The sequence below is a fragment of the Sphingobium phenoxybenzoativorans genome, from assembly GCF_001757355.1.
In the GTDB taxonomy this organism is placed as follows: domain Bacteria; phylum Pseudomonadota; class Alphaproteobacteria; order Sphingomonadales; family Sphingomonadaceae; genus Sphingobium; species Sphingobium phenoxybenzoativorans.
The window spans coordinates 1-94,586 of record NZ_MINO01000014.1 but is presented as its reverse complement, the minus strand read 5'-3'; the positions used below and the strand labels follow the sequence as shown (position 1 = coordinate 94,586).

Below are 94,586 nucleotides of genomic sequence, written 5' to 3'. Positions count from 1 at the left end.
CCAGGCGCTCGAACGCATCGGCGGGCGGCAGGGGCTGGTGCGCGAACTGGCGCTGATCGGCGGCGTGTCCGACGCCGTGATCCGGGGCCTCGTCAAATCCGGCGCGTTCGAGGCTGTCGAGGTCTCCACCGACACCCCCTTCCCCGATCCCGATCCGGACTTCGCCCCGCCCGCGCTCAGCGAGGAACAATTCGCCGCCGCCGCCCGCTTCGTCGCCGCCGTCGATGCCCAGACATTCGAGCCTTTCCTGCTCGACGGCGTCACCGGCTCCGGCAAAACGGAAGTCTATTTCGAGGCGATCGCCAGCGCCATCCGCGGCGGGCGGCAGGTGCTTGTCCTGCTCCCCGAAATCGCCCTCACCGAACCTTTTCTGGAACGGTTCGAGAAACGCTTCGGCACCGTCCCCGTTAGCTGGCACAGCGGCCTGCGCCAGTCGGAGCGCCGCCGCGCATGGCGCGCCATTTCGTCGGGCCAGGCGAAGGTCGTCGTCGGCGCCCGCTCCGCACTGTTCCTGCCCTATGCGGCCCTCGGCCTGATCGTCGTCGATGAGGCGCATGAGACCAGCTTCAAGCAGGAAGATGGCGTCCATTATCACGCCCGCGACGTGGCGGTGATGCGCGGACTTCAGGAAGGATGCCCGGTCATCCTCGCCTCCGCCACGCCCGCCATCGAAACCCGGCATCAGGTGGAGATCGGCCGCTATACGGAGATCAAGCTGCCCGGTCGTTATGGCGGCGCGGAAATGCCGGAGATTGTTGGCCTGGACCTGCTGTCCGATCCGCCGGAGCGCGGCCGCTGGATAGCGCCGCCGCTTGTGAAGGCCATCGACGAAGTGCTTGAAAAGGGGGAGCAGGCTCTCCTCTTTCTCAACCGCCGCGGCTATGCCCCGCTCACCCTGTGCCGCCATTGCGGGCATCGCTTCCAATGCCCCAACTGCACTGCCTGGATGGTCGAGCACCGCCTCACCAGCCGCCTCGCCTGCCACCATTGCGGCCATGTCCTGCCAACGCCAAAGGTCTGCCCCGAATGCCGGGAGGAGGACAGTCTCGTCGCCTGCGGCCCCGGTGTCGAGCGTATCGCCGATGAGGTCGCCGCCCGCTGGCCCACCGCCCGCACCGCCATCGTAACATCGGACACGCTCTGGTCCCCGGCCAAGGCGGCCGAGTTTGTGAAAAGCGTCGAGGGCGGCGACATCGACATCATCGTCGGCACGCAGCTTGTGACGAAGGGCTATCACTTCCCCAACCTCACCCTCGTCGGCGTAATCGACGCGGATCTGGGGCTGGAGGGCGGCGACCTGCGCGCTTCCGAACGCACGTTCCAGCAGATCGTGCAGGTCTCCGGCCGCGCCGGACGCGGGGAAAAGCCCGGCCGCGTATTTCTCCAGACGCGGATGATGGAGGCTGGCGTCATCAAGGCGCTGATCGCGGGCGATTCGGAGCGCTTCTACGCCGCTGAGACCGAAAGCCGCCGCCGCGCCAATGCCCCGCCCTTCGGCCGCTTCGCCGCCATCATCATATCCAGCGAGGATTCGCGCGAGGCGGCAGAAACCGCGCGCCTCATCGGCAAGAGCGCGCCGCAGATCGACGGCATGAGCGTATACGGCCCCGCGCCCGCCCCGCTCTCCGTCCTGCGCGGCCGCCACCGCCACCGCCTCCTCGTCCACGCCACCCGCCAGCTCGACGTGCAGGCGGCGATCCGCGAATGGCTGGGCAATGTCGTCTGGAAATCCGGCACCCGCGTCGCCGTGGACGTCGACCCCTACAGTTTTGTCTAGAACCTGCTTGGCGGGGACATGATTCTCCAGGACTGGCGCATGGGCCGGAACATCGCCCGGACATCCTCGATGATTATGTCCGGCACCTCGATCGGCGCGAAATGTCCGCCCCGGTCATGGCGGCGCTCGAAGGTCAGATTGAACAGCCCGCCCGAACCCTTGCCAAGCCCCGTGGTGCCGTCATGGGTGAAATGGCTGATGCCAGTCGGGGCCTGCACCATGGGCGACAGGGTGTGGGACGGTTGCCAGGGGTTGCGGGCGGCCTCCGCATAGAAGCGCGCGGAGGTCACGAAGCTGTCCGTCAGCCAGTAGATCATGGCCGTCGTGATCAGGAAATCCCGGTCGAAAGCCGCATAAAGTCCTTCCCTGCAATCGCCCCAGCTATGCCGCCGCTCGACGAGCCAGGCCAGCAGGCCCACCGGCGAGTCATGCAGCGCATAGGCCAGCGTCTGCGGGTCGAGCACCTGAACGCACACATGCGCCGCGATGCGCGCCTGCCAGTCCAGAAACGCCCGCCGCTCGCTTTCCGGCAGGTCCTTGGGCGCCAGATTGCCGGCGGTGACATCCCATGGCCGCTCATGGTTGAACAATGTCAGCGGCGCGATCGTGGAGATATGGACGCCGTGCAGCTCGCCCGCATATTTATGGCCGAGCTGCATGGTCGTCAGCGCGCCCCAGTCGCCGCCTTGCGCCGCATAACGGGGGAAGCCGAGCGCCTGCGTCATCAGCTTGTGCCACAGGTCTGCGGTCGACCAGAAGTTGATGCCCGTCCTGGTCAGCGGCGTGGAAAGGCCAAAGCCCGGCATCGACGGCACGATGACCTCGAACGCATCGGCCGGATCGCCGCCGAAAGCGGCCGGGTCCGCCAGCGGCCGTATCACCCGGTGGAGATCCCAGAAGCTCCATGGCCATCCATGCGACAGGATGATCGGCATCGGCGCGGGGCCGCGTCCCGGCTCCCGGATGAAATGCACCGGCACATCGTCTATCGTCACCCGGTGATGCTTGAAGCTGTTGATGGCCCGCTGTTGCCCGTCCCAGTCATATCCGTCCCGCCAGTAATCCAGCAGGTCGCGCAGCACGTCGCCATTCATCCCATAGGACCAGTCGGCATTCGCAAAATCATGGGGCAGATGCGCGTTGGCGACCCGCTGCCGCAGATCGGCGAGCCGCGCAGGCGAAGGATCGAACTGGATTTCCTCTATGGTCATTGGCCATCCTCTCTTGCCCCAGATCTTGTGGAGGGGTCAGGGCGAGGCTCGCACAGCCTCCTATAAAAGACAATCATGAATGTATTTTTTGTAGCGCTGAAAGCTGCCTCCTCTTATGCGCTTCGCTCGCGCTCCAGCAACTTTTCCTTGCGTTCCAGCCCATAGGCGTAACCGCCGATCCCGCCATCGCTGCGCAATACGCGGTGGCACGGCACCAGCACCGCCAGCACATTGTCGCCACAGGCCGTTCCCGTCGCCCGCACCGCGCCCGGCTTGCCGATGCTCTCCGCCACCTGCTTATATGTGCGGGTCTGGCCTGGCGGAATCGCGCGCAATGCGTCCCACACCGCCTGCTGGAACGCTGTGCCCTGTACGTCTACCGGCAGGTTCATCCGCCGCGCCGGGTGATCGGCCAGCGCCACCACTTCCTCCGCCAGATCGGCGAAATTCTTGTCCGCCGGCAGAATATCCGCATTCGGGAAACGCCGTTCCAGTTCCGTCTCATCCTCGTCGAAACTGATCCGGCACAATCCCCTGTCCGTCGCGGCGATCAGCATGGGGCCAAGGCTGCTGTCGGCGACGGTGTAGCGGATCGTCACGCCCTGCCCGCCATTCTTCCAGGCGCTCGGCGTCATGCCCAGCCGCCTGCCCGCGTCCGCATAGGCGCGGCTCGGCGCATTATAGCCCGCATCATAGATCGCCTCGGTCACGCTCCCCCCTTCGGACAGCGCCGTCTCCAGCCGGTCGGCGCGCAGCTTCCGCGCATAGGCGGCCGGGGTGACGCCCGTATCACGCTTGAACAGCCGGTGAAAATGATGCGGCGCATAGCCCACCGCCTCCGCCAGCGCTTCCAGCGGCAAAGGCTCCTCTGCCGCCGCGATCAACGCCAGCGCCTTCTCCACCGCCAGCCTGTCCCGCCCCACCTCGTCGGGGCGGCAGCGCAGACATGCGCGAAAGCCCGCATGCCGCGCGGCGGCGGCGTCGGGAAAGAACAGGACATTCTCCCGCTTCGGATGCCGCGCAGGGCAACTTGGCTTGCAATAGATGCCGGTCGTGAGCACCGCGCCCACAAAACGGCCGTCCTGATCGCGGTCCCGGCTGGAAAAGGCGGCCCATGCGGCATCGGCGTCGATCGCCGCTGGAGGGGCTTTGGGGTGAGTCATCTGGTTCATGCGTCTACCCTGCCCGCGCCGCGACGAGAAGGCTTCCCGCCCCTTGCGCTCAAACCTTCTAAACTCCCTCTTTCCCGTGAAAGGGAGGGAGGAAATGGTTTCCCGTTTACAAGCGTCCCGCAGCCCATATGTAGTGCGCGCGTAATGACTCTGATCCGCCGCCTCGCCCTGATTCTGTGCCTTGCCGGCTTCGCTTCCGTTGCGCGCGCCGATCAGCAGGACCTGACCGCCGCCGCGCGCGGGGTCGTCCGGGTGGCGATCGTCGCGACGGACGGCAACCAGTCCTATTTTGTCGGCCACGGCACCGGCTTTGCGGTCGCGCCGGACAAGATATTGACCAACGCCCATGTGGTGGAGCTGGTCCGCGAGGAAAGAAACCTCGTGATCGGCGTGGTCCCGTCGGAGGGCAAGAAAAGCTATGGCGGCAAGATCGTCGCTTTTTCGCCCGGCAATGACCTTGCCCTGATCCAGCTTGACGAGGGGGCTTTGCCCGTCAGCACCTTCTATGCCGGGGCGCCGCAGGACGGCCAGCATGTCACGGCCATCGGCTATCCCGGCACCGTGGACCGCGCGCAGGGCCTCGACCTCCAGCAGATGGTCCAGCCGCTGATCCCGGTAAAGACCAGCGGCAACATCTCGTCCGGCCGCAGCAGCAAGGGTTACGACACCATCCTGCACACTGCCCCGCTCGCGGCGGGGAACAGCGGCGGCCCGTTGGTCGATGATTGCGGCCGGGTGCTGGGCGTCAACAGTTTCGGCTCGGTGTCCGATGGCGGCAATGATGCGGAATTCGGCTTTGCCGTGTCGAACCGGGAGATCGCCAATTTTCTCCGCCAGGCGGGCGTCCAGTTCCTGCGCACCACGGCCGAATGCAAGTCGATCGCCCAGATCACGGATGAGGACGCCCGCCGCACTGCGGAGGAAACGGCGCAGAAGGACGCCGCCGCCCGAGCGCGCGACGAAGCCCATGACGCAGCCATGGCGAAGGCGCGCGAGTCGGCGGAACAACAGGTGATTTCGGGGCGTGAGAATGCGATGGCGATCGCCGCCGTCCTCCTCGCCTTGGCCGTGCTCGGCATCGGCGCCGCGGGCCTCAACTATAATCAGGGCAAGCGGAAGCCGGCGATGTGGTTCGGCATTGGCGGCGGCGCGCTGCTCCTCGGCGCGCTCCTCACCTTCCTGCTCCGGCCAAGCTTCTCCAGCATCGACGAGCGCGTCGTGATGCCGGACGATGGGCAGGTGACCAGCGCATCCACATATGCGCCGCTTGGCGACAATATCTGCCTCATCGACACCGCGCGCAGCCGCATCACCGTGTCGGATATGAATGATGTGGCGATCAACTGGGCGGCGGGCGGCTGCGTCAACGGCAAGACGCAGTTCATCCCCACGCGCGGTCCTGCGGGGGAAATCTGGAGCCGCATCCTCGCCCCGGCCGAACAGGCGGTTCTGTCCGTCAACAGTTTCGATCCGCAGACCGGCACTTACCGGTCGGAACGCTATCTCGCCGACGCCGAAACGCTGGAACGCGCGCGGGAGGTAAGGGCCAAGTCGGATTCGGGCCAGTGCTCCACCGATCCGCAGGCCATTGAGAAAATCAAGCGCATGCAGGACGACCTGCGCGCCATCCTGCCGCCCCAACCCAATGAGCGTCTGGTCTATCACTGCCAGAAGGGCGCCCCGCAGTCCGCCGCGAAGCCGTAGTCTAGGCTGGCGCACCCCATTCGGATATCGAGTGCTCCTGCGAAAGCAGGAGTCCAGTCCAGAGGTCTAAGCTGGGCAGGAGCGCGACTCCGTCATAACAGATTGATGCTAAGCCGCCGTCCTGACATCCTCCGCCAGCCGTCCGAACGCATTGCGCAGCCGCTCGGCCTTCCCCGCAATGGCGTCGGCGGTTTCCAGCAGGCCCTTCGCCGACTGGCGGACATCGCTCGCGCTGTCGCGCAATTCGCTGACCCCATTGGCCGTGCTGCGCGCGCCGCCCCTGACATGGGCGACGGCGATCGCGATTTCCCGGCTCGAATTGCCCTGGCTGGTCACCGCCTCGACAATGCGGTCAGAATTGCGGCTGACGCCCGCCGCCATCTGCTCGACCAGCGAGACGCTGCCCAGCACCGCGTCGCTCGTGTCCGCGATCCGGCCTAGTTGCTCGCCAATCTCGCGCGCCGCCGCCTGGGTCTGCGACGCAAGCTGCTTGATCTCCTGCGCCACCACGCCGAATCCCCGCCCCGCCGCCCCCGCGCGGCTTGCCTCGATTGCGGCGTTCAGCGCCAGCATGTCGGTCTGCTGGGCAATGCCGCTGATCTGGTCCAGCATGCCGGATATGCCCTGCACCAATTGCCGCAGGGCATTGGCGTGCGTCCGGTTGTCCTGGCTGCGGATATGAACGCTCGCCGCCTGCTCACGGGTCGAGGCGATGGTTTTCTCCACCTCGCCCATCATGCCGGTCAGCGCGGTGCTTGCGTCCTCGATCTGGGTCATCGTCGCCGCGATATCATCGACGTCCCGGCTCGCGGCCGTCGCCATGTCCTGCGACGTGCCGGAAATCAGCTCCATCCCCACCGCCATGTTGCGCATCGATTGCGCCGCCGCCGCAAGGCCCCCCGCCAGGTCGCGCAGCTCGGCGTCGGACCGGCCGAATATCTGGTCCAGCGACTCCGCGCGCCGCTGCGCCGCCTCGGCTGCGGCCTGCTCGCGGGAGGTCAACGCCGCCTCCGCCGCCCGCTTCTGCTCTCTCAGCCGCCTGCCTTCCTGCGCGCGTTGCCCGGCCAGCGCGATCGCCCGCGCGATATCGCCGATTTCGTCGCTCCGGTCCTGATGCGGCACTTCGTCCTCCAGGCCGGTTGCGGCTGTGAAGGATGCGATGTCGGACAGGGGAATGATGATCTTGCGGTTCGCCAGCCGCAGCACATACCAGCCAATAGCGATTCCTAGGACGACGACGCCGCTGAACAGCGCCTGCGTGACGGTCGCTATGGCGGACAGCGTGCGCCGTTCGGACAGCGCCATGCCGCGCAGCCCCTCCATATAATCGCCCGACGCCGTAAGCAGCGGATCTACATGGGTGTAGAAGGTGCCCGACAGGAAGAAATCCAGCCCGTCGCGATCGTTCCGCTCCAGCAGCATGCGCAATTGCGACATGCCCTTGTCCGCCGATTCCCGTTCCTGCAGCAATTCGCTCCAGACGATGCCGCCCGCCTGCTCCGGCACTTCCCCGTCCAGCGCGGACCAGGCCCGCGCGATTCTGTCCTGCAGGGACGACAGCGCGCTCGCGCCGCCTTCGGGCGTCATATTCCCGCTCTGCACCTTGTTGGCGATGCCCAGCGCCTGCTCATAGCTGCTGGTCACTGTCTGCAGGTCGCTCAGCGGGCCGAACCGGTGGTCGACCAGCCGCGCGACGCCCAGTTGGTTAATGGAAGCGACCGCCAGGACGAACAGCGAAAGGATCAGCAGCGCAACCGACATTCCGATTACGGCAACCCGCGCATGCCGGATCAGCGACCCGTCCGTACGCACCCGTCGATTCACGAAAGTTTTCAGAATGTTCCGAATGCGCACGCAAAGACCCTTTGTGGTGCGGAACTTCTCGCCCGCTGCGGCCCGTGTCTCATCTGCCCTTGAAAATATCGTTAACGGAATGCCGCTTTCCGCATTCGGAAAACCCCGGAAAACTGTCATAAATCAGTCATTTTTCTGTCATGAAAAGGTTAACGGCGGACAAGGGCGCCGCCTGTTCCGCCCGCATGACGGCCGTGGGACCGGGCATCGCCCGTCATTGATCCGCGCCGCTCCGGCCGGCGGAGTGGAGGCGGAGTCCCGGCGGAGTCACTGTCCCATTTTGCTATCGCCCGCTTCCCTGTCACATATGGTCCATAGGCGTATTGCATCCCCGCCTCCCCCCTGCTAACCGGCCCGCACAACAGGGGGACGGGCTACCGCCTCCCTTTCTTTGCATGACCGGCACATCAGGTGGGAGGACGGTAAGCGCGTGGAGAATTCCGGCGGTATTCAGGCAAGCCTCAGCGGGCGCTATGCGCTGGCGCTGTTCGAGCTGGCCCGCGACGGCAAGAGCCTCGACTCGGTTGGCGACAGCCTCGGCGCGCTGAAGGCGGCGCTGACGCAAGCGCTCGATTTCAAGGCATTGATCAACAATCCTCTGATCGGCCGTAAAGCCGCGACCCAGGCGGTCGCCGCTGTCGCTTCATCGATGGGTATTGATCAGCTTACGGCGAAATTCCTCGGCGTCCTCGCCCAGAACCGCCGCCTCTCGCAGCTTCCCGCGGTAATCCGCGCCTATGAGACGCTGCTTTCGAATCACAAGGGCGAGGCCCGCGCGGAAGTCACTTCCGCCCACGCCCTGACAAAGACTCAGATCACCGCCCTTCAGAAGAGCCTGAGGGCGCGCGTCGGCCGCGATGTTGCTGTTGATGCGAAAGTCGATCCTGCAATTCTCGGCGGGCTGGTCGTCAAGATCGGCAGCCAGATGATCGACAGCTCCATCCGTACCCGATTGAACACGCTAGCAATGGCGATGAAAGGCTGAACATGGATATCAACGCCGCAGAAATTTCGAAGGTCATCAAGGACCAGATCGCCAGCTTCGGCACGGAGGCGCAGGTCTCCGAGGTTGGCACCGTGCTCTCCGTCGGTGACGGCATCGCCCGCATCCACGGCCTCGACAATGTCCAGGCCGGTGAAATGGTCGAGTTCGCCAATGGCGTGCAGGGCATGGCCCTGAACCTGGAGGCTGACAATGTCGGCGTCGTGATCTTCGGCTCGGACAGCGAGATCAAGGAAGGCGACACCGTCAAGCGCACCGGCACCATCGTCGACGTTCCCGTCGGCAAGGGTCTGCTCGGCCGCGTCGTTGACGGCCTCGGCAACCCGATCGACGGCAAGGGCCCGATCGTTTCGGAAGCCCGCATGCGCGTCGAGAAGAAAGCGCCCGGCATCATCCCGCGCACTTCGGTTCATGAGCCTGTCCAGACCGGCCTGAAGGCGATCGACGCCCTCGTGCCCGTCGGCCGTGGCCAGCGCGAACTGATCATCGGCGACCGCCAGACCGGCAAGACCGCCGTCGCCATCGACACCTTCATCAACCAGAAGGGCGTCAATGCGGGCAAGGATGAGGGCAAGAAGCTCTACTGCATCTATGTCGCCATCGGCCAGAAGCGCTCGACCGTCGCACAGATCGTGAAGCAGCTCGAAGAAAATGGCGCAATGGAATATTCCATCGTCGTCGCCGCGACCGCTTCGGAACCCGCTCCGCTCCAGTATCTCGCGCCCTATACCGGCGTCACCATGGGCGAATATTTCCGCGACAACGGCATGCACGCCCTGATCGTTTATGACGATCTGTCGAAGCAGGCCGTCGCCTATCGCCAGATGTCCCTGCTGCTGCGCCGTCCTCCGGGCCGCGAAGCCTATCCGGGCGACGTGTTCTATCTCCACAGCCGCCTGCTTGAGCGCGCTGCGAAGATGAACAGCGATAATGGCTCCGGTTCGCTGACCGCGCTGCCGATCATCGAAACGCAGGCGGGCGACGTGTCGGCCTACATTCCGACCAACGTGATTTCGATCACGGATGGCCAGATCTTCCTCGAAACCAACCTCTTCTATCAGGGCATCCGTCCGGCCATTAACGTGGGTCTGTCGGTGTCGCGCGTCGGCTCCGCCGCGCAGACCAAGGCGATGAAGAAGGTGTCCGGCTCGATTAAGCTGGAGCTGGCCCAGTATCGCGAAATGGCCGCCTTCGCCCAGTTCGGCTCGGACCTCGACGCCTCGACGCAGAAGCTGCTGAACCGTGGCGCGCGCCTGACCGAGCTGCTCAAGCAGCCCCAGTTCTCGCCGCTGCCCTTCGAGGAGCAGACCGCGTCGATCTTCGCGGGCACCAACGGCTATCTGGACAATATCGCTGTGTCGGACGTGAACCGCTATGAGGAGGCGATGCTCTCCTTCCTGCGTCACGACCATGCCGACCTGCTGAAGGATATCCGCGACAGCAAGGATCTGGGCGATGGTCCCAAGGAAAAGCTGAAGGCCGCGCTCGACACCTTCGGGAAGTCGTTCGCGTAACGCCTAACACCATACCGTCATCCCGGCGAAAGCCGGGACCCATCTCTCGACCAGGCGGCTATCCTGCCGAAGGCGAAATGGGTCCCGGATCAAGTCCGGGATGACGAAAGAGGAAAGAAAACGAACCAAGTTACGATGCTGACCCAACAGTCCCTCCTTGCCTGGACGATCCTTTCGATCGGTCTGGTGCTGCTTCCGGGGCCTGACACCATGCTGGTGGCGGGTCATGCGGCGCGGCGCGGGTTCAAGGCGGGTCTGGCGGCGATTGGCGGCATCCAGCTTGGCGGTCTCCTCTACATGGCGCTTTGCGGCTTCGGCTTCCTGTCGGTGCTGAACGCGGTGCCGGGCCTGTTCATGACGGTGAAGATCGCCGGTGCGATCTATCTGCTGTGGCTGGGCGTGCAGATGCTGCGCGGCGCTGTCCGTCCGGCGCCTACCGGTGAGGCGAAGGTGATGCCGGTCGGCGCGCCTTTCCGTCAGGGCTTCATCAGCACCGTCCTCAATCCGAAGGTCGCGGTGTTCTTCCTGGCCGCCCTGCCGCAGTTCGTTGGCACTGGCCCGGACGCGCCGCTGCATGGCGTGCTGCTGATCGCGATCGTTTACGGCCTTGGGCTTGTCTGGTGCGTTGCGCTGGCGGCTCTGGCGACACATGCCGGCCGCAAGGTCGGGCAAAGCAGCGCGATGCGCTGGTTCGAAGGCGCCCTTGGCGTCGCATTCATTGGTTTGGCGGGCCGTCTGGCCCTGGCTCGGAACGCATAAATGGCAAGTCTGAAGGAACTCAAGGGTCGTATCGCCTCGGTCAAGTCGACCCAGAAGATTACGAAGGCCAAGCAGATGGTCGCCGCGGCGAAGCTGCGCAAGGCGCAGGCGGCGGCGGAAGCCGCCCGCCCCTACGCCCAGCGGCTGGAGGGCGTCGTCGCCTCCCTCGCCTCGAAGGTCACGGTCAGCGAATCCAGCCCGAAGATCCTCGCCGGCACCGGCAAGGACGATGTCCAGCTTCTCGTCGTCGCCAATGGCGACAAGGGCCTGGCCGGCGCGTTCAACGCCAACATCGTCAAGGCCGCCATCCAGAAGGCGCGCGAGCTGATCGCCGCCGGCAAGACGGTGCAGTTCTACCTCGTCGGGCGCAAGGGCCGCGCGGTCATCAACCGCACCTTCCCCGGCAAGATCATCGGCCAGTTTGACACGACCGAGGTCCGCACCCCCGGCTTCACCGAGGCGCAGGCGATCGCCAAGGAAATCAGCGACCTGTTCTTCGCGGGCAAGTTCGACGTCGCGACCCTGTTCTTCTCGACCTTCAAGTCGGCGCTGGCGCAGATCCCGACCGAGCAGCAGCTTATCCCGGTGCTCGTTCCCGCCAATACCGGTCCCAGCAACGCCGCGGTGGAATATGAGCCGGACGAGGAAACCATCCTCGCCGACCTCCTCCCCCGCAACATCTCGATCCAGCTCTTCAAGGCGCTTCTGGAAAACCAGGCGTCGGAACAGGGCGCGTCGATGAGCGCGATGGACAACGCCACGCGCAATGCGGGCGAGCTGATCAACAAGCTCACCATTCAGTATAACCGCAGCCGCCAGGCCGCGATCACCACCGAACTGATCGAAATCATCGCGGGCGCAGAGGCGCTGTAATTTCGCGAAAGACAAGAAGGCAAGGAAACTAGTCATGGCAAGAACCAAGAGTGCCGGCACCAACAATGTAGGCAACATTTCGCAGGTCATCGGCGCCGTCGTCGACGTGACCTTCCCGGACGCCCTCCCCGCCATTCTTTCGGCGCTGGAGACCAGCAACAACGGCCAGCGCCTCGTCCTTGAGGTTGCCCAGCACCTCGGCGAGAACACTGTCCGCACCATCGCGATGGACTCGACCGACGGTCTGACCCGCGGCCAGGAAGTCACCGACACCGGCGCGCAGATCTCGGTACCGGTCGGCCCCGCCACGCTCGGCCGCATCCTCAACGTCGTCGGCGAGCCGATCGACGAGCGCGGCCCGATCGCGACTGACCTGAAGGCGCCGATCCACGCCAAGGCCCCGGAATTCATCGACCAGTCGACCGAGGCGGGCATTCTCGTCACCGGCATCAAGGTCATCGACCTGATCGCTCCTTACGCAAAGGGCGGCAAGATCGGTCTGTTCGGCGGCGCGGGCGTCGGCAAGACCGTGCTCATTCAGGAACTGATCAACAACATCGCGAAGGGCCATGGCGGCACCTCGGTGTTCGCGGGCGTCGGTGAGCGCACGCGTGAAGGCAACGATCTCTATCACGAATTCCTCGACGCCGGCGTTATCGCCAAGGACGCCGACGGCAACGCCATTTCCGAAGGCTCCAAGGTGGCCCTGGTCTATGGCCAGATGAACGAGCCGCCGGGCGCCCGCGCGCGCGTCGCCCTGTCGGGTCTGACCATCGCTGAATATTTCCGCGATCAGGAAGGCCAGGACGTGCTGTTCTTCGTCGACAACATCTTCCGCTTCACCCAGGCGGGTTCGGAAGTGTCGGCGCTGCTCGGCCGTATTCCTTCGGCCGTGGGCTATCAGCCGACCCTGTCGACCGACATGGGCGCGCTGCAGGAGCGCATCACCTCGACCAACAAGGGGTCGATCACCTCGGTTCAGGCGATCTACGTTCCCGCGGACGACTTGACCGACCCTGCGCCGGCCACCTCCTTCGCGCACTTGGACGCGACGACCACGCTGAACCGCGCCATTTCCGAACTCGGCATCTACCCGGCGGTCGACCCGCTCGACTCCACCAGCCGCGTTCTGGAGCCGCGCATCGTCGGCCAGGAGCATTATGAGACCGCCCGCGCCGTCCAGGCGATCCTGCAGAAGTATAAGTCGCTGCAGGACATCATCGCCATTCTGGGCATGGACGAGCTGTCCGAAGAGGACAAGCTGACCGTCGCCCGCGCGCGCAAGATCCAGAAGTTCCTGTCGCAGCCCTTCCACGTCGCCGAAGTCTTCACCGGCATCCCCGGCAAGTTCGTCCAGATCGAGGACACGGTGAAGTCGTTCAAGGCTGTCGTCGACGGCGAATATGACCACCTGCCCGAAGCCGCCTTCTACATGGTCGGCGGCATCGACGAAGCCGTCGAGAAGGGCAAGAAGCTGGCTGCGGAAGCGGCGTAAATTTTAGAGCCTCCCCTCCCTTTCAAGGGAGGGGATTGAGGGGTGGGTGGCGAGCGAAGCGAGCCTGCTCCTACGTTGAGTTGGCTTCGCCAGCCATTGCATCGCAATGGCACCCACCCTTGACCAGAGGCACGTGATTCTGGTCAACCCTCCCTTGAAAGGGAGGGAGGAGATTGTTGATGGCACTGCATTTCGAACTCGTGACCCCGGAAAAGCTCGTCCGTTCGGAGAGCGTCTATATGGTCGTCGTCCCCGGCAGCGAGGGCGATTTCGGCGTGCTTGAAGGGCATGCCCCCTTCATGTCGACCGTCCGCGACGGCGAGATTCAGGTCTTTTCCAGCGCCACCGCCGCGCCGGAGAGCATTCCCGTCGTCGGCGGTTTCGCCGAAGTGAACGAAAAGGGCCTGACCGTCCTCGCGGAGAAGGCCGGTTGAGGACAGCCGCCGCGGGACTTTCCCCCCGGTGACGCGCCCGGCTATCCCACGGGGTCATATCCCCACGGGGTGGCTGATCAGCATTCTCGCCACATGGCTTGGCCTCAGCCAGCTTCTTCTGTGGCGCTTCCTCAATGTCATGCCCGTCTGGGCCTATCCCCTCGGCCTGCTGTTGCTTGGCGCGCTGGTCTGGGGCCTGGTCCGCACGACAGCGCGCCTGCCTGCCCCTGAACAGACAGGCCCGGCGCCCGGCGCGCTGCTGATCTGCTTCGCCGTCGCGCTGCTGCTGCTCATCCTCGGCGGTGAGGGCCGCTTCTTCTATTCCAACATCGACTGGCAGGTGCGCGACGCCGTCCTGCGCGACATGGCGGTCAATCCCTGGCCTTTCGTCTACACCGCCCGCGCCGTCCCGGACGTGTTGCGCGCGCCCATCGGCATGTTCTTCGTCCCCGCCCTTGCCTGGAAAGCGGCCGGGCCACGGGCAGCCGACATCGCCCTGCTCCTCCAGAACGCCGCCCTGCTCTCGATCCTTCTGGCGCTCGGATCGCAGCTCTTCGCCCACCGCTGGCAGAAAGCCGCCGCCCTCCTCATCCTCATTTTCTTCAGCGGCCCGGATATTGTCGGCCAATATAGCATCTGGGGCACCGTCAACGACCGCATCGAAATCTGGTCGGGCCTGCAATATTCCTCCAACATCACCCTCGCTTTCTGGGTGCCGCAACATGCGCTGGCGGGCTGGATCGCCGCGCTGTTGTTCCTGCTCTGGCGCGCCCGGCGCATCCCGCTGGGAGCATTTCTCGCGCTCCTGCCGCTGACGGCGCTCTGGTCGCCCTTCGGCCTACTCGGCGGCCTGCCCTTCGCCGCCCTCGCAGCGTTTCAGGACCTGACCGCTCGCCGCCTGTCGCACACGGACATCGCCGTCCCCGCTCTGGCGACCCTGCTGGTCATCCCCACCCTTCTCTATCTTGCGGCGGCGGGCGATGATGTCGGCATCCGCTTCTACCCCATCCCCTGGATACGCTACGCCTTCTTCGAGGCTGTGGAGGTTCTGCCCCTGCTCGTGCCGGTGCTGGTCTGGGCCATCCGCCAGCGCGCCGACATCGCCCTGCTGCTGGTCGTCGCCGCGTGCCTGATCCTGATGCCCTTCGTGCAGATCGGCTGGTCGCTGGACTTCATGATGCGCGCAAGCATCCCCGCCCTCACCATCCTCGCGCTGCTAGTCATCCACCGCCTGTTTCAGCCCGGCATGGCGCCTGCAAAGCTGTGGCTGGTGATCATATTGCTGCTGGGTTCGGCGACCGGCATCATTCAGATCCGCCGGGCGCTCATCAACGAACCGTCACCACGCGGCGCCTGCACTTTCTTCAAGGCCTGGGACCAGAGCTTCGCGAAATTCCCGAAAGGCTCCTACCTCGCCCCCCTGCCCGACATGCCGACATGGCTCCGCCCGGAAAACCCGACGCGCGCCAGCGCGACCGAGCCGGAGAAATGCTGGCCCGGCAAATGGATGCAGGCGCGCTGAGTCTGAACTTCAGTCACTAAATCCGTTCACCCTGAGCGGAGTCGAAGGGTTCGACTGAGCCGCAGGCGAAGTCACCTCACTGCGTTCAGTAGAAGGCTTCGACTTCGCTCAGCCCGAACGGAAATAAACCTACCTGGAAAGCACCGCGTACAGCGACAACCCAACCGGAAACGGCACCTTGCCCAGCACATGCCGTTCCGCCGCGAAGATCGCCTGCAGGATGCCGTTCACCATCGGTGATGGCCGCGCATCCAGCGCCGTCTTGGATTTCAGCACCTGGTGCGCGATCCGCTGCACCACCGCCACCGGGAACAGCAGGCTGTTGAAATAGCCCGCCGCCTGCACGGTCAAGCCAGCCTGCTCCGCCACCGCGCAGAACCCCGCGCGCGTATAGCGCCGCTTGTGATGATGCAGCTCGTCATGCTCGGACCACAACCAGGGCGCGGCGGGCACCGTCACCAGCAGCCGCCCGTCATCCTTCAATCGCCCGCCAAGCGCACCCAGCGACGCCGCATCCTCGTCCACATGCTCCAGCACGTCGAGCAGCGCGATCATGTCATAGCGCGTATCGCCAAAGCCGATGCCATCGGGCAGCGCGCCCGCCGCGATCGTCCCGATGCCCAGCGCATCCGCCTGCGCCTGCGCCAATCCCCGCGCCTCGCCATCATATTCGAACGCATCCAGCGTCCCGTGACCCGCCAGCAGCGCCAGATTGCCGCCGGTGCCGCATCCCGCCTCCAGCACGCGCGCGTCATCTTTGAGCGGCACATGGCTGCGGATCAGTTCATCGATGATCATGCGCCGGGCGACGAACCACCAATGGTCCGCCTCCTGCGCACTCATGCTCGCATACGCGGATCGATCCATTCTATCTCTCTCTCGTCGTCCGGGGCCTGACCGATCTCGCGGTCGACCACATAGATGGGCCTGCTTCTCACCTCATGGGCCACGCGGCCCAGATATTCCCCCATGATGCCAAGGCTCAGCAGGTTCAGCCCGCCCAGCATCAACGTCACCACCATGATCGATGCGTAACCCGGCGTGCTGTTACCGGTGAAGATCGTCAGCCCGACCAGGAAAAAGGCATAGGCGAAGGCGCACATGGCGATGGCGCCGCCAATATAGGACCAGATGCGCAGCGGCATCGTGGTCGAGGAGGTAATCCCGTCGATCGCCAGCGCCCACAGCTTGCGCAGCCGCCATTTGGTCTGGCCAGCACCGCGCGTCGCCCGCTCATAATCGACCGTCGCCACGCGAAAGCCGATCCAGGAGAACAACCCCTTGGTAAAGCGCGACTGCTCGCCCAATTGCTTGATGACGTCCACCGCCTGCCGGTCCAGCAAGCGGAAGTCGCCGACATTTTCGGGGATCGGAAAATCGGAAAGCCGGTTGATGACGCGGTAGAAGGCATGGGCGCTCCACCGCTTGAACCACCCATCGCTCGACCGGTCGGCGCGCCGCGCGTTGACGACCTGCGCCCCCGCCAGCCATTCCTTGACTAGTGCGACAATGACTTCGGGCGGGTCTTGCAAATCCACATCGATGGGGATTACCGCATCGCCGGTCGCATGATCGATTCCGGCGGCCAGCGCCGCCTCCTTCCCGAAATTGCGCGATAGCGAGACATGGCGGACATCGGGATTGAGGCGCGCCAGCACGGCAAGGATATCCCCCGTCCGGTCGGTGCTGCCGTCATCGACGAACAGATATTCTGCCCGTGCGCCCGGTCCCATCAGGGCCAGAGCCTCCGCAACCGCCGGCCGCGCATGGTCGAGGAACAGGGAGATCGAATCCTGTTCGTTGAACACGGGAATCACGATCGACAGCGATGTGCGTTCCGGCATGATGCGGCGTACCTTGGGTCCTTGACCGGGAAAGGTCCCGGATGAAGGGTAATCTATCGGTCAGAATGGTTAACAGCCGGTAAAAGCCGAAGGGGTTCCGGCCGCGCCAGCGGCCAGAAATTTACGGTCCATTCACCATTTTCGTACATGAACCGGCTCCTGTTCGCAGATTTACCGGGGCTGGGGAAAAACAGGCGCATGAACCGCGGGGTGATTCCTCATTACGGGCCTCGACACTGGCCTCATTACGGCCTGCTGACCCTTGTCGCGCTTGTCGTGATGCTGCCCAGCTTCCTCTACGGTCCCGGCGCGACCCATTCCGTCAGCTTCAACTATATCTGGACCAGCCAGTTCGGCGCGGCGATGCAGCAGGGCGATCTTTACCCCCGCTGGCTGCCGGACAGTTTCGAAGGCTTGGGCAGCCCCGCCTTCTTCTTCTATCCCCCGCTCGCCTATTGGCTGACGGGTGGCCTCGATGCGCTTGGCCTGTCCACGCTTCAGGCGATCAATATGGGCGCATTCCTGCTGCTCGCGGCATCAGGCATCGCCATGCACCTGTGGCTGACGCACCGGGGGACACACCCGCTGGTGGGGTCGCTCATCTATATGCTGCTCCCCTATCATCAGCTCGATTTTTGGGTGCGCGGCGCGCTGGCGGAGTTCGCCGCCTTCGTCTGGATTCCGCTGATCGCCCTCGCCATTGACCGCCTGCCGCACCGGCGGGGCGTGTTGCTGCTTGCGCTCTCCTATGCCGGACTGCTCATCACCCACCTGCCCACGGCGATGCTGGCGGGTTTCTTTCTGATCACGCCGCTTGTCGCCGTGCGGGCCTGGCCGGATCGCGCCATCCTGCTCTCCGCCGCCTCGGCAGGCGCGCTCGCCATCGCGCTCGCCGGTTTCTACCTCGTTCCCGCCCTGACGCTGCAGGACGCCATTTCGTCCCAGATGCTCTGGACTCCCGGCTATCAGCCCGCCGCCTGGACGATCTGGACGCTCAGCCCCGGCCTGATGCCCTGTATAGCACTTGCGCTGGCGATACTTGCCTGGCCCACGCGCTCGGTCTGGGCGGTGATCGTGGTCGCGGGCGGCATGGCGGCGCTTAATCTCATCTTCTTCCTCTGGGACATCCCGCCGCTCGGCCGCGCGCAATTTCCCTGGCGGCTGCTTGGCATCGTGGAGTTTGCGGCGGTGACGGCGCTCATGACCTATTATCCCAGCATCGTCCGCGCCGGCATCGCGGCGGCGCTGCTGATCCCGCCCTATATCTACGTCACCGGCGTCGCGATCGCCAATATGGACCGGCCGGTCGACTATGCGAAAATGGCGCGCCAGATGCCAGATGCGGCCGAATATCTGCCCGTAGGGTTCGACCGCGCGCTGATCGGCGAGGGGCGCATCGCCAATCTTAGCCAATATCGCGACTTGCCCAAAGGGCCTGAAATCGAGGTGAAACAGGCGGGCAGCGTATCGCTGCATCGCGCCGCCTTCCCCATCTGGCGGGTGACGCGCGACGGGCGGGAGGTGCCCTCCACCGGCCCCGTCATTACCTTTGCCGCGCAGCCTGGCCTCTATCGCGTGGAGCGCGTCATGATCTGGCAGGAAGCCGCCGGCGCACTCTGCACCCTCGCCGCCGCGCTGCTGGCCCTGCTCGCCGGTCTTGGCCGTCTGCCGGGACTGCCCGCCCGCCGCCGCCACCCTCTGACGCCGGCGACGGCCTGACATGAATCGCCTGCGCTCCGTCCATCCCTATATCATCCTGGCGCTGGCCGCCGTGGCGGCGATGCTGCCCAGCTTCCTGTTCGGGCCGGGGGAAACGCACTCCGCCAGCTATAATTTCGTCTGGATCCGCCAGTTTGGCGAGGCGATGGCGCAGGGCGATCTCTATCCCCGCTGGCTCCCCGGCAGTTTCGAAGGTCTGGGCAGCCCCGCTTTCTATTTCTACCCGCCCCTTGTCTACTGGATTGCGGGCGGCATCGACGCGCTGGGCGCGACAACGCTCCAGGCGATCAATATCACGGGACTGACGCTGATTTTCCTGTCCGGCGTCACGATGCATATCTGGCTGGCCGCACGGGGCACGCGGCCGCTGACCGGCGCGCTGCTCTATATGGTTCTCCCTTATCATCTGCTGGATTTCTACACGCGCGGCGCGCTGGCGGAACTGGGAGCGTTCATCTGGCTGCCGCTGATCGCGCTGGGCATTTCCCGCCTGCCGGAACGGCGCGGGATAGTCCTGCTCGCCCTGTCCTATGGCGGCCTCAGCATCACCCATCTGCCCGTCGCCATGCTGACCGGCCTGTTCCTGATCGCGCCGCTCGTCGCCCATCGCTACTGGCGGGACCGGACGATCCTGTGGCCTGCAGCGATCGCGGGCGCGCTCGCCATCGGCCTCGCGGCCTTCTACCTGCTCCCCGCGCTCACGCTTCAGGATCGGATTTCCTCCGCCCTGCTCTGGGGCGGCCGCTACCGACCCTCCACCTGGACGGTCGGGACCATGTATTTCGCGATAGTGCCCTGCATCGCACTCGCAACCGCTGTGCTGTCTTTCGCCACGCGGTCGATCTGGACCGGCATAACGCTCCTGGCCTGCATCGCCGGGCTGAACCTCATCCCCTATCTCTGGGACATGCCGCCGCTGGACAAGGCCCAGTTCCCCTGGCGGCTGATGTGCATCGCCGAATTTGCCGCAATCACCTCGCTCATGGCCGGGCGGGCCAACATATGGATCGCCGGGATCGGCGCGGCCCTGTTGATGCCGCCCTATATCTATGCGGGCGCGCAGGCGGGCGTCTACATGACCCGCGACGTCGACTATGCGCAGATGGCCCGGTCCATGCCGGACGCCGTTGAATATCTCCCCGCCGGCTTCCCCATGTCCGCCGTGACGGAAAAGGACAGGCTGGCCGACCTCACCCCCTATCGCACGCTGCCCAGTGCGATGGAAATGGACGTGCAACAGGCGGGGCCTGCGTCCTTCCGGCGCTTCGCCTTCCCGATCTGGCGCGTGACGCGGGACGGGCATGAGGTCGCCTCGACCGCCCCCCTCATCAGCTTTCAGGCGCAGCCCGGCCATTACCGGCTGGAGCGCGTGCGCATTTGGCAGGAGAGTGCAGGCGCAATCGTCAGCCTGCTCGCCATGGCCGCCCTGGCGCTCCTCGCCTTCGGGCGCCGCCCCGGCTCCGCCGCGCTGCCCCGTTCGCGCATGCCTTTGTCAGCATCCTTGCGACGAACCGCCTGACTATGAGGCGCTGCATTATCCTTTTGTCAAAGTTTCCGTCTTATTCACCTTTTTCAGCCATATCTTGTTGGCACCTAGAGCCCGAACATATCGGCGGAGACCTATGAGCGCTTTCGGACGGAAAAACGGACCCAGCGGTATTCGACCCGCTTTTGGCGTCGCACGGCCCATGCAGGGACCGGCGGGCAGCCGTGAGGCGGAAGCGCGCGGCGGCGAACAGTTCCCGCCGATCGAGCCGGAGGCCCTTCCCGCCGCAGCGGACCCGCTGTCCGCGCCGACCGCGGCGATGCAGCGCAATGCCGATGCGATGGCGCGCCTTACCGACCGCGCCAACACCGATCATACCGCCTCCAGCGCGCCTGAAGGCTTTGAGGCGTCGGTCCACAAGATCAAGGAGCAGGTGCTCCCCCGCCTTCTGGAGCGCGTCGACCCGGAGGCCGCGGCCACGCTGACCAAGGATGAGCTGGCGGAGGAATTTCGCCCGATCATCATGGAAGTGCTGGCGGAGCTGAAACTCACCCTCAACCGCCGCGAACAGTTCGCGCTGGAAAAGGTGCTGGTCGACGAGCTGCTTGGCCTCGGTCCGCTTGAGGAGCTGATCAACGATCCGGACATCTCCGATATCATGGTCAACGGCCCGGAACAGACCTACATCGAAAAGAAGGGCAAGCTGCAGATCGCGCCGATCCAGTTCCGCGACGAGGAGCATCTGTTCCAGATCGCGCAGCGGATCGTGAACAAGGTCGGCCGCCGCGTCGATCAGACGACGCCGCTCGCCGACGCCCGCCTGCCCGACGGCTCTCGTGTGAACGTCATTGTGCCGCCGCTCTCGCTGCGCGGCACCGCCATCTCCATTCGTAAATTCTCCGCCAAGCCGATCACTATCGACATGCTGGCGGGATGGGGCGCGATGAGCCCGAAGATGGCGACCGCGCTCAAGATCGCCGGCGCCTGCCGCATGAACATCGTCATTTCCGGGGGTACGGGTTCGGGCAAGACCACCATGCTCAACGCCCTGTCGAAGATGATCGATCCCGGCGAGCGCGTGCTGACCATTGAGGACGCGGCCGAACTCCGCTTGCAGCAGCCGCACTGGCTGCCGCTCGAAACCCGCCCGGCGAACCTGGAGGGGCAAGGCGCGATCACCATCGGCGATCTCGTCAAGAACGCCCTGCGTATGCGCCCTGACCGCATCATCCTGGGCGAAATTCGTGGCGCGGAATGCTTCGACCTTCTGGCGGCGATGAACACGGGCCATGACGGCTCCATGTGTACGCTCCACTCCAACTCCCCGCGCGAATGCCTGGGCCGTATGGAAAACATGATCCTGATGGGCGACATCAAGATCCCGAAGGAAGCCATTTCCAAGCAGATCGCCGACTCGGTCGACCTGATCGTTCAGGTGAAGCGCCTGCGCGACGGTTCGCGCCGCGTGACCAACATCACCGAAGTCATCGGCATGGAAGGCGACGTCATCGTCACCCAGGAACTGTTCAAGTTCGAATATCTGGAGGAAGATGCCGACGGCAAGATCATCGGCGAATATCGCGCGATGGGCCTGCGCCCCTACACGCTGGACAAGGCGCGGCAATACGGCTTCGACCAGCCATTCCTTGAGGCGTGCCTGTAAGGGTAAGGCCAGGACCGCCATCCCCCGTCGTAGCGACGGAGTTGGTGGTTAGCCTAATTTCGTCATCCCGGACGTGATCCGGGATCCATAAGCCTCAATCGATGCGTGAATGCTCTGCAGCAGAGCCAATGGATGCCGGGTCAAGCCCGGCATGACGGAAAGGGTGGGTTTGCGGCGGTCTGCTTTAGCCTCATTAATGATAGCTGGCATTGGACCCTGCGACCTAAGTATCGAGAGATATATCATCCCAGCCAATTTCAGCGTGCTCGATAAGCCAGTTGAACGCTTGATGCCTTTCCATTGCAACGTCGTCACTAAGCCCTGAAGGAGCTTCTAGCCCCTTCAGCCGGGCATCTACCAACGCCCAGCGATATCGGTAGATCAAATCTGCTTGATCAAGAATTTCTGACTTTGAACGCAATCTAGCTTTCGCAAGGAATTGCTCATAGTTGCTATCAACGATGATAGACGCAATCTTCTTTGGGTCGACCAGTTCTCTCGGTCCATCCAGATGATCGACAAAACCCAAACTCCACATAAGGGCGTTGGCAACTTCGTAGCGCCACACTTGGATTTCGCGTTCATTATCAGTTGCATTCAAGTTTCTGATAAATTGCATTTCATTCGGCGAAAGTTGGTTTGTTAGACGATACTCACGAACGAGTTTGTCTACTTTCTCTTGAGGCATTCCGTGAGCTTTGAGGGCGACGACCAATGTAGCGGCTGCCCGCATAGCGACCTGTTCAGTCGACGGCAGTAAGAGGTCGTTCTCTGCCTCGATTACCGGAAGCCAATCATTCACTGGTACCGCTTGCGAACGCATGACTGCATTTGAACGGCTTCGCCTGTCCAAAGCGTCTTTTGGTAAGTTCGGAAAGCGTTCCTCAAATTTCTGAGCTTCGGATGCAATTCCTTTCGCTCCTGATGGGCTGCTGCGAAATGCAAAAAATAGGAGTAACGTGGCTGCCAGCACCACAGCAACAACAAGTCCAAGTTTCACGCTGCCACCCCCGAGATTGAAGGCAAGCTGTCAGATACATACTACATTGGCAACTGCACATTGACAGTGTCCGCTAATGGGAAATTGCTTCGGAGCCCACCAACGGCAACAACTGGTCGCTTTCAAACCGGCTGCATATTTCAGCCTGCCATGTCGAACCGCCGTAGCGACGCCTAATCCCTGTCCTACACGCCGGGAGCCATGCTCTACTTCTCCACATGGAACAGTATCCCGCTCTTGCCGCGCAAGCCGCCACGTCAATGATCGGGTCAATAGCAGGATGCGACCCAAGCGAGACTTGCCTGAGACCTACATGCGACTTCCCGGCCAAAACCGCTCACAACCCGCAACTTCCGCAACTTCGGCCGATTATCGCCTATATTTAGGCGGCAACCTCAGCCCGGCCGCCTATCGCGCCAGCAATGCCAGCGCGAACAGGAACATTGCGCCCGCCGTGCCGATCAGCGACAGCGCCGGCCAGGGCATGAACCCCACCTTGTCCGGGTCATGCCGGGCCAGTCTGCGCCGGTCCGCGACATGCGCCAGCGCAGCAAGGCCGACGGCCGCCGCGCCAAGAATGGCAAAGGTCGCTTGCATCGGCTGGGACCATTCTCCACACTCCCCCCGCCAACCGAGAGGAGCCTCCCCCTATGCGTATCCCCCATGCGCTTGCAAGCGCCGCCGCACTGACGGCTATTATCGCCATCCCCCTGTCCGGCGCTTTTGCGAAGAAGGAAGCGGCCGCGTCCAGCCCGATTGCCGCCGCAGCCGCCGCGCCCAGCCGCACGCCCGCCAACACCGCTCGCGACAAATATCGCCATCCTGTTGAAACGCTGACCTTTTTCGGCGTGAAGCCGGGCCAGACGGTCGTCGAATATTCCCCCGGCGGCGGCGGCTGGTACACGGAAATCCTCGCGCCGCTGCTGAAGGACAAGGGCACGCTCTATGAGGCCCAGGCCAGCGGCAGGGGCTTCGACACGCTGAAGGCGAAGATGGACGCTGACGCCGCGACCTATGGCAAGGTCAAGCTGATCCCCTGGCCCGACACCACGGGCAGCATTCCGGCGGGCAGCGTGGACACGCTCCTGACCTTCCGCAATGTCCACAATATGGTGATGAACGGCACGGCGGACGCGACGTTCAAGGCTTTTTACGGCCTGTTGAAGCCCGGCGGCACGCTGGGCATCGTCGACCATCGCCTGCCCGAAGATCGCGATTCCGCGCTGGAAAAGAGCAGCGGTTATCTCAAGGTCTCGACGATCAAGGCGTTGGCGGCGGGCGCGGGTTTCACCTTCGTCGAAGCATCGGAGATCAACGCCAATCCGAAGGACACGGCCGACTGGGCGAAGGGCGTATGGACCCTGCCCCCAACGCTGACGACCGGGGAAGCCGATCCCGACCGCGCGAAATATCTCGCCATTGGCGAAAGCGACCGGATGACGCTGAAGTTCGTGAAGCCGAAATAAGGCTTTCCGGCGCGGCCATTGGTTGCGCACAGCGCCGATCGGTCTAAAGCGGCGGCATGGAAATGCCGTCCATGACATCGGAAACCATGCCCGCTCCTCCCGCGCCGCCCGTGCGGGAGGAGCGCCCGTTTTTCGCCATCGGCCTGCGTCTGGCGGCGATGTTTTCCATTTCCATCATGTTCGCGCTGGTGAAGCTGCTCGACACCCGCGGAGTCCACCTCGCCGAATCCCTGTTCTACCGGCAGGCGCTTGCCCTGCCCTTCGTATTCGGCTGGATCATGTTCGCGGAGGGCGCGGGCGCTATCCGCACCCGGCGGATCGGCACGCATTTCAGCCGCATGGCGCTCGGCCTGATCGGCATGGCGCTGAACTTCAGCTCCTATATCCTGCTGCCCCTGACGGAAGCGACCACGATCGGCTTCACCATGCCGATCTTCGGCACGATCCTCTCCGCCCTGCTGCTGCGCGAGATGACCGGCATTCACCGCTGGAGCGCTGTGATCCTGGGTTTTGTCGGCGTGCTCATCATGGTGCGGCCGGACGCCGGCCATTTCCCGCTTATGGGGGTCGCCGTGGCGCTCAGCGCTGCGATCGTGACCGCCGTGATCGCTATCCTGCTGCGGGAGCTCGGCCGGACGGAGGGCGCCGCCGTCACGGTTTTCTGGTTCACCCTGCTTTCCATGCCGCCGCTCAGCATAGGGATGCTGTTCTTCGCCCAGCCCCATGATGGCGTGACATGGATGTTGCTGGCTCTGATGGGCATGTTCGGCGGGATTTCGCAGCTTTTCCTGACCGGCGCGCTACGATGGGCGCCGGTCTCGGTCGTGCTGCCGATGGATTATAGCGCAATATTGTGGGCGACGGCTTTCGGCTGGCTGATCTGGAACCAGTGGCCCCTGCCCACCACCTTCATGGGCGGCGCGCTGATCATTGCGAGCGGCCTCTACATCGCATGGCGCGAGCATGTCCGCACAAAGCGGATCAGGGAAGCCGCGGACGTCTCATCTGTCTGAGGCTCCATAAACCGGCGCTGTTACACTTTCTGACAATTGCCGACGCCAATCGGCACATCTCTGCGACAGACAGTCCCTATTCCGTCCTTCATCGGATCATGAACGGGACGAGTCAGGCATGAAATATCTCCTCTACACCCTCGCCGCGCTGGGCATCACGACCGCGCTGGTCGTCGTCAACGCCGCAGGGGCGAACGCCGGAAAGCCTGCCGCCGTCCGCACAATCTCGGTCACGGCCGACGGGAAGCCTATCCTCCTGAAACGCATGGTCGTCACCGCGACCGCCCTCCCCGACGCGCGCCCCGACGTACCTAAGCCCTGAACGCGCCGGACAGCCGCTTCCCCTCGTTCAAGCCTGACGGACGGCAATCATTGACGCGCGTGCCGCTTGTCCCAATTGTCCCTGGCGCAGGCTGGAAGGATTCGGGATGACGTTGCGGACATGGGGCTATCTTGGCGGCGCGGCCGCATTCGGGCTTTTCGCGACAGCCGCCAGCGCCGGCTTCTACACCGGCAACGACCTTTACGAGATCTGCACGGTGGAGCGCGAGAGCAAGACCTATGTCGAAAAGACCTATGAATGCGTCGCTTATGTCACTGGCGCCGTCGATGCGTTCAACACCACGCGAGAGGCCAATAATCTCAAAAGCTGCATCCCGCCGGACGTGACGATCAGCCAGCTCAAGGATGTCACGGTCAAATATCTGGGCAACAACCCCATCGACCGCGCCAAATCCGCCTCCTCCCAGGTCTTCGCCGCAACGCGCAAGGCCTGGCCGTGCAGCGAAAGCGCGGGCAAGCCAACGACCAAGGCTAAGAGCGCGGTTAAGAAAAAGAGGAAATAATCCGGCAGGCTCCTGAGGAGCTGCCAATCTCTAAACCAATAAAATCCGTCATTTGCGCCGGAACATGACCGACAGATTATTTGCGGGCATGTCCACAACCGTCACGCACGCCAGCCCGACCTCTGTCGCAATCCCAATCACTGCATCCAGATCGCGAAGTCCCCACGCCGGATCGCGCTCCCGCAATGACTGGTCGAAATCCATATTGCTCGGCGCTGTCGGCACGCCGGTTCTGATAAAGGGGCCATAGAGATACAGAACCCCTCCGGGCGGCAAGACAGCGCCTGCGCCTCGCATCAGCCCGGCGGTCGCAGCCCAGGGGCTTATATGAATCATGTTGATGCAAAGCACGGCGTCCGCGCGATCCACTTGCCAAATTCCGGTAGAAGCATCGATCTTGAGGGGCGACCGCAGATTCGCCAGCCCCGCCTCCCCGCTCCACGCCGCAATGGAGGCAAGCGCAGCCGGGTCAGGATCGCTCGGCTGCCAGTCCAATGCCGGGAAAGCGCGGGCGAAATGCACCGCATGCTCGCCGCTGCCGCTGGCGACTTCCAGCACCAGGCCGCGATCGGGCAATATCGCCCGCAACACCTCGACAATGGCGTCCCGGTTACGCAGCGTCGCTGGCGCGTAGCGCTTGTCCGCTTCGCTCCCGGCCCCTGTTTCCGCCATAGCCGGCACCCAGGGGCCAGATGCCTCGCTCACTCCGCTGCTTCCGCCAGAGCCTCCTCGATCCACACCAGCACCGGCTTGCGCGCCGCCAGCGTCTCGTCCAGCCGCCGCCGGGGCGCATGATAGGGCGCGCCCTTCAATGCCTCGTCGCCTGCCTTGGCCCGTTCGGCCAGCGAGCGCAGCGCCATGATGAACTGGTCCAGCGCCGCCTTGCTCTCCGTCTCGGTCGGCTCGATCAGCATCGCGCCATGCACCACCAGCGGGAAATACATGGTCATCGGGTGGAAGCCTTCGTCGATCAGGCCCTTGGCAATGTCGAGCGTGGTGAAGCCCTCGGCTAGTCCCTTGTCGCTGAACAGCGCCTCATGCATGCATGGCCCGCTGCCCCCGAACGGCGCATCCAGCACGCTGTCCAGGCTGCGCAGGATATAATTGGCGTTCAGCACGGCGTCGCCCGACACCTGCCGCAGGCCATCCGCGCCGTGACTCAGGATATAGGTCAGCGCGCGGGTGAACATGCCCATCTGCCCGTGGAAGGCGACCATGCGGCCGAAGCTGCCCGCATGATGTTCGCCCGCCGTCTCCTCCTCGACCAGCGCGAAGCTGCCATCCGCAAGCTTCTCGACGAACGGCAAGGGCGCATAGGGCGCCAGCGCCTCGGACAGCACGACCGGGCCGGAGCCGGGGCCGCCGCCGCCATGCGGAGTGGAGAAGGTCTTGTGCAGGTTGATGTGCATGGCGTCGACGCCCAGATCGCCGGGCCGCACCCGGCCGACAATGGCGTTGAAATTCGCGCCATCGCAATAGACCAGCGCCCCCGCCGCATGCACCGCGTCCGAAATCGCCTTCATGTCGCGCTCGAACAGGCCGCAGGTGTTGGGATTGGTGATCATCACCGCCGCCACATCCGGTCCCAGCCGCGCCTTCAGCGCCGCCAGATCGACGCGCCCGTCCGGCGTTGCCGGAATATCCTCGACCTTATAGCCGCAGAAGGCCGCCGTTGCCGGGTTCGTCCCATGCGCGCTTTCCGGCACCAGGATCACCGACCGCGCATCGCCCCGCGCCTCCAGCGCTGCACGGATCGCCAGCAGGCCGCACAGTTCGCCATGCGCGCCCGCCTTCGGACTCATCGCCACGGCCGCCATGCCGGTCAGCGTCTTAAGCCATTCGGCCAGTTCATGGATTACCGCCAGCGCGCCCTGCACCGTCGCCACCGGGGCGAGCGGATGGATGTCCGCGAAGCCCGGCATCCGCGCCACCTTCTCGTTCAGGCGCGGATTATGCTTCATTGTGCAGGAGCCGAGCGGGAACAGGCCAAGATCGATGGCGTAATTCTGCCGCGAGAGGCGCGTATAGTGCCGCACTGTCTCCTGCTCGGACAGGCCCGGCAGGCCAATGGACCGCTTGCGCTCCAGCCCGCCAAGGCGCGACGCCGGCTTGTCGACCGGGGTGAAGTCGACGCCCGTCGTCTCCGTCGACCCGATCTCGAAGATCAGCGGTTCCTCCAGCATCAGCGCCCGGTTGCCGGTCGCCGTGGCGGGATCGGGATGTTCCTTGTTCACATGCGCCGGCGCGGTCGGGCGGCCTTCCTTCAACATGGTCATGCCAGCACCTCCTTCAGCGCATCGGCCAGCGCCCGGATATCCTCGCTGGTCGTCATCTCCGTCACCGCGACGATCAGGCCATTGGCCAGTTCCGGCGCGTCTGGCATCAACCGCCCAAGCGACACGCCGCCCAATATGCCGCGCTCCGCCAAGGTGCGCGCCACTTCCCGCGCATCCTTGCTCAGGACCAGCGTGAACTCGTTAAAAAAGCTCTCATTGAGGAGCCTGACCCCCGGCACCGCCGACAATATGTCCGCCGCCTCGCATGCCCTGGCGTGGTTGATCTCCGCCAGTTCGCGCAGCCCTGCCTCGCCCAGCAAGGTCATGTGGATGGAGAAGGCCAGCGCACACAGGCCGCTATTGGTGCAGATGTTCGATGTCGCCTTCTCGCGGCGGATATGCTGCTCACGGGTCGAAAGCGTCAGCACGAACCCGCGCTGGCCCGCGGCATCGACCGTCTCCCCGCACAGCCGTCCCGGCATTTGCCGCACATATTTGCTCTTGCAGGCGAACAGGCCAAGATACGGACCGCCAAATTGCAGGCCGACGCCGATCGACTGTCCTTCGCCCACAACGATATCCGCGCCCATCTCTCCGGGCGATTTCAAAGCGCCCAACGCAACCGGTTCGGTAACCACCACAATCAGCAGCGCTCCGGCTTCATGCGCTTTCTCAGCAATGCTCGATAAATCACTGATCCGGCCCAATATGTCGGGGTACTGCACCACCACACAACTCGTATCGCGGTCAATCTCGCGCAAAAGCTCTACACCGTCGCTTTCCCCGTCGCATTCGGGCGTGCGATAGACCAGATCATCGCCGGTGAATTTGGCCATCGTTCTGGCGACCGAGACGTAATGCGGGTGCAGTCCGTTCGACAGCAGCGCCTTGCCCCGCTTGGTGATCCGCCGCGCCATGCCGATCGCTTCCCAGCACGCCGTCGACCCGTCATACATTGACGCATTGGCGACATCACACCCGAACAGCCGCGCCACCTGCGTCTGAAATTCGAACAGAACCTGTAACGTCCCCTGCGCGATTTCCGGCTGATAGGGCGTGTAGGCCGTCAGGAACTCGCCGCGCTGGATCAGATGATCGACACTCGCCGGCACATGATGCCGGTACGCCCCCGCCCCCAGGAAGAAGGGCGCATCCCCGGCCGACAGATTCTGCCGCGCCAGCTTCCCCATATGCCGTTCGACCGCCAGTTCGCTGGCATGGTCTGGCAGGCCGGCAATCTTGGCGGACAGCCGCGCCTCGGCAGGGACATCGACGAACAGGTCGTCAATGGAGGACGCGCCGACCACATCGAGCATTGCGCTCCGGTCAATATCGGTCAGGGGAAGGTAACGCATTCATGGATCTCCCTCCTCCCTGTTCAGGGAGGGGCTTTTCTTAAATCACAAACCGGCGACGAATGCCTTGTAGGCTTTCTCGTTCATCAGTCCCTCAAGCTCGGAGGCGTCAGTGATGCGCAGCTTGAAGAACCAGCCATCCTCCTCCGGATCACTGTTCACCAGGGCAGGCTCGTCCTCCAGAGCGCCGTTCGACTCGACGACCTCGCCGGAGATAGGCGCATAGACGTCCGAAGCGGCCTTGACGGATTCGACGACGGCGGCATCGTCGCCCTTCTCAAAGGTGGCGCCCTCCGCAGGCAGCTCGACGAACACGATGTCGCCAAGCTGTTCCTGCGCATAATCCGTAATCCCGACGGTGGCGATCTCGCCTTCTACGTCGATCCATTCATGTTCGTCGGTGAAGTAGCGGCTCATGAGATACTCCCTGTTAAATCTTTTGACGATGATAGCGGTGGGGAACGAACGGCATCGGCGCGACCGTGGCCGCAAGGCGCTTGCCCCGCACCTCGATCTCCAGCGCGGTGCCGATGGCGGCATGCCCGGCATCAACCCAGCCCATGGCGATCGGCGCGCCGACCGTGGGCGCGAATCCGCCCGATGTCACCTTGCCGGCCGGCTTGCCGCCCGCCAGGATCACGGCGCCCTCGCGCGCAGGCAACCGTCCCTCTATCGCCAGGCCGACCCGACGCGAAGGCGCGCCCTCGGCAAGCTCCCGCACGATGCGCGCATGCCCGAAGAAGCCGCCGGCCTCCCGGCGCTTCTTGGGAACGGCGAAACCCAGGTCAGCGCCAATCGGCCCGGCCTGCGTATCGATGTCATGGCCATAAAGCGGCAGACCGGCCTCCAGCCGCAGCGAATCCCGCGCGCCAAGGCCGATCGGCTTCACCGCGTCCAGCGCGCAAAGCGCGTCCGCGAACCGCACCGCGGCATCGCCCGGCAGGCTGATCTCGAACCCGTCCTCGCCCGTATAGCCCGACCGGCTGACCCACAGGTCGACGCCATCCCAGCTAAAGGGGCCGCACTGCATGAAAAACAGATCGGCTGTGCCGGGGATCAGGCTCGCCAATGCAGCGCCGGATTCCGGTCCCTGCAGCGCCAGCAGCGCCTGATCGTCCATATGGTTCATGGTGATTTCATCGGGCAGATGCTCGATGATCCAGCCGATATCGTCATATTTTGTGGCACCGTTGACGACCATATAGATGTCGTCCGGCCGCCTGCTGACCATCAGGTCGTCCAGAATCCCGCCATCCTCATCCAGCAGCAGCGAATAACGCTGGCGGAAGGTTTTCAGGCCGGTGATGTCTCCGGGGAGCAGGGCTTCGAGAGCCGCATCCGCGCCCTCTCCGGTGAAGCTGAGCTGGCCCATATGGCTGACGTCGAACAGCCCCGCATGTTCGCGGGTCCATGCATGTTCGGCCATGATGCCTTCATATTGGATGGGCATTTCATAGCCTGCGAAGCCGACCATCCGCCCGCCCTGCGCGCGATGCCAGGCATCGAGCGGCAGCTTGCCCAACGGAATCTCCGCTTCAAACTCTGCTACATCGTCTGTGGATATGCTCAAGGATCTGGCCTTCCGGTAACAAGGGGACGTCAAGCGACGGCACGTGGACACTCACCGCCCCTTTCGCGCCATCACCCCCTCTGTCACGGAAACCTGAGAGCTTTGACCGGTGGAACATTCCACACAGCTTACCCCTTCGGTGGGGCGGTCTTGCGGCCGCCCGCTTTCCAGAGTGCCTGCCCATGACGCGGTCCTTCGGGCCTGAGAGATTCCGGGGCGGTTGCTCCTTCGGCGGCAGCAAGGCCGAGGCCCCGCTACGCTCTCCCGCGTCATGACCGGATCGAATCCTCGAACCGGAGACTCTTGCTGCATCGCGCAAAGACTTCGCGGCGTCAATCCACCGTGTCGGCGATCGCCCTGCCGAAAATCTCCTCATGCCGCTTCTGCGCGAAACGGTCGGTCATCCCGGCGATGTAATCGGCGATATGGCGGCTGCGCGCCGGTTCCGCCACGCTGCACTGACCGGACCAGTTTTCGGTCATCAGGCCGGGGTCGGAGCGGTAGGCGGCAAACAGATCGCTGACTATGCGCCGGGCCTTTTCCGCCGCGGCAAGCTGTTCGGGATGATGATAGAGCGTCGCGTACATGAAGCGCTTCAGCACGCGCTCATCCTCGGCGAGGCCGGGCGAGAATCCCGACAATGCCATCCCCGCGCTGCGCACATCGGCCACGTCCCGCACGCCCGCGTCCATTATCGCCTGGCGCGTGGTTTCTATGACGTCATTGACCATCCCGCCAATCTGGTCCCGCACCAGTTCCCGGAGCAGCCGTTCGGGCGCGACGCCGGGATGACGCGCCCGGACCCTGTCCCAGCACGCCGCAACCATCGGGACTTCCAATATCTGGTCGAGCGTCAGCAATCCCGCCCGCAACCCGTCATCGATATCATGATTGTCATAGGCGATATCGTCGGAGATCGCTGCCACCTGCGCCTCCAGGCTGGGCCAGTGGCCGAGTTCCAGCGGGAACAGAGCATCCAGTTCCCGCATCGCCCATCCCGGATTGGCGACAGGTCCATTATGCTTGGCCAGCCCCTCCAGCATATCCCACGTCAGGTTCAGCCCCGGCCAACGCGGATAGGGCGATTCCAGCAGCATCAGCACGCGCAGCGTATGGGCATTATGGTCGAACCCGCCCTGCCCCTCCATCGCCGCTTCCAGCGCATCTTCTCCGGCATGCCCGAACGGCGGATGACCGATGTCATGGGCCAGGCACAGCGCCTCGGTCAGATCCTCGTTAAGCCCAAGCGCCCGCGCGATGGTGCGCCCGATCTGCGCCACCTCCAGGCTATGGGTCAGGCGGACGCGATAATGGTCGCCATCCGGCGCGACAAAGACCTGGGTCTTGTGCCGCAACCTTCGGAAGGCGATCGAATGGATGATCCGGTCCCTGTCACGCTGGAAGGCATCCCGCGGCCCCCGCGTTTCGCCGCCCGGTTCGGCATGCAGACGCCCACGCGTCCGTTCCGGCTGACAGGCATAGGGCGCAAGGGTCTGACTCATGCCCGCGCCCTAGCCGAGTTGACCGGATGCGTCGAGCGGGCCGGCCATTGCGCGCCTGTCAGTTGGCCAGCTTGTCCACGGCCTCGCCCGCGTCGCTGCGCCAGGCGAACGCATCCGCGCCCGCTTTTTTCAGCCGCTCCTCATATTCCTTCGCCTTGTCGAAACTGCCGAACGGCCCGACGATCAGCCGGTTGGTCTGTCCCCATGATGCCGTCCAGGCGTCCTTCGCGGCAAGCGACTCATATTTCTTGCGCAGCCCCTTCATCGTAAAGGCGAGTGCGGACAGATTGCGCCCCGTGCCGACCTGCACCCAGTTGCGGGAAGGGTTTTTGGCCAGTCTGGCTTTTTCCGCGGCCTCCGCCTTGGCCTTTGCGTCGGCGGCCGCTTTCGCCTTGGCGGTTGCGTCAGCGCGCGCCTTTTCGGCCGCCACAGCTTTGGCGGTCTTGCGCTGCTGCTGGATCATTTCCAGCTCGGCAAGGTTAACCGCCTCCGCATTCGCCTGCTTTTCCGTATCGGGAACCTGCAATTCACGCATGATGTCGGCCAGCGTCCGCGCCGTAATCTGCGTCGGCGGTGCGGGCGGCGGCGATGATGCGGGCGGTGGCGGCGCAGGCGTGCGACTCTCCGACGCTACTGTCGGCGTGGCGGACACCAGTGCAGGTTCGGGCGCGGGCGGTCCCTGGATAGGCCGGGGTGTATCGGCGGCCGCCAGTTGCTGCGCGGGCTGCGCTTGCGGGGTGGGCTGCGCTTGCGGAGTGGGCTGCGCTTGCGGGGCGGGGTCTGGCGCTTTTGCGACCAGCGGCGGCGCGGGATTCGGAGCCATTGGCGGCGGCGCAGGCGGAACCGGTTGCGGCTCGATCCGGGCGGATGGGGACGCGGCAGGCGTTGCAGCGGCGATCGCTGTCTTTTGCGGCTGCCTTGGCGCTGCCGCAGCAGTCCGCGCTGCGGCTTCGGCGGCCTTCCTCGCCTCCTGTTGCTTGCGCTTTTCCGCCTTTCGCGCGGCACGCTGATCCGCGGCAGTCTCCGCCACCGGCGTCTGCGGCGCAACAGGCTGGACGACCGGCTGCTGCGGCTGCACCGCCGCCATCCTGACTTCCGAGGGGAAATTGCCAAACTGCACGGCCGCCGCGCGCTGCGCCGGGGTCAATGCCTGCATCCTGTCCAGATAGGGCTGAATTGCCACGGCAAGCCTGGCGGGCATTGTCCTGCCCGCAATATCCCGCGCCTCGTCCCGTTTGCCGTTCATCGCCAATATGAAGGCCCGGTCCCGCCATGCACCACGGTCGCCCTTATAGAGCAAGGGCTTCAAGACCTTCTCCGATGCATCGAGTTGACCGGATATGCCGAGCGACACGGCATAGCGGCGGATCAGTTCCGCATCCTCCGGCGCGGCCCGCAAGGCCGCCTGATAGTCCTTCTGCGCGCCCGCCGTATCCCCCGTCAGGTCGCGCGCAAGGCCGCGATCCGAAAGAAACCCCGTGTCGGGAAAGCCCAGACGGGACGCTTCGCCAAAGAGTTTGAGCGCTTCGCCAGGATTCTGCATGTCGAGCATGGCATGGCCAAGCCCTGCCTTGATCCGCCCGTTATTCGGGCTGATCTCATTGGCGCGAGCAAGGAAGCCCGTCGCCGCGCGCGCGTCATCCAGCGCCAGCGCCGCTTCGCCAGCACCGATCAGCGCCGTGACATCGCGCGGATTTTCCGCGAGCCGCGCAAGATGGCCGTTCAATGTATTGACGTCCTGCGGGCGCTGCAGGTCGAGTTGCGACACCGTCTGGTCCTGCGCGGCGGCGCGGTGAGGCTGGCCTGCCCCAAGGCTGGCGAAGAGGAAAGCGGCGGCGAGAGTCGCGTGTCTGAAAGCAATCACGCAGCCGCTCTAGCAAGCGGCTGCGTGAATGGGAAATGTATCGCGATCGTCGATGCGACGAAACGCCCTACTGGTTGTTCTGGCGGTTCAAGAAGCGAGGAATATCCAGTCCGCCCTTATTCTCATCCGCCTCATCATCGGCCGTCTTGCCAATGCCGCGTGACAGGCCGGACATACGCTCGAACAGCGTTCCGCCAGCAACTGCGACACGCGGCGCGGCGGGAGCCGGACGCTCCGGTTCCGCCGGAGCGGGTTCCGCGCTTTCCGCGCCCAGGATCAACTCATCCTCCTGGTCATCGAAGTCCGAAATCACTGGAACAGGACGCGGCGGCGCAAAGGGCGCCGGCGGCGCGGGCGGTTCGGGCGCGGCCTGTGCGGTTTCGGGTTCGGCTTTCGCTTCCGGCTCCTCTGCGGTTTCCGCAACCGGCGGCTCCAGCGTTACCGGCTCGGCGGCGGGCGCTGGCGCCGGAGCGGCTGGCGTCACCACCGTCGGACGATTGGCGAAGGTGAACGGCTGGCTGGCCGGTGCAGCCTTCGCCGAGGCTTCATTGTCGATGCCGGTGGCGACCACGGAAACGCGGATCTTGCCATTCAGATCGTCATTGAACGCCGAACCCCAGATGATGTTCGCATCGGGGTCCACCAGCTCACGGATATGGTTGGCGGCCTCGTCGACCTCCATCAGGCGCATGTCCTCGCCGCCGGTAATCGACACGATGACGCCCTTGGCCCCGCGCATCGACACGCCGTCGAGCAGCGGATTGGCGATCGCCTTTTCGGCGGCCTGCAGAGCGCGGCCGTCGCCTTCCGCCTCGCCCGTGCCCATCATTGCCTTGCCCATCTCGCTCATCACGGAGCGGACGTCGGCAAAGTCCAGGTTGATGAGGCCCGGCATGACCATCAGGTCGGTGATGCCGCGAACGCCCTGCTGCAGCACCTCGTCGGCCATCTGGAAGGCTTCTTTGAAGGTGGTGTTCGGGTTCGCGATCAGGAACAGGTTCTGGTTCGGGATGACGATCAGCGTATCGACATGCTTCTGCAGCTCTTCAATGCCCGCTTCTGCGGAGCGGGCGCGGCGGGAGCCTTCGAAGGTGAACGGCTTGGTCACGACGCCAACGGTCAGGATGCCCTTCTCCCGCGCCGCCTTCGCGATGACAGGAGCAGCGCCTGTGCCGGTGCCGCCGCCCATGCCCGCGGCAATGAAGCACATATGCGCGCCCTGCAGCGCCTCATCGACGGTAGAGATGGTCTCCTCCGCCGCAGCGCGGCCGATTTCCGGCCGCGATCCCGCGCCCAGACCCTCGGTAATGTGCGGGCCAAGCTGAATGCGCCGTTCGGCAGGCGAAGCGTTCAGCGCCTGCGCATCGGTGTTGGCGACAATGAAATCGACGCCCTCCACGGCCGCGGCGATCATGTTGGCGATGGCGTTTCCACCGGCGCCCCCAACGCCGATGACCGCGATGCGCGGCTTTAGCTCATCCACATGGGGCGGGCCGATATCGATGCTCATACTTTTCGCTCCCTAAGCTTCTTTGCGGCGAAGCGGAACCGTCACAAAGGACTTCATGCACCAGTTGTTAAGGCAATTCATCACCTTTTTTAACCTTTGGCGCCCTCTCGACTTGGCAACATCTAATAATTCGCCTTCAGCGCGCGCAACATGCGCTGCCACCATAGCGGAACGCCCAGCCGATGCACGGTTTGCGCGGCAGGCGCCATGCTGCGCAAGTCAACCGGATTGCTGGCGCCATAAAGCGCCAGACCCACAAGGGTCGTGAATGCCGGTCCGCTATGCGCCTCCGGCAAGGCTGCAAGACCGCGCGGACGGCCGATGCGCACCGCACGGCCGAGCGCCGTCTGGGCATAGTCGGCAATACCCTTCATCTCGGCCCCGCCGCCGGTCAGGACGACCTGCCGCCCGACGGGACTGTGGAAACCCATGCCCTTCAGCGATGCGTTCACTTCCGCCATCAGTTGATTGAGCCGCTCACAAATCACACCGACCAGCGCCGCGCGGGTAATGCGGCCGCTATCGGAACTTTCCCCGTCACTGGCCACCGGGGCGATCTCGATCATGTCGCGAAAGTCGCGGCGCGACTGCATCGCCGAGCCATAGAAGCACTTCATACGTTCGGCCTGGCTCCGCCGGATGCCGAAAGCGGAGGCGATGTCGTCGGTGATGTCGGCCGCGCCAATGGGAATGCTGTGCAGGCCGACGAGCATCCCTCCCGCATAAAGCGAGATATTTGTCACACCTGCGCCAATCTCGACCAGCGCCACGCCCAGATCCCGCTCCTCCTCCGAAAGGCAGGCAAAGCCGGTGGCGATGGGCGCTGCGACAATAGCGTTGACGTCCAGATAGGCGCCACGCACGCACATCTCCAGATTGGCGAGCGGCGCGCCATCGGCCAGCACCACATGGATGTCTACGCCCAGCCGGTCGGCGTGCATGCCCAGGGGCCGCTTGACCCCATCCGATCCGTTCACGCTGAAACAGGTCGGCTGCGCGTGCAGGACGACGCGGCCGTCAGGATCGATGCTCTGCCGTCCGGTATGCAGCAAATCGTCAATGTCGCCCTGCTCGACACGGATGCCGCCAAGCTCCCGCTCCACCGTCACCACATCGCTCACCAGGCTTCCGCCGGAGAAGCTGACCCAGACATCCTCGATGTTCATGCCGGCGACCCGCTCGGCCTGCTCGACGGTTTCCCGCACGGCCATCTCCGTGCGTTCCATGTCGACGATGAAGCCGCGCCTCACCCCCCGGCTCTCTCGTTGCCCCGTACCCAGGATGACGAGTTCGCCCGTATCGGTCTTGCCAGCGATAAGCGCTGAGACCTTCCACGATCCGATATCGACCGCAGTGATGACTTTCTCGACCTTGGGCGGCGGCATGGCCTTCAGACCTCCCCGTCTTTGGAGGCGGCCTCAGCCGCCTTCGTCTCCGTCTTTTCTTCCGGCTTGGGTCCGCGATCCTTGGGCAATCTCAGCACAAATTTCGAGGGATCGCGCATATCGAAACGCACAATCCCGCGACCCAGCAGATGGTTGACGCCATCCAGCCGCGCGAAGTTCAACAACGCAGCGGATGCCGGTTTTTCTCCCTCTGGCAGAGAGAGGGTTTCGCCCGACTGGAACCGCAGGTCCCAGCGGCGATCGCCAACCCAGGTCGCGCCGGCCAGCATGGGCTTGAGCGCGGGCGCCGCATCCATCAACTTGCCAAGGTTCGCCGTCTGCAGATTGGCGCTTGGCCCCACCACCAGCGGAAGATCAGGCATGGTCTGCTGCGACACTGGCTGCAACACCGCGCCAGTGACATCGATCAGGGCCAGATTGCCGCCATGCTGCCACACCGCCACCGGCTGACGCTCGACAATATCGACCACCAGCGTATCGGGCAGGCGGCGAGACACGCGCGCATCCTTGACCCAGCCCAGCTTCATCAGATCGCCGCGCAGCTTCGGCAGGTCGACATTGACCATGGACCGGTCGACCTGGCCCAGCGCGATATTATAGACTTGCAGTTCGTCCATGCGCTCAACGCCGCGCACCTCAACCTTGTCGACCTCGAACCCAGCATGAGCGGCGGCCTGCGCAAATTCCATCCGCATCATGCCGGGCAACCCGAAATAGCCCGCGCCGCCGACAGCCGCGACTATCACTGCGCCGACAATGCCCCATGTCGCCATGCGCTGCATCGTCGCCTCGCTGACCGGGATGGCCGAAATGATGCGATCCGCGAAACTCTGCCGCTTCAGGGTCCGGCCGCCGCGCCGCGACGTAACCTTCGTCCCGCTCTTGCGCCGGGGCGGCGAAAGCCGGCTGGTGCTGCCACGTCTTATCCGTGCGTCACTCATAGCGCCTCCTCGACGATACGTTCGACCAGTTCGGCATAATCGATGCCCAATTTCGCCGCTTGTTCCGGCACAAGGCTGAGCGGCGTCATGCCCGGCTGGGTGTTGACTTCCAGCAGGAACAGGCCCTCGACCCCCTGCGTGTCATCCCACCGGAAATCGGACCGCGAGGTGCCCTTGCAACCAAGCAACTGGTGCGCGCGCAGGGCGATCGCCTTGCACTGTTCTGCAATGTCATCAGGAATGTCGGCGGGGCAGATATGCTCCGTAAGCCCATCGGTATATTTGGAATCGAAATCGTAAAAGCCGCTTTTCGGGCGCAATTCCGTGACCAGCAGGGCTTCTTCGCCCAGAACGGCCGTGGTCAGTTCCCGGCCCCTGATATACGGTTCCGCCAGCAGTTCGGTGAAATGCTGCCACGGCCCCTCGACATCCCGGCCGATCGGCGATCCGTAATTGCCCTGTTCCGTGACGATGGCCACGCCGACCGAGCTGCCCTCATTGACCGGCTTCACCACATAAGGGCGCGGCAGCGGGTCGCGTTCGAACAGCGCAGCGCTCTCTACCACCTGGCCGCCGGGCATCGGTATACCGTGAGGAACCAGCGCCTGCTTGGTCAACTGCTTGTCGATCGCGATAACGGAGGTCGCAAGGCCGGAATGGGTATATTTGACGCCCATCAGGTCCATAAGCCCCTGCACGGTGCCGTCTTCGCCCGGAACGCCATGAAGCGCATTAAATACGATGTCCGGCCGGGCTTCGGCAATCTTCATGGGGATGTCACGGTCCATGTCGATGCGCGTGACCTTGTGCCCGCGCCCTTCCAGCGCCTTGGCGACGCCTTCGCCGCTCATCAGCGAAACCGGCCGCTCCGCCGACCAGCCGCCCATCAGGACGGCGACATGCCAAGGCCCCCTCACTTGTCCACCCCTATGCGCTGTATTTCCCATTCAAGCGTCACGCCGCTTTTCTCTTTCACCCGCCGCCGTACTTCCTCGCCCAGCGCCTCGATGTCAGCGCTGCTCGCACTGCCCAGATTGAGCAGGAAGTTGGTGTGCTTTTCCGAAACCTGCGCGTCGCCGATCTTCAATCCCCGGCACCCCGCCTCGTCAACCAGTTGCCAGGCCTTATGTCCTTCGGGATTCTTGAATGTCGATCCGCCGGTCTTGCTGCGCAGCGGCTGGCTTTCCTCGCGCGCGCTGGCGATCCGGTCCATCTCCGCCTGAATGGCGGCCGGATCAGCCCTATGCCCACGAAAAGTCGCGCCCACGACCACCGCGCCCTCCGGCAATGCGCTGTGCCGGTAGGTATAGCCGAGTTGGTCGCGCGTCAGGCTCACCCGTTCACCCGATCGCAGCACGGCCTCGCAATCCACCAATATATCGCATGTTTCGCGGCCATAGGCGCCACCGTTCATCCGCACGAAACCGCCGACAGTGCCCGGAATCGAGCGGAGAAACTCCAGTCCGCCTATCCCCGCATCGCGGGCAGTGGACGATACGAGAATGCCCGAAGCGCCGCCGCCGCAATAGAGCGCCGTCTCATCAACAGCCTCCACCTTGGCGAATGCCTTGCCAAGACGCACGATGACGCCCGGAACGCCGCCGTCGCGGACAATCAGGTTCGATCCGAGACCAAGCGCCATCACCGGTATTGCCGGATCAAGATCGCGCAGAAACCCGGCAAGATCGTCCACATCCTTCGGCTCGAACAGCCATTGCGCCGCACCGCCCGCCTTGAACCAGACGAGCGGAGCCAAAGGCGCCTGCGCGGTCAGGCGCCCGCGAACCGACGGGAGAGCAGCCTCCAGCACCGTCATTTGCGCAGCCCCCACAGCGACAGCCACTTGCTCCACATATCCATATTCGCCTTGGTCGCGTCGGCCATGGCCTGTTGCATGGCCACCGCCGCCTTCGCGCCATCCATAGATTTCTTGGCCGCGTCGAGGCTCTTTTCATGCGCCTCGATCACGCGCTTCTGCATTTCCAGGCCAAGGTCGATGAACTCGATCATCAGGCCGCGACCTTCGCCTTTCCGGCAACTTCTCCCGCCAGGGCGGCCGCCCATTTGGTAATGTCGCCCGCGCCAAGGCAGATGATCATGTCGTCCGGCTGCAAATCCGCCGCCAACGCGCCCGCCAGCGCATCCGCTCCCTCAATGGTCGATGCAGCCCGATGACCGCGCCCTTTGAGGCCAGCCACCAGCGCAGCGCTGTCCACGCCCTCTATCGGCTGTTCGCCAGCCGGATAGACCGGCGCGGCATAGACGATATCAGCGTCATTGAAGGCTTGCTGGAACTCATCCATCAGGTCGCGCAGCCGCGTGTAGCGATGCGGCTGGACAACTGCGATCACCCTGCCCTTCGCGCCCTCGCGCGCCGCGGCCAGCACAGCCCGGATTTCCACGGGATGATGCCCATAATCGTCGATGACGGTCGCCACGCCGCCGCTCACCGGGATTTCGCCGACCTTTGTGAAACGCCGCTTCACGCCGCCAAACTTGGCGAAGCCCGTCTGGATGGTGCGATCGTCAATCCCCATCTGCAACGCCACGCCGATCGCCGCCATGGCGTTCAGCACATTATGGCGGCCCGGCATCGGCATCTCTATGCCTTCAATCCTGCGGATCGACCCGTCCCGCTCCCTGATCTGCACATCGAAGCGGTTGCCGCCCGGCACAGGCTGAACATTCTCGCCCCTGATGTCGGCCTGCGCCGAAAAGCCGTAGGTGACAATCCGCCGGTCCTGAACACGCGGCAGGATCGCCTGCACCTCAGGATGATCAAGGCAGAGGATCGCCGCGCCGTAGAAGGGCACATTCTCGACAAACTCGACGAAGGCGTCCTTCACCGCGTCAAAGTCGCCATAATGGTCGAGATGTTCGGGATCGATATTGGTGACGACTGCAATCGTGCCATCGAGCCGCAGGAAGCTGCCATCGCTCTCGTCAGCTTCCACCACCATCCAGTCGCTCGCGCCCAGGCGAGCGTTGGAGCCATAGCTGTTGATGATACCGCCATTGATGACCGTCGGGTCAATGCCCCCCGCGTCCAGCAGCGCGGCAACCATCGACGTCGTAGTGGTCTTTCCATGCGTTCCCGCCACGGCGACCGTGGATTTCAGGCGCATCAGTTCGGCCAGCATCTCTGCCCGGCGAACCACCGGCACCCGTTTTTCCAGCGCCAGCTCCACCTCCGGGTTGCCGCGCTTGATTGCGGTCGACGTGACGACCACCGCGGCGTCGCCCAGATTCTCGGCCTTGTGGCCGATCATCACCGTGATGCCCTTCTTGCGCAGCCCCTCAACGACATAGCCCTCAGCCACGTCGGAGCCTTGCACCTTGTAGCCCAGATTATGCATCACCTCGGCGATGCCGGACATGCCGATGCCGCCAATGCCAATAAAGTGAATCGTGCCGATGTCGGTCGCAACACCCTTCATGCCGGAACACCCTGCAGGTTCAGGCTGGTGGGCATGGGCGAGGAAACGGGAAGCGGGTCGTTCATTATGGGCGCATATCCAATGCTTTCGAGGAGATCGGCCATGTCGCGCGCAGCGTTGGGCCGCCCGCAGGAGCGCGCGCGCCGCGCGGCGTTCTGCATGGCGCCCGGCTCCATCGCCATTTTCTGCATTTGCTTGGCCAGTTCGACGGGCGTGAACTGCGATTGCGGGATTGACCGTGCGCCGCCGCAAGCAACCATTTCCCGGACATTGGCAGTTTGATGATCATCCATCGCACTCGGCAGCGGCACCAGGATTGCGGGGCGGCCAGCCGTGGTCAGCTCCGCCAGCGTCGATGCGCCCGCGCGCCCGATGACGAGATGCGCCCAGCTCAGCTTTTCCGGCATGTCGCTGATATAGGTCGACAGATCCGCCGGAATCTCCATCTCGGCATAGGTGGCGCGGACCTTCTCGATATCCTCCTCCCGGCACTGCTGGGTGACCTGCAAGCGGCGGCGCAGGCTTAGCGGGAGCAACGCAAGACCGCTTGGCACCACGCTGGACAGAACGGTTGCACCCTGGCTGCCGCCGGTCACGAGAACCCGGAACACGCTTTCATCGGTCAGCGCCGGAAATTCCTCGTCACGCAGGGCCAGCACTTCCTCGCGGACCGGGTTACCGACCAGATGCACCTTCTCGGCAAAGCGATCCGGCAGTCTTTCCACCACGGGATAGGCAGTCGCGATGGCGCTAACCTTGCGCGCCAGCAGACGATTGACGCGGCCAAGCACGGCGTTCTGCTCATGCACCGCCGTCGGAATGCCGTCCTTCAATGCCGCCAGAAGCGCGGGCAGCGCCGGATAGCCGCCAAAGCCGACAACTGCCGTGGGTTCGAACGTCTCATAGAGACGTCGGGCCATCGCCCTGCCCTCCAGGATCGCCTTGATCCCCTTGACCCAGCCACGCGGATTGCCCGTCAGGCGGCCGGCCGGCAACACATGCACCTGCGCATTCTTGAACAGGTTGGGAATCTTCGCGCCGCGCTCGTCAGTGACCAGCGCTACCCTGTGCCCCCGCGCGATCAGTTCCTCCGCCACGGCATGCGCCGGGACCATATGTCCCCCGGTACCGCCAGCAGCGAGAACAAAATGACGGGAAATACTCATCGACCGCTCCATTTGACGACTGGGGTGCGGTCCATGAATGGATTTCGCCGCGTGAAGGCGAGAAGCAGGCCGACCCCGAAACAGAGCGCCAGCATAGAGGAGCCACCATAGCTGATAAAGGGCAGCGTCATGCCTTTCGACGGAAATATCTGCGCGTTGACGCCCATATTGATAATCGCCTGCAATCCGAATTCGGTCGTCAGGCCCGCAGCGGCGAGAATGGTGAAGCTATCCTCCTCATCGAGCAGCCGCAGCAGCACGCGGACAACAATCGCGAGATAGACACAGGCGATCGCGATACAGGCCAACAGCCCGAATTCCTCGCCGATCACGGAGAAGATATAGTCGGTATGCGCTTCGGGCAGATGGAATTTCGCCTGGCCGCCGCCAGGCCCAACGCCGGTGAATCCGCCATTGGTGATCGTCCGGTGCGCCAGATCCGCCTGATCCGGTCCGGTCATCGGATCGTGACCGATGCCCAGAAAGTCATTGATACGCTGCCGCCCATTTTCATAAAACATATAGGTCAGCACAAACAGGCCCAGCGCAGCGCCGCACAGCAGCCCGATATAACGCATCGCTACGCCCGACAGCAGCAGCAACGCCGCCCAGCAGGCGCAGAACACCACAGTCTGCCCGAAATCCGGTTGCCGCATGAGCAGCAATGCGATCATCGCCGTCACCCCGAAACTTAGCGGAATAACCGGAAGCGTCTTGTCTTTTGCCCGCAGTGACAGGAGCCACGCAATCGATACGACATAGGCGGGCTTCAGAAATTCCGAAGGCTGGAACCGCATGCCCGGCAGGTGAATCCACCGTTTTGCGCCATTCTTGACCTCACCCAGCACCGGGACGAGCATCAGCGCCACGAAGAATATCACCGCCGCAATCAGGGCAAGCCTGCGCGCCTGCGTGCGTGGCAGCATCGATACGACCAGCATGACTGGCAGGCCGATCGCCACCCACATGAGCTGGCGATAGAAATAGATGAGCGGCGTTACGGAAACGGCGTCAGTCGACCGGTCGATGGCCGCCACAGGCGACGCAGCGGCGACGGCGACAAGACCGATCGCGATCAGCGCGACGATCAGCGATAGCAGGACGCGATCAATCTCCCAGAACCAGATGGCGAGCGCCGTCCGTTCACGCGGCACGGTCCTGCCGCCAAAACCCTTGGCGATCTTCGCCGGCCTGAACCGGTCGATGCCCAATCGATCCCCCTGCACGGCCCGCCCCCTTTCAGCCCAACGCCGCGACAGCGGCCGCAAAGGCGTCACCGCGCGCCTCAAAGTCGCGAAATTGGTCGAATGACGCACAGGCGGGCGACAGCAGCACGATATCGCCCGGCTCGGCCACGCGCGCAGCCCGTCTCACCGCGGTCAGCAGCATTTCCGAATCGTCCACGGGCATATGCGGGCGCAGGATGTCCGCAAACATGTGCCCCGCCTCCCCGATCGTATAGGCATGTTTGATATTGCCGAACTGGGGGGCGCACTCGTCCAGATTGTCGGTCTTGGCCAGGCCGCCGACGATCCAGTGGATGCGCGGACGCCCTCCAACCGCCGGATAGGCGGCAAGCGCAGGCGCCGTCGATGCCGGATTGGTCGCCTTGCTGTCATTGACATAGAGAACGCCGCCAACCTCGCCGACGCGCTGCATCCGGTGGGGCAGGCTGGCATAGGTTGCGAGCGCAGGAAGCGTATCGTCGCGGGAAATATCCAGCGCATCGGCCACGGCAATGGCGACTGCGACATTCTGCGCATTATGCGGACCTTGCAGGGCGGGCCAGGTGGCCTGCTCCATGGGCAGGATGTTGGCGGCCGACACGGTGCGAAGCTGCGCCACCGCCTTCGCGGCGATGCCCAGGCTCGGCTCATCGTCCGTAGCGATCACGGCGGCGTGCCCCGGCGTCTGCATAGCGAAAAGGCGCGCCTTCGACGCGACATATCCGGGGAAACCATCATAACGGTCGAGATGGTCGGGCGTGATGTTGAGCAGCACCGCGACATCGCAATCGAGGCTGTGGGTCAGGTCGATCTGATAGCTGGAAAGCTCCAGCACATAGATGCCGACGCCCTTCAGGTTCGGCTCCAGCGGCTCTTGCCCCAGGATCGGCAGGCCGATATTGCCGCCCATCCGGGCCGGGAAACCCGCCTGCTCGACGATATGGTGGATCAATGCGGTGGTCGTCGACTTGCCGTTGGTGCCGGTAATGCCGACCACCTTGTGCGGCGGCAGGGTCGGCCGGGCCAGCGCGAACAGTTCGATATCGCCGATGATTGGCACGCCGGCCGCCCGAGCCTTCTGGGCGATAGGATGCCGGTTAAGCGGTACGCCCGGCGAAACCACGATGCCGTCGAACCCGGTTAGGTCGATCTCCAGCGGATCGGCCAGCTCGGCCTTGTCACGAACAGCCTCCCGCGCTTCCTCCCGCGCATCCCAGGCGACCACCCGCGCGCCGCTGGCGGCCAGCGTCTCCACCGTCGCCAGTCCGGACCGGGCGAGCCCAAGCACGGCATAGGTCTTTCCCGCAAAGGCTTCGGAGACGATCACCGCAGCTTGAGCGTCGCAAGACCGGCAAGCGCCAGAACGAACGCCACGATCCAGAAGCGGATGACGACGGTCGGCTCGGACCAGCCAAGCTGCTCGAAATGATGATGGATGGGCGCCATGCGGAACACGCGTTTGCCCGTCCGCTTGTAGAAGAACACCTGGATGATGACGGAAAGCGCCTCAACCACGAACAGCCCGCCAATCACCCCCAGGACGATTTCATGATGCGCCGACACCGCGATGACGCCGATCGCACCGCCCAGGGCCAGGCTCCCGGTATCTCCCATGAACACGGCGGCAGGCGGCGCGTTGAACCAGAGGAAGGCCAGGCCCGCGCCTATGATCGCCCCGCACAATATCGTCAGATCCCCCGCGCCCGGCACATGCGGAATGCCCAGATAATTGGCGTAGTCCGCGCGTCCCACCAGATAAACGATCGCCATGAAGGCCATGCAGGCGATGATGACAGGCATGGTCGCGAGGCCGTCGAGACCGTCCGTCAGGTTCACCGCATTGCCGAAGGAAACGATAACGAAGGCGGCGAACAGGAAATAGAAGGGTCCAAGGTCGATCGCAGGACCGTTCCAGAATGGGACATAGAGCGCCGTGCCATTCTGCCCGACGATCAGCCATGCAGCGACCCCGGCGATGACGAATTCACACAGCAGGCGCAGCTTTCCCGACAAGCCCTTATGGCTCGCTTTCGTCACCTTGTCATAGTCGTCCAGGAAGCCGATCGCGCCGAAACCAAGCGTCACAAAGATGCACGCCCAGACGTAGATCGACGCCAGATTCATCCAGAGCAGAACCGACACAATCACTGATGTCAGGATCATCAGGCCGCCCATGGTCGGGGTGCCGCGCTTGGTGAGGTGACTCTGGGGACCGTCGTCGCGAATCGGCTGGCCCTTACCCTGCCGGACGCGGAGCCAGCCGATGAAGCGCGGGCCGATGATCAGCCCGATGATGAGCGCCGTGGCGATCGCCGCGCCAGCCCGGAAACTCAGATAGCGGACAAGATTGAATATCCCATGGAAATCCAGCGTCTGCGCCAGCCAATACAGCATCAGTCCTTATCTCCACCCGTCACCGCAGCCACCAGCCGTGACAGGCCGACACTATTGGAACCCTTGACCAGAATGGCGTCGCCCGCCCGCATTTCCGCTTCGAGAAGATCGGTAGCGGCCTTCGCATCGGCGACATGCGCGTGGGATATGTCGTCCAGCGCATCGGCGAGCGGCGCCATTTCGGCGCCCACCAGGATGGCATAGTCGATCTTGCCCGCCGCAATTGGCTCGGCAAGGCGCGCGTGCAGTTCCGCGCTGCGCGTGCCCAGTTCCTTCATCGCGCCCAGAACAGCGATGCGGCGCGCGGCGCGTTCCTTGCCCAACTGGTTGAGCGTCGCCGTCATCGACAGCGGGTTGGCGTTGTAGCTCTCGTCGATCAGCAGCGCCTCGCCGCCCTCGACCGGCACAATCGCCCGCGCGCCGCGACCGGGAAGGCCCGCCATTTCGGCCAATGCAAGTCCGGCCGCCGCCAGATCGCCGCCCAGCGCCTCAACGACTCCCAACACGGCAAGCGCATTGGACACCCAATGCTCACCTGGCGGCGCGATGGTGCAGCACAGTTCCGCTTCGGGGAAGCGTGCGGTGATCAAGGTTCCGCCATTGCTGGCGGGAACCATCTCCACGGCCCTGACATCCGCGCCCTTGCCGATGCCGAACGTCATGATGCGCCCCGTGTAGCGCGCAGCCCGCATGCGCAACGCCGAGAGATGCGGGCTGTCAAAAGGAATGATGGCGACGCCCTTAGGCTCCAGCCCTTCGAAAATCTCGGCCTTGGCCTCAGCTATTGCCGCTTCGCTGCCGAAAAATTCGATATGGGCGGGCGCGATTGCGGTGATCACCGCAATATGCGGCCGCACCAGGCGGGTGAGGACAGACAGCTCGCCCGAATGGTTCATGCCCATCTCGAACACGCCGAACGTCGCATCGCGCGGCATTCGCGCAAGGCTCAGCGGAACCCCGACATGATTATTATAGCTCTTGACCGATCGGTGCACCTTGCCCGGATTGGCCCGGTCCAGCGCGGCGAAAAGCGCTTCCTTGGTGCCGGTTTTACCGACCGACCCCGTCACGCCCACGATCTTGGCCGAAGACCGCTGCCGCGACGCCCTCGCCAGATCCTCCAGCGCAATCATCGTGTCGGCGACCAGCACATGCGGCTGGTCGATGGGCGTGCTGACAATCGCGCCAGCCGCACCCGCAGCAAAGGCCTTCCCGACAAAATCATGCCCGTCGGCATGTTCGCCCTTAAGCGCGACGAACAGGTCGCCGGGTCCGATCTCGCGGCTGTCGAACGCGACGCCTGCAACGTCAAAGGCGGCGGACGCTTCACCGCCCGTCGCCTTCGCAATTTCTTCGGAGGTCCATAGCGGCATCATGTCGCACATTCCCGCGCTACGGTCACATCGTCGAACGGTAACACGCGGTCGCCGATGATCTGCCCCTGCTCATGCCCCTTGCCCGCCAGCAGAACGATGTCGTCCGCGCCCGCCATGGCGATCGCCGCCGCGATGGCCGGGCGGCGGCCGCCAATCTCATGCGCGCCCTGTGCACCAGCCATGATGGCGGAGCGGATGGATGACGGTTCCTCCGACCGCGGATTATCGTCCGTCACGATGACATGATCGGACAGGTCTACAGCGACTTTGCCCATTTGCGGGCGCTTGCCTGCGTCCCTGTCTCCACCAGCGCCGAACAAGGTGATCAGCCGACCCTTGGTGTGCGGGCGCAAAGCCTCTATCGCGGCGCGCAGACCGTCCGGCGTATGGGCATAATCGACATAGACCGGCGCGCCCGTCTTGGTGATGACCGCCCGCTCCAGCCGCCCGCGCACCGGCTGGACCCGGCCAAGCAGTTCCAGAACCTTCTTCGTCTCGCCGCCCGTTGCAATGACCAGGCCAGCCGCAGTCAGCGCATTCGCCGCCTGATAAGCGCCGATCAGCGGCAGATTGATCTTATGGGTTCCGCCATCGCCTTCAACGATCAGCGTCTGTCCAAGCTGGGTCGGCGTCCGGTTTGTGAGGCGCAAAGCCTCTCCCCGCACGCCGACACTCAGCAGGCGAAGCCCCCGCCTCGCAACGCGTTCCTTGACCTTGTCCGACCATTCGTCATCCGCCCAGACGACGGCCGCGCCATCACTGGCGACCACTTCATCGAACAGGCGCATCTTGGCGTCGAAATAGCTGTCCATGTCGCCATGATAGTCGAGATGGTCACGGCTGAGATTGGTGAAGGCGCCCGCCAGCACAGGAAGACCCTCGGTCCGGTACTGCGCAAGACCGTGGCTCGACGCCTCGAACGCCGCATGGGTAATGCCCTCGCGGCGCAACCCGGACATGTTCGACAAAAATGTAACGATATCGGGCGTGGTAAGCCCCGTGGATACCTGATCGACCGATGTGGTGACGCCAAGCGTCCCGATCGACGCCGACTTCTCGCCCATCATCCGCCACAACTGGCGCGTCAGTTCCACAGTGGAAGTCTTGCCGTTGGTGCCCGTGACCGCGACCGTCACATCGGGAAAAGGCGAAAAGAAACGCGCGGCTATCTGCGCGAACAGGCGGCGGGGATTGGCGTCGGCAATGTGCACCGCACCCTCGACCTTTGCCTCCGGGCGGGCAACGACAGCAACCGCTCCGGCTGCCACGGCGTCAGCGATAAAATCTTCGCCATTGACCCTAAGGCCCTGAAACGCGCCGAAAATCGTTCCGGGCGCAACCTTGCGATTGTCAATCGCAAAGCCAGTGACCTGGGCATCGGAGTCAACGGAGGCAAGATCGGACAGCTTCATTCCTTGTCGCTTTCCCCCGGAGCCTTCCACAGCAGCGGCATCAGCTCGGAAATATCCACGTCGCGCCGCTCATCGGGAATCACGCCCAGCATCGGTCCCGTACGCTCAATCACGCGCTTGACGACCGGCGCGGCGGTCCACGCGGCCGTGCGCAGGCCGAAGGTTTCCGGGCTTCCCTTTGGCTCGTCCATCATCGCGAGCACGACATATTTCGGATTGTCCATGGGAAAGGCTGCGGCAAAGGTCGTCACAAGTGAGGTATGAGCATATCCGCCCTCGAAGGGCTTTTCCGCCGAGCCGGTTTTCCCGCCCACACGATAACCTTTGGCATCGGCGCTCCTGCCTGTACCGGCCGAGACGATCATGCGCAACAGTTGCCGCATGCGCGCGCTGGTCGCGGCGGAGAATACGCGGCGACCTTCGGGCGCTTGGCCAGGCTTGATTTTCTGCAGGGTCGCCGGACGCCACATGCCGCCATTGACCAGCGCTGCATAGGCGCTGGCGAGATGCAGCGGGGTCACAGCGATGCCATGGCCATAGGAAACGGTCATCGTCGTGATCCGTCCCCAATTGACCGGCCACAGGGTGCGGGCGCGTTCATGCAGTTCGATGGTCGGGCGGCGGTCAAACTCCAGCTCACGATAGATTTTCTGGATCGGCCCCGGCCCCATTTCGTCGGCAATCCGCGCCGTGGCGATGTTGGAGCTGTGCACCAGCGTTTCCGGCACGTTCAGCCAGCGCTTGAGCGGATGGTCATCCTTGATCTTGAAGCCGCCGACCTGCAGCGGCGCGGTTGCGTCATAGCGCTTGCTCATGGACGTCACGACGCCCGCATCCATTGCTGCGGCGATGGAAATAGGCTTGAAGGTGGAACCAAGCTCATAGCGCGACTGCACCACGTCATTGCCCCGGCCGCGATCGTCCTTGCCAAGCTTGTTCGGGTCGAACACCGGCAGGGACGCCATTGCAATGACCTCGCCGGTATTCGCGTCCAGAATTATGCCCGCCGCGCCGCGCGCCTGCTGCTGCATCATCTGCGCGTAAAGCTCGCTTTCCAGCGCCGCCTGGACGCGGCCGTCGATGGACAGCATAAACGGCTCACCCCGGCGCGCTGGGTCGATAAGGCGGTCATTGAAAGCGGCCTCAGCACCCATGCCGCCTACGCCATCGACCGGCGCGAAGCCCAGCACATGGGCGGCCAATGTGCGCTGGGGATAGATGCGCTCCTTCTCGCGCGGGAACTCGATGCCCGGTTCGCCCAGCGCGTTCACCGCCGCCACCTGCTCTGGCAAGGCGCGGCGGCGCAGATAGGTCCAGCGCTTGCCGGAAAGCTTCGCCAACAGGACATCATAATGCTCGTCGGGGAATATCTCCGCCAGCTTCCGGGCAAGCTCGTCGCGGTCGCCAATCAGCTTTTTGGGCTGAATCGCGATGGAATAAGCATCCATCGTGCGCGCCAGCGGGAAACCGTTGCGGTCGACGATGTCCGCGCGGGGCGGCAGCGAGGCGGAACCGATATTGCCGTCGCGGCCGCCGGAAACCACGCCCATCCAGCAGAGCCGCAATCCAATCAGCCCCGTAATCGCAATGAACAGCACGAGCAGGAGCATCAACCGCTGATGGGCAAGCGCCGTGACATTGACCCGCCCGCTACTGGGCGCTGGCCTATCCGACCTGACGACGATCGTGGCCATCAGCGCGCTCCCTTCTTGCGTTCGCGGGCCGCCTTGGCCGTAAGATCGCCGAGTGTGCTGTCATCGAGCAGCTTCGCATCGAGCATGGCCACGCGCGCGGCATTACGAGCCGTAGGCGTCGTTTCCGGCTTGTCGCCCAGATCAAGCTTCAGTTTCTTCTTGGGCGTGGGCAGCTTTTCCACCCGGTCGGCCGCCTGGGCCACCTTGATCACGCTGATTTCTGGCGCGCGCGCGGTTGCCGGAGCGCGAGTTTGCGCAGGAGCGCGAGTCGCGGCATCGGTGCGGATCTGCGCCGGCGCGGGACTGGCCGGCGCGGTCGGCTTAGCCGCCTGCAGTTCCTCCTGCGCATCGGCCATCGCAACCATTACCGGCGGCGCGACATAGACCGGCCCATTAGGCTCCACCCCATCCAGATTGGCCAGCGCGCGCTCACCATTCAGATATTGCTGCGCTGTCGGCGCGGAATAACGGAAATCCTCCTGGTTCCAGCGCTCAAGCTGCCGGAGGCTGGATCGCGCGCCGAATTCCGTTTCCAGATAGCGGATTTCCCCCTTGGTCGATGCGATCTGCGCGCGCACGCGGGCGAGTTCATTCTGCTCTGCCCCAACCCGCAGGGACACCAGATAGGCGCACAAAGCGCCAAGCGTCACCAGCATCACCCACAACACGCTTTGAAGGCGCTTGACCGCAATCATGACCGCACCCCTTCCCAGGCAGGGGCCTGCGTCCGCACCGCACTGCGCAAAGTCGCGGACCGCGCGCGCGGATTGGCCGCCAGTTCCCGATCACCCGGCCGGATCGCCTTTGACGGGCGCTCGAAAGTCGGCGCGACTGCCGCCTCCTGCTGGGGACGATGGCGCGAACCGCCGGATTCCGCGCCACTGCGGCGACGCAGAAACTGCTTCACTATCCGATCCTCAAGACTGTGGAATGTGACCACCGCCAGCCGTCCGCCAGCCTCCAGCAGCGCTTCCGCCGCCTCCAGCCCGCGCTCCAGCTCCTCCAGCTCCCGGTTCAGATGGATACGGATCGCCTGAAAACTGCGGGTGGCCGGGTCCTTCTTGTCATGGGGCTTGTGGCCCAACGCCTTGCGCACCACGGTAGCAAGCTGGCCGGTCCGTTCCAGCGGGCGCGCCGCGACGATCGCGCGCGCCACCCGCCGCGACCGCGGCTCCTCGCCATAAAGGTAGAGGACATCGGCAATCTCCTCCTCCGGCGCGGTGTTCAGGAAATCTGCGGCGCTGGTCCCCGCGCGGCTCATCCGCATGTCCAACGGTCCATCCGCCTGAAAGGAGAAACCGCGATCGGCCTGATCAAGCTGCATGGAGGACACGCCGATATCCAGCGTCACGCCCGACGCCTTCCGCACCCCCGCATCAGCCAGCAAAGTTTCCATACGGGAAAATTCGCCTTCGATCAGGGTGATGGCACCATCACTCACCGCAACGACCGTTTGACCGGCGGCAATCGCATCAGGATCGCGGTCAAAAGCAAAGACGCGCGCGCCCTTGGCGGCCATCGCCTTGCTGTAGCCGCCAGCGCCAAAAGTGCCGTCAACATGGACTTCGCCGGGGGCAATGGCGAGGGCGTCGAGCACTTCATCGAGCAGGACAGGAATATGGGGAGCGGGCGCGGTCATTTTCCGACGGCCTCCCGCTCGGCAAGGAATTTGACGACGCGCGCTTTTATGACTTCGCGGGCGGCGGGATATTCCAGATAGGCTTCGGGCTTCCACATCTGGATGAAGCGGCCAACGCCCAGGAACATGATGGCGTCGTCGATCCCGCAAAACTCTTTGATGTCGGCAGGCGGAAAGAAACGGCCGCCATCATCGAAGTTCAGCTCCTCCAGCGACGAGAAGGCCAGTTCGCGGGCAGTGTCTGCGTCATAGGCATCACCGCGATTGCGGGCGGCCTCCGCATTCTTGACGATCTCGTCCTCCATCTCCGCCTTGTGAGATGTGCCGAAACCCTTGGCGCAGCGATGTTTTTCGAGGAGATCGATGCAAAGGCGATTGTCGCCGCCGCTGGCGGCCTTGACCATCTTGCGCATGTCGAGAGGCAATACGAAGCGGCCTTTGCTGTCCGCGACGCTGAAGGCATTGCCCGAAAAGAGATTAACGCCCGACACCCTTCGACAGTCCGCCCTTTGCCTTCGGGGCAAAGCCTTCCCGCCCGGAGAAACGCATGCGCTACGTCGCTCCGTTCACAGGAATCGCATCGGCTTGAACTGCCCCAGTAACAGCATGAATACCAAGGGAAGCATCGGGATGGAAGGGGAAATCTTGGGTGGAGCTGGGAATCTTTGTTCAGATCGGGTTTTCCTTGGTTTTGATGGGTTTCCATAGATGGCTTGAAGTAATTGTTCTTAATTCGTTCCGGCACTCCCAGACTTTTGTCGTAGATTTTTCGTCATTTTCCATGCCGTCCCGGCTTTTCCCGGACGAAAACGACTCCCGCACCCAGAATTGCCCAGGCCATCCCAGCCAGCAAAGCCCAGCGCATTGCCGCAATCATCGCCGCATCATTGCCGATCCAGGGTCTCGACGGCGGGATCGGCCGGGAAGACATGGGATCGCGCAGCCAATCGCTCAACAAACCAGGCGTATCGCCGGAAAGCGACGCTGGGGACAAGGGATGGTCAGGATCGGCAAGCCACAGCCGGTCGTCCGCCATATCGGCGTCAGCGATCAGGCGCACCTTCCCCTTGCCGATACGGCACAAAGCAAAAAGGCCCTGCTCTGCAAGACGGCAGCTACCCGTGGTCTTGAACGACGACGCACCGGCGATCGGCAACAGCGCACCCCCGGAAAGGAACCGCCTTTCGACCTCCCGCCCTTCCGATGGCAAAAGTTCCAGGCCCCAATGCGACAGGAGGGGGTCGAGCAGGCTGGTCACCGGAGGACGGCGGCGATCGCCGGGCGGCAATGCCATTGGCCAAAGAAGCAGGGGGTCGGCAAGAATGACCGCCGTCCCTCCCCCGCGCACCCATGCATCAATGAAGGCCAGATCGGCTGGCGGCAAAGCCCTGGGCTGCGCGACAAGCAACCGTTCGCCCTGCCGCAAAGGCGCGGCCGTCAAGGAATCAACCGGCCTTATCGTGAAATCAAGCGCCAGACGATCAATGAGTGGCGCATGCTTTCCCATCAACGCGCCTGCAGGTCCGAAGATCGGCAGGGCCGAAAGAATCGCAAGCTCCGGCCTGGATGGCGATTTGGGAGCGGGTCTGTTCACCCACATATCTGCGCCGGCCACACCGCCAATGAGCAGCAACAGGCAGGCAAAGCCCTTCAGCCGGGGAAGAAACCAAATGGCGGAAAGCGCCAGGACGGTGATCGCCAGCAGGCCAAGCATGGCTGACAGCAACAGGGTCGACGCCGATACGCCGCAAAACAGGGCGATTGCGGATAAGGAACCGGCTCCAGCGCACATCTGCCACGGGAATACCGGTGCTCCCGATCCCTGTTTTCGCCTCCAGCGGACAAGGGCGGCCAAGGCCATCATGCATATCGCCTGCGCCTTGACCCAGAAAAACGGGTCAGCCTGCCCAGTCGATAGCGGCCCGCCCAAGGCGAGTCCGCCGATCAGGCTCGCAAGAATCGCAAGGAATATGGTCGCGCCGGACCATGCCGCAGAGCGCATTGCGTTCGCGCCTCAGGGCTGCTGCTGGGGGTCGCGATCCATCGGTTTGCGCAGATTGGGGTCAGGCTGCAGGTCCGGCACAACCTGCGCCGCGCCAGGATCCGCCGATGGCGCCACCCCCAGCCTGGCCAGCGGGTCTTCCGGCTGCACCGCATTGACATCCGCGCCATTATTGAGCGTTGGAACGACCGGCGGCGGCGCTGCGCGCTCGTCGATGCGCGCCTTTTCAATGACGATATTGGCCAGCCCCACAAGGAGCACAACACCGGCCAGCCCGGTCAGGCCGATCTGCACACGTTGCAGACCCTCCTGCTTGCGAGGACTGTCGACCATAGCTGGTCCCTTTTTTCTGCGCTCTACGACCCGTTAGAGGTCAACCATTCTGCGCCAGCCAGGGGAACACCGTCAACCCCTTGGATTTCAGCCATTCGCGATTGTAGAGAGTCGACAGATAGCGGAAGCCCGTATCGCACAGGATCGTCACAATGCGCTTGCCCGGCCCGACTTGCCGCGCCAGCGCCACCGCGCCAGCAACATTTATGCCGGATGACAGGCCCAGGCAAAGCCCCTCCTCCGACAGCAGGCGGCGGACCCATTCCAGCCCCTCGGCGTCGGAAATGCGGAACTGGGTGTCGATGGGCGCGCCTTCAAGATTGGCGGTAATCCGGCCCTGGCCGATGCCCTCCGCCACGGATTCGCCTTCCGACTTGAGTTCGCCATGCGCGTAATAAGCGTACAGCGCCGCGCCATGCGGGTCGGTCAGGGCAATGGTGATATTCTCATCCTTCGCCTTCAAACCCATGCCGACCCCGGCGATTGTGCCGCCAGTGCCTGCGGAACAGGTGAAGCCATCGATCCGCCCGTCCATCTGCGCCCAGATTTCCTCGGCCGTGCCGACGATGTGCGCCTTGCGGTTGGCGATATTGTCAAACTGGTTAGCCCAGATCGCACCTTCCGTCTCCTCGGCGATCCGGCGGGATGTATGGACGAAATGACCGGGGTTCGAATAGGGCGCGGCAGGCACCGTCACCAGTTCCGCGCCCAGCGCGCGCAACGTGTCCATCTTCTCCCGGCTCTGCGTTTCCGGCATGACGATGACTGCGCGATAGCCCTTGGCGTTGGCGACCAGGGCCAGACCGATGCCGGTATTGCCCGCCGTCCCCTCAACGATGATCCCGCCGGGCTTGAGCAGCCCCTTTTCCTCCGCATCATTGACGATGAAAAGCGCGGCGCGGTCCTTTACCGATGCGCCGGGATTGGCGAACTCGCATTTAGCGAAAATGTCGCAACCTGTGGCCTCTGATGGCCCTTTCAGCCGCACCATAGGGGTGTTGCCGATCAGTGCGAGCGTATCCTGTTGTAGAAGCATGCCGCTTCGATAGCGGAGTGCGCACGCCTTTGCCAAGCAAGCGATTTCACTATCCCTGAAAGAGCGTATTGCGCGCCGGACCGCCAATTTTCCCGCCGTCCCATCCGGGTACAGCGCCGAAATCGAAGGAGAATATAAAGGGCCTCTACGCTATGGGCCGGCAACGGGAGCGGCACGGGCATGGCCAGAACAGAAACGGGGAAGCTTGCAACGCTGCTGCGCGCGCTGCTGTTCGCCGTCGCCATTGTCCTGCTCCCCCGGCTTTTGCCTTCCGGCTGGACGCAGCCACTGGACAAGCCAGAAGCCAAACCGCCCATCATCCTGGCTGGCGCGGCGGCCGACAATTTTCCGGGATCGGCCTATTTCCTGGCGGAAGGAGCGTTCACGCCTATCCGGAACCTGACGATCGGGCAGAGCAATCCATATATCTACAGGCTCGATGACGGTCCCACCGCGCCCTCCGTCACCTTTCGCGGGATGACGCCGGTGGACCGGTACCGCGCCGCCAACTGCCTTGCCGCTGCAATCTATTATGAGGCGGGGAATGAAACTGAGGATGGCCAGCGCGCCGTGGCGCAGGTGGTGCTCAACCGGGTTCGTCATCCCGCATGGCCGAACAGCGTGTGCGCCGTCGTCTACCAAGGCTCGGAACGCAGCGACCTCAAATGCCAGTTCAGCTTCAGTTGCGACGGCGCAATGGCCCGCACGCCCAACGCCACGGCTTGGGGCCGGGCCAGGAGGATCGCTGTGGAAGCGTTGGCGGGCAAGGCGTTTGCGCCCGTCGGCCTTGCCACCTATTATCACACGCTGGCTGTCAGCCCTCCCTGGTCGGCCGACCTGCAGCCTGTGGCGGTGATCGGCGCGCATATCTTCTACCGGTGGAAAGGGACGACTGGCCAGCCCGCCGCCTTCAGCGACCGTTACGCCCGTTTCGAATTTCAGTCCGGCCCCGCCCCGCGTGCGGTGCTGCTTTCCGCCCCAGCGCTCGCGATAACGCCGCCGGTCGATCCTGCGCCTGCCCCGGAACAAAGCGCTGTCCAGCCGCCGCCGGATATCTGGAACAGCAATATTCGCCCCGAATATCGGTCCAGCGGCCGTCCGCTCGTTCCTTGAAAGCTAAAAAAGTTAAAGTTAGCTGGTGATTAACTATTTAAATATCTGTTTTTAAACAGAAAAAAACTTAAAGTTTTTTTGGAACAGCGGGAACCTCTATCGGCCTTCTGGGTTATAGCATTCGGATAGTAAATCTTTTGCCCCCCGCTCTTGCTATCCACTCATGGGCCCGGAACGCTTCTCCCCCCCCGACAGCGTTCCGGGCTCAAATTGCATCTGGCGCAAACTGTTTGGCCTCCCCGGCATTTCCACAATGAAGGTTTCGCGACCGGAACGCTTTCCAAAGCTCCGGGTTATTTATCACGTCGCTCGTCCGTCAGGGGCGCGGCGGGCGAACCTTTCAAGAGGAGTCCAACATGTCAAAGAAAATTGTCGCAGCACTTCTGCTTTCCAGCGCCCTGGTTCTCAGCGCCTGCAATACGGTCGAAGGTGCGGGCAAGGATGTTCAGAGCGCCGGCAAGGCCGTGGAAAACGCAGCGGACTAGAGCTTTCCCCAGGAATGCGGCCCGTTCCCCAGTGGAGCGGGCCGTTTCCGTTCAGGCCGCTTCCGCCCGCTTTTCCGTGGCGTCGGCCTTGGCCGCGCGCCGGTCGGTGAACCAGATTGCGATGATCGTGATCTCGTACAGCAGGATCAGCGGTATCGCGAGCATGAGCTGCGACACGACGTCGGGCGGGGTCAATACGGCCGCCACGATGAACGCGGCGACGATCATGTAACGCCGAAGCCCGATAAGCTGCGCCCGGCTGACGATCCCGGCGCGATTGAGCAGCATCAGCAGCACGGGCATCAGGAAGCTGATGCCGAACGCCAGGATGAACTGCATCACCAGGGTCAGATAAGCGTCAGTGCTTGGCAGCGCCTCAACCTTCAAACCACCACTGTCTCCCTGGAATCCCAAGAAAAAATGGAATGCCGTCGGCATCACCACGAAATAGGCCAGCGACGCGCCCATGGCGAACAGGATGGGCGTGGCGAATATGAAGGGCAGCAGCGCCCGCTTTTCCTTGGCGTATAGTCCCGGCGCGACGAAGGCCCAGAGCTGGTTCGCGATAATCGGGAAGGACAGGCAGAAGGCCCCGAAAATGGCGACCTTGAGCTGCACGAAAAAGGCTTCATAAAGCTTGGTGTAGACCAGCCGCCCTCCGGCGTCGCCAAACGCCTCCTTCAGCGGATGCACGAGAATGGCGAAAAGCTGGTCCGAAAAATAGAAACAGATCGCGAAACAGACCGCGAGACCATAAACGCATTTGAGCAGACGGCCGCGCAGTTCGATCAGATGGTCGAGGAGCGGCGCCTTGCTGTCGTCGATCTCGCTCATGCCTGCGCGCCGCCCTTTGGCGCGGCATCGGCCTCCGCCTCCCCGCCAAAGCCCGGCACGGCGCTGGCCGGCTCAGCGACTGCGGCAGACCCTGCGGCGGGTGCAGGAAGCGACGCCGGTTCCGCTTCCGCTTCAGCCGGATGCTCGTCCAATATGCGCTGGTTCTGGGCCGCCCATTTCTTTTCCAGCTCCTCCAGCTCCACCTCGCGGACCATAGCGTCGATGCCGGTGCGGAAATGGCGGGCCATGCCGCGCGCCTTGCCGACGACCTGCCCCACCTTATAGAGCGCGCGCGGCAGGTCCTTGGGGCCGATCACGATCACGGCCACAATGACGATCAGCAGAAATTCGGACGATCCGATGTCGAACATGCAACTGGCTCTGCCGGTTTTTGGATCAGACCTGCTTGCTGTCTTCGGTCACGCCCGCAGCGCTCTGCTCCGGCGCGCGCTGAGACTCGATCTTGGCGGCGGGGGCTGCGGGCCGCGCCTTGGGCAGGTCGTCCTCGTCGTCCTCCATGCCCTTCTTGAAACTCTTGATGCCCTTGGCAACGTCACCCATGAGACCCGAGATCCGCCCGCCGCCAAACAGCAGGACGACCACGAGGATCACGAGGACCCAGTGCATCATTGAAAAGGAACCCATTGATATTCTCCCAATCCGAAGGCTCTATCTAGTCGCCATCGGGGTCATTTTCCAGAACGGATTGCCCGTCCAGGCCCGCCATCGCCATATCGACGGGGTCAAGCAGCCCCGCCGCCTTCAGATCGTCGATTCCCGGCAGGTCGCGGCGGCTGGTAAGACCGAAATGTGACAGAAAGTCGGGTGTGGTCGCATAAATTAGCGGACGTCCCGGAACTTCGCGCCGTCCCGCCGGACGAATCCAGCCCGCTTCCATCAGCACGTCGATCGTCCCCTTGGCGACTTGCACGCCCCGGATCGCCTCTATTTCCGCGCGGCTGACCGGCTCATGATAGGCGATGATCGCCAGAGTCTCCATGCCCGCGCGGGACAGCTTGCGCGGTTCGTCCCGCTCCCGGCGCAGGATATGGGCCAGGTCCGGCGCGGTCTGGAAATGCCACCGCCCTCCCCGCTCCACCAGATTGACGCCGCGCCCGGCATAATCATCGGCGAGCGCCGCGAGCGCCCCGCCGATATCGCCATTGCCGACATGCTGACGCAACTCCGCAAGGGTGAGCGGCTGGTCAGATGCGAACAGCGCAGCCTCCACAGCGCGCCGGAAATCGTCCGGCTCCCGGTTCGCCGCCATTCCGTTCACCATATCCGGTTCGTCACCGGCGCCCGGTTCTTCCATCTCATCGCTCATGCATTGCCCGCCGCACGCAAATAGATGGGGGAGAAAATCTCGTCCTGCCGGATATCGACCTTCCCCTGCCGCGCCAGTTCCAGCGCCGCGACGAAGCTGCTGGCAAGCGCAGACCGCCGCATCTCCCCGCTCGCCTGCTCCGGCAGAAACGCCTCCAGCACCGTCCAGTCTATCCGGCCGCCGACCAGCATGCCCACGCGCTCAATCGCCGCGTCCAGCGTCATCACCGGGCGGCGCGACACGACATGCACCATCGGCTGGGTCCGGGCGCGGACCTGCCCATAGGCCTGGATCAGATCGAACAGGGACGCCCTCCACTGGATGCTGCGGACGGTGCGCAGCCCCTCCGGCGCGGGCCGGACGAACACATCGCGGCCGATGCGGTCCCGCGCCATCAGCCGCGCGCCCGCGTCGCGCATCGCGCTGAGGCGCTGCAGCCGCAACTGCAAACGCAGCGCCAATTCCTCCGGCGACGGGTCCTGCTGCTCGTCTCGCGGCAGCAACAGGCCGGATTTGAGATAAGCGAGCCATGCCGCCATCACCAGATAGTCGGCGGCCAGCTCCAGCTTCAGGTCCTGCGCATCCTCAATGAAGGCCAGATATTGTTCGACCAGCTCAAGGATCGATATCTCCCGCAGATCAACCTTCTGCGTACGGGCCAGGGCGAGCAGCAGGTCCAGCGGCCCTTCCCACGCATCAAATGTCAGCGTCAGGGTTTCCGGGCCAACCGAGGGCGGAGAGAAGAAGAGATCCTCCTCCATGGCTCAGCGCCCCTGAACCTTCACGCCAAGGCCAGCAATTCGTCGCGCCGGGCCAGCAGATCGCCCAGAGGTTCCGCCTCCCCGCCATCGCCAACCGTAGCCATCGCCCGGTCAAGGCGCCGCCGGGCCTCGGCCGTGATGTCCGGCAGGGCGTCGGCGATGCCCACCATCTCCTCCATCCGGCCCCAGCAATTGAGCGCGATGTCGCATCCCGCGGCGACCACGCCAGCCGCCAGCGACGGGATGTCGCCTTTCAGCGCCTTCATATCGAGATCGTCGGACATCAGCAGGCCGTCAAAGCCGATACGGCCGCGGATGATGTTCGCGATCACCACCGGCGACAGGCTCGCCGGGCGCTCGGCGTCCCATGCGGTGTAGACGATATGCGCGGTCATCCCCATCGGCGCCCGGTTAAGCGCCCTGAACGGCGCGATATCGGTTTCCAGCTCCGCCTCGCTGGCATCGACACGCGGCAGTTCATGATGGCTGTCGACCATCGCCCGGCCATGCCCCGGCATATGCTTGACGATGCCGACCACGCCGCCCTGCTTAAGCCCGTCCAGCACCGCCCGGCCCAGCGCCGCCACGCGCAGCGGCTCCGCGCCCAGGGTCCGGTCGCCCATAATGTCGCTTGAGCCCGGCTGACGCACGTCCAGCAGGGGCAAGGCATCCACATTGATGCCGCATTCACGCAGGGTGACGGCGATCGCCTGCGCATTGGTCCGGGCGGCCACAATGGCGCTGGCGGGGGCGACATCATAGAGCGCGTCGAACACCGCCCCCGGAGGAAAGGCCGGCCAGACCGGCGGCGGCATCCGCGCCACCCGGCCGCCTTCCTGATCGATCATGATCAGCAAATCGTCCCGGCCGTGCAGCGCCCGCAGGTCATCGGTCAGCGCCCGCAACTGCGCCTTGTCCGCGACGTTGCGGCGGAACAGGATATAGCCCGCAGGCTCCGCCTCCCGGAAGAAAGCGCGCTCGTCGCTTGTCAGGGTTTCGCCCGCAAGGCCGAAAATGACGGGTTTCATGGATGGGGTCGCCTGGCTGATGTCATCTGCAATAGCCCCCTGTTATCGCGATTCCCGGCATCATCCCAGCAAAAGCTGTCCCACCGAAGTTGCGGAAGTTGCGGGTTGTGAGCGGTTTTGGCCGGAACGTCGCATGTAGGTCGCACAAAAGTCGCATGTTGGTCTCATCCAGGTCGCAGATGAGTCTCATGCGGGTCGCGGCTGGGCCACACTGGTCAGTGGATCGAGAAGGCCATTTCATGCGCGGGAATAGAGCATGACATGGCGGGTGTAGGACAGGAATGCGGGGGTGTAGATGACCGAAGCGCCAATTCCCGTCATCCATTAATCCGTCATCCCCGCGAAAGCGGGGACCCACCATGCCTTAGGCACGGCAAGCGCATGGGGAGAGATGGGTTCCCGCTTTCGCGAGAATGACGAGCAGAGGAAGCGAGGCAATGGATGTATCCACCGCTCCCCATCCCAATCGTCCATTCGGTATCGACTACGCCACGATCAGCGCACGACGATGCAGCTTTCGCCCGCCACCTTCAGCTTGCCGCACAGGGTATTGGCCTCCGCGACGCTCGGCGCGCTGGCGCGCAGACGGTAGAATGTGCCGCTTCCCACCGTCGCCTTCTCGATCGAGGTGCCCAGCGGGGCCAGATAGGCGAACCGCTTGGACAGCCGGCTCCACGCATCCTTCGCCACCGCTTCGCTGCCATAAGCGCCAAGCTGGATCATCGCCGCGCCCGATGGCGTCGCGGCGGAGGGCGTAGCGGGCTTCCCCTGCGCATTCGTGGCGTTGACCACCGGGGCGCTGAACTTGGCCGCAGGCTTCGATCCCGGCTTTGTCGTGTCCACGGGCGCAGCGCCGCCGCTGACGGGCACTTCCGGAATACGCGACGGATCGATGCGGCTACCGCGATCTTCGCCTTCGCTGACCGGGAAGCTGGCGTCGCCCTCTCCCTGGAACGCCTTGGCGTCGGCTTCCTTGGCGGCGACCTTGTAATCGCCCTTGGGCGCGGCGATCAGCGCGCCTTCGCCGCCGGAAGACGCCTCCCTGTTCTTCACATACCAGATGCCGAACACCACGGCCCCGACAAAGGCGAGGCCGGCAATGATGAAGGTCAGCAATTTTAGCGTCGAAATGCCGTCATCGGCGCCATCGTCGTCGGCGGGTTCAAGCCACGGCAGGCGGTCATCGTCATCCAGATCGAGACCGTCCCGCACATAGTCACCCATCATTGCATCTCCGTAAGCGCCGCCACGCCCATCAGCGCCAGCCCGTTGCGGATAATCTGCCCGATTCCCCTGCTCAAGAACAGTCTCGCGGATGTGGCGGCAGGATCGCCGGTGACGATCACACGGCGTTCGGGCCGGTCATTGCCGAGATTCCACCATGCGTGAAAATCCGCTGCCAAATCATTGAGATAGAATGCAATTCTATGTGGCTCGCGGGCCTGCGCGGCCCCCTCCACCACCCGTGGGAACTGGGCTGCGCGCTTGACCAGCTCCAGCTCCTCTGTCCCAAGTTGGGACATATCGGGGTCAGGCAGGACAATCCCGGCCTCCTCCGCCCGCCGCTGCAGCGAGGCGATGCGCGCATGGGCGTATTGGACGTAGAAAACCGGATTATCCTTCGACGCCTCGACCACCTTGGCGAAGTCGAAATCCATCTGCGCGTCGGCCTTGCGGGTCAGCATGGTGAAGCGAACGACATCCTTGCCGACTTCCCGCACGACGTCGGCCAGCGTGACGAAATTGCCCGCCCGCTTCGACATCTTCACCGGCTCGCCGTCCCGCAGCAGGCGGACCATCTGGATCAGCTTCACGTCGAAGCGCGTCTTGCCCTCCGTCAGCGCAGCCACCGCCGCCTGGATGCGCTTCACGGTGCCAGCATGGTCCGCGCCCCATATGTCGATCAACTGGTCGGCAAGCTGCGCCTTCTGGAAATGATAGGCGAGGTCCGCGCCGAAATAGGTCCAGGCGCCGTTCGATTTGCGAATCGGCCGGTCCTGATCGTCGCCGAATTTCGTCGACCGGAACAGCGGCAACTCGACAGGCTCCCAGTCCTCCGGCGTCTCACCCTTGGGCGCTTCGAGCACGCCGTCATAGATCAGGTCCCGTTCGCGCAGCCATGCCTCGGCCGCCTCCGGCTTACCCGCCGCCTGCAATTCCGCCTCTGACGAGAACAGGTCGTGGTGGATGCCGAGCAGCGCGAGGTCCGCGCGGATCATCTCCATCATCGCATCGACGGCGAAGGCGCGGAAGGTCGCGAGCCACTCGCTTTCCGGCGCACCGACGAAACGGTTGCCGTATTCTTTCGCCAGCGCCTGCCCAACCGGAACCAGATAATCGCCGGGATACAGACCCTCCGGGATCTCGCCGACATCCTCGCCCAACGCCTCGCGATAGCGCAGATGCGCGGACCGGGCGAGGACATCCACCTGCCCGCCCGCATCGTTGATATAATATTCCCGCGTGACCCGGTGCCCGGCATATTCCAACAGCGTCGCCAGCGCATCGCCCACTACGGCCCCCCGGCAATGGCCCATATGCATGGGGCCGGTGGGGTTGGCGGAGACATATTCGACATTGACGCACAGGCCCTTGCCCATGTCGGACCGGCCATAATCCGCGCCATCGGCATGGATCGCCGCCAGTTCCGCCCGCCAGGTATCATCCGTCAGCCGCAGGTTGATGAAACCGGGACCGGCAATGCCCGCCTCCGAGACTTCCGCCAGCGCGCCAAGTCCGGCGACGATCTTCTCCGCCAGGGCGCGGGGATTGGTTCCTGCAGGCTTTGCCAGCACCATTGCGGCGTTCGTCGCGAGATCGCCATGGCTGGGATCGCGCGGCGGCTCCACCGTCACGGCCTTGCGGTCAAGTCCGGCGGGCAGATCCCCTGCCTCGACCAGCGCGTCGAGGACGGTATCGAGATAGGTCGCGAAACGCGCGTAAAGGGTCACGGCAAATCCTAAGTCTATCGAAATTCAGCTATGCGGAGCCGACCAAGTCGATGCCCCTTACGCGCTCTTTAGCGAAAGCGCAGCTTTTCGATAGGCTCGGCGGTACGGATGCTCAAGGCTCAGCGCGTCATCGGGTGACGTTATATTTGAACTGATCCTGGGTAAGATTGAAGCCGATCAGCAGTTCGAAGGTCGTGCGCGCCAGCGCCGCCTTGACGTCAGGCTGCGACAGCGGGTCCAGCGCAGCGTCTGCGTCGCCCGCCTTGCGCTTGCTCGTGATTCGCTTCTGAATGTCGGCGGGAAGGGTCGCCACATCCTTGTCGACATAGGAACCGGCCTTGGCGCTCGCGGAGGCGCGATATTCGCCGGGCGCGAAGTTCAGCGTGACCTGCCCGACCCGCTTCGACACCACCGCGTTGCCGCCGCGCACGATCGTCGAGAAATAAGGCAGGGTAACCTGCCGCGCGGCGGTCGCGTCGCGGCGGCGCGCCTGCACATCGAAGGTCGCTTCCGTGTAAAGCTGCGCGCCGTCGGCGCAGGTCGATTTCAGGTTGGTGACGGTGGCCACCACATCGATGGCGGAAGCGTCGCGGCTTGACGCCGGATCGAACAGGGTGACGTCGCCCGTATAGGCCGGGATCGCCGCCACCGGGCATGCGGAGCGCACCGCCACGATGCCGCCGGTCGCGTCAATCTCGCCACGGCGCGAGCATGCGGACAGGGCGAGAAGGGAAAGACCGGCGAAGGTCAACGACTTGGCAAGGTTCACGGGCAATCCCTCGATATGGTCCCTGGATCGGACATCCGGGCTTCTTATCCATCCCCCATGAAGCGCGCAACCGAAAGGAAGCCGCTTTCATCGGGCGCGCCCTTCGCCTAAAGCCCAAAGCATGACAGACGCCGACATGACACAAGACGGGCGCAAGCTGCCTTTGCTGCTGCTGATCGCCGCGCCGCGCGGTTTTTGCGCCGGGGTGGACCGCGCCATCATCATCGTCGAGCGGGCGATCGAGAAATATGGCGCGCCGGTCTATGTCCGGCATGAAATCGTCCATAACAAATATGTCGTCGACCAGTTGAAGGCGAAGGGCGCGATCTTCGTCGAGGAACTGGATCAGGTGCCGGACGGCGTGCATGTGGTCTTTTCCGCGCATGGCGTGCCCAAGGCCGTCCCGGCCAAGGCCGAGGAGCGCGGCCTTTCCTATCTGGACGCCACCTGTCCGCTGGTGTCGAAGGTCCACCGTCAGGCCGAGCGGCAGGTCGAGGCCGGGCGGCACATCATCTTCATTGGGCATAAGGGCCACCCGGAAGTCATCGGCACGTTCGGCCAGGTGCCGGAAGGCACGATGACGCTGATCGAGACCGTCGCGGATGCCGAAGCGTTCACGCCCGCCGACCCGGAAAATCTGTCCTTCCTGACGCAGACGACCCTTTCGGTGGACGACACCGCCGCCGTCGTCGCGACGCTGAAGCGCCGCTTTCCGGCCATCACGGCGCCCAAGGGCGAGGATATCTGCTACGCGACGTCGAACCGGCAAAATTCCGTGAAGGCGATCGCCTCGTCCTGCGACGCGGTCTATGTGATCGGCGCGCCGAACAGCTCCAACTCGCTCCGGCTGGTCGAGGTGGCCGAGCGCGAGGGCACGCCCGCCCGCCTGATCGAACGGGCGGACGATATTGATTTCGACTGGCTGAAGGGCGTGGCGACGCTGGGCATCACCGCAGGCGCATCCGCGCCGGAAATATTGGTGCGCGAGGTCGTCGACCGCCTGGCAGAGCGTTTCGAGATAGAGGAACGGCAGGTGGAAACCGCGCAGGAGCGCATGGCGTTCAAACTGCCCCGCGGCCTCGAAGCGGCCTGAACCTCAATGGCGGTCTATACGCATGTTCCCGCGGAGGAGATCGACGCCTTCCTCACCCGCTATGACGCTGGCCGGCTTGTGTCCGCCAAGGGCATCGCAGAGGGCGTGGAGAACAGCAATTACCTGCTGGAAACGACCAACGGCCGCTACATATTGACCCTGTACGAGAAGCGGGTGGATGAGGCGGACCTGCCCTTCTTCATCGATCTGCTCGACCATCTGGGCGAGCGCGGATGCCTTGTACCGCGCTTCATTCCCGACCGGACGGGCAAAAGGCTGCAGCAGCTTTCCGGCCGCCCCGCCTGCCTTATCGAGTTCCTGACCGGCATTTCGGTGACGGAGCCGACGCCCGCGCAGGCAAAGGCGGCCGGCGCGGCGCTCGGCCAGATGCACCGCGCGGCGGAAGGCTTCTCCGGCCAGCGCCGCAACGCGCTCGACCTGCCCGGCTGGCATGACCTTGCCGGGAAATGCGGCGATCATTTCGACGAGATTGCGCCGGGCCTTGGCGACCGTGTGGCGCAGGAACTTGCATGGCTGGATGCGCACTGGCCTTCCGATCTGCCCCGCGCCGTCATCCATGCCGATCTTTTCCCCGACAATGTGCTGATGCTGGGCGATCAGGTCACGGGCCTGATAGACTTTTATTTCAGTTGCACCGACATCCGCGCTTATGACCTCGCCGTCACGCAGAGCGCCTGGTGCTTCTCGAATGACGGGTCGGCATGGCATGCGGACCGGGCGGCCGCGCTTGTCCAGGGCTATGTGGAGAGCTTTGGCCTGTCCGACGCGGAACGGCGCGGATTCCAGGCGCTGTGCCGTGGCGCCGCGCTGCGCTTCCTGCTGACCCGCGCCTATGACTGGATCAACACGCCCGCCGATGCGCTGGTGACGCGCAAGGACCCCCTCGCCTTCCTCCGCCGCCTCGATTTCTACGCAAGCGCCAGCCCTGCCGAACTGCTTGGCGCATGAGCGAACTCACCACGGTCGAAATCTTCACCGATGGAGCGTGCAAGGGCAATCCCGGCCCCGGCGGCTGGGGCGCGGTGATCCGGGCGGGCAGGAATGAGAAGGAAATCTCCGGCGGCGAAGCGCTGACCACCAACAACCGCATGGAGATGATGGCGGCGCTGGAGGCGCTGAACGCCCTGAAACGTCCCTGTCATGTCATCCTGTCCACCGACAGCAAATATGTGATGGACGGCATCACCAAATGGGTGTTCGGCTGGCAGAAAAATGGCTGGAAAACGGCGGACAAGAAGCCGGTCAAGAACGCCGAACTGTGGCAGGCGCTGGTCGAAGCCACGCGCCGCCACCGCATCGAGTGGAAATGGGTGAAGGGCCATTCCGGCCACCCGGAAAATGAGCGCGCGGACCAGTTGGCCTGCGCCGCGGCGGAAAGTTTCCGGGGTTAGGTTTCCGCCGCATGTAGAAACGCATGCTCCTGCGAAAAGCAGGAGCACGCCGGCGTTTCAGGCTGATCACTGTCCTCAGCGGCCTGAGGACAGATCGATCATCGGAACGGACACGCATTTATAGTCGGTTTTCCGGTACATATTATGCGCCGGAACACTGACCTCGGAGGAGAGGATCAGCGTGCGCCTGTCCATCTCCTCGCCCATTGATACAGGCCCGGTCGTCGGGTCCTGCAGATCCACTTCGGTCTTTTCGGTCAGGACCAGGCTGGTTTCGCTGACCCTGGCGAGGCTGTAGGGCGCTTCGCCCTCGCGCTGATATCGCATGCCCGCCACATCTATGTTGAGACGCCGCACCTCGCCCGCGACACTGGTGCAGATATAGCCCGTCCCCTTGTCCATCGGCGGCAGACGGGGCTGGGCATGGGAGGGTGCGGCAAGGGAGGCTGCGCCAAGGGAGAACGCCGCCAACATCGAGATGCCTTGCGCCTTCATACCCTTCGCCCCTGCCGCCGGATGTTCGCTTCATTCCCACCCTATCGCGATTCGGGGCGGGGATGAAGTTGCTGAAACGGCGGCAGGGATAAGGACCCCTTAGAAATCCACCGTCGCCGATATCCAGAGGCGGCGCGGCTCCTGAAGATTGGCATATTCGGAGGCATAGGCCGTCGCCGTGGGGCTGCTCGCATAAGGCAGATAACCCACGAAATCGGTGTCGAAGATATTATAGACCGCCGCGCCCAGCCGGAAATTGTCGGTTAGCTGATAATTGGCGCCCAGGTGGAACAGTTCATACCCTTTGAAACTGCCCAGCGCGTTTTGCGCAGCGCCCGCGCCGCGATAACGCTTCGACCGTATCTCCGCGCGCACCCAGGTCGCGAGCCGATCGTTCAGTTTCCAGCGCAGATTGCCGTTCAACATATGCTTGGGCGTGTTGACCAGCGGCTCGCCCGCTTCCGCCCCGCTCTTTTGCTCACTTTCCGTGTAGGTATAGTTCAGTCCCAGCGACAGGGCCTCCGTGAACTGGAACTTCACTGCCGCCTCGCCGCCCCGCGTTACCGCATTGTCGACATTGACGGTCTGGCCGAAATTCTCCGCGCGCGGGAAATTGCCCAGGTTGAGGCAGCCCGGCAGGTTGGGGGCCACGGACCAGGTGCAGTTGGGTATCGGCGTACCCGCCGCGATCTTGTCCTTAAACTTGTTGTTGAAGATGGTGACGTTGCCCGACACGATGCCGCCATCGTCATAATAAAGGCCCAGCTCCATCGACGTGCTGGTTTCCGGCTTCAGGCCGGGCGTGCCGATCTGGGGAATAGTGCCCTGCCCGCCGAAACCGACGATGCCGGGCGCGATCTGGTCAAGCCTTGGCGTCTTGAAACCGCGGCTGACGCCGCCCTTCACCGTCACTGCGTCAGTGACGTTCCATACCGCATAGGCGCGGGGCGAGAATTTGCCGCCAAAGGTCTCATGATCGTCATAGCGGCCGCCAAGCGTCAGGGTGAAGCGGTCCACGATGCTCCAGGCGGCTTCGGCGAACAGCGCCCACTGGACAAATTCATATTTGTCGACGGCGACCGCGTCGATCATCTCCGCCTTCCAATATTGGCCCCCGACCGTTGCGTTCACGGGGCCGAGCGGGATCACGGCGCGCGTATCCGCGATGCTGTTCGTCGCCTTCAGGGTGCGCGGATCGCCCGCGACCTTCCCCGGCGTGCCCGGCGGAATGGTCCGGCCGAACGTCTCGGTGATGTTGCGGGTCAATGTGGTGTCGATCTGCGCGAAGCCGGCGCGCCAGCTATGGGCCAGCACATAATTGTCGCGATTGAACTTCATCTCCGGGCCGTATCCACCCGCCACCGTCCCGGTGCCGAGCTGGGATTCCGAATTGTCGTACCACTGGCGGTTGACGTCCGCCTCGAACCAGATGTCATGGTCGGGATGCGGCGTCAGGGTGAGGCGGCCGCCCAGCGTGTAGATTTCCGATTCCACCGGGCTTGGGCCGCGCGTGCTGACCTCAACCGGATTTCCATTGGCGTCGGTGTAGGACAGGCCCGACGCCTCGCGCTTGAAATAGCTGCCCCGTACCGCAAGGCCCAGCAGGTCGGGAATGACAGGCCCGTGCAGATAGGCGTTGGTGGAATACATGTTCCCGAAATCGCCATCTTCCTGCAACGTGCCTTCGGCAGTCACCGTTCCGGCCCAGCGCTTGCCGACCTTGCGGGTGATCAGGTTAATGACGCCGCCCATCGCGTCCGACCCGTAGAGCGTCGACATCGGCCCGCGCACCACCTCTATCCGCTCGATCGCGGAAAATGGCGGGAGGAAGCTGGTCGATGTTTCGCCAAAGCCGTTGGGCGTGACATTGCCCGGCGCATTCTGCCGCCTGCCGTCGACCAGGATCAGCGTATAGTCGCTCGGCATGCCGCGGATCGAGATGTTGAGGCCGCCGGTCTTGCCCGCCGTCTGGCCGACATCAATGCCCTCCACATTGCTCAATGCTTCGGCGAGGCTGCCAAAGCGCCGCTCCTGCAATTCCTCGCGGCTGATGACGCTGATGCTGGCGGGCGCGTCGACGATCTTCTGCTCGAACCCTGCGGCGGTCACCACGATCTCGTCTCCGGAAGCGCCCGCGTCCGCTGCCGCATCAGGCTGGATCGCCGTTTGGGCGAACACGCCACCGCTCATCGCGAGACAAAGGGCAAGCGTCGCCGTGCGCCGGAAAAGGCGCACGGAAGAAGTTCCGTAGGTCATGAATTTCCCCGCTAATGATAATGCTTATCAAACTCTGAGCGCGAGTTGCGCGGGGTGGTATGCGGCGTCAATCAAAAGCGCGCTCGTTAAGGCAAGCGCAATAAATTGTTACATTTCAAAAGAATGTGAGCATTGTCTGGCAATGCCTGTAACAGTCCCGGAACAATCGTTACGGAAACATCATGCCGTTGGATGGGGCGCTTGCCCTGCTCGGCCGGGGCTTGGTCCCGCGCAGGAGACTATAGGGCATTTCCCACCAGTCAGTCAGACCCAGCCGCGGCCTATCAGGCCGGACGACAGGCGTACGGATTCTCCGAGCGTGCAGATGACGCCCGAATATTTTGCAATGCTGGCGGAAGCATATCCCCCTGGCGGGGCCTTCAGTCTTCTTCGACGGGCGCGCCCGGCCCGTTTTTCAGGATCGATTCGATGGCGTTCTTGGCGGAGGCTTTGCTGCTGTACCCTTCGGTCCAGAAGATCACTTCGCTATTATATTTGAACTTGGCGACGAACTCTCCCGCCTTGTTCTTTTCGATCACGAACTTGTGCGCCATGGTCTACCCTCCGAACGTGGTAAACATAGGTTAACCCGCGATTTTGATTAAGGCCAGCCTCATTCGAACCTGCCGGGGTCAAAAAGCGCGGCGTCAATCCCCGCCACGGCGGGATCGGGCGCGGCGCCCATGATGAGCGCGGCGGCAAGCTTGGCGGCGGCGGGGGCCGTCTGAATGCCGAAGCCCCCCTGCCCCGCAAACCAGAAGAAGCCCCGCGCCAGCGGATCAAAGCCATAGACCGGCAACCGGTCGGGCGCGAAGCTGCGCAGGCCCGCCCATTTCCGTTCGACCGCCGCGATGCGCCAGTCGACAGCGCTCTGTAAGCGTTCGATCGCCTCGGCCACCGCCAGTTCCTCCGGCGCGGCGTCGCATGGATCGGAGGGGGCTTCGTCATGCGGGCTGAGCCAGATCCTGCCAGCGCCATCCGGCTTGAAGTAGAATTGCCCTTCCAGGTCCATGATCACCGGCAAATCGGCGGACGGCGCAGGATCGACGCGCAATTGCACGACGGTCCGGCGAAAGGGCGTTATGCCGACCGGGGCCACGCCGCAACTGCGCGCCACCACGTCCGCCCACGCTCCGGCCGCATTGATCAGGATGCCGCAATGGATTGCGCCGTTGCCGGTTTCCAGAAGCCAGCCATCGCCCGACCGCTGCGCGGACAGCAAGGCGGCATTGGTCAGGATTTTCCCGCCGGACCGGCGCAATTTCCCAAGATAGGCCTGATGCAGCCCCGCGGCGTCGATGTCGGCACAGCTTGGCTCCTCGACCCCGATGATCCAGTCATGCCGCAGGCCCTTTATCCGGTCTCTCAGCGCATCGGCATCGAGCGGCTTCAACCCCACGCTGCGCCCGAACGTGTCGAGCAATGCGTCGCGCGCCGGAACGCTCTCCGCCCTTCCGATATGGATGGCTCCGCGCGGACCAAGGAAAGGGCGATCGGACAGGTCCGCGTCGGGCCTCAGCATCAGCGGGCCGGATGCGGTCGTCAGCGGCTGCACCGCAGGCCCGCCATAGCTTTCCTCCCAGAAAGCGACGGACCGGCCAGTGGCGTGATAGCCCGGCTGCTCCTCCATCTCCAGAAGGAGGACGGACGCCGAACCCGCCAGCTCCGCGCCAAGGCTTGCGCCCGCCATGCCTGCGCCAACAATCACAATGTCAAAAGATGTCATGCCGCGGGCGCCCGCTCATCCAGAAAGCTGTCGATCCGCTCAAAGGCGTCAAGCCGTACGCCATCGGCCTCGCGCAATATCTCATGCGCCGCTTCCGGGCCATAGGTATGAAGCCGCACATCCGGCAAGCGCGCCGCCACCCTGTTGATGGCGGCGGGCGACACCAGGCGGTCCGCACTGGCGGCGAGAATCAATGTCGGCACGCGCATCTTTTCAACCGCCGGAGACCGCTCCAGCGCCCGCGTCGACCGGTAGGCTTCGCCGATCCACCCCCAGCTTGGTGCGCCCAATGCTATGTCGGGCGTGTTTTCGCGCCACCACAGATCATCGGCGAACCGTTCTGCACTGTGCGTCAGCCGCGCCGCGCGGAAGGGCGAATAGGGATTGTCCTTCCAGGCCGCCCGGCCCGACAGGCCCGCCCCGCCAATCGCCTGCGCAATCCAGGGCGCCACGCTTTCCGGGATCGGCGCGCTTTTCAGGCCCAGCATCGGCGCGGTCAGCACGGCGGCATCCGGCTTGATCGCGCCTTCCACCATGGCGCGCAGGGCGAGGTGCCCGCCCATGCTGTGCGCGACGATGACATTGGGTCCCCGGCTGTCGCATGATGCGCGATATATCGCCTCCAGATCGCCGACCAGCGCGCCGAAGTCGGTCATATGGCCGAGCAGAGGATCGCCGGTCATCCGGCCGGAGCCGCCCTGCCCGCGCCAGTCGAACGTCGTGACCCGCCAGCCCCGCTCCGCCCAGTGCGCCACAGGCTCCAGATACTTCTCTATCATGTCGCCCCGCCCGCCGACGACAAGCATGCGCCCGCGCGCGCCGCTCCCCATGCGGAAACGCCGCAGCGGCCAACCATCGGGGGCGAGCCAGGTGTCCAGTGTGCCGCCGGCAGGCCAGGCGCGGCGATCGAAAGCAGAAAGGTCCATCAGGGGCATGGTTACGTTTTAGTAAGGCATGGGGTCTACACCCTTTATCCATGACGGGGGAATATTTGCGAATGGTCCTGCTTGGGGCGCTGGCATGCATGCTGGTCGCCGCCGCAGTCACTGACCTGCGCTGCCGGATCATCTCCAACCGCCTGAACCTGGCCATCGCCCTGCTGGCCCCTGCCTATTGGTGGGCGTGCGGCATCAACTTCTGGCCTGATGCGGGCATCCAACTGGCGCTTGGCCTTGGCGTCTTTGCGCTGTTCGCCAGCCTTTTCGCCCTGGGCATGATGGGCGGCGGCGACGTGAAGATGCTCGCCGCGCTCGCCCTCTGGTTCCCGTGGCAGGCGCTGCTGACCCTTTTGGTGCTGATGGCGCTGATCGGCGGCGTCGTGACAGTGGTCACGGTCATCCACCATCGCGTCAGCCACCGGCTGGGCCAACCCGAAGTTCCCTATGGCGTGGCCATATCGCTGGCCGCCCTTTGGCTGGTTGGCGAACGATATATTAACCATTTTGTATGATGAGGGCGGGATCGGGAAAGTCGAACCCGCGTCAAGGAGGCGAATTTCGTCATGGATGCTAAGAGAGTAGCGCTGCTGGTAGGAGCCCTGGTCATCGCAATCGCGACGGCCCTTATCGCCCGCAACATGTTCAGCGCATCGGGTTCGCCGCTGGTCAACGCCGCGGCCATGCCGGATGGCCCAGACACGCCCCATGTGCTTGTCGCCGTAAAGGCGCTGCCGGTGGGCACCATCGTCGATGCCGAAAGCTTCCGCTTCCAGCCTTGGCCGAAGGATCTGGTCGAGGAAGCCTATTATCTTCAGGGCAAGGTCAACCCGCAGTCGCTCGCCGGCAGCGTGATCCGCAACCCGATCACCACGGGACAGCCGCTGACGCAGGGCGCGCTGATCAATCCGGGCGATCGCGGCTTCCTTGCCGCCGCGCTTGGCGCCGGCATGCGCGCCATCACCGTCCCGGTGAACGCGCAAAGCTCCGTCTCCGGCTTCATCTTTCCGGGCGATCGCGTCGACATGGTGCTGACCCAGTCCGTGGTCGGCGGCGGCGACGGCGAACCGCTGAAGGTTTCCGAAACGATCGTGCGCAATGTCCGCGTCCTGGCGACGGACCAGCGCACCGACGTCCTTGGCCCTGACGGCAAGCCGCAGGTCCAGGCGTTCACCAACGTCACGCTGGAAGTGACGCCGAAGATTGCCGAGAAGGTTGCCGTTGCGCAGACCGTGGGCGCGCTTTCGCTGTCGCTCCGCTCGCTCGCCGACAATGCGTCAGAGCTGGACGCGGCGATCGCCAGCGAGGGCGGCGATCTGCCCGATGGCAGCGACCCGGCCGCCGAAAAGAAGGCGCTGGCTTCGCTCTCCGCGCGGCCGCTGGACAAGAAATCGACCTATGTCACGGGTGCCGACGTGTCGCGCTATCAGCGCAGCACCGTCCCCGCCACGAAGGTTGAAGGTGCGCCCGTAATCGTGGGACCGATGGTCCGCGTCGCTCGCGGCACCAATGTTACCGAAGTTCCTCTGGGGGGGAAATAACATGACGCTGGCCAATATCATGGCGCGCCGGATGCCCGCTGGGCGCCGCCTCGCCTCTGCCGCCGCCCTTGCGCTGGTCATCGGCGCTGGCATGGTCCCGGCAAACGCCCTGCAGGCGGCGCCTGGGTCCGCCAGCACGGACAATGCGCTGGAACTGTCGGTCGGCGACAGCCGGGTGATCAATCTTTCGACGAGCATGTCGGACGTCATCGTTGGCAACCCCAATGTGGCGGACGTCCATGTCCGGTCGCAGAAGCAGCTCTACATCATTGCCAAGACGCCCGGCGAGACGACCGTCTTTGCCACCGCGCCCAACGGCAAGATCCTGTATTCCGGCAAGATCCGGGTCGGCAACAACCTGACCAACATCGACCAGATGCTGAAGATGGCGATGCCGGAAGCCGACATTCAGACCGCGACGATGAACGGCATGGTCCTGCTGACCGGCACGATCAAGGCCCCTGAGGACGCCGCAGAGGCGGAGCGTCTGGTCCAGGCCTTCGTCGGCAAGGAAGTCACCGTCGTCAGCCGCATGCGCACCGCGACGCCGCTGCAGGTCAACCTGCAGGTGAAGATCGCGGAAGTGAACCGCAATCTGCTGCATAAGGTGGGCATGAATATTTCGGGCCTTGGCAGCGGCCAGGGAAGTTTCAGCGGTGTCGTCAGCCGCCGGAGCAGGGATTTCGTCACACGCGGAACGGGGCCTAACGGCACGACCTATACGTTCAATCAGCCTGCAGATGGCTCGACCACGTTGGGCTTTGTCGCCGACATGTTTGGCATGGACGTGGCGGGCGCGCTTGATCTGGCCGAGACGTCCGGCCTCGCGACGCTTCTCGCGCAGCCCAATCTGACCTCGCTTTCCGGCGAAACCGCGGGTTTCCTTGCGGGCGGCGAATATCCCTATCAGGTAACGAACGGCACGCTGGGCAACAGCATCGAGTTCAAGCAGTACGGTGTGCAGTTGTCCTTCACGCCGACCGTGCTTTCGGATGGACGCATCTCCATGCGTGTCCGCCCGACCGTGTCCTCGCTGGATTTCTCCATCAACTCGTCCATTCCGGCGCTCAAGACCCGCAGCGCGGAAACGACGGTTGAGCTGGGATCTGGTCAGGCGTTCATGATTGCTGGCCTGCTCACCAGCGATACCGGCAACAATATCGATAAGGTGCCGGGTCTGGGCAACATCCCTGTCCTGGGCAGCTTGTTCAAATCGCGCAGCTTCCAGCGCAACGAGACCGAACTGGTGATCGTGGTCACGCCATATCTGGTGAAACCCATGAACGCGGGCGATGTTCGCCTGCCCACCGATGGTTTCCGCACCGCGACCGAAGCGCAGGGCTTTTTCAATCAGCAAAGCTCTGACGGCGTGAGCGGCGACAAACGGCCGGAACCAACGCTGGCTCCTTCCGCGCCGGGTCCGGTCGCGCGCAACAATGCGCCCGCCGCGCCAGCCATTCAGGATCGCCGCAAACCGACCAAGTCCGCCGATGCAGCCGCACCCGGCTTCAGCTTCTGATGGGATCAAGGACATGATGCACAAGATCGTTCACCTGGCCTGCCCCGCCGCTCTCGCGCTGGCTCTCTCGGCCTGCTCCACGGACATGGCGACCTATAACCGCGGTCTGACCTCGGTTCATCAGCCCGTTGTCAGCCACACCAGCTACGTCTTTGACGTCAACGCCGCGGGCGGTGAATTGACCGTCGCGGAGCGTCAGCGGCTGGAAGGCTGGCTGGACTCGATCGGCGCCAGCTATGGCGACACGGTCGCGATCGCCACGGAAAGCGGCTATTTCAGCAAGGGCGTCCGGAACGGCATCGCCGCCATCGTCGAGCGCCGCAGCCTGCTGCTTCAGGAAGACAATACGGCGCAGGCCGGCCGCGCTCTGGAAGGCTCCGTCCGCCTGATCGTGCGCCGCGCCAAAGCCGAAGTGCCTGGTTGCCCCGACTGGTCAATCAAGGATGAGAGCACCGGCATGACGGAAGTGTCGTCCAACTACGGGTGCGCTGTGAATTCCAACATCGCCGCCATGGTCGCCAATCCCAATGATCTGGTCCTTGGCCAGGGCGGTTCGAGCGACCTGAGAACGGCCACGTCCAACAAGGCGATCCAGGTCTATCGCGAGAAGATCCCGACCGGCTCTGGCGGCTTGATCGAAGTCTCGGCCAAGGGGGGTAACTGATCATGAACGCACCCTGGAAACCCGCCGGCAACGCGCTGCGTGATCCGTTTCAGGCTTTCGTCTGCGACGAGCACAGCTTTGACGTGGTGCGCAGCATCGCCATCGAAATGGGCTGGCCGCCGGAAAAAGTGAACAAGGGCGGCCTGCGCAATGCGGTGCAGTCCCTGTCCGTCAGCACCAGCCCGCAGATCCTGTTCGTCGACATGTCGGAAAGCGGCGATCCGCTGAACGACATCAATGGCCTCGCGGAAGTCTGCGAACCCGGCACCGTCGTCATTGCGGCGGGCCAGGTGAATGATGTCCGCCTGTATCGCGATCTGGTCGCCAGCGGCATTCAGGACTATCTGCTGAAGCCCTTCGGCCCCGATCAGCTTCGCGACGCCGTGGCGCAGGCGCAGGCCGTGTTCCTTGCCCCGCGCACCGACGCGGGCGCAGAGCGCGCCCACCTGGCGGTTGCGGTCATCGGCACGCGCGGCGGCGCAGGCGCATCCACCATTGCGACTTCGCTGTCATGGATGCTCAGCGACAAGGCCAAGCGACTGACCGCCCTGCTGGACCTGGACGTCCATTTCGGCACCGGCGCGCTGGCGATGGATCTGGAGCCGGGCCGCGGCCTGACCGACGCCATCGACAATCCCAGCCGCATCGACGGCCTGTTCATCGAGCGCGCCATGGTGCGCGCCAGCGACAAGCTGGCCATCCTGTCGGCGGAAGCGCCGATCAGCCAGCCGATGATGACGGACGGCGGCGCTTTCTATCAGTTGCAGGAGGAATTCCGCAGCGCGTTTGAATGCAGCGTCCTCGACCTGCCCCGCGCCATGCTGATCCAGCATCCGCACCTGATGAATGAGGTGAATGTCGCGATCGTGGTGACGGAGCTTACCCTTGCGGCGGCGCGCGATTCCATCCGCATCTTGTCCTGGCTGAAAAGCAACACGCCCCAGACCCGCGTTCTGGTGGTGGCGAACCGGGTGCATGCCAATGCGCTGGAAATCAGCCGCAAGGATTTCGAACAGTCGATCGAACGCAAGGTCGATATCCTGATCCCGTTCGACACGCGGATCGCCTCGCAGGCGGCGAAGCTGGGCAAGACGTTCGCGGAAGTCGCCAAGGGCAGCAAGGTTGGCATCGCCTGCACCGCGCTGATGACCGAGGTGCAGGGCGCTGTCGAGGAAAGCGACGGAGCGGCCAAGCCCGGCAAGGGCGGCGGCTCTCTGCTGGGCAAGTTCGACCTGAAGGCCATGATGCCCAAGGGCAAAGGCGCCAAGAAGGTCGCTGCAGAGTGATTGAATAGGCAGCGCCCCGGCTGACGGGGCGCTGCGGATAATGGGACGAGCCGTCAGATGAACATGAACCTTATCCTGCTGGCTGGCTTGCTGACGACGATGGTGGCGCTCGTCTTTTTCGCCTTTGCCGGTCCGTCGGCGGACAAGGCCAGCACGCGGCGTCTCGCCCTGATCCGCGGACGCCACACGGATTCGGCCGAAGCGATGATGGAAGCGCGCATGCGCAAGGCCATCTCGACCCGCCAGACCGGGAATGAGATGAAGCTTCTCGTTTCCCTGATCCCCAACCCGGAAAATCTTGCCAAGCGCATCCGCATGACCGGCAAGAAATGGACGCTGGCGCAGTATATGACTGTGTGCGCCTTCCTGTGCCTGGGCATCATAGCCCTGCTGGTTCTTCGCGGCTTTTCTCCGCTGACCGCCATTCTGCTTGGCGTGGCGGGCGGCCTGGGCATCCCGCACAAGGTGATCAGCAGCATGATCGCCAAGCGGATCGCTCAATTCACCGCCAAATTCCCCGACGCGCTCGAACTGCTCGTGCGCGGCTTGCGGTCCGGCCTTCCCATCACGGAAACGCTCGGCGTCGTCGCGACGGAAGTCCCCGGCCCTGTCGGCGAGGAATTTCGTCTGGTGACGGAGCGGATCAAGATCGGCAAGACCATGGATCAGGCCCTGATCGAAACCGCCGAGCGGCTGGGCACTGCCGAAATCCAGTTCTTCGTCATCACCCTCGCCATTCAGCGGGAGACTGGCGGCAACCTCGCCGAAACGCTCTCGAACCTCGCCACCGTGCTGCGCCAGCGTGCGCAGATGAAGCTGAAGATCAAGGCGATGTCGTCGGAATCCAAGGCTTCCGCCTATATCATCGGCGTCCTTCCCTTCGTCGTGTTCGGCCTGATCTGCTGGATCAACTACGGCTATATGGAACCCTTTTTCACGCCGGACCCGGAACGCATCTTCGGCCTGGGCCTGATGCAGATGATCGGCCTGGGGGGACTGTGCTGGATGAGCATCGGCGCCTTCATCATGGCCCAGATGATCAACTTCGAGATTTGAGCGGGAGAGCCTGAAATCATGCAAGCCGTCCCGCAAACCGGAGCCAAGCTTTTCGGCCTCACTTCGTCCGACATCGGCACGCTGATGGCGGCGGCGGCGATGTTCGCCGTGCTCGTCGCGCTCTATGCGGCCACGACGGTCCGCAACCCGATGGCGCGCCGCGTCAAGGCGCTGACCGAGCGGCGCGAACAGTTGAAGGCCGGCATCACCGCCTCCACGGCCAAGCGCCGCGCGAAACTGGTTCAGAAGAACCAGACGACAGATCAGATGCGGTCTTTCCTCAGCAGCCTCAAGGTGCTGCAGGACGACCAGTTGAAGGCTGCGCAGATCAAGCTTTCCCAGGCCGGCATCCGGTCAAAGGACTGGGCTGTCGCGGTCATCTTCGGACGCATGATCATGCCGATCGTCATCGGCGGCGGCGCTGCGCTGTATCTCTATGCGCTTGGCGGCGCGCCCGAATGGGGTCCGCTCAAGCGCTTCGGCTGCTTCGCGGTCCTGCTGCTCCTCTCCTACAAGGCGCCCGACCTTTTCATCGACAACAAGGTTTCGAAGCGCTCCGCCGCGATCCGCAAGGGCCTGCCGGATGCGCTGGACCTTCTGGTGATCTGCGCCGAAGCCGGTCTGACCGTCGACGCCGCATTCAACCGCGTGGCGCGTGAACTGGGCCGCGCCTATCCTGAACTGGGTGACGAGTTTCAGCTCACCGCCATCGAACTCAGCTTCCTGACTGAGCGGCGCATGGCGTTCGAGAATCTCGCGACCCGCGTGAAGCTGGATGCGGTGCGCGGCGTGGTGACGACCATGATCCAGACGGAAAAATATGGCACGCCCCTCGCCTCCGCCCTGCGCGTCCTTTCGGCAGAGTTCCGTAACGAACGCATGATGCGGGCCGAAGAAAAGGCCGCGCGCCTGCCCGCGATCATGACCGTGCCGTTGATCCTTTTCATTCTGCCGGTGCTTTTCGTGGTCATTCTCGGCCCGGCGGCCTGCTCGATCAGCAAGGCTTTCTGAAACAAAAACGCCGGCGGATACCGCCGGCGTTTTCCTTGCGATCGAGCCTGTCTCAGCCCTTGATGAATTCCAGCACATCGGCATTGAACCGGTCGGCCTCGATCTGGGCAAGGCCATGGCTGGAGCCTTCATAGATTTTCAGCACCGATCCCTTGACCAGCTTCGCCGTCATCAGCGCGGAAGCGCCGATCGGCACGATCTGGTCATCATCGCCATGCAGGACCAGCGTCGGCACATCGATCTTCTTCAGATCCTCGGTGAAGTCGCTTTCCGAGAAGGCGCGGATCGAGTCCAGTTGCCCTTTCAGGCCGCCCATCATGCCTTCCCTCCAAAACTCCTCGCGCACCCCTTCGGATACTGCCGCGCCGTCGCGGTTATAGCCGTAGAAGGGAATGGTCAGGTCCTTGAAGAACTGGCTGCGATTGTCATAGGTGCCCTTGCGGATGCCGTCGAAGACATCGATGGGCAGGCCGCCGGGATTGGCCTCGGTCTTGAGCATCAGCGGCGGGACAGCGCCAACCAGCACAGCCTTGGCGATGCGGGCGGTGCCATGACGGCCCAGATAGCGGGTGACTTCGCCGCCGCCGGTGGAATGCCCGATCAGGATGACATTCTTCAGGTCCAGCTTCTCGATCAGCTCAGCCAGATCGTCGGCATATTGGTCCATAGTGTTGTTGTCCCAGACCTGAGCCGAGCGGCCGTGGCTGCGGCGGTCATGGGCGATGACGCGATATCCCTGCTTGCCGAAAAAGACCAACTGGCCTTCCCAGGCGTCCGATGACAGCGGCCAGCCATGGGAAAATACGATGGGCTGCGCATCCTTGGGACCCTGGTCCTTGTAGAAGATTTCGGTGCCGTCCTTTGTGGTGATGGTGCTCATGATCTTATCCTTCATATCCAGTGTTCAATCATTCGATGTCGTGAGGCTCTCGGCCTGTGCTTGTATATTTAGGCGGGGATGCGCAGGATCGGGATTGGCGGTTCTGACATTTTACGAGGCAAAAGTGACAATGACGGGAAAGGGATCAGGACGAGAGCAAACCCGCAGGGCCGAGGTCGGCATCCTCATCTATCCGGGTTGTCAGCAGGGCGCGGTTTTTGGCCTGAGCGACCTGTTCTGGATCGCCAATGAACATGCCGCGCGACATGGCGCTGAGGCTGTCCGGGTCAGTTTCTGGGAAGCGCAGAGCGATGGACAGGTCGTGCGCACGCGGGACAGTCACCCCGAATGCGGCGACGCCGTACCGGCCGTGCTGATCGCCCCGCCCCGCCTCGATCACCCGGCCGATGCGGAGCAGACCGCGCCCTATGCCCGCTGGCTGCTTGACCGCCACGCGGCCGGGTCGGTTCTCGCGTCTGTATGCGCCGGGGCTTTTCTGGTCGCGGCCACCGGACTGCTTGCCGGGCGGCCTGCGACAACGCACTGGTATTTTGAGGAGGCGTTCCGCGCCCGCTTCCCGGATGTGAAGCTGGACATCAACCGTCTCGTGATCGACGATGGCGACATCATTACCGCGGGCGGCATCACCGCGTGGATGGAGCTTGGACTACGGATCGTCGACCGGCTGCTTGGCCCATCCGTGATGATGGAGACCGCCCGGTTCATGCTGGTCGATCCCGCCGGCCGGGAGCAGCAGCATTATAGCAGCTTCTCCCCCCGCCTCACCCATGGCGACGAGGCCATATTGCGCGTGCAGCACTGGCTGCAGGCCAAGGGCGCGGTGCATGTCAATGTGCGGGACATGGCGGCGGAGGCGCATATGGAGGAACGGACATTCCTGCGCCGCTTCCGCGCCGCGACGGGATTGAAGCCCCTCGAATATTCCCAGCATCTGCGCGTGGGCAAGGCCCGCGAATTGCTGGAATTTACCGTCCGCCCCATTGATCAGGTCGCCTGGTCCTCCGGCTATGAGGACGCTGCGGCGTTCCGCAAGATCTTCCACAAGATCGTCGGGCTTACGCCGGGGGATTATCGCAAGAGATTTGGCGTGCGGACCGCGGCCTAGGGGATTGGAGGGCCGGACGGCGAAGCGCCCCGCCAGCCCCTATGCCGACAGAATGAAATCCGCGCCCGCCTTTGCGTGGATGGACGTGCAATCATAGATGGGCAGCACATTGGCCTTCACATCGACGATCAGCTCCAGCTCCGTGCACGCCAGCACCACCGCCTGCACATCCTCTTTCGCAATGTCGGTCAGTTCGGACTTCATATAGCGTTCCGAATCCCGGCTGACCTTGCCGACGACCAGCTCGTCATAGACCATGCGGTCGATCCGGTCGGCCAGCTCCATGTCGGCGGGCAGCAGGGACACGCCATGCGCGACAAGGCGCTGGCGATAGAATTTCTCGGTCATCACGTTGCGCGTGCCGATCAGCGCGGCGGTCCTGATCCCGTCCGCCTTCATTTTCGCGCCAACCACTTCGGCGATATGCAGGATGGGAATCGTCACCGAATCCTGCACGCGCTCATAGACCTTGTGCATGGAATTGGCGCAGATCAGCAGCGCTTCGGCGCCCGCCGCCTCCAGCCGCATCGCCGCGCCGATCAGTTGTGACGAGGCGCAGTCCCAATCGTCCTGCGTGGCGCAGCGCGCGACCTCGGCGAAATCCAGGCTCTCGATCAGCAGAGGCGCGCTGTGAAAGCCGCCCTTCGCCTTGTGGATCGCCTGGTTGATGATCTCATAATAGCGGGCGGTGGACGTCCAGCTCAGACCACCAATCAGACCGATCTTTTTCATGCAACTCCCAATCTCGTCATCCCGGACCTGATCCGGGATCCCGCTTTCTTCCTTTAAACCGAAAGGAAAGCGGGATTCCAGCCTTCGCTGGAATGACGGGTCAAAAAGCCGCTACGCTTAGTGCGCCAGTCCCTTGACGATTTCCTCGACCATCTTCTTGGCGTCGGCGAGGAGCATCATGGTGTTGTCCATGTAGAAAACCTCATTGTCGACGCCGGCATAGCCCGCGCCGCCCATGGAGCGCTTCACGAACAGCACCGACTTGGCGTTGGCGACGTCCAGGATCGGCATGCCGTAAATCGGCGAGGACTTGTCGGTCTTGGCCGCCGGATTGGTGACGTCATTCGCGCCGATGACGAAGGCGACGTCGGCCTGACCGAACTCGCCGTTAATGTCCTCCAGCTCGAACACCTCGTCATAGGGGACGTTGGCCTCGGCCAGCAGCACGTTCATATGCCCCGGCATGCGGCCCGCGACCGGATGGATCGCATATTTGACCTTCACACCTTCCTTTTTCAGCAGGTCGCCCATCTCGCGCAGCGCGTGCTGCGCCTGGCTGACCGCCATGCCGTAACCCGGCACGATGATCACACTGTCGGCCTGCTTCATCAGGAACGCCGCATCCTCGGCGCTGCCGCGCTTGTAGGCGCGGTCGATGACCGGACCGCCAGCGCCCGCAGGCCCCGCGTCCGCGCCGAAGCCGCCCGCGATGACGCTGATGAAGCCGCGGTTCATGGCCTTGCACATGATATAGGACAGGATCGCGCCCGACGAGCCGACCAGCGCGCCGGTGATGATCATCGCGCTGTTGCCCAGCGTGAAGCCCATCGCCGCCGCCGCCCAGCCGGAATAGCTGTTCAGCATCGACACCACGACCGGCATGTCCGCGCCGCCGATCGGGATGATCAGCAGGAAGCCAATGGCGAAGCTGAGCGCGATAACCGTCCAGAACAGCCAGGGCGCATCGATCGTCGGCGCGGCCATGGCGTAGAACCAGGCGATCAGGCCAAGGATCGCGACCAGCGTGCCCAAGTTGATGACATGGCGGCCCGGCAGCAGGATCGGCTTGCCGGACATATTGCCGTTAAGCTTCAGGAACGCGATGACCGAGCCGGAGAAGGTGATCGCGCCAATGGCGACGCCCAGGCCCAGTTCGATACGGCTGGCGTTATGGATCTGGCCGGTCGCGTCGACGATGCCGAACGCTTCGGGCGTCAGGTAAGCCGCCGCGCCCACCAGCACTGCGGCAAGACCCACAAGGCTGTGGAAAGCCGCGACGAGCTGCGGCATGTCGGTCATCGCGATCTTGCGTGCGGTGACGAAGCCGATCACGCCGCCAATGGCGATCGCGCCGATGATTTCCGGCAGGTTCGCAATCTCATGCGTGTAGAGCGTCGTGCCGACGGCGATGGCCATGCCGGCCATGCCGAAACGGTTGCCGGTGCGGCTGGACGCCGGGCTGGACAGTCCGCGCAGGGCGAGGATGAACAGGACGCCTGCGATCAGATAGGCAAGCGCCACGAAGGGCGGAACTGCGGCGACTTCATGCATGGACGTGCCCCCCGGCGAATATGATATGTTCCGTCACCCCTGCGAAAGCAGGGGTCCCGCTAACTTTGACTGCGGTTGAGGGAGAAGAGAAAGCGGAATCCCGGACCAAGTCCGGGATGACGAGCAAAGAGAAGGGCCGCACCATCACTTGCGCTCCTTCTTCTTATACATGGCAAGCATGCGCTCGGTGACGGCAAAACCACCGAAGATATTGATCGACGCCAGCACCACGGCCAGCAGGCCCAGATATTTGGCAGTCGCGCCAATCGCCTCTGCCGAAGCCACCAGCGCGCCGACGATGATGACGGACGAAATGGCGTTGGTCACCGCCATCAGCGGCGTGTGCAGGGCCGGCGTCACCGACCAGACGACATAATAGCCCACAAAGCAGGCCATCACGAAGATGGATAGAACGGATACGAAGTCCATATTGACCCCCTAGTCGTCGCCCAAGGCCCTGCCCGGAGCGACTGGAAAAATCAGAGCAACCGCTCGTTGACGACCTTCCCGCCCTGCGTCAGGCGGATGGCGTTGCCGATCTCCTCGTCGAGCACCGGCGCATTCTTCTCCTTGTCCCAGAAGGCGGACAGGAAGTTGTAGAGATTGCGCGAGAACAGGGCGGAGGTATCGGCGGCAAGACGGCTGGGAACATTGCGGTGCCCCACGATCTTGACGCCATGACGCTCGACGACTTCGCCTGCGACAGCGCCCTCGACATTGCCACCCTGCTCCACCGCAAGGTCGACGATGACGCTACCCGGTTTCATCGTCGCGATCTGCGCGTCGCTGATCAGGCGCGGCGCGGGCCGGCCGGGGATCAGCGCGGTGGTGATGACGATGTCCTGCTTGGCGATATGGGACGAGACCAGCTCGGCCTGCGCCGCCTTATATTCGTCCGACATCTCGGTCGCGTAACCACCCGCACCCTCGCCCTCAATGCCCTTCACGGCCTCGACGAAGATCGCCTTCGCGCCAAGCGATTCGATCTGCTCCTTGGTCGCGGCGCGCACGTCGGTCGCGGAGACCTGTGCGCCCAGGCGGCGTGCGGTCGCAATCGCCTGAAGTCCGGCGACGCCCACGCCCATGATGAAGGCGCGCGCGGCCGAAACCGTGCCCGCCGCCGTCATCATCATCGGAAAAGCCCTGCCATATTCGGCAGCGGCGTCGAGCACCGCCTTGTATCCGGCAAGGTTCGACTGGGACGACAGGATATCCATCGACTGCGCGCGGGTGATGCGCGGCATGAACTCCATCGCCAGCGCCTCAAGGCCCGCGGCCGCATAGCCGTCAACCTTCGCGCGCTCACCGAACGGGTTGAACGAAGCGGCGACGATCGCGCCGGGCGCTGCGCCCGCCAGCGTCGCGGCGTCAGGGGCCTGCACGCCCAGAATGATTCCCGCGCCTTTCACCGTTGCGGCGCGGTCTCCAATGGTTGCGCCGGCGGCCGCATAATCGGCATCGGCAACCGACGCCTGCAGGCCGGCCCCGGCCTCCACCGCAACCGTTGCGCCAAGCGCAATAAACTTCTTCACGGTCTCGGCAGATGCAGAGACGCGGCGCTCGCCGGAGGCAAGCTCCTTCAACACGGCTATTTTCATTATTGTCCCCTCCTAGACGGGCGGGTTCAGGAAGAGATCAGCAGAACGACGATCGCGCCGACAACCAGGGATGCAATCGTTCCCCACTTCATGAAACCAATAAAGCCCTCATAGGTCTGGTTTGCGCTTTTCATATCCATGCCGGACGCCACGTCATTTCCCCTCAATAAAATGCTGTCACGGCCCTCTTATAAGCAACATTACCTCCCCTCAACCCCACTAATTCGACAGGAGAAAACTATGATTCACGAAAATCGCCGCAATTAAGCGGGTCTTTACCCTGCCCGGTTAGAACTGTGCCCATTCGGGATTCACGGGGGTTAAATGGCACATAACGGTACGCCAATCGTCATGCTGATCGACGATGAACCGGCACAGCGCCGCCTGGTGGGCGCTCTGGCGTCCCGCGCCGGATGGCGCACGATCTTTGCAAATGACGGCGAAACCGCGCTCGCGACCCTGGGCACGCAGGACGGGATGCGCCTTGACGCGATCATCCTGGACCATTGGAGCCCGGACTATGAACCGGCCGACCTGATCCGGGACATCCGCGTGCAACGGCCGAACCTGCCTGTCCTGATCCTGACCGCCCATAACAGCGTCAATGTCGCGGTGGACGCCATGCGCGCGGGCGCAACCGACTATCTGTCCAAACCGGTCGCCCCGGATCGCCTGCTCGCCGCGCTGAACGCCACGCTCAATCACAGCGAGGAGGATGGCGAGCTTCGTCCCCTCACGGAAAAAATCTCCGCCCCGCTCGCCTTTGAGGAAATTGTCGGCTCGGCTCCGCAATTCCGGGCCGCGCTGGCGATCGCGGCCAAGGCCGCCCGCGCCCGCATTCCCGTCCTGATCGAAGGCGAGAGCGGCGTCGGCAAGGACGTCATCGCCCGCGCCATCCACGCCGCCTCGCCCCGTTTCCGCCAGGAAATGATCACGGTGAACTGCGGCGCCATGCCCACAAATCTGGTGGAATCCGAACTGTTCGGTCATGAGCGCGGCGCGTTCACCGGCGCGTTCGAACGGCAGGTCGGCCGCTTCGTCAGCGCCGACATGGGCACCATCTTCCTCGACGAGGTCAGCGAACTGCCGCTCGACGCCCAGGTCAAGCTGCTGCGCGTCCTGCAGGACGGGGAAGTCCAGCCGATCGGCGCGCGTATGCCGACCCATGTCGATGTGCGCGTCATCGCCGCGACCAATCGCAAGCTGATCGAGGAAGTGGAGGCCGGGCGTTTCCGCGAGGATCTCTATTACCGCCTCAATGTCGTCCAGCTCACCATTCCGCCGCTGCGCGAACGGATTGGCGACATTCCCGCCCTTTCCCGCCATTTGCTGGCGCGCATCGCGACCCAGCCGGGCCTGCGCAGCCTGGGCATCACGGCGGAGGCCGTCGCCCTTCTCATGCAGCATGACTGGCCGGGCAATGTCCGCCAGTTGCAGAACGCCCTGTTCCGCGCAGCCGTGCTGTGCGAGGGCGACGCCCTGACGCCGCAGGACTTCCCGCAGATTTCCGCGCAGATCACCACACGCCAGGGGGCCGGATCGCGCACCGCGTCGCACACCCATGACGACGCCGCCGGCATCACCCTGTTCGAAGCCGACGGCCATGTCCGCCAGCTTGCGGATATCGAAGCGGACGTCATCCGCCTCGCCATCGGCCATTATCGCGGCCGTATGACAGAAGTCGCCCGCCGCCTCGGCATCGGCCGCTCAACCCTCTACCGCAAGCTCGCGGAACTGGGGATCGAAAGCGCGGCTTGAGGGCCACTCTGGAATTTTCGCTTCCGGCAGGCTATATGACCAACTAGATGGTCAGGAGCAGAATATGGACGCGATCAGTTTGGCGGAAGCAAAGGCCCATCTGAGCGAATTGGTCGATCAGGCGCAAGCGGGCGCATCCATCGAGATCACCCGGCGCGGCAAGCCGGTCGCGCGGCTCACCGCTGTGGCCAAGCCGCGCAAGGCGATCGAGGCCGCGCGACTTGCGGCATTGACGGCCTCCATGCCGCCACAAACGGAAAACGCCGCCAGTCTGGTGCGCGCGATGCGGGATGGCGATCGCTACTGATGCTCTATCTCGACACGTCGCTTATCGTTGCGGCGCTCTCCAATGAAGCAATGACACCGCGCGTACAGGCATGGCTGGCGGAACAGGACCCCGCCCAGCTCCTGATCAGCGAATGGACGATTACCGAAATATCCTCCGCCCTGGCGATCAAACTGCGAACCGGTCAGGTAAATCTGGAGCAGCGCGCCGCGGCACTGGCCATGTTTAACCTGCTGATCGCCGAAAGCTTTACCACGCTCGGCGTGACGGGCGCGCACTTCCGAACCGCCGGCAAATTTGCCGATCAGCATATGCTTGGACTTCGTGCGGGAGATGCACTGCATCTGGCCGTAGCGTCGGACCATGGCGCAACCGTGCATACGCTTGATCAGCGCCTCGCCGACGCGGGGCCGCCGCTTGGAGTGCCGACACAATTGCTGGCATGAGGCGGCGCTTTGCAGCGCCGGGTAAATCGGATGAACGCGCCCCGCGCGTTCATTTGATCCGGCTCACTCCCACTCAATTGTTTAAAACCCAGCTAGAGCGTTGATCTAGCTGGATTTTTTCTTGCTTCGAGCACGAAAAGCCGACCCATAGGCCGTCAAAATTATACTGTATTGATTTTAAAGGGAAATTCCCGCCGAAATTTTTTTGCGAGGTCTCGGCATCTATCGAGATCGATCGCCTTTCAGAGCCGAATTTTCCGGTCAGCATCAATCTCGCCGCTAGCCCCGAAAAGTACCGTCATCGACTATTTTAGCAAATTGGAAGCCGGAAATCGAGGCCGGTGGCTGCAAGCAGCCGCGCTACCGATCGGATGCCCTTGAATGTCAGAAAAAGATGCCTTATTTTCTGACGCATGAAGACGATAGCCGCCTCTGTTCCCGACCGGGTCATGAAGCGCGTCCGTGCCAGCGGCCGCGGTAGCGTCTTCACGCCCAGCGACTTTCTCACCGTTGCCGCTCGCCCCTCTGTCGATCAGGCCCTTTCCCGCCTGGTGAAGGGCGGACAGCTCCGCCGGCTTGCGCGCGGGCTCTACGACTTCCCCAAGCTGCACCCGAAGCTCGGGGCACTGTCGCCTGCGCCGGACGATGTCGCCCATGCTCTTGCGCGGGAGACCGGCTCCCAGGTGCAGATCGCCGGCGCGCGGGCAGCGAACGCGCTCGGCCTTTCGGCGCAGGTGCCGGCCCAAAGCACTTATCTGACCGATGGCCCCTCACGGCGCGTCGTGCTGGGAAAGCGCGTCGTGGATCTTCGCCATGCTTCGCCCAAGCATCTAATCGCGCCGGGCAGCCCCGCCGGAACGGTGGTTCAGGCTCTTCGCCACGTCGGCCCCGTTCGGGCAGCTGACGTGGCGCAGATCGCAGCGCGCCAGCTCTCGGCCAACGACAAGAAGACGCTAGCCTCAACCGCCCTTCAAGCGCCTGCCTGGATGCGGCCCACGCTCGTTTCGATTGCCAACGCAGCGGTGGCCGATATCGATGGATGATGTCGCACGTCTCCCCGCCAACGAACGCGCAGCTCTCTTCGGGGAGACCGGCGCCGGCCGGGGCGTCGCCGACACGATCAATAGGCCGGCGGCCGAGAAGGTCGTCGGCGACATCGAAGAGGGCGGCGGCAAGGCCGTCGCTCTGGAGCTGGACGTCAGCAACACCGCTGAATTCCCGGCGTTTCGGGACGCGGTACGGCAAGCGCTAGCGACGACCTGGAACGCCAATATCTTCGATTTCCTCGTTAACAATGCGGGCTATGGCCTGTACAACCCGATCGCAACAGTGACTGAAGACGAATTCGACGGCTTGTTCCGCGTGCATCTCAAGGGGCCGTTCTTCCTCACTCAGGTACTTCTTCCCCTTATGGCCGATGGCGGCCATATCGTGAACGTGACGAGCGCGACCAGCCGCGTGGCCACCGCTGGCGTGGCGCCCTATGCCTCCTTCAAGGGCGGGCTTGAGGTGCTGACCCGCTATATGGCCAAGGAGTTTGGCGATCGCCGCATCCGCGCCAACTCCGTCGCGCCGGGACCGATCCGCACCGAACTTGGTGGCGGCCTCACGGATGAATTCGAAGCACTGCTTGCCGAGCAGACTGCGCTCGGTCGCGTCGGGGAGCCCGACGACGTCGGCTGCATGGTCGCCAGCCTGCTCTCGGAAGACAACCGCTGGGTCAATGCCCAGAACATCGAGATCGGCGGCGGGTACGTCATCTAGTGGAGGCTCACATGCTCGACCATATTTTCCTTACGGTCAGCGAAATCGAGCGCTCGATCGCCTTCTACGAGCGGGTGCTCCCGATCCTCGGCATTACCGCCCGCCTCGACTATGACGGCCGGGACGGACCGCCCGGCCATCCCGACCTCAAGGGCTTCGGCGCCAACGGGCGCATGTTCTTCTGGCTGCGCGCCGGCACGGCCGCGCCCGGTGCGGTGCATGTCGGCTTCGTCGCCGATTCCGAAGCCATGGTGGATGCCGCCCACGCCCAGGCCCTCGGGGCGGGCGCCTCCGAGATCCATCCACCCGGTCCGCAGCTGCATTATGACCCCCGCTATTACGCGGCCCAGCTCCGGGACCTCGACGGCTACAGCCTCGAATTCGTCTTCAAAAGCTGGCAGCACGGGAGCTGATGCGATGAGCAATACCATCTTGCGCGCGAAAGCCGATGCGCTGATCGCCGCGACCAACGCCTTCGACGCCGACGCGGCAGTGACCTTGTTCACGCCGGATGCGATAATCGACGATCCGTCGACGGGTCACCGCTTCGACGGTCACGCCGGGATTCGCGACTATATCGACCGATATTTCGCGGGCTATCGCACGGTCACACGCTTCCTCTCCATCGAGAGCCTCGGTGAAGCCCGAGCCCGTGTGCGCGTCGATTTTACGGGGGATTTCGGTCACGAAATCGGCCTCCTCGACATCTCGATCAGCGCCGACGGGCTGATCACCCGCATCGACGCGGACCTCGAATAATCAAGAAGAAGAACCACATCTATGAACATATTCATGATCTATGGAGCAGCCGGCTACACGGCTAGCATGGTGGTGGAGCATGCTGCGGCTGCGGGGCTGGACCTCGTACTTGCGGGCCGAGAAAAAGACCGGACGAAGCTCGAAGCGCTGGCCAATCGCTTGGGTGCGGCTGTGAAGCTGTTTTCGCTCGACGAGAACGATGTCGTTCAGGCCAGCCTTGCCGGCATCTCCGTTCTCTTGAACGCCGCTGGCCCCTTTGCGAACACGGCCGAGCCTCTCATGTCCGCCGCGATCCGTGCCGGCGTCCACTATCTCGACTTCTCCGCCGAGCTCGACACCTACCGCGAAGCGCTGGCTCTAGATACCCCAGCGCGGGCGGCCGGTGTCATGCTTCTGCCCGGCAGCGGTGGAAGCGTTGCGATGCTCGGAAGTCTTGCCGCACACGCCGCGGCTCGCGTCAGTGGTGCACGCAAGATCCGCATTGCGCTTGATGTTGCAGGCACGATGTCGAGAGGATCGGCCATTAGTGCGAGCCAGAATATCGCGCCGGAGACACTTCACCTCCGCAACGGTGAACTGATCACGGCCGAATCAAACGCGCTTCGCGATTTCGATTTCGGTAACGGGCCGCTCTCGTCTTTCCCTGTGACGCTGCCTGATCTCGTGACGATCCATCACGCGACCGGCGTTCCCGACATAGAAACCTACGTACACGTCTCCGCAGGCGCATTCCCGACCGGGGACGCCAAGGATCTCCCCGATGGCCCGAGCCTAGAGGAGCGCGAAGCGAGCCGGTATCATGCGGCTGTCGAAGTCACCGCCGCGAATGGGACCGTCGTGCACTCGGTCCTCGATACCGTGAACGGATACACGTTCACGGCCATGGCGGCGGCAGAGGCGGCCCGGCGTGTGCTGGCAGGCGAGGTGCGGCCTGGCTTTCAGACGCCTGCGGCACTCTTCGGCCATGACTTCGCGGAGACCATTGCCGACACGCGTATCGTCGATCTGTGATGTGACGTCTCGTCATCGGGCCCGAGCGAGGACCGCCCGGCAGCACAGACCGCCCCGCGGTCCGCACCTCTGCGCTTTCGCCCGCTTCACCCTGGATCCGTCAGGAAAGGATCGACATTGCCACGCCAGACCCTTCAACCACCCGAACTTTTCGCTAGCAAATCCTGGGGCTTCTCTCAGGTCGCGCTCTCAGAAGCCGGTCGCACTGTAAGTATCGCGGGTCAGGTTGCCTGGGACGCCGAAGGAAACACTAACGCCGAGGGTCTCGAGGGCCAATTCCGTCAGACGCTGAGGCAGGTTTTCATTGCGGTAAGGCCGCCGGCGGCACACCCGACAACATTCAGATGCTGCGATTATACATTCCGAACTTCCAGTCCGCATCAGATGCGGATGTCATCGCCAAGGTGTTGGTCGACGTTTTCGGTTCGGAGAACCCACCGGCGTCGTCCTGGATCGGTGTTCAGGCGCTCGCCCAGCCCGAATATCTGATCGAGGTTGAGGCGATGGCTATCGTCCCAAATTGACGACGGACGCTCTGCGCTCGCTCGCTGACGTGTATCGCCCTGCCCGGACCGTGCTGTTTCGTTACGGTCCGGAGCGGGTGGCGGGTTTCGCTTGGCCAACCAGATTGAGCATCCCAGCGAACCCGCTTGCGAATTACGAGTTCGTGGCAACAGCCGGCGCCGAAGCCCCCCTTCGGCCGCCGGTACGCACAGCGATGACGGCGGAAAGAAGCGAGATCGCCGCTGCGGCCGTGAAGCCTGCCCCAAGCCCAGATGAAAAATCTTTTGGCACAGCGTTGGCCGCATAGACGGCTGCAACGACTGCGAGGCCCAATGCCCCGCCAACCTGCTGGTCCATCTGGAGCAATCCCGAGGCTGCCCCAGCATGTTCGTCAGGTACGCCTTCCAAGATGGCCACGGTGCCCGGCGTAAAAACGAGAGCGACGCCGATCGCATGCAAGACCAAAGGAATAAACACGGCAGGGAAGTACGTACTGCGGCCGTCAAGCATCGCAAAACCCGCGCAGCTCGCGGCAACGAGCACACCGCCCGCCGCGAGCAGCGCGCGTGTCCCAAACCGGGCGATAAAGCGCGGCATCGTCGGAGAAACGACAAACATGGTCATGGACAGGGGGAGGTAGGCAAGCCCCGCAGCGAGCGGCGCAAAGCCGAGAACCTGCTGCAGGTACTGCACGATCAAAAAGAGCACCGAGAAGTGCATTCCGACGATGATCGCCATGACGGCTAGCCCGCCGAGGCGCGGTCTGCTTCGCAGCAACGACAGGTCAAGCAAGGGCTGCGCCGCCCGCCTTTCGATCTGGAAGAATGACACCAGAAGAACAGCAGAAATGGCGAAAGCCGATATCGTCAATACCGACACCCATCCATGCTCGGCGGCGCTGATGAAGCCGTAGACAAGTGCGACGGATCCAATCGTTGCCGTCAGCGCGCCCGAGATGTCGAGCCGCGCCAGTTTCGGCTCCGTCTCCTCTACCAACCGTCCGATGACGACCAATACGACCGCACCGATCGGAACGTTGATCAGCAGCGACCAGCGCCACGAAAGCAAATCCGTCAGCGCCCCGCCGAGGATTAGACCAGCGGACGCACCAACCGAGGAAACCGCGATGAAGAGCGATAGCCCTCGGTTCCGCTCAGCCTCATCCCGCGCCATCTGGACTTGTAACGGTTTTGCACCGGTCACTTGAGAGTTTAGAACTTGTTCAAGGAGACCGACGAAATGATCAAGCATAGTGAAGAGTTCAAGCGGGAGGCGGTGCGTATTGCTCTGACCAGCGGGTTACCGCGCGGACGGGTCGCGTCGGATTTGGGGGTCGGCAAGTCGACGCTGAACAAATGGGTTTCGCATTATCGTCCGTCTGACTTGGTATCCGCGCCGGAGGCGGATCTTGCGCGA

94 protein-coding genes and 1 riboswitch are annotated in these 94,586 nt (G+C 63.8%); of the genes, 39 read left to right on the top strand and 55 right to left on the bottom strand.

The annotated features are described in order from the left end of the window. Window positions 1–1,777: primosomal protein N' (locus BHQ40_RS09945; protein WP_070155407.1), on the top strand; the 1,777-nt coding region annotated here is incomplete at its 5' end. Here the strand turns inward: BHQ40_RS09945 and BHQ40_RS09940 are convergent. Together BHQ40_RS09940 and ada are read right to left on the bottom strand one after the other, a co-directional pair. Further along, complete coding sequence (locus BHQ40_RS09940) at window positions 1,774–2,988, bottom strand: epoxide hydrolase family protein (protein WP_070155404.1); 1,215 nt, start codon at window positions 2,986–2,988, stop codon at window positions 1,774–1,776. The genes BHQ40_RS09945 and BHQ40_RS09940 overlap by 4 nt on opposite strands. A 113-nt stretch (window positions 2,989–3,101) precedes the next feature. Beyond that, the gene (gene ada, locus BHQ40_RS09935) at window positions 3,102–4,160 is read right to left on the bottom strand and encodes a bifunctional DNA-binding transcriptional regulator/O6-methylguanine-DNA methyltransferase Ada (RefSeq protein WP_070155402.1); all 1,059 of its coding nucleotides are present in this window, start codon (window positions 4,158–4,160) and stop codon (window positions 3,102–3,104) included. Window positions 4,161–4,304: 144 nt separating this feature from the next. On the opposite strand from ada, the gene BHQ40_RS09930 reads away from it, so the two are divergent. Beyond that, window positions 4,305–5,864 (top strand): S1C family serine protease, encoded by a 1,560-nt coding sequence (locus BHQ40_RS09930; RefSeq protein WP_070155400.1) that lies wholly within the window; start codon window positions 4,305–4,307, stop codon window positions 5,862–5,864. Window positions 5,865–5,972: 108 nt separating this feature from the next. On the opposite strand, the gene BHQ40_RS09925 is transcribed toward BHQ40_RS09930, so the two are convergent. Beyond that, on the bottom strand, window positions 5,973–7,718 hold the full coding sequence (locus BHQ40_RS09925) for a methyl-accepting chemotaxis protein (RefSeq protein ID WP_171905817.1): 1,746 nt from the start codon (window positions 7,716–7,718) through the stop codon (window positions 5,973–5,975). 430 nt (window positions 7,719–8,148) lie between these two features. On the opposite strand from BHQ40_RS09925, the gene BHQ40_RS09920 reads away from it, so the two are divergent. From BHQ40_RS09920 to BHQ40_RS09890, 7 genes are all read left to right on the top strand, one after another. Then, entirely contained in the window at window positions 8,149–8,703 is a 555-nt protein-coding gene (locus tag BHQ40_RS09920) for a F0F1 ATP synthase subunit delta (RefSeq protein ID WP_070155395.1), read from the top strand. A 2-nt stretch (window positions 8,704–8,705) separates the two neighbouring features. After that, the gene (atpA, locus tag BHQ40_RS09915) at window positions 8,706–10,235 is read left to right on the top strand and encodes a F0F1 ATP synthase subunit alpha (protein WP_070155393.1); all 1,530 of its coding nucleotides are present in this window, start codon (window positions 8,706–8,708) and stop codon (window positions 10,233–10,235) included. A 135-nt stretch (window positions 10,236–10,370) separates the two neighbouring features. Beyond that, window positions 10,371–10,994 (top strand): LysE family translocator, encoded by a 624-nt coding sequence (locus BHQ40_RS09910; RefSeq protein ID WP_070155391.1) that lies wholly within the window; start codon window positions 10,371–10,373, stop codon window positions 10,992–10,994. Then, complete coding sequence (locus tag BHQ40_RS09905) at window positions 10,995–11,867, top strand: F0F1 ATP synthase subunit gamma (RefSeq protein WP_070155389.1); 873 nt, start codon at window positions 10,995–10,997, stop codon at window positions 11,865–11,867. Between the two features lie 34 nt (window positions 11,868–11,901). After that, complete coding sequence (gene atpD / locus BHQ40_RS09900; RefSeq protein ID WP_070155387.1) at window positions 11,902–13,362, top strand: F0F1 ATP synthase subunit beta; 1,461 nt, start codon at window positions 11,902–11,904, stop codon at window positions 13,360–13,362. A 179-nt stretch (window positions 13,363–13,541) separates the two neighbouring features. Then, window positions 13,542–13,796, top strand: a complete 255-nt coding sequence (locus BHQ40_RS09895; RefSeq protein WP_070155385.1) for an ATP synthase F1 subunit epsilon — start codon at window positions 13,542–13,544, stop codon at window positions 13,794–13,796. 28 nt (window positions 13,797–13,824) lie between these two features. After that, a complete protein-coding gene (locus tag BHQ40_RS09890) occupies window positions 13,825–15,318 on the top strand; it encodes a hypothetical protein (RefSeq protein WP_070155383.1) in 1,494 nt (497 codons plus the stop codon). 129 nt (window positions 15,319–15,447) lie between these two features. Here the strand turns inward: BHQ40_RS09890 and BHQ40_RS09885 are convergent, their stop codons facing one another. Then, a complete protein-coding gene (locus BHQ40_RS09885) occupies window positions 15,448–16,185 on the bottom strand; it encodes a class I SAM-dependent methyltransferase (RefSeq protein WP_070155380.1) in 738 nt (245 codons plus the stop codon). After that, window positions 16,158–17,162 (bottom strand): glycosyltransferase family 2 protein, encoded by a 1,005-nt coding sequence (locus tag BHQ40_RS09880; RefSeq protein ID WP_070155378.1) that lies wholly within the window; start codon window positions 17,160–17,162, stop codon window positions 16,158–16,160. Before BHQ40_RS09880 ends, BHQ40_RS09885 begins: the two co-directional genes overlap by 28 nt. A 198-nt stretch (window positions 17,163–17,360) precedes the next feature. On the opposite strand from BHQ40_RS09880, the gene BHQ40_RS09875 reads away from it, so the two are divergent. The 3 genes from BHQ40_RS09875 (at window position 17,361) to BHQ40_RS09865 (ending at window position 22,030) form a co-directional block, all read left to right on the top strand. Further along, on the top strand, window positions 17,361–18,881 hold the full coding sequence (locus tag BHQ40_RS09875) for a putative glycosyltransferase family protein (protein WP_070155376.1): 1,521 nt from the start codon (window positions 17,361–17,363) through the stop codon (window positions 18,879–18,881). 1 nt (window position 18,882) lies between these two features. After that, a complete protein-coding gene (locus BHQ40_RS09870) occupies window positions 18,883–20,400 on the top strand; it encodes a putative glycosyltransferase family protein (RefSeq protein WP_070155374.1) in 1,518 nt (505 codons plus the stop codon). Between the two features lie 103 nt (window positions 20,401–20,503). Further along, a complete protein-coding gene (locus BHQ40_RS09865) occupies window positions 20,504–22,030 on the top strand; it encodes a TadA family conjugal transfer-associated ATPase (RefSeq protein ID WP_070155372.1) in 1,527 nt (508 codons plus the stop codon). 223 nt (window positions 22,031–22,253) lie between these two features. On the opposite strand, the gene BHQ40_RS09860 is transcribed toward BHQ40_RS09865, so the two are convergent. Together BHQ40_RS09860 and BHQ40_RS09855 are read right to left on the bottom strand one after the other, a co-directional pair. Next, window positions 22,254–23,030, bottom strand: a complete 777-nt coding sequence (locus tag BHQ40_RS09860; protein ID WP_139139257.1) for a DUF4272 domain-containing protein — start codon at window positions 23,028–23,030, stop codon at window positions 22,254–22,256. 408 nt (window positions 23,031–23,438) lie between these two features. After that, entirely contained in the window at window positions 23,439–23,627 is a 189-nt protein-coding gene (locus BHQ40_RS09855) for a hypothetical protein (protein ID WP_070155370.1), read from the bottom strand. 53 nt (window positions 23,628–23,680) lie between these two features. Here BHQ40_RS09855 and BHQ40_RS09850 point away from each other — a divergent pair, with 53 nt between their 5' ends. The 4 genes from BHQ40_RS09850 (at window position 23,681) to BHQ40_RS09835 (ending at window position 26,354) form a co-directional block, all read left to right on the top strand. Continuing rightward, window positions 23,681–24,496, top strand: coding sequence for a class I SAM-dependent methyltransferase (locus tag BHQ40_RS09850; protein WP_070155368.1), 816 nt, complete (start codon window positions 23,681–23,683; stop codon window positions 24,494–24,496). 71 nt (window positions 24,497–24,567) lie between these two features. Further along, a complete protein-coding gene (locus BHQ40_RS09845; protein WP_253183311.1) occupies window positions 24,568–25,509 on the top strand; it encodes a DMT family transporter in 942 nt (313 codons plus the stop codon). A gap of 118 nt (window positions 25,510–25,627) precedes the next feature. Beyond that, window positions 25,628–25,831 (top strand): hypothetical protein, encoded by a 204-nt coding sequence (locus BHQ40_RS09840; RefSeq protein ID WP_070155366.1) that lies wholly within the window; start codon window positions 25,628–25,630, stop codon window positions 25,829–25,831. A 106-nt stretch (window positions 25,832–25,937) separates the two neighbouring features. Further along, on the top strand, window positions 25,938–26,354 hold the full coding sequence (locus tag BHQ40_RS09835; protein WP_070155364.1) for a Rap1a/Tai family immunity protein: 417 nt from the start codon (window positions 25,938–25,940) through the stop codon (window positions 26,352–26,354). Window positions 26,355–26,402: 48 nt separating this feature from the next. On the opposite strand, the gene BHQ40_RS09830 is transcribed toward BHQ40_RS09835, so the two are convergent. From BHQ40_RS09830 to BHQ40_RS09700, 27 genes are all read right to left on the bottom strand, one after another. Then, complete coding sequence (locus BHQ40_RS09830) at window positions 26,403–27,059, bottom strand: DUF938 domain-containing protein (protein WP_435593908.1); 657 nt, start codon at window positions 27,057–27,059, stop codon at window positions 26,403–26,405. After that, window positions 27,056–28,630, bottom strand: a complete 1,575-nt coding sequence (gene gcvPB / locus BHQ40_RS09825; protein WP_070155360.1) for an aminomethyl-transferring glycine dehydrogenase subunit GcvPB — start codon at window positions 28,628–28,630, stop codon at window positions 27,056–27,058. Before gcvPB ends, BHQ40_RS09830 begins: the two co-directional genes overlap by 4 nt. After that, window positions 28,627–29,985 carry an aminomethyl-transferring glycine dehydrogenase subunit GcvPA gene (gene gcvPA / locus BHQ40_RS09820; RefSeq protein WP_070155358.1) on the bottom strand — a complete coding sequence of 453 codons (1,359 nt, stop codon included), beginning with the start codon at window positions 29,983–29,985 and terminating at the stop codon, window positions 28,627–28,629. The genes gcvPB and gcvPA overlap by 4 nt, the downstream gene beginning before the upstream one ends. Window positions 29,986–30,030: 45 nt before the next feature. Continuing rightward, window positions 30,031–30,402, bottom strand: coding sequence for a glycine cleavage system protein GcvH (gene gcvH, locus BHQ40_RS09815; RefSeq protein WP_070155355.1), 372 nt, complete (start codon window positions 30,400–30,402; stop codon window positions 30,031–30,033). A 13-nt stretch (window positions 30,403–30,415) separates the two neighbouring features. Next, window positions 30,416–31,549, bottom strand: coding sequence for a glycine cleavage system aminomethyltransferase GcvT (gene gcvT, locus BHQ40_RS09810; protein ID WP_070155425.1), 1,134 nt, complete (start codon window positions 31,547–31,549; stop codon window positions 30,416–30,418). A gap of 184 nt (window positions 31,550–31,733) precedes the next feature. After that, window positions 31,734–31,832: riboswitch (glycine riboswitch) on the bottom strand. 55 nt (window positions 31,833–31,887) lie between these two features. Next, window positions 31,888–33,057 (bottom strand): deoxyguanosinetriphosphate triphosphohydrolase, encoded by a 1,170-nt coding sequence (locus BHQ40_RS09805; RefSeq protein WP_070155353.1) that lies wholly within the window; start codon window positions 33,055–33,057, stop codon window positions 31,888–31,890. Between the two features lie 58 nt (window positions 33,058–33,115). After that, window positions 33,116–34,921: an SPOR domain-containing protein gene (locus BHQ40_RS09800; RefSeq protein ID WP_253183310.1), complete on the bottom strand. Its 1,806-nt coding sequence runs from the start codon at window positions 34,919–34,921 to the stop codon at window positions 33,116–33,118. A gap of 67 nt (window positions 34,922–34,988) precedes the next feature. After that, window positions 34,989–36,431, bottom strand: coding sequence for a cell division protein FtsZ (gene ftsZ / locus BHQ40_RS09795; protein WP_070155351.1), 1,443 nt, complete (start codon window positions 36,429–36,431; stop codon window positions 34,989–34,991). A 122-nt stretch (window positions 36,432–36,553) separates the two neighbouring features. After that, window positions 36,554–37,816: a cell division protein FtsA gene (gene ftsA / locus BHQ40_RS09790; RefSeq protein ID WP_070155349.1), complete on the bottom strand. Its 1,263-nt coding sequence runs from the start codon at window positions 37,814–37,816 to the stop codon at window positions 36,554–36,556. A 5-nt stretch (window positions 37,817–37,821) separates the two neighbouring features. Then, window positions 37,822–38,778: a cell division protein FtsQ/DivIB gene (locus BHQ40_RS09785; RefSeq protein ID WP_070155347.1), complete on the bottom strand. Its 957-nt coding sequence runs from the start codon at window positions 38,776–38,778 to the stop codon at window positions 37,822–37,824. Next, a complete protein-coding gene (locus tag BHQ40_RS09780; RefSeq protein WP_070155345.1) occupies window positions 38,775–39,725 on the bottom strand; it encodes a D-alanine--D-alanine ligase in 951 nt (316 codons plus the stop codon). Before BHQ40_RS09780 ends, BHQ40_RS09785 begins: the two co-directional genes overlap by 4 nt. Further along, window positions 39,692–40,594, bottom strand: coding sequence for a UDP-N-acetylmuramate dehydrogenase (gene murB, locus BHQ40_RS09775; RefSeq protein WP_070155343.1), 903 nt, complete (start codon window positions 40,592–40,594; stop codon window positions 39,692–39,694). The genes BHQ40_RS09780 and murB overlap by 34 nt, the downstream gene beginning before the upstream one ends. Further along, window positions 40,591–40,788 (bottom strand): hypothetical protein, encoded by a 198-nt coding sequence (locus BHQ40_RS09770; RefSeq protein WP_070155341.1) that lies wholly within the window; start codon window positions 40,786–40,788, stop codon window positions 40,591–40,593. The genes murB and BHQ40_RS09770 overlap by 4 nt, the downstream gene beginning before the upstream one ends. After that, entirely contained in the window at window positions 40,788–42,215 is a 1,428-nt protein-coding gene (murC, locus tag BHQ40_RS09765) for a UDP-N-acetylmuramate--L-alanine ligase (RefSeq protein ID WP_070155339.1), read from the bottom strand. The genes BHQ40_RS09770 and murC overlap by 1 nt, the downstream gene beginning before the upstream one ends. Then, window positions 42,212–43,381 carry an undecaprenyldiphospho-muramoylpentapeptide beta-N-acetylglucosaminyltransferase gene (gene murG, locus BHQ40_RS09760; RefSeq protein WP_070155337.1) on the bottom strand — a complete coding sequence of 390 codons (1,170 nt, stop codon included), beginning with the start codon at window positions 43,379–43,381 and terminating at the stop codon, window positions 42,212–42,214. Before murG ends, murC begins: the two co-directional genes overlap by 4 nt. Continuing rightward, window positions 43,378–44,607: an FtsW/RodA/SpoVE family cell cycle protein gene (locus tag BHQ40_RS09755; RefSeq protein ID WP_425516626.1), complete on the bottom strand. Its 1,230-nt coding sequence runs from the start codon at window positions 44,605–44,607 to the stop codon at window positions 43,378–43,380. Before BHQ40_RS09755 ends, murG begins: the two co-directional genes overlap by 4 nt. Window positions 44,608–44,620: 13 nt before the next feature. Continuing rightward, window positions 44,621–45,934, bottom strand: a complete 1,314-nt coding sequence (gene murD / locus BHQ40_RS09750; RefSeq protein ID WP_070155335.1) for a UDP-N-acetylmuramoyl-L-alanine--D-glutamate ligase — start codon at window positions 45,932–45,934, stop codon at window positions 44,621–44,623. Further along, window positions 45,931–47,001, bottom strand: a complete 1,071-nt coding sequence (mraY, locus tag BHQ40_RS09745; RefSeq protein ID WP_070155333.1) for a phospho-N-acetylmuramoyl-pentapeptide-transferase — start codon at window positions 46,999–47,001, stop codon at window positions 45,931–45,933. The genes murD and mraY overlap by 4 nt, the downstream gene beginning before the upstream one ends. Then, window positions 47,001–48,377, bottom strand: coding sequence for a UDP-N-acetylmuramoyl-tripeptide--D-alanyl-D-alanine ligase (locus BHQ40_RS09740; RefSeq protein ID WP_070155331.1), 1,377 nt, complete (start codon window positions 48,375–48,377; stop codon window positions 47,001–47,003). Before BHQ40_RS09740 ends, mraY begins: the two co-directional genes overlap by 1 nt. After that, a complete protein-coding gene (locus BHQ40_RS09735; RefSeq protein WP_070155329.1) occupies window positions 48,374–49,789 on the bottom strand; it encodes a UDP-N-acetylmuramoyl-L-alanyl-D-glutamate--2,6-diaminopimelate ligase in 1,416 nt (471 codons plus the stop codon). The genes BHQ40_RS09740 and BHQ40_RS09735 overlap by 4 nt, the downstream gene beginning before the upstream one ends. After that, window positions 49,786–51,483, bottom strand: a complete 1,698-nt coding sequence (locus BHQ40_RS09730) for a peptidoglycan D,D-transpeptidase FtsI family protein (RefSeq protein WP_070155327.1) — start codon at window positions 51,481–51,483, stop codon at window positions 49,786–49,788. The genes BHQ40_RS09735 and BHQ40_RS09730 overlap by 4 nt, the downstream gene beginning before the upstream one ends. Beyond that, complete coding sequence (locus BHQ40_RS09725; protein WP_070155325.1) at window positions 51,483–52,178, bottom strand: colicin transporter; 696 nt, start codon at window positions 52,176–52,178, stop codon at window positions 51,483–51,485. The genes BHQ40_RS09730 and BHQ40_RS09725 overlap by 1 nt, the downstream gene beginning before the upstream one ends. Then, window positions 52,175–53,122 carry a 16S rRNA (cytosine(1402)-N(4))-methyltransferase RsmH gene (rsmH, locus tag BHQ40_RS09720; RefSeq protein ID WP_070155323.1) on the bottom strand — a complete coding sequence of 316 codons (948 nt, stop codon included), beginning with the start codon at window positions 53,120–53,122 and terminating at the stop codon, window positions 52,175–52,177. The genes BHQ40_RS09725 and rsmH overlap by 4 nt, the downstream gene beginning before the upstream one ends. After that, window positions 53,119–53,613, bottom strand: a complete 495-nt coding sequence (locus tag BHQ40_RS09715) for a division/cell wall cluster transcriptional repressor MraZ (protein ID WP_070155321.1) — start codon at window positions 53,611–53,613, stop codon at window positions 53,119–53,121. Before BHQ40_RS09715 ends, rsmH begins: the two co-directional genes overlap by 4 nt. A 281-nt stretch (window positions 53,614–53,894) precedes the next feature. Next, entirely contained in the window at window positions 53,895–55,124 is a 1,230-nt protein-coding gene (locus tag BHQ40_RS09710; RefSeq protein ID WP_070155319.1) for a Gldg family protein, read from the bottom strand. A gap of 12 nt (window positions 55,125–55,136) precedes the next feature. Further along, entirely contained in the window at window positions 55,137–55,457 is a 321-nt protein-coding gene (locus BHQ40_RS09705) for a hypothetical protein (protein WP_070155317.1), read from the bottom strand. 40 nt (window positions 55,458–55,497) lie between these two features. Beyond that, window positions 55,498–56,493 (bottom strand): cysteine synthase A, encoded by a 996-nt coding sequence (locus BHQ40_RS09700; RefSeq protein ID WP_070155314.1) that lies wholly within the window; start codon window positions 56,491–56,493, stop codon window positions 55,498–55,500. A gap of 180 nt (window positions 56,494–56,673) precedes the next feature. Between BHQ40_RS09700 and BHQ40_RS09695 the strand changes: the two genes are divergently transcribed. Then, window positions 56,674–57,606: a cell wall hydrolase gene (locus tag BHQ40_RS09695; RefSeq protein WP_070155312.1), complete on the top strand. Its 933-nt coding sequence runs from the start codon at window positions 56,674–56,676 to the stop codon at window positions 57,604–57,606. A gap of 356 nt (window positions 57,607–57,962) precedes the next feature. Then, window positions 57,963–58,091 (top strand): entericidin A/B family lipoprotein, encoded by a 129-nt coding sequence (locus BHQ40_RS09690; protein ID WP_070155310.1) that lies wholly within the window; start codon window positions 57,963–57,965, stop codon window positions 58,089–58,091. A gap of 51 nt (window positions 58,092–58,142) precedes the next feature. Here BHQ40_RS09690 and tatC read toward each other — a convergent pair whose 3' ends face one another. From tatC to BHQ40_RS09645, 9 genes are all read right to left on the bottom strand, one after another. Beyond that, on the bottom strand, window positions 58,143–58,925 hold the full coding sequence (gene tatC, locus BHQ40_RS09685) for a twin-arginine translocase subunit TatC (RefSeq protein WP_070155308.1): 783 nt from the start codon (window positions 58,923–58,925) through the stop codon (window positions 58,143–58,145). Then, a complete protein-coding gene (gene tatB, locus BHQ40_RS09680; RefSeq protein ID WP_083276823.1) occupies window positions 58,922–59,296 on the bottom strand; it encodes a Sec-independent protein translocase protein TatB in 375 nt (124 codons plus the stop codon). Before tatB ends, tatC begins: the two co-directional genes overlap by 4 nt. A gap of 25 nt (window positions 59,297–59,321) precedes the next feature. Beyond that, window positions 59,322–59,570, bottom strand: coding sequence for a twin-arginine translocase TatA/TatE family subunit (locus BHQ40_RS09675; RefSeq protein WP_070155306.1), 249 nt, complete (start codon window positions 59,568–59,570; stop codon window positions 59,322–59,324). A 28-nt stretch (window positions 59,571–59,598) separates the two neighbouring features. After that, window positions 59,599–60,195 (bottom strand): SMC-Scp complex subunit ScpB, encoded by a 597-nt coding sequence (gene scpB / locus BHQ40_RS09670; RefSeq protein ID WP_070155419.1) that lies wholly within the window; start codon window positions 60,193–60,195, stop codon window positions 59,599–59,601. Window positions 60,196–60,248: 53 nt separating this feature from the next. Beyond that, the gene (locus BHQ40_RS09665; RefSeq protein ID WP_070155304.1) at window positions 60,249–61,013 is read right to left on the bottom strand and encodes a segregation and condensation protein A; all 765 of its coding nucleotides are present in this window, start codon (window positions 61,011–61,013) and stop codon (window positions 60,249–60,251) included. 20 nt (window positions 61,014–61,033) lie between these two features. After that, a complete protein-coding gene (gene nagZ / locus BHQ40_RS09660; RefSeq protein ID WP_070155302.1) occupies window positions 61,034–62,041 on the bottom strand; it encodes a beta-N-acetylhexosaminidase in 1,008 nt (335 codons plus the stop codon). A 495-nt stretch (window positions 62,042–62,536) separates the two neighbouring features. Then, on the bottom strand, window positions 62,537–63,265 hold the full coding sequence (locus tag BHQ40_RS09655) for an SPOR domain-containing protein (protein ID WP_070155300.1): 729 nt from the start codon (window positions 63,263–63,265) through the stop codon (window positions 62,537–62,539). Then, entirely contained in the window at window positions 63,265–64,992 is a 1,728-nt protein-coding gene (gene argS, locus BHQ40_RS09650; protein WP_070155298.1) for an arginine--tRNA ligase, read from the bottom strand. Before argS ends, BHQ40_RS09655 begins: the two co-directional genes overlap by 1 nt. 127 nt (window positions 64,993–65,119) lie before the next feature. Continuing rightward, window positions 65,120–65,761 carry a hypothetical protein gene (locus BHQ40_RS09645; protein ID WP_070155296.1) on the bottom strand — a complete coding sequence of 214 codons (642 nt, stop codon included), beginning with the start codon at window positions 65,759–65,761 and terminating at the stop codon, window positions 65,120–65,122. A 121-nt stretch (window positions 65,762–65,882) separates the two neighbouring features. Here BHQ40_RS09645 and ispH point away from each other — a divergent pair, with 121 nt between their 5' ends. From ispH to rnhA, 3 genes are read left to right on the top strand one after another with little or no spacing between them, the layout of a single operon-like run. Then, window positions 65,883–66,854 (top strand): 4-hydroxy-3-methylbut-2-enyl diphosphate reductase, encoded by a 972-nt coding sequence (ispH, locus tag BHQ40_RS09640; protein WP_253183309.1) that lies wholly within the window; start codon window positions 65,883–65,885, stop codon window positions 66,852–66,854. Window positions 66,855–66,860: 6 nt separating this feature from the next. Beyond that, complete coding sequence (thrB, locus tag BHQ40_RS09635; protein ID WP_070155294.1) at window positions 66,861–67,823, top strand: homoserine kinase; 963 nt, start codon at window positions 66,861–66,863, stop codon at window positions 67,821–67,823. Next, window positions 67,820–68,266, top strand: a complete 447-nt coding sequence (gene rnhA, locus BHQ40_RS09630; protein ID WP_070155292.1) for a ribonuclease HI — start codon at window positions 67,820–67,822, stop codon at window positions 68,264–68,266. Before thrB ends, rnhA begins: the two co-directional genes overlap by 4 nt. Before the next feature lie 75 nt (window positions 68,267–68,341). Here the strand turns inward: rnhA and BHQ40_RS09625 are convergent, their stop codons facing one another. The 5 genes from BHQ40_RS09625 to BHQ40_RS09605 form a co-directional block, all read right to left on the bottom strand. Next, a complete protein-coding gene (locus BHQ40_RS09625; protein ID WP_070155289.1) occupies window positions 68,342–68,761 on the bottom strand; it encodes a hypothetical protein in 420 nt (139 codons plus the stop codon). 99 nt (window positions 68,762–68,860) lie between these two features. Next, complete coding sequence (locus BHQ40_RS09620) at window positions 68,861–71,017, bottom strand: TonB-dependent receptor domain-containing protein (RefSeq protein ID WP_070155287.1); 2,157 nt, start codon at window positions 71,015–71,017, stop codon at window positions 68,861–68,863. Window positions 71,018–71,397: 380 nt separating this feature from the next. Next, a complete protein-coding gene (locus tag BHQ40_RS09615) occupies window positions 71,398–71,571 on the bottom strand; it encodes a YegP family protein (protein WP_070155285.1) in 174 nt (57 codons plus the stop codon). Between the two features lie 59 nt (window positions 71,572–71,630). Continuing rightward, window positions 71,631–72,743 carry an NAD(P)/FAD-dependent oxidoreductase gene (locus BHQ40_RS09610; protein WP_070155283.1) on the bottom strand — a complete coding sequence of 371 codons (1,113 nt, stop codon included), beginning with the start codon at window positions 72,741–72,743 and terminating at the stop codon, window positions 71,631–71,633. Beyond that, on the bottom strand, window positions 72,740–73,669 hold the full coding sequence (locus BHQ40_RS09605) for an alpha/beta fold hydrolase (protein ID WP_253183308.1): 930 nt from the start codon (window positions 73,667–73,669) through the stop codon (window positions 72,740–72,742). Before BHQ40_RS09605 ends, BHQ40_RS09610 begins: the two co-directional genes overlap by 4 nt. Window positions 73,670–73,719: 50 nt before the next feature. Between BHQ40_RS09605 and BHQ40_RS09600 the strand changes: the two genes are divergently transcribed. Genes BHQ40_RS09600 through BHQ40_RS09570 form a run of 7 tightly spaced genes read left to right on the top strand, consistent with a single transcriptional unit; the run spans window position 73,720 to window position 80,755 of the window. After that, window positions 73,720–74,193, top strand: coding sequence for an A24 family peptidase (locus BHQ40_RS09600; protein ID WP_070155278.1), 474 nt, complete (start codon window positions 73,720–73,722; stop codon window positions 74,191–74,193). Between the two features lie 51 nt (window positions 74,194–74,244). Beyond that, window positions 74,245–75,219: a Flp pilus assembly protein CpaB gene (gene cpaB / locus BHQ40_RS09595; protein ID WP_070155276.1), complete on the top strand. Its 975-nt coding sequence runs from the start codon at window positions 74,245–74,247 to the stop codon at window positions 75,217–75,219. Between the two features lies 1 nt (window position 75,220). Continuing rightward, complete coding sequence (locus BHQ40_RS09590) at window positions 75,221–76,738, top strand: type II and III secretion system protein family protein (protein ID WP_070155274.1); 1,518 nt, start codon at window positions 75,221–75,223, stop codon at window positions 76,736–76,738. A 13-nt stretch (window positions 76,739–76,751) separates the two neighbouring features. Continuing rightward, complete coding sequence (locus tag BHQ40_RS09585; RefSeq protein ID WP_070155272.1) at window positions 76,752–77,402, top strand: CpaD family pilus assembly protein; 651 nt, start codon at window positions 76,752–76,754, stop codon at window positions 77,400–77,402. A 2-nt stretch (window positions 77,403–77,404) separates the two neighbouring features. Continuing rightward, window positions 77,405–78,688, top strand: a complete 1,284-nt coding sequence (locus BHQ40_RS09580; protein ID WP_070155270.1) for a CpaE/TadZ family protein — start codon at window positions 77,405–77,407, stop codon at window positions 78,686–78,688. A 57-nt stretch (window positions 78,689–78,745) separates the two neighbouring features. Next, window positions 78,746–79,744 (top strand): type II secretion system F family protein, encoded by a 999-nt coding sequence (locus tag BHQ40_RS09575; RefSeq protein WP_070155268.1) that lies wholly within the window; start codon window positions 78,746–78,748, stop codon window positions 79,742–79,744. An 18-nt stretch (window positions 79,745–79,762) separates the two neighbouring features. Then, window positions 79,763–80,755, top strand: a complete 993-nt coding sequence (locus BHQ40_RS09570; RefSeq protein ID WP_070155266.1) for a type II secretion system F family protein — start codon at window positions 79,763–79,765, stop codon at window positions 80,753–80,755. Between the two features lie 52 nt (window positions 80,756–80,807). Here the strand turns inward: BHQ40_RS09570 and BHQ40_RS09565 are convergent, their stop codons facing one another. Then, complete coding sequence (locus BHQ40_RS09565) at window positions 80,808–81,635, bottom strand: alpha/beta fold hydrolase (RefSeq protein WP_070155415.1); 828 nt, start codon at window positions 81,633–81,635, stop codon at window positions 80,808–80,810. A gap of 130 nt (window positions 81,636–81,765) precedes the next feature. Between BHQ40_RS09565 and BHQ40_RS09560 the strand changes: the two genes are divergently transcribed. Continuing rightward, complete coding sequence (locus BHQ40_RS09560; protein WP_070155264.1) at window positions 81,766–82,761, top strand: GlxA family transcriptional regulator; 996 nt, start codon at window positions 81,766–81,768, stop codon at window positions 82,759–82,761. A gap of 39 nt (window positions 82,762–82,800) precedes the next feature. Here BHQ40_RS09560 and BHQ40_RS09555 read toward each other — a convergent pair whose 3' ends face one another. From BHQ40_RS09555 to BHQ40_RS09535, 5 genes are all read right to left on the bottom strand, one after another. Further along, window positions 82,801–83,493, bottom strand: a complete 693-nt coding sequence (locus BHQ40_RS09555; RefSeq protein WP_070155262.1) for an aspartate/glutamate racemase family protein — start codon at window positions 83,491–83,493, stop codon at window positions 82,801–82,803. A 117-nt stretch (window positions 83,494–83,610) separates the two neighbouring features. After that, window positions 83,611–85,044 carry an NAD(P)(+) transhydrogenase (Re/Si-specific) subunit beta gene (locus tag BHQ40_RS09550; protein ID WP_070155259.1) on the bottom strand — a complete coding sequence of 478 codons (1,434 nt, stop codon included), beginning with the start codon at window positions 85,042–85,044 and terminating at the stop codon, window positions 83,611–83,613. Between the two features lie 144 nt (window positions 85,045–85,188). Beyond that, entirely contained in the window at window positions 85,189–85,473 is a 285-nt protein-coding gene (locus BHQ40_RS09545; RefSeq protein WP_070155257.1) for an NAD(P) transhydrogenase subunit alpha part 2, read from the bottom strand. A gap of 50 nt (window positions 85,474–85,523) precedes the next feature. Then, complete coding sequence (locus BHQ40_RS09540) at window positions 85,524–86,642, bottom strand: NAD(P) transhydrogenase subunit alpha (protein WP_070155255.1); 1,119 nt, start codon at window positions 86,640–86,642, stop codon at window positions 85,524–85,526. Window positions 86,643–86,668: 26 nt separating this feature from the next. Next, window positions 86,669–86,794 (bottom strand): aa3-type cytochrome c oxidase subunit IV, encoded by a 126-nt coding sequence (locus BHQ40_RS09535; RefSeq protein WP_070155252.1) that lies wholly within the window; start codon window positions 86,792–86,794, stop codon window positions 86,669–86,671. 172 nt (window positions 86,795–86,966) lie between these two features. On the opposite strand from BHQ40_RS09535, the gene BHQ40_RS09530 reads away from it, so the two are divergent. The 9 genes from BHQ40_RS09530 (at window position 86,967) to BHQ40_RS26495 (ending at window position 93,190) form a co-directional block, all read left to right on the top strand. Then, window positions 86,967–88,400, top strand: a complete 1,434-nt coding sequence (locus tag BHQ40_RS09530) for a sigma-54-dependent transcriptional regulator (RefSeq protein WP_070155250.1) — start codon at window positions 86,967–86,969, stop codon at window positions 88,398–88,400. Window positions 88,401–88,464: 64 nt separating this feature from the next. After that, a complete protein-coding gene (locus BHQ40_RS09525) occupies window positions 88,465–88,707 on the top strand; it encodes a type II toxin-antitoxin system Phd/YefM family antitoxin (protein ID WP_070155248.1) in 243 nt (80 codons plus the stop codon). Beyond that, window positions 88,707–89,132 (top strand): type II toxin-antitoxin system VapC family toxin, encoded by a 426-nt coding sequence (locus tag BHQ40_RS09520; protein WP_070155246.1) that lies wholly within the window; start codon window positions 88,707–88,709, stop codon window positions 89,130–89,132. The genes BHQ40_RS09525 and BHQ40_RS09520 overlap by 1 nt, the downstream gene beginning before the upstream one ends. A 413-nt stretch (window positions 89,133–89,545) precedes the next feature. Then, the gene (locus BHQ40_RS09515; RefSeq protein WP_216094871.1) at window positions 89,546–90,175 is read left to right on the top strand and encodes a DUF6088 family protein; all 630 of its coding nucleotides are present in this window, start codon (window positions 89,546–89,548) and stop codon (window positions 90,173–90,175) included. Further along, window positions 90,168–90,896: an SDR family NAD(P)-dependent oxidoreductase gene (locus BHQ40_RS09510; RefSeq protein WP_083276822.1), complete on the top strand. Its 729-nt coding sequence runs from the start codon at window positions 90,168–90,170 to the stop codon at window positions 90,894–90,896. Before BHQ40_RS09515 ends, BHQ40_RS09510 begins: the two co-directional genes overlap by 8 nt. Window positions 90,897–90,907: 11 nt before the next feature. After that, window positions 90,908–91,309, top strand: coding sequence for a VOC family protein (locus BHQ40_RS09505; protein WP_070155244.1), 402 nt, complete (start codon window positions 90,908–90,910; stop codon window positions 91,307–91,309). Between the two features lie 4 nt (window positions 91,310–91,313). Continuing rightward, the gene (locus tag BHQ40_RS09500) at window positions 91,314–91,655 is read left to right on the top strand and encodes a nuclear transport factor 2 family protein (RefSeq protein WP_083276821.1); all 342 of its coding nucleotides are present in this window, start codon (window positions 91,314–91,316) and stop codon (window positions 91,653–91,655) included. Between the two features lie 21 nt (window positions 91,656–91,676). Continuing rightward, a complete protein-coding gene (locus BHQ40_RS09495) occupies window positions 91,677–92,666 on the top strand; it encodes a saccharopine dehydrogenase family protein (RefSeq protein ID WP_070155242.1) in 990 nt (329 codons plus the stop codon). A gap of 344 nt (window positions 92,667–93,010) precedes the next feature. Continuing rightward, entirely contained in the window at window positions 93,011–93,190 is a 180-nt protein-coding gene (locus tag BHQ40_RS26495) for a RidA family protein (protein WP_216094870.1), read from the top strand. A 133-nt stretch (window positions 93,191–93,323) separates the two neighbouring features. On the opposite strand, the gene BHQ40_RS09485 is transcribed toward BHQ40_RS26495, so the two are convergent. After that, window positions 93,324–94,421: an MFS transporter gene (locus BHQ40_RS09485; RefSeq protein WP_083276820.1), complete on the bottom strand. Its 1,098-nt coding sequence runs from the start codon at window positions 94,419–94,421 to the stop codon at window positions 93,324–93,326. Between BHQ40_RS09485 and BHQ40_RS09480 the strand changes: the two genes are divergently transcribed. Next, window positions 94,410–94,586 (top strand): transposase (locus BHQ40_RS09480; RefSeq protein WP_070155409.1); only part of this gene is annotated, 177 nt, incomplete at its 3' end. The genes BHQ40_RS09485 and BHQ40_RS09480 overlap by 12 nt on opposite strands.

Excerpts from the sequence above, each read along its gene's own strand:
- BHQ40_RS09545 (WP_070155257.1), bottom strand. The coding sequence starts at position 85,473 with ATGGACTTCGTATCCGTTCTATCCATCTTCGTGATGGCCTGCTTTGTG.
- BHQ40_RS09530 (WP_070155250.1), top strand. The coding sequence starts at position 86,967 with ATGGCACATAACGGTACGCCAATCGTCATGCTGATCGACGATGAACCG.
- BHQ40_RS09725 (WP_070155325.1), bottom strand. The coding sequence starts at position 52,178 with ATGATTGCGGTCAAGCGCCTTCAAAGCGTGTTGTGGGTGATGCTGGTG.
- BHQ40_RS09785 (WP_070155347.1), bottom strand. The coding sequence starts at position 38,778 with ATGAGTGACGCACGGATAAGACGTGGCAGCACCAGCCGGCTTTCGCCG.
- BHQ40_RS09730 (WP_070155327.1), bottom strand. The coding sequence starts at position 51,483 with ATGGCCACGATCGTCGTCAGGTCGGATAGGCCAGCGCCCAGTAGCGGG.
- BHQ40_RS09495 (WP_070155242.1), top strand. The coding sequence starts at position 91,677 with ATGAACATATTCATGATCTATGGAGCAGCCGGCTACACGGCTAGCATG.
- BHQ40_RS09705 (WP_070155317.1), bottom strand. The coding sequence starts at position 55,457 with ATGGTCGACAGTCCTCGCAAGCAGGAGGGTCTGCAACGTGTGCAGATC.
- BHQ40_RS09690 (WP_070155310.1), top strand. The coding sequence starts at position 57,963 with ATGTCAAAGAAAATTGTCGCAGCACTTCTGCTTTCCAGCGCCCTGGTT.
- murC (WP_070155339.1), bottom strand. The coding sequence starts at position 42,215 with ATGAAGGGTGTTGCGACCGACATCGGCACGATTCACTTTATTGGCATT.
- BHQ40_RS09780 (WP_070155345.1), bottom strand. The coding sequence starts at position 39,725 with ATGGGAAATACAGCGCATAGGGGTGGACAAGTGAGGGGGCCTTGGCAT.
- BHQ40_RS09770 (WP_070155341.1), bottom strand. The coding sequence starts at position 40,788 with ATGATCGAGTTCATCGACCTTGGCCTGGAAATGCAGAAGCGCGTGATC.
- BHQ40_RS09505 (WP_070155244.1), top strand. The coding sequence starts at position 90,908 with ATGCTCGACCATATTTTCCTTACGGTCAGCGAAATCGAGCGCTCGATC.
- BHQ40_RS09575 (WP_070155268.1), top strand. The coding sequence starts at position 78,746 with ATGAACATGAACCTTATCCTGCTGGCTGGCTTGCTGACGACGATGGTG.
- BHQ40_RS09840 (WP_070155366.1), top strand. The coding sequence starts at position 25,628 with ATGAAATATCTCCTCTACACCCTCGCCGCGCTGGGCATCACGACCGCG.
- BHQ40_RS09895 (WP_070155385.1), top strand. The coding sequence starts at position 13,542 with ATGGCACTGCATTTCGAACTCGTGACCCCGGAAAAGCTCGTCCGTTCG.
- BHQ40_RS09500 (WP_083276821.1), top strand. The coding sequence starts at position 91,314 with ATGAGCAATACCATCTTGCGCGCGAAAGCCGATGCGCTGATCGCCGCG.
- BHQ40_RS09570 (WP_070155266.1), top strand. The coding sequence starts at position 79,763 with ATGCAAGCCGTCCCGCAAACCGGAGCCAAGCTTTTCGGCCTCACTTCG.
- BHQ40_RS09855 (WP_070155370.1), bottom strand. The coding sequence starts at position 23,627 with ATGCAAGCGACCTTTGCCATTCTTGGCGCGGCGGCCGTCGGCCTTGCT.
- BHQ40_RS09655 (WP_070155300.1), bottom strand. The coding sequence starts at position 63,265 with ATGGGTGACTATGTGCGGGACGGTCTCGATCTGGATGACGATGACCGC.
- BHQ40_RS09865 (WP_070155372.1), top strand. The coding sequence starts at position 20,504 with ATGAGCGCTTTCGGACGGAAAAACGGACCCAGCGGTATTCGACCCGCT.
- BHQ40_RS09695 (WP_070155312.1), top strand. The coding sequence starts at position 56,674 with ATGGCCAGAACAGAAACGGGGAAGCTTGCAACGCTGCTGCGCGCGCTG.
- BHQ40_RS09805 (WP_070155353.1), bottom strand. The coding sequence starts at position 33,057 with ATGAGTCAGACCCTTGCGCCCTATGCCTGTCAGCCGGAACGGACGCGT.
- BHQ40_RS09590 (WP_070155274.1), top strand. The coding sequence starts at position 75,221 with ATGACGCTGGCCAATATCATGGCGCGCCGGATGCCCGCTGGGCGCCGC.
- BHQ40_RS09620 (WP_070155287.1), bottom strand. The coding sequence starts at position 71,017 with ATGACCTACGGAACTTCTTCCGTGCGCCTTTTCCGGCGCACGGCGACG.
- murB (WP_070155343.1), bottom strand. The coding sequence starts at position 40,594 with ATGACGGTGCTGGAGGCTGCTCTCCCGTCGGTTCGCGGGCGCCTGACC.
- mraY (WP_070155333.1), bottom strand. The coding sequence starts at position 47,001 with ATGCTGTATTGGCTGGCGCAGACGCTGGATTTCCATGGGATATTCAAT.
- BHQ40_RS09510 (WP_083276822.1), top strand. The coding sequence starts at position 90,168 with ATGGATGATGTCGCACGTCTCCCCGCCAACGAACGCGCAGCTCTCTTC.
- BHQ40_RS09700 (WP_070155314.1), bottom strand. The coding sequence starts at position 56,493 with ATGCTTCTACAACAGGATACGCTCGCACTGATCGGCAACACCCCTATG.
- BHQ40_RS09885 (WP_070155380.1), bottom strand. The coding sequence starts at position 16,185 with ATGGATCGATCCGCGTATGCGAGCATGAGTGCGCAGGAGGCGGACCAT.
- BHQ40_RS09845 (WP_253183311.1), top strand. The coding sequence starts at position 24,568 with ATGACATCGGAAACCATGCCCGCTCCTCCCGCGCCGCCCGTGCGGGAG.
- BHQ40_RS09905 (WP_070155389.1), top strand. The coding sequence starts at position 10,995 with ATGGCAAGTCTGAAGGAACTCAAGGGTCGTATCGCCTCGGTCAAGTCG.
- BHQ40_RS09875 (WP_070155376.1), top strand. The coding sequence starts at position 17,361 with ATGAACCGCGGGGTGATTCCTCATTACGGGCCTCGACACTGGCCTCAT.
- nagZ (WP_070155302.1), bottom strand. The coding sequence starts at position 62,041 with ATGAAACCCGTCATTTTCGGCCTTGCGGGCGAAACCCTGACAAGCGAC.
- BHQ40_RS09870 (WP_070155374.1), top strand. The coding sequence starts at position 18,883 with ATGAATCGCCTGCGCTCCGTCCATCCCTATATCATCCTGGCGCTGGCC.
- BHQ40_RS09515 (WP_216094871.1), top strand. The coding sequence starts at position 89,546 with ATGAAGACGATAGCCGCCTCTGTTCCCGACCGGGTCATGAAGCGCGTC.
- BHQ40_RS09850 (WP_070155368.1), top strand. The coding sequence starts at position 23,681 with ATGCGTATCCCCCATGCGCTTGCAAGCGCCGCCGCACTGACGGCTATT.
- BHQ40_RS09565 (WP_070155415.1), bottom strand. The coding sequence starts at position 81,635 with ATGAGCACCATCACCACAAAGGACGGCACCGAAATCTTCTACAAGGAC.
- BHQ40_RS09740 (WP_070155331.1), bottom strand. The coding sequence starts at position 48,377 with ATGATGCCGCTATGGACCTCCGAAGAAATTGCGAAGGCGACGGGCGGT.
- BHQ40_RS09610 (WP_070155283.1), bottom strand. The coding sequence starts at position 72,743 with ATGACATCTTTTGACATTGTGATTGTTGGCGCAGGCATGGCGGGCGCA.
- gcvPA (WP_070155358.1), bottom strand. The coding sequence starts at position 29,985 with ATGCGTTACCTTCCCCTGACCGATATTGACCGGAGCGCAATGCTCGAT.
- BHQ40_RS09625 (WP_070155289.1), bottom strand. The coding sequence starts at position 68,761 with ATGAAGGCGCAAGGCATCTCGATGTTGGCGGCGTTCTCCCTTGGCGCA.
- BHQ40_RS09940 (WP_070155404.1), bottom strand. The coding sequence starts at position 2,988 with ATGACCATAGAGGAAATCCAGTTCGATCCTTCGCCTGCGCGGCTCGCC.
- murG (WP_070155337.1), bottom strand. The coding sequence starts at position 43,381 with ATGAGTATTTCCCGTCATTTTGTTCTCGCTGCTGGCGGTACCGGGGGA.
- BHQ40_RS09600 (WP_070155278.1), top strand. The coding sequence starts at position 73,720 with ATGACGGGGGAATATTTGCGAATGGTCCTGCTTGGGGCGCTGGCATGC.
- BHQ40_RS09485 (WP_083276820.1), bottom strand. The coding sequence starts at position 94,421 with ATGCTTGATCATTTCGTCGGTCTCCTTGAACAAGTTCTAAACTCTCAA.
- ftsA (WP_070155349.1), bottom strand. The coding sequence starts at position 37,816 with ATGCCGCCGCCCAAGGTCGAGAAAGTCATCACTGCGGTCGATATCGGA.
- BHQ40_RS09880 (WP_070155378.1), bottom strand. The coding sequence starts at position 17,162 with ATGCCGGAACGCACATCGCTGTCGATCGTGATTCCCGTGTTCAACGAA.
- BHQ40_RS09585 (WP_070155272.1), top strand. The coding sequence starts at position 76,752 with ATGATGCACAAGATCGTTCACCTGGCCTGCCCCGCCGCTCTCGCGCTG.
- gcvPB (WP_070155360.1), bottom strand. The coding sequence starts at position 28,630 with ATGACCATGTTGAAGGAAGGCCGCCCGACCGCGCCGGCGCATGTGAAC.
- gcvH (WP_070155355.1), bottom strand. The coding sequence starts at position 30,402 with ATGAGCCGCTACTTCACCGACGAACATGAATGGATCGACGTAGAAGGC.
- BHQ40_RS09540 (WP_070155255.1), bottom strand. The coding sequence starts at position 86,642 with ATGAAAATAGCCGTGTTGAAGGAGCTTGCCTCCGGCGAGCGCCGCGTC.
- BHQ40_RS09675 (WP_070155306.1), bottom strand. The coding sequence starts at position 59,570 with ATGGGTTCCTTTTCAATGATGCACTGGGTCCTCGTGATCCTCGTGGTC.
- BHQ40_RS09555 (WP_070155262.1), bottom strand. The coding sequence starts at position 83,493 with ATGAAAAAGATCGGTCTGATTGGTGGTCTGAGCTGGACGTCCACCGCC.
- atpD (WP_070155387.1), top strand. The coding sequence starts at position 11,902 with ATGGCAAGAACCAAGAGTGCCGGCACCAACAATGTAGGCAACATTTCG.
- BHQ40_RS09560 (WP_070155264.1), top strand. The coding sequence starts at position 81,766 with ATGACGGGAAAGGGATCAGGACGAGAGCAAACCCGCAGGGCCGAGGTC.
- BHQ40_RS09910 (WP_070155391.1), top strand. The coding sequence starts at position 10,371 with ATGCTGACCCAACAGTCCCTCCTTGCCTGGACGATCCTTTCGATCGGT.
- scpB (WP_070155419.1), bottom strand. The coding sequence starts at position 60,195 with ATGGCGGCGAACCGGGAGCCGGACGATTTCCGGCGCGCTGTGGAGGCT.
- tatB (WP_083276823.1), bottom strand. The coding sequence starts at position 59,296 with ATGTTCGACATCGGATCGTCCGAATTTCTGCTGATCGTCATTGTGGCC.
- ispH (WP_253183309.1), top strand. The coding sequence starts at position 65,883 with ATGACAGACGCCGACATGACACAAGACGGGCGCAAGCTGCCTTTGCTG.
- BHQ40_RS09710 (WP_070155319.1), bottom strand. The coding sequence starts at position 55,124 with ATGCGCTCTGCGGCATGGTCCGGCGCGACCATATTCCTTGCGATTCTT.
- BHQ40_RS09550 (WP_070155259.1), bottom strand. The coding sequence starts at position 85,044 with ATGCATGAAGTCGCCGCAGTTCCGCCCTTCGTGGCGCTTGCCTATCTG.
- rsmH (WP_070155323.1), bottom strand. The coding sequence starts at position 53,122 with ATGACCGCGCCCGCTCCCCATATTCCTGTCCTGCTCGATGAAGTGCTC.
- cpaB (WP_070155276.1), top strand. The coding sequence starts at position 74,245 with ATGGATGCTAAGAGAGTAGCGCTGCTGGTAGGAGCCCTGGTCATCGCA.
- thrB (WP_070155294.1), top strand. The coding sequence starts at position 66,861 with ATGGCGGTCTATACGCATGTTCCCGCGGAGGAGATCGACGCCTTCCTC.
- BHQ40_RS09665 (WP_070155304.1), bottom strand. The coding sequence starts at position 61,013 with ATGGAGGAGGATCTCTTCTTCTCTCCGCCCTCGGTTGGCCCGGAAACC.
- ftsZ (WP_070155351.1), bottom strand. The coding sequence starts at position 36,431 with ATGAGCATCGATATCGGCCCGCCCCATGTGGATGAGCTAAAGCCGCGC.
- ada (WP_070155402.1), bottom strand. The coding sequence starts at position 4,160 with ATGAACCAGATGACTCACCCCAAAGCCCCTCCAGCGGCGATCGACGCC.
- BHQ40_RS26495 (WP_216094870.1), top strand. The coding sequence starts at position 93,011 with ATGCTGCGATTATACATTCCGAACTTCCAGTCCGCATCAGATGCGGAT.
- BHQ40_RS09835 (WP_070155364.1), top strand. The coding sequence starts at position 25,938 with ATGACGTTGCGGACATGGGGCTATCTTGGCGGCGCGGCCGCATTCGGG.
- BHQ40_RS09525 (WP_070155248.1), top strand. The coding sequence starts at position 88,465 with ATGGACGCGATCAGTTTGGCGGAAGCAAAGGCCCATCTGAGCGAATTG.
- BHQ40_RS09615 (WP_070155285.1), bottom strand. The coding sequence starts at position 71,571 with ATGGCGCACAAGTTCGTGATCGAAAAGAACAAGGCGGGAGAGTTCGTC.
- BHQ40_RS09520 (WP_070155246.1), top strand. The coding sequence starts at position 88,707 with ATGCTCTATCTCGACACGTCGCTTATCGTTGCGGCGCTCTCCAATGAA.
- BHQ40_RS09605 (WP_253183308.1), bottom strand. The coding sequence starts at position 73,669 with ATGGACCTTTCTGCTTTCGATCGCCGCGCCTGGCCTGCCGGCGGCACA.
- rnhA (WP_070155292.1), top strand. The coding sequence starts at position 67,820 with ATGAGCGAACTCACCACGGTCGAAATCTTCACCGATGGAGCGTGCAAG.
- atpA (WP_070155393.1), top strand. The coding sequence starts at position 8,706 with ATGGATATCAACGCCGCAGAAATTTCGAAGGTCATCAAGGACCAGATC.
- BHQ40_RS09580 (WP_070155270.1), top strand. The coding sequence starts at position 77,405 with ATGAACGCACCCTGGAAACCCGCCGGCAACGCGCTGCGTGATCCGTTT.
- BHQ40_RS09735 (WP_070155329.1), bottom strand. The coding sequence starts at position 49,789 with ATGAAGCTGTCCGATCTTGCCTCCGTTGACTCCGATGCCCAGGTCACT.
- BHQ40_RS09930 (WP_070155400.1), top strand. The coding sequence starts at position 4,305 with ATGACTCTGATCCGCCGCCTCGCCCTGATTCTGTGCCTTGCCGGCTTC.
- tatC (WP_070155308.1), bottom strand. The coding sequence starts at position 58,925 with ATGAGCGAGATCGACGACAGCAAGGCGCCGCTCCTCGACCATCTGATC.